This window comes from Chitinophagaceae bacterium (genome assembly GCA_016710165.1).
GTDB lineage: Bacteria > Bacteroidota > Bacteroidia > Chitinophagales > Chitinophagaceae > Ferruginibacter.
In genome coordinates this window covers 115,344-230,686 of sequence record JADJLJ010000005.1, presented here as the reverse complement: position 1 = coordinate 230,686, position 115,343 = coordinate 115,344, and the positions used below count along the sequence as shown (strand labels likewise).

Below are 115,343 nucleotides of genomic sequence, written 5' to 3'. Positions count from 1 at the left end.
GTCGAGGATGCTTTCTGTCATTTTTATAAACGGGAGGGATGCATCCGGCATGGAACCTGAAACAGTAAACGTTTCTTTGCCCGCCGGTATGGTTCCCCTTACATACCCTATTAACCCATCTTCAGGCAGGTAAATAATGGATTGATCCCCGCTTCCGGTCTTGCCAGTCTTCAATTCATTTACCAGTACCGAAACCTCCAAAGGCGGCGCCGTAGCAATGATCCCGACAGAATCGCCCGGTTTTTTACCCGGTCTTAAAATAAGGTCGTACTGATTTTCATGCCAGTTCAACGCCCGGGCTCCGGCGCCGTAGTAATTCCCAACATCTTCCCATATCCATCCTCCTGGTGTAGCCTGGCTTTCCCACTTCGATTCATCAATGACCAGGTTACCATTGACCGAGGAAATATTTTTCTTTTTCAACGCGGTTGCGATCTGTTGTTTTACCATTTCTTCTTTTGTTTTTTCCCATCGCCAGCTTCCCAGGGTCGGGTCTCCATACCCGGTAAAGAGAATATTTCCATTTAAAGAAGTCCCGTCAAAATTTCCACTATATCCCATAGTTGTTTTGTACGTGAAGTCTTTCCCCAGTAGTTCAAATGCACTCACGCTTGTAACCACTTTCTGGCAGCTTGCAGGCGCCAGCCCCACCTGTGAATTTTTATCAAATACAACGTTGCCTGTTTTACTATCCACCACATACAAACTGATGATGGCGTGTTTGAACTGTCCATCCTTTTCCAATCCTTTTAAAGCCATAGATAAACGGGCCTGCACATTCTGCCCGAAAGAAATTGAGCTGACTATTAAACCAATAAACAAATAAACTGTTTTCATACCTTAACTTATCTTGCACTAAAATTAGTCCTTTTTAAAACGAACCATGACACAGGCATCCATCATCACCATCGGCGACGAATTACTGATCGGACAGGTCATTGATACCAACAGCGCCTGGATGGCACAGGAACTCAACAAATGGGGCATACGGGTTGTGCGCCGGGTAGCGGTGGGTGATGTATGGGACGAGATATGGACCGCCCTGGATGAAGAACAGAAATACGCCGATATCATTTTGATCACCGGCGGACTGGGGCCTACAGCCGATGATATCACCAAACCACTCCTCTGCAAATATTTCGACGGAAAGATGCTGGTGAATGAGGCAGCCAGGCAAAATGTGCTGGATATTTTCACCCGGCTTAACCGCCCTGTCATAGAACGCAATTTAAAACAGGCCGAAGTACCGGATGTGTGCACCGTTTTGCAGAATAAAAGGGGCACGGCACCCGGAATGTGGTTTGAGAAGGACGGGAAGGTCTTCGTCAGCATGCCCGGAGTGCCTCATGAGATGAAGGGTATGATGGAAGACGATGTGATACCGATGCTGCTGAAACAATTCAGGTTTCCCGCCATCATCCATAAAACACTACTCACTGCGGGAGTAGGCGAAAGTTTTCTGGCAGAACTAATACAGGATTTTGAGGCAACGCTTCCGGCCCATATCAAACTGGCATACCTTCCCAATTACGGTATGGTGCGGCTGCGGCTTACCTCAACCGGGTTTGACAAAGAAAAAACGGGGAAAGAAGTGCAGGAGTTCTTCGAGACCCTGCAATCACTGGTAAAAGAATACATGGTGACCAACGAAGATGAGCCGGTAGAAAAAGTGGTAGGAAAACTGCTGGTGGCCAAAGGCAAAACCCTGTGTACCGCCGAAAGCTGTTCGGGAGGATATATTGCCCACCTGCTTACTTCCATTCCCGGCTCTTCCGGGTTTTATGAAGGCAGCGTGGTGAGTTACTCCTACAAAGCCAAAGAGGACCTTTTGCAGGTTGACAAAGAAATACTGGAATCGAAAGGCGCCGTAAGCGAGGAAGTGGTATTGCAGATGGCGACGGGTGCGTTAAAGAATATCAGGTCTGATTACGTGATCGCTGTATCAGGGATCATGGGCCCGGGTGGCGGCCTGCCCGGTAAGCCGGTGGGTACGGTCTGGGTGGCATTCGGGAACAAAGAAAAGATCGAGACACAGAAATTATATTTCCGCTTCGACCGGATGCGGAACATACAACTTACAGCAGTAAATGCATTGAATCTGCTCCGCAAATTCATACTGTCAGGATCATAAAGGGAGTTTTACAGATTAAGCCGGAATAATTACCTTTGGCCCGTCTGATGCTTGCTTGGTTTACCTGCCGCTTCCTGTACTGCTGTACAAGTGAGTGATCCTTCGGCTTCGCTCAGGATAAACTCCAGGTGATGCCCTTAAAAACAATTGCTTGTAAAAAATATTAATGCTCAATCTAAAATATTAAATACTCATGAGTTTAGTTGATTTAGTAATGCCGAAACTGGGTGAAAGCATCATGGAAGCCACCATTTTGAAATGGCATAAGAATCCAGGCGATCCCATCCGGCAGGATGAAACCGTGCTGGACATTGCCACCGATAAAGTGGACAGTGAAGTGCCCTCCACTGCCGAAGGTGTTATTGAAGAAATTCTATTCAAGGAAAACGACGTGGTGCCCATTGGCACCGTGATCGCAAAGATCCGGGTTGGCGCCAATGCTGCCGTTTCCGGCAACCAGCCCGCCCCTGCACCCAAACAGGAAGAGTATGAAGAAGCCAGGGTGGTGGAAGAAATCCCATACCAGCCAACGAACAACGAACAACGGACAACGTCAAATACACAAACATCCAAAGTACGTTTTTACTCCCCCCTGGTTTTGAATATTGCCCAGCAGGAAGGCATCGGCATGGCCGAACTGGAAAATATCCCCGGCACCGGGCAGGAAGGAAGGGTGAGCAAGAAAGATATCCTGGCCTATGTGGCGGCAAAGGGAAGCAGCAGCAAGCCGCAAGGGACAAGTCAACAGCCCCAAAGTTCTGCTGTTGTGACAACCGACAACCGACCACAGACCAACGACCAATCATCAACAAACAATGTTCCTGCTGTTTACACCGGCAACGTAGAAGTGATTGAAATGGACCGCATGCGTAAGCTCATCGCCAAACACATGACAGACAGCAAGCGTACTTCGGCACATGTTACCAGCTTTGCAGAATGTGATGTGACCAACCTTGTTCTGTGGAGGGAGAAAGTGAAAAAGGATTTTGAAAAGCGGGAAGGTGAAAAGATCACGTTCACTCCCCTGTTCATTGAAGCGATCGTAAAATGCATCAAACGATATCCATGGCTCAGCAGCAGCGTGGAAGGCGATAAGATCATCATAAAAAAAGACCTGAACATCGGTATGGCCACTGCCCTGCCGAATGGTAACCTGATCGTTCCCGTCATTAAAAATGCCGACCAGCTGAATTTAACCGGGCTCACCAGGCAGGTGAATGGCCTGGCCAATGCAGCCCGTACCGGGAAACTGAAACCCGATGATACCAATGGCGGCACGTTCACGCTGACCAATGTGGGTACTTTCGGAAGCATCATGGGCACCCCCATCATCAACCAGCCGCAGGTGGCCATCATGGCCGTGGGTGCGATCAAGAAAAGGCCCATGGTAATTGAAACACCACAGGGCGACAGTATTGCGATCCGCCACATGATGTATATCTCTTTAAGCTATGACCACCGCATCATTGACGGTGCATTGGGCTCTACGTTCCTGAACGCCGTGTCGAAAGAACTGGAGAATTTTGATGTGAACAGGAGTATATAACCATCATCATCCTTTCTTCCTCGGATTTGAGCATTTTGTACTGGTAAAGTACAGGTAGCCTTCTATTAAGTGATTCATCCGGAAGAGGTAGTACATCCGTTTAATCTTGCCGGCCCATAGCTGTGGGTGCAAGTTTATGTGTTAAATCGCCTTGACAAGCTCAGGCTGACCTTTTCAAACGATGCCTACCCAAAGACTTTAGTACCGGTGTTCACTAAACTCCAGGACATGAAAAAACATCCTTTTCATTTTGATCGCGGTCGGTTGCCAAACCCCTGCAAAAAAAGCCGGAAAACAGCGAAAGCAAACCTGCACAGAAAGTTCCTTATTGAACTGGGTAGAAAGCATATGTTGAGATCACGGGGCCCGGACCAGAACCCGTACTTTTTTACATGGTGGCCCCGGCGCCGCAAACACCGCACTTGCGTTATTTCAATTCCGATCTTACAAAATCGGTCACCCTTGTTTCCTGGGACCAGGCTGGTTGCGGCCAGTCGTACATGAACAACCCCGAACCCAAAAACCTCAGTGCTGACCGGTTCGTGAACGATGCCCATGAACTTACCCAACTGCTCAAAAAGAAATTCAACAAAGACAGGATCTTCCTTGCAGGCTTTTCCTGGGGCAGTATCATCGGGCTTAAACTGGTTGAGAAATATCCCGAAGACTATGCAGCCTATTTCGGCATCTCGCAGGTGATCGACATTCAGCAGAGCATCAAACTTTCGCGTGACTGGATCGCTGAGCAAGCAAGGCTAAAAGGCGATACGAATATGCTGAAGCGGGTATCGCAGCTGGAGAACGGCGATACTTCCTTCTGCAAGAGCACCCTGGAATGCTTCCTGCAGAAATACGGGATGCTTACGGAATACGGCGGCGCCATTTATAAAAAAGGAATGGCTGCCGAAATAGAAAAAGCGGAAAAGAATTACGAAGATTACAGGAACTACGACTGGTTCAAGGCATTCATGTATTCCGCAAACGCGATCGGGGACGACCTGTTCACAACCAACCTGTCGGGGATCAGCCAATTAAAGATACCGGCCTATTTTTTCATGGGCAGGCATGATCATAGCCTGCCAACCATTGTAACGGAAGGATATGTACAAAAACTAAAAGCCCCGGCTAAAGAGATCGTGTGGTTCGAAGAATCCGGGCATGAACCCCTGGAGGAAGAAGCTGCAGCATTCAACAAAGCCATTGCGGAAAGAATACTAAAAAAATGACCGCCGGCGAAAATTTACAGGCTGTATAAAATTTGCTGGTGATCGTCCGGGCATTAAAGAAAGATCATCAGCAAAACCGTGAACAACACAATAAGGATCGAAAAAAGATTAAAAGAACGGGCCTTATAATGCTCGTCTCTCCAGAATATAAAAGACAATATGGGCAAAATGACGAGCAAAGCAAGTGCCGGCAGCCAGAGGATCTCAAAGACAGCCCCAACAAATGCAAACCGGTAAACATCAACCAGGCGGGCCAGCACCCAGAACATGAGCAGGCAGGCACTGAAGATAAAAAACAACTTACCTGTTCTTATAAACATGCAGGCAGTATTTCATTCGTTGTTCCCGTGAACCCTCCCGGTGTCAGCATGTCTTCAAAATAATAGAAACTTTTTGGCGGATTCACCGGGAAACAGGTGAGGCTGAATACCTCTCCGCATTTCCCGATCTTCTTACCCGCCAGGGTTGTGGCCTGTATCCGGTAATAATATTTCTTTGCCGAATTAGCGGTGCTGTAAGGTTGCCATCCCTGCCCCAGTAAAGCTGTAGTGAACAGCACGGTATTGCTCTCATCATAAATGGTAAAAATTATGGAATCTATGTTCTGGGTCACGGGCCTGCAGATGTCATTGAGCCCGTCGTTGTTGGGGCTGAAGGCATTGGGCATGTAAACCCGTCCGTTGTCGCCGCTGCCTGCGGTATCCGTAACCAGGCTGTCGCAGTTAACATGCACCAGGGGGTCGCTGGATTTTGAACAATTGGAAAACAACGCAACCACTGCGATCAAAAGGAGGGTAAGGACCTGTTTCATTATTTTAATTTTAATGCGGCAAGATTTTTTTATAAAGAATAAGAATTTTATTCAGCCTGAAAGGGATCATCCAAGAACAAAAAACTAAGTCGTCAACACCGGAAGTTTTTTCAGGTACGTATTATCTGTCAACTGCCTAAGCATGAAATCTGCAACATCAGCCCGGCAAATTGTTGGCTGACCTTTCATGGAGAACTGTTCGCCCGCTTTGTATTTACCCGTGCGGGGACCATTGATAAGGCGGACAGGATAAACCAGGGTCCAGTCAAGACTGCTTTTACGAAGTACCGCCTCTCCTCTTGCCTTATCTGCGTAGAGGTTTCTTAAAAAAGTACCGAAAATCATTTTCTGTATAAAACTGGCCTGCCTGTTGGTTTCTCCCACGCCAAAACCGGATTCAAAGATAAGCCGTTTTACACCTGTTGCATTCATGGCAGGAACCAGGATATTCATGGCATTGGTGATCAGGTTGTTTGATTTCAGCGACATGCCCCGCCCCAGGGCGCTTACAACTGCATCCTTTCCTTCAAGTGCTTTCATTAAAACATCCTTGTCAAGCACATCTCCTTTCACCACCGTCAACTTTTCATGCTGCAGCTCCAGTTTTGAGGGGTCCCGTACAAAGGCAGTAACCTCGTGATGCTGTTCAAGCGCCTGGGCAACCAATTGTTGCCCGGTACGACCCGTTGCTCCTAATATCAACAGTTTCATTTTCTGAAATTTTAAATGAACACAGAAAATACAACTATTTTACGGGTTGTTCCTAACAAATACCCGGCTATTTTCCGGTAAATACTAATCCAGCCCCCAGTCTTTTCCCTTCTCTGTTGCAGGCAAACCTGCCCGTATCCATTTGGCCGGTTTGGCATCTTTTAAATAATAATCGAAGAACTGGCTCAGCCGTATGGAAAGGTCCTTACGGTTCTTACGCTCCACCAGGTTATGGTCTTCGCCATTGTACTGCAGCATCCATACTTTTTTCCCAAGCCGGCGCAAAGCAGTAAAATATTCAATGCCCTGGTACCAGGGTACAGCGCCATCCGCATCGTTGTGCATGATCACCAATGGTGTATTCACTTTATCAGCCGAAAATAAAGGAGAATTTTTCAGGTAAAGTTCCTGTCGCTGCCAGAGGTTTGCCCCGATACGGCTTTGTGTATGTTCGTACTGGAATTGCCGGTTCAGTCCGCTGCCCCAGCGTATGCCACCATAAGCGCTGGTCATATTGGCAACCGGCGCACCCGCCCATGCAGCCCTGAACATATTTGTTTTGGTGATGAGGTAGGCAACCTGGTATCCCCCCCAGCTCTGTCCCTGGATGGCCATGCGGGCACTGTCAACCCAGGGCATCTTTGAAAGGTATTTTGCAGCACTCACCACACTGTTGTAAGCACTTGGACCGGGCTCTCCATCTTTGTAATAAATATTCGGATCGAAGACCAGGTATCCATTGCTCACAAAATAGGCAATGTTGACCGTGGAAGCACTCGGGGCAGGTGCCCGGTAAGCATACAGGCCATCGGCATTTCGTTCGTAGAAATAAAATATGACAGGATATTTTTTCTTCGGATCAAAATTCTCCGGCTTGAATAATAGACCTTCGCTCATCTTGCCGTCGAACATTTTCCATTTAACCAGTTCCACACCCAACCAGTTGTATTCTTTTTGCTGGCTGGCCACATCACTCAGCTGGGCAAGCATTTTCAGGTCAGCCGTTGCAAAGAGTTCACTCTGACTGATATTGCTTCGCTGAACAATATACTGCTCTGCATCTTTTGCTTTAACCGGGTTGGCGAATAAATACGGTCCCTCGGTAAGCAGCGCCGGGTCTGAGACCTCATCCAGTTTTTTTGTATAAAAGCCGCCGTACTTATTTGATTTGTTCTGGGAACGGAGCAGGATGGTCTCGCCGGCCTTGAAAAAACGTTTCTCCGGATCGAGTCGTACGTAATTAAGATCCGTTTTATGCTTCTTACCCCAGCCATTGCTGATGTTCCTGGGCAACTCAGCAGCAACCGGGTCCACCTGCCAGATATCATATACATCGTTGATGAGGAAATAGCGGTCATTTTCTGTCCAGCCGGTTATGCCCTGCTGCCGGGGATGATCCGGTACATCATTTTCCACATCATAGATCGGTTCTTTTATTTTGTCGGTGATATTTTTTGTGTTCCCCGTTGCCGCATCCCAGGCAAAATAATTTTTTTGTGCCGGGTCATACCAGTAAACAAATTTGCCGGCGGGAGAAGGTTCAAAATTTACGATTGAATTTGCCTTTATCATTCTTCGTTTACCATCTGCCGTGCTGATGGCATAAGCCGTGGTCTTTACCCTTCCCGTCCATTGCGCTTCAACCCGGTTGCCCTTTGTGCTTTCGCCCAGTACCCAGCCGGCATTGCCTTCATCAACCAGTGTTATATTTTCAGCGTCATCTGCACCAAGCTGAACGATCCTGTCATCACCGGGTCTCATTACGGCCATATAACTGCGCCTCAATTCCTGGTCAAGCTGCTTTACCTGTTGCGGTTGAAGGTAATCATCGTTGTAATGCCACACATCCAGTCTTGCCAGTTCAAAATCCACCAGCGTGGTATCCTTTGGCGCTTTGATGGGCGCTGTACCGAAGAATAATTTCTTCCCGTCCTTACTGAAGCGGGGTGCTGCATTTTCGCTGATGGTAAAACCGATCTGCATGCCCACCGTGTTTTTTTCTGCCAGCAGCCTGGCGCTGTCCTGCCCGGTTGTATGATACCATAACTTATAGAACTTCTGGAGGGACTTGGCACTGCTGTCCCGTTCTGCAACAAAGGCCAGCTGCGTCCCTTCTTCATCAAAGCTGAAGTTCTTTGCATCGTTGAAGGCCTTCATCACGGTATCCGTTCTTTCAGAACCAAGATCATATAAAAGAACCAATGCCCTGCTGTTGCTGTCTTTGCTGTTCTTTGTGGTTTCTATCAAGATCCGGGTCCCTTTCTTATCGAAATAATATTCGCTTACCAGTTTGAATGTTTTCTCTTTGTTGTCGCCCATGCGTCTTACAACCAGGTCTGTTCCCTCCGATGCTGCGCCACCGGGTGCATCATCCCCTTCCGCATCCGTTAAACCATATTCATCAAACAGCAGTTCATCCTTTCCTTTCCGCAGTATCTCCCTGGCCGCCTTTTGTGCAGCAGATATCACTTCTTCCCTGGTAACATTTCCCCTGACCGAATCAATGGACTTACGTATCACTGAATCGGCCAGCTTCACCAGTTTATCCATATTCATTTTGGCTGAATCAACCACCACCGGGGGTTTGGTCTTCTTTGTGGTATCGGGCAAAGGCTTTTCCATCTGGTAAGCAACCCAGCCAGAACCCTTCTCCGCAGTTTTAAACCCTTTTACCCGGGCGATCTTCACCACATCTTCTTTACCCAGTTCTAAAATACCAATGGAGTCTTTAGGCATATCATCGGCTTTCTTCTTCTTGATCTTTGCCTGCCGGGTATCCTGGAAGAATGGTCTTATTTTAAATACTAGGTACCGGCTGTCCTGTGTTATCACCGCACCATAAGCACGGGGGATCACTTTCTTATACCTGGTCTCCGGGTTCTGTATCACCAGCTCACCATCGCCTTCCTGGGGATTTACGGCATACACAATATATTTACCGTCATTGCTGATCATCCGTTCGCCGATGCTTTTCCAGCCATCATAAACGGAATGGTCCAATGGTTTTTTATTTTGGGCAAAAAGGTTAATACCGATGAACAGTAAAACCGGGAGAAACAGCTTCTTCATATAGATCGTTTTGGTGCGCTAAAGTTATTGGAAAAGGGTCAGAATAAAACAGCCATTTATCAATTTTGCCGGTAAGACGGTAAGACGGGAAAACCTTTTATAAAGGAGATCAAATAATTAACACCTTTCCGTCTTCCCGGCTATTCAACCAATCGATCCTTTGAGACTTTGTACCTATGCTGGGTCGTCTTCAAGAAATCCCCATTCATCCCGAAGGGATCTTAGTTTTTCCCCTTCCAGCTTCACGCTGTTATAATGCCCGGCATTGTTCTTTTGCCGGTAGGCTTCATACAGGCACACCGCACAGGCAACCGAGATATTTAGTGATTTAATGATCCCTACCTGCGGTATGATGAAATTCCCATCTGCCAGGGTGATGATCTCCTCACTTACCCCGCTGTGTTCATTCCCGAAGACCAATGCAACCGGTCCGATAAGATCAAGTTCATGCAGTCCTACGGCATCACTGCTTAAATGTGTTGTGTAAATTTTTTTAAAATGCTTTCTCAATTCAGCAAAACACGCCGCCGCATCGGTGAACTGGTGAATGCTGAGCCATTTGGCGGCGCTGGAAGAGCTTTTTGCTCCCCACTTTTTATGGGGAGGTATCCGGGTATTAAGTATGTAAATATCCTGGATGCCCACCGCATCGCAGGTACGCATCACCGCAGAAATGTTATGCGGGTCAAAGACGTTTTCCAGTACCACCGTCAGGTCGGGCTGGCGTTTGTTCAGTACGGAGGTGAGCCGTTCGTTTCTTTCCGGGGTCATAAGTCCAAATATAACAAATAAACCCCCGCACTGTGGCTTGACAGGACCGGGGAGCGTGCCGGTTCAAAATTTTGCCAGCCTGGGATTGCTGTCTCAATAACCGGTAAAATGTAACCACTACCCGTCCGGTAACGCATGGATCCACCGGTGAAATGATGAAATTACCGTTGACCTAATCCTGCCTTATACCCTCCTTTGTTTTTTTCTTTTCCTGTTTCCTGAAATATCCCCGCAACAGGAAATTATGTTTTAATGCTTCCATGTTCTGGTTAAAAGCATCTGTACCTTTCTGGATATTATCAAGGCTTGTATTCAGTTTCAGCACCATCCCGGTATCTTTGAGCAGGGCATTCACAGCACCCTGCCCGTTATTGATATCATTCCGCAGACCAGCCCCCACTTTATTGATCTCCCCGGCCAAAGAATCGGCCTCCTCGCCCACGTACCGGATCTTGAGAACGGCTTCATTCAGGTTGCGGGCAAAAGAGGTATCTGTTAAAAGGGCTCCAACGGATCCCTTCCCGTTCTTTACATCTGTAACGATGGCATCCAGCTGACCGACCATGTTGTCTGCCTTTTGGGTCGCTGAACGCAAACTGGCAACTGAGGCACGCAAACCCTGCGGCAAAGTCTCATCATTCAGCAGGGTCCACAGTGCATTACTGCTGTTGATGCGCTGGACAGCTGTTTTCAGGTCCGCCGCTATGATCGCTACATCCAGGTTGGTCTTGTAGAGGGTTTGCAGCATTTCATCCGTGGCAACGGCTTTCCGGGTAGTGAGCAGATCCCCTTCCTCCGCTAACGGGCCCGGGATATGCCCCGGAACGATATTCACCACTTTGTTTCCCACCAGCCCGTCCGTAGATATGGAAACAACTGCATTCCGGCGGATAATACCCTGCAACTTTTTATCCACCAGCAGGGTCACTTCAATGACGGTATCACTCAGTATTTTCACATTTTCAACAGTGCCGGCCTGGATACCGGAGAACCGGACATTATTCCCGGCAACCAGTCCATGTACATTTTCAAATCTTGCTTTCAGTTCAAAGCTCTTTCCGAACAGGTTCCTGTTCTTCCCGATCATATATAACAATAAAACCAGAAAGACCAGGCCACCCAGGACAAAAGCACCCAATTTCGTATTATTGAAGAGTTGTTTGGCCATAAAATATTCATTCAAAAAATTGTTTTACCCCCTGATCTGTATCCTGTTTCAGTTGTTCAAACGTACCGCCTGCATAACAATGGCCGTTCAGCAGGACCACCACCCGGTTACTGGCCTTCTGCACACAGTTCATGTCATGTGAAATGATCAGTGAGGTGGTGTTGTATTTCAGCTGGATCTCATTCATCAGTTCAATGATCTCCTTTGCCGTTACCGGATCAAGTCCGGTGGTAGGTTCATCATATAAAATGATCTCCGGTTTCAGGATCAACGTACGGGCCAATGCGATCCTTTTCCGCATGCCGCCGGACAGTTCCGCCGGCATCATATCAATGGTATGCAGCAGGCCCACATCCTCCAGTGCTTCCTGTACCATCAGGTTCACCTCTTCCTGCGAAACCTCGATCCAGTGCCTGCGCAGGGGAAATTCAAGATTCTCCCGAACGGTCATTGAATCATACAGGGCATTGCTCTGGAATAAGAATCCCACTTTGGCCCTTATCTTATCCAGTTCTTCTTCCTCCATACCGGGTATGTTTTCCCCGAACATCGCAATGCTGCCTTTGTCCGGTTTCAGCAAACCAATGATGCATTTTATCAGTACCGATTTACCGGAACCGGACTTCCCAAGCACAACCACACTTTCCCCTTTTCTTATTTCCAGGCTGAAATCAACCAGCACATGATTGTCGCCAAATGATTTATACAAGTTACGTATTATCAAAACGGGTTCTCCCGGCAAAGAGGGATTTTTTAATGCTTCCTGTTTAACTTCTGTGATCATGTTTTTCTAATTAAAACCCAATACATCTGTTACCTGCACGGCCAGCAGATCAATAACAAAGATCACCACCGATGAGACCACAACGGCTGAATTGGCAGAACGGCCCACCCCTTCCGTACCCTTATTGCTGTTGTATCCCTTATAACAACCTATTATGCCCACGGCAAAACCAAAAAAATAACTCTTAATAAATGCGGGCAGTACATCTTTGAATGAAAGATTATCGTATACCTGTGTCCAGAACAGGTCAAAACTGGTGGCGCTGCGGATATTCACGCCAAGCCAGGAGCCGTACAGGGAAATAGCGTCCCCCAGCATGATAAGAACGGGCAGCATTAAGGTGGCCGCAAGCACCCTGGTCACCACCAGGTATTTAAAGGGGTTTGTACCGCTCACTTCCATGGCGTCTATCTGTTCCGTCACTTTCATGGAACCGAGTTCGGCACCGATACTGCTGCCGATCTTCCCGGCGAATATCAGTGCAGTGATCACCGGGCCTATCTCCCGGATAACGGCAATACCAACAATGGCGGGTATTTCTGATTCCACCCCATAGTCAACCATGGAGGGGCGTAACTGCATGGTCAGCACCAGTCCCATGATAAAAGCCGTTAACCCTACCAATGGAAGCGATTTATACCCAATGATATAACATTGCCGCAACAGTTCTGCAAACTCATAACGGGGTTTGTACCACTGTTTAAAAAACTTACCGGTAAAGCGGGACAACTCCCCTGCTTCCGTTAAGAATATCCTCAGGTTTAATGGCACTTGCATGGTCAAACGTTGGTCTAATTTATTCACTATTAACTGACTGTTCAATAAATATGGTCAGTTATATGGATGATAACAATCATACAATGCCTGTCGATACAGGTAAAACAAGTGCATACATGGCATCGCTCCTGCCTTCGTATTTTATAACAAAGCAATTTTTTAATGGGCCCTGCTCCCTGCAGATTTTTGATCACCAGAAATATGAAACGGCACCTTGCCCCACATCATGGGGTTCTCCAGCACAGCATTTCTGTCTTCCTGGTTTTATTGTGAGTAACATATTGAGGCATAAAAAAATCCCTGCAAAGGCAGAGATTTTGAGGTCGGGATGACTGGATTCGAACCAGCGGCCCCTACGTCCCGAACGTAGTGCGCTACCGGGCTGCGCTACATCCCGAATTCTCATTTAGTACTTTATGTAGTGATCCCCAATGGCGGGGCTACATCCTTTTATGGAGTGCAAAGTTAAAAAATAATCGTTTCCGCCGCCTGTAAAATAATAACCGGCGCTGTTGAATCATTCTTTATTTTTAGCGATAAATCAACCTGCATGAAAAAAATATTTTTTGTCCTGGCAACCATTGCCGTGTTCATCTCCTGCAAAAGCAATAAAAAGGAAACAACAGCAAAGCCCGATGTACTTGCCGCCAATATCGACAGCACGGTAAAGCCCGGTGAGGATTTTTTTGACTATGCCAATGGCGGATGGATAAAAAAGAACCCCATACCCGGTGAACAGTCGAGCTGGGGCATCGGCAACCTGGTAATTGAAGAGAACCTGAAACGCCTGAGGGAAATTTCTGAAAAAGCAGCAGCCGGCAAAGCCGGCAAAGGAAGCAACGACCAAAAGATAGGCGACTTCTGGACCATGGCCATGGACAGTGTCAAGATCGAAGCAGATGGATTAAAACCCATTCAGCCATTACTGGACAAAATAAATGCCATCACCGATGTTAAGTCATTGGTAAGCACCGTGGCCGAATTAAAAAAGATCGGCTCGGGTACTTTGTTTGGCGAATACGTGGGACAGGATGCAAAACAAAGTGATGTGATGGCCTACCAGCTGTGGCAGGGTGGATTGGGCCTTCCGGAAAGGGAATATTATTTCAAGAATGATTCTGCAACGGTCAATATCCGCAGCATGTATACCCGGTATATGACCAAAATGCTCACCCTGTCGGGAGAGGATGAAGCCAATGCTGCAACAGCCGCCAATAACATCCTGCTGATGGAAACCAGGCTGGCCAAAGCATCGCGTAAGATAGAGGACCTGCGTGACCCGTATAAGAACTACAACAAAATGGCCATCACCGACCTGAACAGGATAGCAGCAAATATTGACTGGATCGCTTATTTAAAAAGCATGGATGTGCAGCGGGTGGATTCGGTGATCGTTGGGCAACCTGAATTTTTCACAGCCCTCGGTGATGTACTTGCCAAAACGCCCATCAACGACCTGAAGCAATATGTGAAATTCAACCTGCTCAGCGACCTGTCGGGCGTGTTACCTGATGCCTATGGTACCGAAGCATTCAACTTCAATAAACTGTTCAGCGGGGCAAAGGAAAGAAGGCCCAGGTGGAAACGTGCCATCCAGATGGAAGAGAATGCCATGGGCGAAATGCTGGGGCAACTTTATGTAAAAGAGTTCTTCAACGAAACTGCCAAGAAACGCTATACCAATATGGTGGAAGACATCCGTGCCGCATTGAAGGACCGGATCGCCAAACTCTCCTGGATGAGCGACAGCACCAAGCAGAAAGCCTATGCCAAATTAGCATCTATAAAAAGCAAAGTAGGTTATCCCGATAAATGGAAGGATTTTTCAGCCATGGATATCGGCAGGGAGAGCCTGGCAAAAAATTACATGAATGCAAACCGGTGGTGGCATAACTATAACTACAGTAAATTAGGCAAACCTGTTGACCGGGATGAATGGGACATGACCCCGCAAACCTACAATGCCTATTACAACCCGAGCAATAATGAGATCGTTTTGCCAGCCGGCATATTTACCGTACCTGGTTACCGGGATGAAGAACTGGACGATGCGGTGGTATATGGATATGGCGGCGCCAGTACCATCGGCCATGAGATCACCCACGGCTTTGATGATGAAGGAAGGCAGTTTGATGATAAAGGGAACCTGGTGAGCTGGTGGACAAAAACAGATGAAGCGTCATTTAAAAACAGGGCCGGGGTAATGGTAAAGCAATTCAACGAATTTGAACCGGTGAAGGGCTATCACATCAACGGCAAGGCTACACTTGGTGAGAACATTGCGGACCTGGGTGGTATCTTATTGGGGATTGAAGCCTTCAAAAAAACAAACCAGTACAAAGAGAATAAGAGCATAGCGGGCCTTACACCCATGCAACGCTATTTCATGGGCTATGCATTGGGCTGGCTGGGCCATACAAGAGAAGAACAGTTGAGAAGCCGTTTATTGACGGATGTACACTCACCTGCCAAATACCGTGTCAACGGGCCTTTTGTGGACGTGGATGAATTCTATTCAACCTTCAGCATCAAGCCGGGCGACAAGATGTACCGGGCAGACAGTTTACGGGTGAGGATCTGGTAGAGCCGTTGAAGGGTTGAAAAGTTTAAGGGTTTAAGGGTTGAAAGGTTATTTAGTTTGAAGTTTTTACTAATTTACACATCGGCTTAACCCTTTAAACGATTTAAACGATTTAAACGATTTAAACGATTTAAACGATTTAAACGATTTAAACGATTTAAACGATTTAAACCCTTCAAACCCTTCAACCTTTCATGCGAACAGTACTCAAAAAAGACGAAAAGATATTACTCATAACAAGGCAACACTGGTTAAGACTGGCGTTGCCTTTTTTTGCATGGATCCTGCTGGCAGTCATATTGATATGGTGGTTGCAGAACCGTACCGCTTTTATCATTGTGTTAATAACGGCCATCTATACCATGCTGGAGTATGTGAACTGGAAATACAATCTCTGGTGCGTAACCAATTTACGGGTGGTGGATGAAACGGGTTTCTTTACCCGCTATTCCAAAGAAAGCCCGCTGGATAAGATCAATAATGTGGAATACGATCAATCCATCTGGGGGCGCATCTTCGGTTATGGCAACGTGGATATTCAAACCGCTGCCGAACTGGGCGAAACCACTTACACCCTCATCCACCATCCCAAACTTTTAAAAGACACCATCACCCATGCCCAGGAAGAATACAAGAAGATGCAGATAAGCAACCAGGCCACCCAGCTTGCACAGGCCATTGCAAGAACAAATGCTGCACAACCATCGCAACAAATGATAGCCGACGAATTGCAGAAACTGTTTGACCTGCTGCAAAAGGGCGCCATTACGCAGGAAGAGTATACCGCACAGAAGAATAAACTGATGGGGAACTGAACCCGGTATTGTATTGCTCCCGTTTTGCAAAATACCTGCACCACAACCAAATCGCTTACAAATAAGATCAAATGACCAACGGAACGGACAACAAACAGATCAATGCCGGGATACGGCTGGCTGCCATGCTGCTTGACCATTTTTTTATGACAATGGTTGCCATGGTCTTCTTCATTCCGGCGATCATTTCGGATCTGTCCGATGCATTTAAAGTGTCACACGGGCAGGTAAGCCCCGGGTTCATGGGCGGGTCATGGGGATATATCGGAATGATCGGATTTGCCTTGTACTTCTGTAAAGATATTTTTAACGGGCGCAGCATAGCCAAACGGATATTAAAACTCCAGTTGGTTGACAATGAAACCGGCCAGGTGGCAAGCCCCTTAAAAATGTTTTGTACGGAATATTTTCTGTGTGCTATGGCCCATTGAAGTGATCGTTGCATTAACAGATACCAGCAGGCGCCTGGGTGACCGGGTAGCCGGGACAAAACTGGTGAAGTTCGATCCTTCCCTTGAACAACCAGGACTGAATATGAGTAAGTTGATAATCCCGGTAGGGATTGCCTATGGAATGATGGTGCTCCTGATGCAGCTGCTGCCGAAAATAGAACCGGCCAAAATAAATTACATCGAATCTTCCTACAACCCGGCGGCAAGTAAAGAACTGGAGAAATTGCTGGCGGATAGCCTGGGGACCTATTTCACACCCGATATCCGGGTGTACAACCAGATCAAAAACGAAGAGATCAAATATGTTTCAGCCATTTTCAGACTGAATAAAAATTATATCGAGGATGATGCAAGTTACGGGCAACTGCATGCGATCACCACAAGGCTGATCTATTCGAGAATGCCGAAGGAAAGCTTCATCGGGCAACTGCAATATATTTATAAGGCATCCGGTCAATTCCAGGGAAGAACCGTACTGATCGGGACCCATTTGAAATACAAGAAACCAGGATAATTCTCTTCCCGGCCGGCATCCCGGCACCCGGAATGCAAATTTTAACATTAACACTATTCACCTTAACCAATCCCTGGCATAATTTTTTCCATCTTTGCAGCAAACGGATCAAGTGAATAAAATTATACTTCCCCTTTTTATCTTATGCTCTTTTGCTGCCAAAGCCCAAAAAGTGGAGAGCATTCATATAAATCTTTACACCGACAGCCTTAAAAAAGGCACGTTCAATTACATCAACATAGATGGCCGCCTCTCCAATGGCCGGTACATACCTTTAGACAGCACCCATCTTATCTTCTGGGCTTCGGCCGGCTCGTTCAGTGGCAACAGCCTTTGGGTAGACAGGAATACATCACTGGAAAAAGTGGATATTAAGGTCACCCTGCGGAACAACCCTGCCCTCTTCAAAGAATTCAGCATCTATATAAAAAAGCAGCCGGACCCGGAGTTGAAAAGCATGGATGAGGTAATGAAGGGATCTAAAGCGAAAAGCAGGAAACGGGAATAAAATAATATCACAAAGTAAAATGCCCGGCGGATCTGGTTGATGCACCGGGCATTTTGTCTGGTCTGACGTCCTCGTCTGACGATTGCTTACGCAAACTTCTTGGCGTCTTCCAGGAACTTGGCAAGGCCAATATCAGTAAGCGGATGCTTCAATAATCCTAAAATAGAATCCAGCGGGCAGGTACACACATCGGCTCCTGCCTCCGCACAACTGATGATGTGGTTCGGGTTTCGGATGGACGCAGCCAGGATCTCAGTCTTGAAGCCCTGGATATCGAATATCTGGCGTATCTGGTGAATGAGGATCATACCGTCCCAGCCACTGTCGTCAATGCGGCCAATGAACGGGGAAACATAGGTAGCCCCTGCCTTGGCAGCAAGTATGGCCTGGCCGGCGCTGAAAACAAGCGTACAGTTTGTCTTGATGCCGTTCTCCGTAAACCACTTCAATGCCTTGATGCCTTCTTTTATCATCGGCACTTTCACCACAATGTTCGGGTGGATGGCAGCCAGTTTTTTCCCTTCAGCCACCATGCCGTCAAAGTCGGTTGAAATAACTTCTGCGCTGATGTCGCCGTTCACCATTTCACAAATGGTCTTGTAGTGCGCCATCACGGCATCGCTGCCCTTGATACCTTCCTTTGCCATCAGCGAAGGATTGGTGGTAACCCCGTCTAAAATGCCGAGGTCGTTTGCTTCTTTTATCTGTGCCAGGTTGGCGGTGTCTATAAAAAATTTCATGTGCCCCTATCCCCTAAAGGGGGATCAGCTTTTAATCGGTGAGATAATTTATTTCCGGCAAAAGTAAAATAATTAAAAGAGTAAACTTAAAATATTTATCTACGAAAAATGCATGGTGGTTAAAAAGAAACCCTGCAAAGCCCCTTCAGGGGATGGGGGGCAAAAAAAATGGCAAGTTACTTACATCGCACCGCTCAACCACCTACCCTTGCTACCTTCCGGTCCTGGGGGAGTTCAGCAGGAGCTGGTCGTATAAGACTTGCCGGCGCAAAGATAAGGAACGAAGGGCAAAGGTGAAGAAAGAATTTTAAAAAGAAAGAAATACCGATACAGGATACAGGATGCGGGATATAGGATGCGGGATACAAGATGCGGGATGCGGGATGCGGGATGCGGGATAAAAAAGTATCAGAATCCATCAAGTATTTTGAATCTCGGATCTTGGATCCGGTATCTTGGATCCTTCCTCTAAAAACTGATCCCCGGCTTATCCGTCCGTGAATTTATCTTTCCAACACCGATCAGCTGGTCGGTACGGTCGGTGAACGACTTGTAGTACATGAGTATGGTATAACTGTTTTCGGTTTCCCAGTAATCACCTTCCAGGTCACGCTTTTGTGCCGGATCATTTTTATCAACCGCTATGTAGGTATAGTTGTAGTACCCCTGTTTTAAAAATGCCGTGCATTCATACGCTCCCCTTGCTGCATTGAATACCATTTTTGTCCTGTCATTCAACTCGTAGCTTGTAAGTTGTCCCGCCAGGTAAATATCCTTATCGGCATACGGCGTGGCGTTTGGCGGGGCAAAACTGAAATGAACGGTGGCAAAATCGCCTTGCCAGTAAGGATTGATGGTCTCATAGGTTTCCAGCAGGTACATGCCATTCAGGTCGCGGAAATAAACATACCGCTGGGCGCTGCGGTCTGCATCGGGAAACAGGAACATATCTGTGGCATTCTTCTTATAGTCGGCCCGCTCTACCCGGTCGCTCTGCAGGCGAAAACTCCGCAGGTCGAGCCAGCGCCATTCTTTACCGCCGGGAAAGATGCAATTGTTCTCGGTATTATACTCCAGCGAATTGCCCCGTACAAAAGTGGGTGCAATGTCCTTTAATGAATTATCCCACCGGTTGTTCTGCAATATCACCACTTTCACCTGCTGTGCCGCACTGAAGGTGTTCAACCCTTTTATGTTTGCAGAGAACTGTACTTTCTGATGCGTACGGTACAATTGCGGTGTGAATGGCTGAATGATCTTTGCACTAATGGCGGCTTTTTGTTCCAGCACCAGCATGCGCCGGGTGAAAACAAGTTTGGATGTATCGCCGTCGAGGTAGACTTTCAGGATATAGTTGCCCGAAAGGGTAAGGCTGGTGCTCCGGTCGGGCAACAGGGCCTGGTAATGGGTATATTTTGTAAGTGCGATCGAAGAATACCGGTACGTGGTGATGCGTTGCTGGGTAAACCCTTTAATGTACAGAAAGGGACTGATGTCAACCGGCCTCCAGTTGTAATCGCAAAGCTGGAAACTGTAATAATAGCTTTTAACATTGGCATCCAGGTCATCAAAATTCAGTTCCAGCTGGTCGCCGCTGTTGATATTGTAAACAGGTAATGTTTGCTGGTCGCCATACATGTGAAACCGCACAGCCTTGATATTATCCCTGAAAACTGCTTCAGGCATTTGCGAAAAAGCGGCAGGAATGAAAGCAATAGAGAGAAACAGGAGAATCTGAACGGATCTTCCGGCGGCAGGGTATGGTTTAATTTTTGTCATGCTGACCTTAATCATTGCGTTTTTAAATACATTTGTAAGATACCAAATATATGCCGTTTGAATGTATCTGTATTCATAGCTAAACGAATAGCCTTTAACCGGCAGAAGACCTTTTCCAAATTCATCATCCGGCTGGCCATCGTTGCCACTGCCATCAGCGTGGCTATCATGATCGTGGCCATGAGTTTTGTAAATGGGTTCCAGGGAGTCATCAGCAATAAAGTATTCAGTTTCTGGGGACATATACGGGTATTGCAGAATGTGGAGAACCGGGTGAGCATTGCCGAAGAGTATCCCATTACACAAAATGACTCGGTGGAAAGATACCTGCGTTCGTTACCGCAGGTGAAGTCGGTAGAACGCTATGCCACCAAATCGGCCATCATAAAATTTGGCGGAGAGATCGAAAGTGTATTGTTAAAAGGCGTTGATCCATCCTTTGATTTCATACGATTGCAGCCTTTTTTGAAACAGGGGCGTTGGCTGAATTTTAAAGACAGTGGTTACAGCAATGAGATCAATTTATCGGCTTACACTGCCAACCAGCTGAAAGTAAAACTCAACGACAGTGTATTTGTTTTCTTTTTCCGGGAAGACGGGAGTAAAACGGCCCGCTGGCTGAAGATCGCCGGCATTTATAAAACAGCCATTGAAGAATACGACCGCAATTTTGCCATTGCCGATATCAATCTTATCCGCCGGCTGAACAACTGGGAACCTGGCCAGATCGGGGGTTACGAGATCTTTTTACACGATTATACGCAGACGGAGAAGGTAAATTACCTCATCTACGCAGAAATGCCGCAAACCTGGTACAGCAAGACCATTAAAGAGATCTATCCGAACATATTCGACTGGCTGAACCTGCAGGGGCAGATAAAGAACATCCTGCTGATGATCATGATGGTGGTGGCCGTCGTGAACCTCATCACCTGCCTCATCATCCTGGTACTGGAAAGAACAAGGATGACGGGAGTATTAAAAGCACTGGGCGCCACTGACTGGCAGGTGCAGCAGGTATTCCTGTACAATACTTCGGTGATCGCTTTTACCGGAATCGCTGCCGGGGCGATCCTTGGCCTTGGCATTTGCTGGCTGCAGGAAAGGACAGGCTTTATAAAACTGAATGAAGAAGCATACTATATGGCTACAGCCCATGCCGATGTGGTCTGGTGGCAGGTATTGCTGATATGCCTGGCTACGCTGCTCATTTCATTTGCTACACTGATCATTCCAACACTATTGATCAAAAAGGTAAGGCCGGTCAAGGCAATTCAATTTCGTTGACCGGTTAACAGGTTAATCCGTTAATTGGTTAATCCGTAGGTCCGTTAATCCGTAGATCCCGTGCTGGTTGTTAAATCCAAAACGAATTAACTGATTAACTGATTAACCAATTAACCAATTAACTGCTTAACCAATTAACTGCTTAACGTTTAAATGAATTAACCATTCATACAACATGTGAAAGTATGATCCCCGTTGCCACCGCTGCATTGAGTGATTCCGCTTCGCCGATCCGGGGAATGGTTATCTTTTCCTTTACCAACTGCATCACTTCATCACGTATGCCGTGCGCTTCATTACCTATAATGATGATACCCTCGGTAAGTTTACCAAGCGATTGCAGGGGTCTGCCTTTCAGGGAAGCAGCATACAGGGGTACTTTCTTCTTCCCGGTAAGCCATGCAGCCAGATCCGTATAAACAACATTCACCCTGCCCAGGCTGCCCATGGTTGCCTGCACTACTTTGGGATTGTATATATCGGCGCAGCCAGCGGAACAGATGATGTTCTGGATCCCAAACCAATCAGCAATGCGGATGATGGTGCCCATATTACCGGGATCCTGGATGGTATCAAGAACGATTGTGATCTTTTTGCTTATGTCGACATCAGTTTCTGGTTCCCTTTTTTCAAATACCGCCAGCACAGCATGTGGTGTTAACAACGCAGAGATCTTTTCCAGTTCAAAATCCTGTACTTCCGTGAAGGGGATCCATGCATTTGCCGATACCAGTCCTGCATTCGCATCCAGCCATTCTTTTAATGCAATGATCTCTTTACAAACAAAGTTGCCCCCCGATAAAAGATCCGGCACCACTTTCGGCCCTTCGGCAATAAAGAGGTTCAGTTGATCTCTTAATTTTTTGTGCTGTAAACTTTGAATATATTTGGTATGTGATTTGCTAATCATCGTCGCCTAAATGTTTTTATGTTTTTAAAAATACCGGATAAAACTTCCCTTCACAAACTTAGCGCCTGTTTTTTATTATGCGGTATATTCCTTTCAGCCTGTAACTGGTTCACGATACCCCGCAAATATCCAAAAGACAAACCATTTGTTTTTAAGAACAGTATCGAGGCCAAAGGCGGCAACTTTACCAAAGATGAGCGGTCACAGCTTAAACAAAGGCTGAATGCCCAGCTGGATGACAGTTCAAGGATCAATACAAAAGATTCCTGGATCTTTTTACATTATATTGAAAGGCCCCCTGCATACGACAGTGCCTCCGCCGGCCGGTCGGCCCGCAACATGGAAGCCTCCATGCTTCACCTGGGTTATTATAAGGCCAGGGCCGGATACCGGGCAGATACCATTGTGAAAGAGAACCAGCGCCGTGTGCATGTTTTCTACAGTGTTGAAACCGGCAAGCCTACGCTCATAGATACGGTGCGTTATATTTTACGCCGGCCCGACCTGCAGGAAATTGCCCTGCAGAATGTTGACAAAAGCCTGTTAAAAAAAGGCGACCCCGTAACCAAAGCCACCGTTCTTGGCGAAATAAGCAGGCTGGTGAACCTGTACCGCAACAATGGTTATTATAAATTCACTTCCGAAGAACTGATCATGCGGGGAGATACCACCGTTGCTGCATTGACCACCATAACCGACGACATCTTTGAACAACTGCGTTTGCTGGAAGAGGCAAAGCTGGCCAGAGACTCCCCCACCATCAAACTGGCAGTGGTACTTAACCCGCCAGCCGACAGCAGCAAACTGCAACGCTTTTATATAGATGACATCTACATCCTGCCGGATTACCAGAGCGGGGATAAATTAACGGATAACAACCTGTTTACCACCCTGGGAAGAAAAAGGGATTGCGATACCTGCCGGGTCAACTTCATTGTGAAGTACCATAAAAAACTCTTCCGTACCGGTTTCCTCCGCAGGAACCTCTATATCCGTAAGGGTGACCTGTACAGCCAGGATAATTTTTATAAGACCCTCAACAGTTATTCCAGGGCGGGAGTATGGCAGAGCACAAATATCCTGGTGCTGGAAAAAAAAGACAGTATTCCACGTAAAGACAGCCTGAATAAGATCGACCTGGTCGTTCAGCTGGTGCCGGGAAAGCGGTATGGATTTGAATCAGGCATTGAAGCCAGTTATTCTGCATCCAGCAACACCAACAATGTTACCGCAGCCAATGCCGGTAACCTGCTGGGGCTTTCGGGCAATATCTCATTTCTTGACCGAAACTTCCGCAGGGAAGGGATCCGGATGACCAACTCACTGCATGCCGGTATTGAACTGAATTTTAAGCCCGACAGCAATAACCGGAAGAACATCGTGAACTCCAATGAGGTAAGTTATTCAAACAACATTGTCTTTCCCCGGTTCATTTTCCCGTTCTTACGGTTGAATAACGACAAACGGTTCGTCAACCCGGAATCCTTCATCAACACCAAAGTATCCTACATAAACCGCATCAACCTGTTCAACCTGCAGTCATTTAATTTTGCGCTCGGATATGACTGGAATACGCAGAAAAACCGGCAATGGATTTTCAAGCCCCTGAACATAGAGTTTGCCCGGCTGTATAATGAGACAGACAGTTTCATAAAAACGCTAAATGAAAACCCTTTCCTGCGTTATTCATTCAATACTTCGTTGGTGGCAGGAGCAAGTGTGGGATACCGGTCTTCCAAAATAAACAGCAGGCATCCCAACCGGCAGCACAGTTTAAAGATAAATGCGGAAGTATCGGGAATACCCTGGTACAGCCTGGGCTTATTAAAGAAATACATGCGCCAGTTCGGCAAGGCCGACGTGGAATATACCTATTCTTCCAGCCGTCCCAAATCCGCTTTTGTATTCCGGGTATTTGGGGGCGTTGGTATCTCGGCAAAACGTGATACAACCCTGCCATTCTTTAAACAATATTTCGGCGGGGGAAGCAACAGCATGAGGGGATGGCCCGTGCGTGGTATCGGGCGTGGGGCGCAACCGCTTACGCCCTATGGTGAAAATAAATTCAACGACCGGACGGGCGACATACAATTAGAAAGCAATATTGAATACCGGTACACCATTGCACAGATCATTCCCAATTCATTGGTACTCCGAGGCGCTTTGTTCCTGGATATTGGTAATGTATGGAATGCAAGAAACTCCAAACCAGGCGGGGGAACGGACAGCACGCAGTTTAAATTCAAAAACCTGTACAAAGAACTGGGCGTGGAAGCCGGTACCGGTTTCCGGCTGGATTTCAATTACGTGGTACTGCGTTTTGACCTCGGCTTCCGGATCAAGCGGCCTGATATTAGTGCAAATGACGGATGGCAGATACCGGGGGTTTCATTCAATAATTTATTTAAAAGAGGCGAACAGGTCCCGGATCCCAATAACCCCGGGGGCACATACAATGACAACCGTCATAAGAAATGGCGCTACGAGAATTTCAATATGACGATCGGGATAAATTATCCTTTCTGAGAGGGTTATAGAAGTTTAAAGGTTGAAGGGTTTAAAGGTTGAAGGGTTTGCTCAAAGGCATCCATATCAATTGCATCTTCGGTCCTGAATTCTCCAATACGCGTGCGGCATAAACTGCTGAGGTAAGCACCACATCCCAGTTCAGCGCCAAAATCATTGGCCAGGCTGCGTATATAAGTGCCGGTAGAACAAACCACCTTAAAATGTACAACGGGCAGTTCGATCAAGGTGATCTCGAAAGAGCGGATGAATATTCTCCGGGATTTTAACTCTACCGCTTCTCCCCTGCGTGCCAGTTCATACAGGGCCACGCCGTCTTTTTTTATAGCAGAGTAAATCGGGGGATATTGATCGGTCTCCCCGGTGAATTTCTCCGTTGCAGACCGCAGTATCTCCCCGGTAACAAAAGAAAAATCTTTTTGCTGTCCGGGTTCACTCTCCAGGTCATAGGTGGGAGTAACAGCACCCAGGGTGAAAGTACCGGTATATTCTTTTTCCTGCGCCATGTATTCATTTATCTTCTTGGTAAATTTCCCGGTGCACACGATCAGTAATCCTGTTGCAAGGGGATCAAGCGTACCGGCATGCCCGATCTTTTTTATCTGCAGCAGGCTGCGGAGTTTACGTACCACGTCAAACGATGTCCAGTGAAGCGGTTTATTTATCAGAAGGACTTTACCCTCCAGGTATGGCTGCTGAATTACCGGGTCAAGGGGAACCCGTTCTTTGCGTTCGGGCCTTACAGGCGCCTCTCCAGCCTCTGCCAGTTTATTGGTATACCGTACCCGGTAGGTCTGCTTACGTGCCAATGATTTTTTTGTAAAGGTAAAGATTGAAAATCCAATTGAAATTATTCCAGGCAGAAGGGGCCCTGGCATTTGAAAATACAGATTGAGAAACGCCGGAAATGAAATCCCGGTAATACCGATCTAGTGACAGGGTTCGGATCCCGTGGAAGACATTTTTTCAATTGTAAAATTCAAAAAGATAGTTATCATCATAATCTACTTCAAAATCAGCAAGCATTCTCAAATACTCATTTTTAAATGACCTTGTCCTGTGATGTTCTTCCTGGTTCATGATATATCTGATCACAACATCCCGTTGACTTTTTGCATAGGAGAAGGCACCATATCCCTCCTGCCATTGAAATCTCCCTTTAATAAAATGCTGTTCATTTATCCATCTGCTGCTGTTGGCTTTTACAGCACTTATGAAACCGGAGATACTGGCGGTAACCGGCATTCCGAAAAATATATGAACGTGATCATTCCATCCTCCTACTGCAAGTGATCTGGCACCCTTACCGTTGATTATTCCTGAAATATACCGGTGCAGATCATTCCGCCATTCCTTTACAATAAAATTATCCCGGTACTTTACTGCGAACACAGCATGAATCGTTATTTGTGAATAGGTATTTGGCATTCAATATTCTTATTTTTAAATAATGATTTTTATCAACAAAATATCGCCCTGATGGGGCTACCAAAATGACGCCCTGACGGGGCTACCAAAATGACGCCCTGATGGGGCTACCAAAATGGCGCCCTCATGGGTTACCAAAATGGCGCCCTCATGGGGATACCAAAATGACGCCCTGATGGGGCTACCAAAATGGCGCCCTCACGGGGCTACTACCAAAATGGTGCCCCGAAGGGGTTGGCTGGGTTTGTATGAAACTGCAATTTAAAAGCCCATCGGGCTGAAATTCTGGTAAAACCCTCAGCAAACGGTGTGTTTTAGCCCCGGAGGGGCGGCATTTTTTCTTTGAACTGGGTTGGAAAAAGATAATTTGATGCGGGGTTGATGAACCCGGTTCCTCTTTGTTATATCGCCTGTCTTGCCTTCAACTCCAGGTATTTATTCACTGCATTGATGGTAAGATGTTCCGGCGAAGTCAGCACAGAGAGGATGCCATGCTTCCTTAATTCCTTTACGATAAGCCTTTTTTCAAACTCGAATTTTTCGGCAATGGTCTTTATATACACTTCTTCCACATTGCGGGCCTGCAGGTTGGAGAGCTGGTGCAGTTCGGTATTCTCAAAAAACACCACCATCAGCAGGTGGTGCTTGGCAATGGAACGTAAATAATTCAACTGGCGGTAAAGGCCGTTCAGGGATTCAAAGTTGGTATATAACACAACCAGGCTGCGGTGCTTTATCCGGCCCCGGATCTGCATATAAAGCATCTCGTAATCACTTTCCAGGAAAGCGGTCTCCTGGTTGTAGAGCAACTGCAGGATATTTTCCCGCTGAATAGGTTTGCGGTCGGCAGCAAGCACCGATCCCATCTTGTTTGCAAAAGTGATCACGCCTACCCTGTCCTGCTTCTGCAGGCAAACATTCGCTAACACCAGCGTACTGTTGATGGCATAGTCTAAAAGGGTAAGTCCGCCGAAAGGCATTTTCATCAGGCGTCCCTTATCGATCACGCAGTACACCTGCTGTGACCGTTCATCGGTATAGCTGTTCACCATCAGCGAAGCTTTCCGGGCGGTTGCCTTCCAGTTCACACTGCGGATATCATCACCCCGTACATATTCCTTTATCTGCTCAAACTCCATGCTGTGACCGATCTTCCGCATACGCCTGTTGCCCTGTTCACTCTGTATGGTGGTTTGGGAAAGCAAAGCATACTTACGCATCTGCAGGTAAGAAGGATAAACAGCCACGGTCTGTTCCGTTTCCATATTATGCCTGCGCTTTAACAAACCAAGCAACGATGAAATATAAAGGATGATGCGCCCGAAATGATACGCCCCCCTTTCCACAGGACGTAAGCTGTAACTGATATGCTTCTGCTCTCCTGCCTTAAAACGATAGAACAATAACCAGTCCCTTTTCTGAAACTGTACAGGCAGTTCATCGATGATCTCCATGCGTACCGTGAATGGCATGTTGTTCTTTACCTGTATCCCGATCTTATTTTCGTCGCCATTACTAAGCCGGTCAGCCATCAGCCGCGTTGCGGCCGGCGCTTTACCCAATGCAAATAAAAAAAAATAGTCAACTACAATCAGCGATAAAAGCACCCACAGAAGGATCTTCGCTATTAAAAAAATACCCGGCACCAGGAAGGAGGTGATAAACAGGACAATGCAAAAACCCATTACCAGGTAAAAACGCCTGGTGAGGTATACTGAACTGATATATTTATTAAAAAGATCCGGCATGGTTTATCGCGGTACTTCAATGGATTTCAGGATATTTTCGATCAGGTCATCTTCTGTGACCCCTTCCATTTCTTTCTCCGGGGTAAGAATGATGCGGTGCCTTAATACATGCGGTGTCATTTCCACAATATCTTCGGGGGTTACAAAATCCCTTCCTTTTATGGCCGCACTTGCTTTGGCAGACCGGAGTATGGCCAGCGATGCCCTTGGCGAAGCACCCAGGTAGAGAGCAGGGTTATTCCTTGTTTCATGAACGATCTTTGCAATGAATTCCACCAGCTTTGGTTCTATGATCACCGACTGAACCTGGGTACGGTAGTGCTGTATGTCCACCGGCGATAAGATCTTCTTCACTTCATCCAGCATCTGTGCCTGCGATTTTCCCTGTTGCCCGTTGAGGATGGCGATCTCTTCTTCCAGCGAAGGATACTTCACTTCTATCTTAAACAGAAAACGATCCAGTTGTGCTTCGGGCAAACGATAGGTTCCCTCCTGCTCGATGGGGTTTTGCGTTGCCAGTACGATAAAAGGTATCTCCATCATATGGGTATGACCATCCACCGTTACCTGGCGCTCTTCCATCACTTCAAACAGGGCTGCCTGCGTTTTTGCCGGGGCCCGGTTTATCTCGTCTATCAAAACAATATTACTGAATACCGGCCCCGATTTGAACCGGAAATCTCCTTCCCGGGGATTGAACACCGAAGTGCCCACTACATCACTCGGCATCAGGTCGGGGGTGAACTGGAGCCTCGAAAAATCCACATCAATGATCTTAGCCAGCAGTTTTGCGGTCAATGTTTTAGCCACGCCGGGTACGCCTTCGATCAATATGTGCCCGTCGCACAATAAGCCGATGAGCAGCAGGTCAACCATTTTATATTGCCCGACAATTACCCGGGCAATTTCATTGCGGATCTCGTGAACCGACCTGTTCAGGCCGCTGAGGTCGATCCGTTGTTGAAAAAGATTTTCTTCCATCAGTTTTTGTTTTGCCCCAACCCCGGAAGGAGCTATCCGATCCGTTGGCTTGGGAAGGTTTATTTAATGTAAAGATCTGAATGCTCAAACAGTTTTTTTATTGAAGTTCTGGATCTGCTCATTTAAAGAAAGTAACTGGTAATCGTCTAAATGATCACTGCTTTGCGCACTGGTGATGGTACGGTAAAGGGAATCCACGCTTTCCCGCTGCACACCGCTTTTACGGCTCAGGGCAGTGATGAAATCTTCATTGATGCTATTGGTATTTAAAAAGTATTTATTGCGGATGAATTCATTGAAATAGGTGATCATTTTGTCCGAGATATTCTTGTTGTCCTTTTTCTGCAGGTACAAACGCCCGATCGTTTCGGTAAAAGTGACGGTGGTGTTCTCATTGGGTTTGCGTTGCTCAATGATCCGCTGAACCCGTTTGCCGCCAAAGAGCACATACAACAGAAGCAGCAGTAAGGTAAGCCAAAAAGCATATACCAGCGGCGGGTGTTTCATTATTTCGCTCAGGGTTGAGAAATTATCATCCTCTCCTTTCCGGCGGCGCAGTTTGTTGTAATGATCATCCCAATACACATGCCCGGGAACAACAGGAGTAAAAGCCAGGCTTTGCTGCATGTATTTAAAATTGCTGTCCTTCAGCAGGAAATAATTGCTGAAGGCCCGTGGGTCGCAATGAAGGTACAACTTGCCCCTCCCGTGAAAGTAAACAATGGAGTTGGGCATCAGGTCATCATTAACGCCAACGACCCGGGTACGCCCGCTGTCTATCTTCACAAAATAATTATTGAACGGGTAATAGAAATAAGAATATGCTGAATCCGGCTCTACCAATGACCGGGTGGATGTTTGCGTAAAAGCCATGGCACCAAAAACCTGGTTGAAATTCACTTTCGTCGTGCAATTGATCTTTTGCTGCAATACGTCATCAATATACGCGGCAGAAATGAACAGGTCATTGCCTGCATCCACATATTGCAGCATGGCATCCGCTTCCTCTTCATTAACAAACAACGAGCCGGTAATGCATATATACAGGGACCCGCTGTCACTTATTTCCTTCCATGTTTTTGAAAAGGGCTGCCGCACATCCCGGATGGAATTGGATGCATATAGTGACTTCACCTGCCGGTAAGCAATGCTGGCGCCAAAAGGGTTCTTGTCCTTTTTGGAAAACGATTCTTTCAATGCCGGCAGTTTAGGCCCCTTATCGCTGCGACAGGCAGCCAACAACAGTACCGCTGCGGCCAGGAAAAGATATGTGTAGCTGTTTTTCAACAATGCATTATACTTTTTGGTTAAAGTTCCTGAAGCCCTTCTCTATTTTATCGTAGATATCCTTTTCCACTTCAAACTCTCCATACCATACATACTCATAGTTCAGTGTGAGTGACGCAAAGTCATTCTGCAGGGCCGGACCTTTAATTTCCCGTACATATTGGTAATTGGTTTTGTCGGGCGCCAGCTCAACAAAATTCCTGCCTGCCAGTTTGTGCAGCGTACGCAGGTATTGGTAACGTACTGCCTGTCGGAAATTATTATTCGTTAGCGCACCGTTTATCAATGCATCAAAATCAGTTTCACCGGTAATGTGCTCTTCCACTATTTCCTGTGCCTTATCCTTTACCAGCCTGGACTCCCGCCTGAATACGCCATCGGCCAGGAAAAGCCGGTAAACAATAAAGAGAACAAAACCCCCGGCAAGGGTCCACAGCAAAATTTTTAAGATAGCGGAGGATAAAATGCTTTCAAGCAAACCCGGTCCGGTTGATACCGGGGTACGTTGGTTTTGGTTTTTTTCTTTCTGCTGCAGGTCCTTCAGCAGACTGTCCATGTTTTTCATGTAGGCGTATTCCTGCGCTTTCTTCCATTGCCTGACAGAATCCGGGGAAGTGATGAGTCCGTTCAGGTAAAGGGTGGTGTCCAGTACCTCTTCATTGACCGCTTCGTTGATTTCCGTATGGTCATCCGGCACCGGTTCCGCCACTGCTTCATCTGCAGGCTCCTCTGCAGGGTATGGTTCACCGTTCTTTATGAGCGTAGAATCAATATAGATATACCTTTTTTGCTGCCCCTGTGCAGGAGCAAAAAACAATAAGGCCAGCAGTGATATGCAGATGCGTTTATTCATTCTCCTTTTTCAGCCGGTGAATGATGCCATCCGGCCGGATATAATAACCTTTCTTATGTAAACGTATGGGGTGGATCACAAAATACCAGATGATGAATGCCAGTGAAACCGCCAGTATGAGTATGCTGACCCAGACAGGTAATCCCGGGTTATCGGCCTTATCAAAGGTCTGGCTCATGAGGTGCGTGATATAACTTTCAAAAAACGCAGCCACAATAAAAATGGGTACCAGGCTTATCAGCACTTTGGCAGCATCCCGGGCGCTTCTTTTAAACGAGACCCATCGTGAATAGGTTTTCGGGAACAGGATCCCGCTTGCCAGTATGAAGCCGGCGGTGGAAGCGATCACAATGGCAGATATCTCCAGTGTACCGTGTATCCATATTACCAGCACCGATTTTGTGCCCAGTCCTTTTGCAAAGAACATGTATTGAAAGCTGCCCAGCAGTAAACCATTCTTCCACATGACCCACATGGTGAGTATGCCCAGCGTAAAGCCGAAAATGAACGAGAGAAAGGCCACCCGGATATTATTGAACCCGATCCGTACAAACATTGAAAAAGGGTTATCATCTTTATACACACCGAAAGGGTCCCCTTTGGCTATGTTCTCCTCCGTCATGTCAACATATCCATCGCCGAGCACACCCCGTACAAAGTTCTCGTTGTAAATGGAGGAAAAAACACCGATGGCGACAAAGAGGATGAAAACAACCGTTGTGAATAAAAAGATGCGGTGATACCTTTTGAACAGGAGCGGCAGTTCGTATTTCCAGAAAGTGAATATGCGGCTGTACTTTTCTTTCTTATTGCGGTAGATGCTCTGGTAAATACCCGCGGCTATCCCGTTTATCCAGCGGGTCACCTTGCTCTTCGGGTAGAATGTCTTTGCATAGCTGAGATCATCGATCAGGTCAACAAACCGCTCCGCCGTCACATCGGGGTTGTCGGTTGGAGAATGCTGGTATTCATTCCACTTCTCTGCATTCTTTTTGATGAACATCGCTTCCCGCATAGGGACAAATTAAGGTTTTGAATTAATGCTACAAATTCGTCTTTTTTCAGCAATAAAAAAACTGCTGTTCGGGCATAACTGTACCGGGCAATGTGTAATTTGCAGGCATCATGTCCATCATCCGGATAGCAACTGCATTTAATATCGACCTGGAATTTGAGATCGCCGAATTTCATAAGCGGCTGCTTGCCTATATCCTCGATTTCATCCTGCTCATCATCTTCCTTTTCAGCATGAAATACCTGCTGTATGCCGGGTTCCTGCTTGAACTTGAAGAGAATATGGGCCTCGATATCCTTATCATTTCGCTGCCCATGCTGCTGTATTCACTGCTTACCGAACTGTGGATGAACGGGCAGACGGTTGGCAAAAAAATAATGGGAATTCGGGTAATAAGCCTGGAAGGAGGCGAGCCTACCCTCGGGCAGTTCATCCTGCGCTGGATCACCAAATTCTTTGAATGGCCCTTCCTGTTCGGGTACATCGCTTTTTCAAATGCAAATCTTTTTGCCTACACGTTCATCACCGGCCTGTTTGGCATTGCCGTGGTGATCATCATTTCTGTATCGCCCAAAAGCCAGCGCCTGGGCGATATGATCGCCGGCACCGTGGTGGTGAATGCACGATCGGCACTGACCGTTGCCGACACGGTGTTCATGAACATAAACAAGACCGATTATAAAGTGATGTTTCCCGAAGTGATGCGCCTCAGCGACCGGGACATCAACACCATCAAGTCGGTGCTGCAGCAGGCCGGCAAGCGCAACAACTACGATATGTGCCACCGGGTAGCCCTGAAGATCAAAGAAGTACTCAACATACAAAGCGACCTGTATGTTGACCAGTTCCTGGAAAAATTGCTGGAAGATTACAATTACCTGGCCACAAAAGAATGAGGCCGGGCTGTTTAAAAACCGGTTCCCCTGCCCGCCAATATTCCTGCCAGCATTACGAATGCGACAAATACAATGGCAATGATGGTGATGATGCCTACTATTTTAAAATAAGTGGCCAGTTTTGTGATGCCGGTCTCAAAATGGGCCTGGCTTGAACCTTCAATACCCTTTTTAATACTGGAAGATGCATTCAGCAGGGTAATATTCAAAACAAGTGAAACAACCAGGCTGATGAAGGGCCATACAACAATAAGCCCGGAAAAAAGATTACCGCCATAATTGCTCAGCCTGATCAGGGTTACTATAAAAAAAGTAATGGTAATGGCTGCACTGGCAAGCCCTGCAATGGCATTGATATTTGTCCATTGGGCGATGGCCGCCAGGTGAGACCGGCTTTCTTCATCCAGGTTAAAATCGAATATGCTGCTGTTGGGGTTATTTTCCATGATGCAGGTATATTTATTTAAAACAATTTTACAATGGTATTAAGGAGGGAAAGAATGGCGAAAACCGTGGTGATGATGAAAAAGATCTTCAGCGACCGTAACCCGGCATTCAACTCAGTGATGCTCTCACTTATCAAAGCGCTTTTTATCTTAGCAGAAAAATTGAAAAGGAAATAATATACCAGTGCCACCACGGCTACCATAAAAAAGATCACCACAATAAGCATGGAGCCACCGAACCCGGTAAAGATATCGCCTGCATTGCCCAGTCTCCTGAATGAATTGAAAATGGCCGCCCCGCCGATGGTGCCGGATACCAGCACCAGGCCGCAGGCAAAGAATACAACAACAGAAATGAATCTTGACCATTTGGCAGCATCGTTCAGCTGGTGCCTGACCTCTCCTTCAAGCTGCAGGTCCATTTCGGCTAAGTGATCCTGTTCCGGATTTTCCATGACCGTTTTTTTGATGAATGATGAACGAATATGTAAAACTTTCAGCAGAATGCAAAAGAAAAGCTGTTGAAAGATCGCAAGGGCTTACAGAAAATGAACCAGGCATTTTTATGATATTAATACCGTTCAGGCAATCACTATTTTGTAAAAATAACCAAGGAGTATGACAGCAGTGCAAAAGATAAAAGAATATTTGAGGATAGCGGCCCCCCACCTGAACTTAAAGATCCCATGAAGTATCAAAAGCCCGAAAAGCAACAGAACAGGTATCAAAGCAGGATACATCCGGATACTTCCGGCAAAATCGCCACCCAGTAACAACAAAAACTACGCTGCATACCGCATCCGGGACAATCGATATGTGTAAGCTGCCTGAACAAACAGGGCAATTGGTGCTGCTGGAGCCAGTCAATAATATTTAAAAACCAGAAAGACATTCTTTTCTGTTAACACGTTAATTGGTTAATACGTTAATACGTTAATACTTTAACTGGTTAATACGTTAATCCGTTTGAACGTATTTATGAATCAGCAGAACACGGATACACGGATATACGGATTAACGGATATACGGATATACGGATATACGGATTAACGGATATACAGATTAACGGATAACGATTAACGGATAACGATTAACGATTTAATACGCCCTCGCAAAAAGCACCCGCTGTGTACTTGGTTTGCCGGTGAGGATACAGGCGCCACTCTCCTGCTTGTTATTAAGCGGAATGCAACGGATGGTTGCCTTGGTCTGTTCTTTTATCTTCTCTTCCGTTTCGGCAGTGCCATCCCAATGCGCCGAGATAAAGCCTCCCTTTTCATCCAGCAGTTTTACAAACTCATCCCAGGTATTGGCAGGCCTGATATTTTCGTTGCGGAAAACAAGCGCCCTGTTGTAAATATTCAGCTGAATTTCTTCCAGCAGGTTTGCAATATTATCAGTCAGTCCGTCCAGCGGCATACTGTTTTTTTCTTTGGTATCCCGGCGGGCAACTTCCACCACATTGTTTTCCATATCCCGTAAGCCCATGGCGATCCTTACCGGAACACCCTGCAATTCGTACTGTGCAAATTTCCAGCCAGGGCGGCTGTTATCGCTGCTATCGTATTTAACCCGGATGCCTTTTGCTTTTAAAGACCGCATGATCTCATTCACTTTTCCATCGATGGCGGCTTTGCTCTCCTCCCCTTTGTAAATAGGAACGATGACCACCTGCAGGGGGGCGATCCTTGGCGGCATCACCAATCCCTGGTCATCGCTATGCGCCATGATCAATGCGCCGATCAATCTTGTTGATACTCCCCAGGACGTGGCCCACACATATTCCTGCTTGTTTTCCTTGTTCAGGAACTGCACTTCAAAAGCCTTCGCAAAGTTCTGTCCCAGGAAATGGGAAGTACCTGCCTGCAACGCCTTGCCGTCCTGCATCAATGCCTCGATGCAATAGGTGTCTTCGGCGCCGGCAAACCGCTCGCTGGCTGTTTTCACCCCTTTGATCACGGGTACAGCCATATAGGTTTCCACAAATTCGGCATACACATCCAGCATTTTCTCCGTTTCTTCAATGGCTTCTTCTTTTGTTGCATGGGCCGTGTGCCCTTCCTGCCATAAAAATTCGGCCGTACGCAGGAACAAACGGGTACGCATTTCCCAACGGACAACATTGGCCCATTGGTTGATCAGCAAGGGAAGGTCACGGTATGACTGGATCCAGTCCTTATACGTATTCCATATGATCGTTTCAGAAGTTGGCCTGACGATCAGCTCTTCTTCCAGTTTTGCATCCGGGTCAACCACAATGCCTTTACCATTGGGATCATTCATCAGGCGGTAATGGGTTACCACGGCGCATTCTTTTGCAAAACCCTCCACGTGGGCGGCTTCCTTGCTTAAAAAACTTTTGGGAATGAATAAGGGAAAATAGGCATTCACATGCCCTGTTTCCTTGAACATTTTGTCCAGCTGGTCACGCATGTTTTCCCAAAGGGCAAAACCATAGGGTTTGATGACCATGCATCCCCGCACGGCTGAATAATCGGCCAGCCCCCCTTTAATAACAAGATCATTGTACCATTGCGAATAATCTTCTGCCCTTGATGTTAGTTCTTTACTCATTATCTTAACTTATTTTAATAGATACGGCCTTTCTTTTAGCACCACATTAACAACGGACGTTTTAACTTTAATGTCTGTTGGCAGAGGGTTTGTGAAATTTTACATGTATTTGATAACTGCACAAAAGTAGTAACTTCAATTTTAAATGCTTTAAACAAATCACCATGAAAACAAAAATTCTACTTCTTTCTCTTACAGCAGCGACTTTCAGCAGTTGCACCACCGCCTACAAAAGCAGCCAGACCCCCGATGACGTATATTATTCCCCGGCACGGGTGTATGATGGTGAATCAGAAAAAAGGCGTGAAGACAACCGGTATGAAACCAGTTCCGATTACCAGATATCCATGGGCATCCGTGACCGCCGCTGGAGGGATTTCAGGGATGAATATAATTACGACTACAGCCCGTACAATTACACCTGCAAAAGATATAATTACGGGTACTATTACAATCCTTATTATTATCCCTGGGCCATTTATACCGGTAAGGCCACGTATTCAAAACCGGTCAGCACAACACCACGCATGGTCAACCTGAAAGCATACAACGGGTACAACAGTAATGTTGCCTACGACAAAACAAACGGGACCGGAAGATGGTCGAACCCTGCCAGCAACTACAACAACAGCAACGCAGGAAGCCGCAGCAGGCAGATACTTCTTCCCAGCAGAAGTTCCTCTTCATCATCTTCACCATCCAACAATACAAGGACCTATTCTCCTTCTTCTTCAGGAAGCAGCAGCAGCGGAGGCTCCTCATCAGGGGGCAGCAGTTCCGGTTCTTCTGTATCAAGACCGGGCAGGGGTTAAACAGCCCCTGGTCTCCCCAGCGGGGAACCAAAACACCTGCATAAGTACACTTGTATCAAAAAAATTATGCTATGACCAAATATATACCCGTACTTTTTTTACTGATAACCAATTCCGTTTTAGCCCAGGCACCTGAAGATGCCATCCGGTATTCTTTTTTTCCGCAGAACGGAACAGCCCGTAACCTGGCCATCGGCGGGGTGATGGGGTCATTGGGCGGCGACATAAATGCCACGTATACAAACCCTGCAGGGCTTGGCTTCTACAAGACCGGTGAATTTGTTCTTACACCGGGTTTCTTTTTGAACAGCAACAAAGCAACGTTCAGGGATAACCTTTCCCAGGACAAGAAGAACAGTTTTGGTTTTGGTGCCAGCGGTTTGATACTGGGTTATTCAAATGCGAATGATCCCAAAAGAAGCAGTGCCATCAGCCTTGCCTTTACTCAAACAGCCAGTTTCAATAACAGGGTCCGGTACAGCGGGCTGAACAATTACAGTTCATTCAGTGAGCAGTTTGCCGAAGAGTTTGCAAAAAGCGGGTTAAGCATCGGCGAAGTGTTAAGTACCAACTCTGCCCTGCCCTATACATCAGCCCCCGCATTATACACCTACCTGATCGATACCGTTACCGTGAATGGCGTGGTACAGGTAAAAGGAGCGCCTGAATACATCCTGGATGCCGGGCAGGCATTGCGGCAGGAGATGATCCACACTACCAAAGGGGGCATCTATGAATTTGCCCTTGGCTATGCACAAAACAAAAATGATAAATGGTACTGGGGCATAAGTCTGGGTGTGCCGCTGGTGAGTTATACCAGCAATATGGTATTTAAGGAGTCTGACACTTCTTCAAACACTTCCAATCATTTTAACCGGTTTGAATACACCGATAATTTTAAAACAAAAGGAACCGGTTTCAATGCAAAACTTGGCATCATCTACCGCCCGCTTGACTATATACGCCTGGGGCTGGCCATACACACACCTACCTACATGATACTGACCGATACCCGTACCACCTACCTTACCACCGAAGTGGAGAACCCGGTAAACAGTTACAGCATAAATTCTGAAACGTTCACCAACAACGGGCCCGGTGAGGCAAAATATGTGCAGACCACACCGTTCAAAGCAATGATCAGCGCTTCGTATGTTTTCCGGGAGACCGAGAACGTGAAAAAACAACGGGCATTCATCAGCGCCGATATTGAATATGTGCAGCACCGCGGCAGCCGTTTCCACAGCAACAACGAAGAACCCACCGAAGGCGAAAAAAGATATTACAAGGAACTGAACAACGTGGTGAAGGCCGATTATAAAGGCAACTTCAATTTCCGGTTGGGCGGTGAATTGAAGTTCAACGTGATCATGGCGAGACTTGGATTTGCTTACTACAGCAATCCCTATAAAGACGCTGCCTACAAAGCCAGCCGCATGCTGCTGAGCGGGGGACTGGGTTACCGCAACAAAGGCATGTTCATCGACCTTACGTATGTACACGCAATAAGCAAAGACGTCCATTTCCCATACCGGCTCGAAGACCGGGCAAATACTTATGCCATGCTTAAACAACAGAGAGGAAATATTGCAGCCACTCTTGGATTCAAATTCTAACCACTCCTAATTGCTTAAGCCGCCCCGGGATCTTTTTTCCGGGGCTTTTTATTATTTATCTTATTTTCATCCTGGTAAATCCACTACGTGAACGCAAAAGAAATATTTTATTCGCTCCTGCCAAACGGGCTGAAGAATTCCATCATGAAGCGGCAGATGCTGAAACAAAACCACCTGTTTACTTCATTCGCCCAGGAGGGAGAAGACAAAATACTGGAAAAGTATTTTGGCGAACAGACCAACAGCGGATTCTTCATTGACGTTGGAGCCAATCATCCCCATAAATTCTCAAATACCTATAAACTTTACCTGAAAGGCTGGCATGGCATCAATATAGATGCCAACCCCGGCACCAAAAAAATATTCGACAAACTCAGGCCCCGCGATATAAATATTGAAACCGGGATAAGCAAAACCCCTTCGCGGCTGGATTATTATACGTTTGAACACAACATCTTCAATACGTTTGACCGGGAAACCGCTTTGGCACATTGTAAAGAATTCTCCATTGAAATCAAAGAGGTCATAAAACTGGAAACGAAAACCCTTGCGGCAGTTCTTGACAGCCTGGACCTGGGTTCAACCCGGATCGATTTCCTTTCGGTGGATGTGGAAGGATTTGACCTCGACGTCCTGGAATCCTGTGATTGGGCCAGATACAGGCCGGAAGTAATTTTAATCGAGTCATTGCATACCGATCTTGAACACATACAAAGCAACCCGGTCGTTAAATTCCTGCATCCACTGAACTACAGGCTGTTTGCCAAAACATACAATACCCTCTTTTTTACTAATAAGCCGCCTGGAAATGACTGAACCGGTCAGCCTTTCCGATAGAAAGGCGGTATTTATATTTTATCAGCCAGGCAGCAACATGATTAAACACATACTTCCTTAACCAATTCCATTACCGCATCAAGATCCGGCTCACACCATTTCACTTCTTTATCCTTCCGGAACCAGGTCATCTGCCGCTTGGCATATTGGCGGGTATTCAGCTTGATCATTTCGGCCGCCTCCGTTAACGATACAGTACCATCGAGGTAAGCAAATATTTCCCGGTAGCCAACGGTTTGCAATGCATTCAGTTTTTTATACGGAAGCAGTTGTTCCACTTCCTCCGGCAAACCGGCCTGCACCATGGCATCCACCCGGTTATTGATGTTAGCGATCAGTTGTTCCCGGGGTAACTGCAGTCCGATCTTAATGATGTTGAAATCCCGTTTCTTTTTCTGCTGTGTCTGGAACAGCAGGATGGACCTGCCGGTGGAAAGCTTTACTTCCAGGGCCCGCATCAACCGCTGCGGGTTCTTTATCTCCCCGCTCAGGTAATAGACCGGATCATTTTTTTCCACCTGTCTTTGCAGCCATTCAAGTCCTCCTGCCTCATACCCGGCCAGGATGCTTTGCCGGATTGCATGATCGATAACCGGCAATTCGTCGATACCCTGGCAGAATGCTTTTACATACAACCCCGTGCCACCCACCATCACCGCCACATTATTGTGCCGGAATATCTCATTTACTTTTTCCAGGGCATATTGTTCAAACACGGCCGCATTCACTTCTTCCTGGATGGAGTGGGAGTTGATGAAATAATGTTCAACGGACCTTAATTCCCCAGCAGAAGGTTTTGCCACGCCTGTATTCAGTTCTTTAAAACACTGGCGGCTGTCGGCCGAAATGATCTTTGTATGAAAATGCTGCGCTACCTTAATAGCAAGGGAGGTCTTACCTACGGCCGTTGGGCCAACGATAACAATGCAGGTCGGGGTCATGAACACGTACTTGAGTTTGTGAAGAACCCGCAGTAACCAGGGGTAATATCAATCGTGAGCCGTGAATGATGAATCGGAAGTTTTACTCACAACTGACGATTCACGGCTCACGATTTAAAATCCATCATTGCCTTCTTCCGTGGAAGATTCCTCTTCGCCATCGGCCTCCACTTCATCGCCTTCATCTCCCTCTTCACCAAACCCATCCGCCATGGCATCGGGTTTGAGGTCGTACTTCTCTTCCATTTCAGCCAGGCGGCTGTCGATCAGGCCCTTGGTGCCGTACTGGGAAGGTGCGATCCCCTCGCTGCGCAAACAACAGGGGTATTCAAGCTTTGTATTCTCTTCCTTATCCACGGTTATCAGTTCCACCATAAAATGCCAGTACTTGTTGAAATCGTATTCGTAAATGAATTTCTGGTTGGGGTTGCTGATCTCGGAACCAATAATGGTGTCGGCCATAATGAGCGGCTCGGCCTTATAGTCCTTATCATATTTCTCCAGCGATATCTCCCGGCCACGCAGCCAGTTGTCGTTACTGCGGTAAAAAGTTGCCTTGTGCTTTGAATCGAACTCAAAACTTTTTAAGATACAACTGTGCAGGTCGAAAAAACTTTGTGAATGCCGGATAGCGATATCCCGGTACACACTGTCATCATCTTCCCAATATATCCTGAATCGTAAGATAGCCATGAAGTAAAATTAGGAATTAATAATTAAAAATTAAGAATTGAAGACATTCTAAAAGCAGGTATCTTGTTAAATGAGTATTCCAAATGACCAATGACCAATGACCAATGACCAATGACCAATGACCAATGACCAATGACCAATCCCCAACTCCTTTGCCTTAGCTATCATAAAATCATAAGCCGCCTGGTACTCATTCGGAATAACGCCATCCAGAATGGCTTCTCTTATAGCGTTCTTTATATCACCCACCGCACGGCCCGGCTGCAGGCTGAATGTTTGCATGATGTGTTCCCCGGTGATGGGCGGCTGCCAGTTTCGTACGTGATCCTTCTCTTCCACTTCCGCACAGCGCTTACGTACCATTTCAAAATTTTCAAGGTAGCGTTTTACCTTGGTCTTATTCTTTGAAGTGATGTCTGCCTCGCATAAGGTCATCAATGCATCAAAGTCTTCACCGGCATCAAACAGCAGCCGGCGTATGGCGCTGTCGGTGATATTTTCCCGGGTAAGACTGATGGGGCGCAGGTGCATCTCCACCATCTTGCGCACGAATTTCATCTTTTCATTCTGCGGCAGTTTCAGCCGGGCAAACAGTTTCGGTACCATTCTTCCGCCAACCACTTCATGACCATGAAAGGTCCAGCCATGCCCTTCCTCAAATTTCTTGGTGACCGGTTTGGCAATATCATGCAATACGGCCGCCCAGCGAAGCCAGATGTCTTCTGTCTTTTCTGAAATGTTGTCGACCACCTGCAGGGTATGATAAAAATTATCCTTGTGCCCCTTGCCATCTATATACTCGGCCCCCTCCAGTTCAACCATCTGCGGAAAAATTATTTTCAGCAACCCGCTTTTGTACAGCAGGTCGAAACCAATGGAAGGTTTGCTGCTTGATAAGATCTTATTCAATTCATCAGCGATCCGTTCGCCGCTGACGATCTTTATACGATCAGCATTTTCGCCAATGGCCGCAAAGGTCTCGGGGTGGATGGTAAAATTCAGCTGTGTGGCAAAACGGATGGCCCGCATCATGCGAAGGGGGTCATCGCTGAATGTTTGATCAGGAGCGAGGGGTGTCTGTATATTCTTCCGTTCCAGGTCCTTTATCCCGTTGAACGGATCAAGCAGTTCACCAAAATCGTTTTTATTCAGGCTGATGGCCAGTGCATTGATGGTGAAGTCACGGCGGTTCTGGTCATCTGCCAGTGTCCCGGTTTCCACGGCAGGCTTGCGGCTGTCGAAATGGTAGCTTTCTTTCCGTGCGCCTACAAACTCGATCTCCATATCTTCAAACTTTATCTGCGCCGTTCCAAAATTCTTAAAGAAATGAACTTCGGGTTTGGGATTGAATTTCCGGGAAACCCGGTCTGCCAGTTCAATGCCATCACCTACGCAGACAATGTCGATGTCTTTTGTATCTCTTCCCAGTATCTTATCCCGCACAAATCCCCCAATGAGGTAACAGGGCACGCCGATCTCCTCCGCGGCATGGGCTATCTTTTTTAACACAAAGAGTTCCTTATCGTCGCAATTAATATACATGGGATGCAAAAGTACTTGGTAATTGGGAATTAGGTATTTGTAATTAATAATTAGGCCCGAAACTAATTGCAGTCTTATCTTTTAAATAAAGTGCCCGAATTAAAGGCCTGACCCCTGATTCCCAATTACAAATTCCGGTTTCTGTCCAAAACGGCATCAATATTGACCCTATATATCCTCACACAAAAAACACTTGATTAACTGTGTGTTTTGACATTTTGACTATATATTGAGATTATTATGGATAATACGTTTTATTTACAGAATCACGAAGATGAAATGGAATTCATGCCCATCATTCCACTTAATGAAGAGGATGACGGAAGTGCCGACGGGCAGGTGATTCCGGACGAAATACCCATTCTGGCGTTACGGAATACCGTACTCTTTCCCGGGGTAGTGATCCCGATCACGGTAGGCAGGGATAAGAGTATTAAGGCAGTGAATGACGCATACAAAGCTGACAAATTGATAGGCGTGGTAGCGCAAAAAGACAGTAATGTGGAAGAACCTACTGTGAGCGACCTGGAAGATATCGGAACCGTTGCAAAAATTGCCAAGCTCATAAAAATGCCCGATGGCGGTACCACCATCATCATACAGGGGCGCAAACGCTGCAAGATCGAAGAAGTTACAACCGATGATCCCTATTTCAGGGCAAAGATCAAAGTACTCACAGATGAAGTATTAAAAGACGACGCGGATTTCAATGCCATGGTGGGCAGCATCAAGGACCTGGCCGGGCAGATCGTTAACCTCTCACCCAACCTGCCCAGCGAAGCAGCCATCATTCTGAAGAATATTGAGAACCCCTCCTTCCTCATTCATTTTGTAAGCAGCAACCTGAACTGTGATATAAAAGACAAACAGCGTTTGCTGGAGATCAGCAATATAAAAGCCAGGGCCGAACTGCTGATGAACCTGATGCAGACCGAACTGCAATACACCGAACTGAAAAATAAAGTAACCAATAAGACAAGGGCCGAACTGGATAAACAGCAGCGGGAATATTTCTTGCAGCAGCAGATGAAAGCCATCAAGGATGAACTGGGCGGTGATAACGTGGCGGAAGTGAAAGACATGCTGAAGAAAGCAGAGAATAAAAAATGGTCGGCGGCTGCAAAAGAGATGTTCACCAAGGGTGTTGAGAAACTGGAACGCATGCATCCCTCCACGCCTGATTATTCTGTAGTGTACAATCACCTGGACCTGATGCTTGACCTTCCCTGGAATGATTATACAGAAGATTCGTATGACCTGAAGAAAGCGAAAAAGATACTTGATCAGGATCATTACGGTATGCAAAAGATAAAGGAAAGGATCCTGGAATACTTAGCCGTATTGAAATTAAAAGGGGATATGAAATCGCCCATCCTCTGTTTCCTGGGCCCCCCGGGTATCGGTAAAACAAGTTTGGGAAAAAGCATTGCTGCCGCCATCAACCGAAAATATGTACGGGTAAGCCTGGGTGGTTTACATGACGAAAGCGAGATACGGGGCCACCGCAAGACTTATATCGGTGCCATGCCCGGCCGCATCCTGCAATCCATCCGCAAAATAAAATCGGGTAACCCGGTAATGATACTGGACGAGATCGATAAAGTGGGAAGCGATAACCGTGGTGACCCTTCTTCTGCCTTGCTGGAGGTGCTGGACCCCGAGCAGAACAATACTTTTTATGACAATTACCTGGAGCTTGAATATGACCTGAGCAGGGTTTTATTCATTGCCACGGCAAATAACATAAGCAGCATACCGGCACCACTAAGAGACAGGCTGGAGATCATTGACCTCAGTGGTTATGCCGTAGAAGAGAAGATCGAAATTGCCAAACGCCATCTTATCCCGAAGCAAAAGGAAATGCATGGCCTCAAGGAGGCCGCTTTTAAGTTAAGTGATGCGGTGCTGGAAAAGATCATACAGGATTACACAAGGGAGAGCGGGGTGCGGGAATTAGACAGGCAGCTGGCAAGCATCATGCGCTACCAGGCCAAGGAACTGGTGATCCGGGGTAAACTGAAAGCCACCATCACCAACAATGATGTGGAGAAGATACTGGGTAAGCCACGGTACAGCAACGATATGTACAAGATCGCCAATATGCCGGGCGTGGCGGTGGGCCTGGCTTGGACCTATGTGGGAGGCGACATCCTTTTCATCGAAACACAACTGAGTGATGGAAAAGGTGAACTGAAACTCACGGGCAACCTCGGCAATGTGATGAAGGAAAGCGCCAGCACGGCCCTCACCTACCTGGAGGCAAACTGCAGAAAATTGAACATAGCGCCGGAAGAATTCAACAAAAAAGACATTCACATACACGTGCCGGAAGGTGCTGTGCCCAAGGACGGACCGAGTGCAGGCATCACCATGCTTTCGGCGCTGGCAAGCGCATTTACCGGCCGCAAAATAAAACCGTACCTGGCCATGACCGGGGAGATCACTTTACGCGGACAGGTATTGCCTGTTGGCGGGATAAAGGAAAAAGTACTGGCCGCACGGAGAGCCGGACTCAAAGAGATCATCATGTGCTGGCAGAATGAAAAAGATGTGCTGGAAATAAACAGCCAGTATATCAAAGGCATGAAATTTCATTATGTAAAGACCATGCAGCAGGTGTTAGACCTGGCTTTAACATAATATTTTATGCAGGTAGACAACCTTACGCATCATTTACCCGTATATATTCTGGTTAAGTTAATCAACAGTTCATGTTGGTTGTTTAAGGGTTAAAGAAATTCCCGTCCCGTTTCCACGGGATGGGAATTATTATTTTGTGCCTGCGGTGACCCGGTCACCGGTGCCGGTCCATCCAATCCACTTCTTTTTGCGTGGTGAACGCCTGCAGCAGGGCAATGATAAAGAGCCCGGCAATATTTCCAGTGAGGTAGGTAAGGCTGTAGCAGTTGTACGCATCAATATCGGTATAATAATACCCAAAGAATGAAACCAGGTCGGTAATTAAAACAAGGATACAACTGATGATACCGGCGGTAAAAAATACATAGGAAATATAACGGACCCACCCGGCAGGGTGTTTTTTGGTCCTCCTGGCAAATATCAGGTGCACGGTTGAAAAAAGTGCCGGGGGTATGGTTATAATGCCCAGGCCGAAGATGATATCAACGATGGTGGAGGAGACCAGTTTTGAAAAACCCCAGAATAAAAAGATAAAAAGCCCGATCATCACCGGGATCAACAGGAATAACAGGAATATCAGCACATACAGCTTAGAGTATTTTAAAAACCTGTCTTCCATTTTGTTCTCCTGCCCGGGTTAAAAATAACTCAGCTTTGTTTTAGGGGTGATGGTCAATAATGTTTCATACATCAACCTGATCGTATTCTCTATATCCGATTTATGCAGCATTTCCACGGTGGTATGCATGTAGCGCAGCGGAATGGAGATCAATGCCGAAGGGCAGCCATCGTTGGCATAGGCAAACGAATCGGTATCGGTACCCGTACTTCTGCTTACGGCATGATACTGCACGGGTATCCTGTTCTTAACTGCCGCAGCCTGTATCAGGTCCAGCAGCTTATTATGTACGGCCGGGCCGTATGTAAGGGAAGGGCCTTTACCACAACTGCATTCTCCCTCCACCTGTTTGCTGATCATCGGCGTGGTGGTATCGTGTGTAACGTCGGTAATGATGGCCACATCGGGCTTGATCCTGCGGGCGATCATCTCTGCACCCCGTAAACCGATTTCTTCCTGTACGGCATTCACCACGTATAGGGCAAAGGGAAGTTTTTTCTTATTTTCCTTCAGGAGGCGGGCTACTTCAGCGATCATGAAACCACCGATCCGGTTGTCGAATGCACGGCCGATCAGGTAATCATAAGCCAGCTCTTCATAACCCTGTTCGTAGGTTACCACAGCACCGATATGAATTCCCAATGATTCCACCTCTTTTTTGGTCCTTGCGCCGCAATCGAGGAAAAGGTTATCAACCTTCGGTTGTGTTTCTTTATCAGCGCCCCCGATCCTGGTATGGATGGCCGGCCAGCCAAAAACCGCTTTCACCATCCCTTTCTTTCCATGAATAAACACCCGCATGGACGGTGCGATCTGGTGATCCACGCCCCCGTTACGCTTCAGGTATATCAATCCCTCCGGAGAAACATAGTTCACAAACCAGCTTATTTCATCGGCATGGGCTTCTATCACTACTTTAAAAGAAGCATTTGGATTGACAACACCTACCGCTGTTCCGTACGGGTCGGTAAAAAACGAATCCACATGCGGGCGGATGTGGTCGAGCCATAATTTCTGCCCGCCGCTTTCAAAGCCGGTTGGCGAGGGATTGTTTATATAATTCTTTAAAAAAGTGTACGACTGTTCCGTGAGGATCGATTTTGCTTTTCGTGCTTTTGCCATGATCATTTATTTAATCCTGCAAAATTAATCAAATACCAGCTACGAATGTTGCCAGGGCAGAAAACAACATTAAACCATCCACCACAAAATAATAGAACAGGTACCCCTGCTTACGGGTACTGAAGAAATAAACAACCAGCAGGGCAATGGTGGATGTCTGAAGGGCAATGGACTGTTTAAGACTTACACCATATTGCACCGACAAAAAGTTGGTGCCGAATAAAATGATAAATATCACAGTGATGAGCAACAGTAGCTGGTTTGGTTTAAGAACCGTTGCCAGGCTATGCAGGCCCCTTATTTTGTCAACGGCCTTATCCCTGTTGTCAAAAATGATACACAGCATCAGCATGAACAAAAAACGACGGGTGAGGATAAAAATATCCGCACCGGATAAAAGCCCCCACCCGGTCTGCATGGGCAGAAATGCCGTAACATAGGTCCAGGTGAAGGCCAGCAATACCGTTTTAAGCACCCCCGCCTTCCGGGTAAAATGCAGGAATTTAAATGGCAGCAGGGGAACAGAATAAGCAACCGTAAGTAAAACAGCCATTGCCACCTGGTTCAACTGTACCGGGGATATAAGCAGGAAATAGACCATACCTGCCAAAGAAATAAGGAAGAGTGAAATACCGGTCGCTTCTTTTTCCAGGAAAACGGCTATGGGGACAGTTCCTGAAAAGGAGAACCGGCTCAGTATCCAGTAAAAATTATAACTGCACAGGGTGGCAAAGAAGATAAAACCGTATAAATAAGCAGGGATATCAACATGCAGCAACCGGCCCGTTTGAAATGCAAGGGCCACCGCACAAAAAGAAACAAAAAAAGAGTGTGACAGGATGAAATGAAGCCATTTCATTTAGCGGCAGATAAAATAAACAGGCTCGGGTGTTGTTATTACGTTACTCTTGTTTTTTGCAAAATCTTTTACATAGAATTCGAAATACAGGGTATCTGTATGCAGCAAATTCCCTGGCACCGGGCGACAATCCAGCACCTTGTCAATGGTTACGTCAATATCCGCTTCAAAATTCGTCTTTGCGGCAGTCTGCAGGTCGGGGAATGGCACCGAATCAAATTTATTGGTAAGCAGGTTCTTCATATACACCCATGCTACATCATTACCACTGATACCCAGATCTCCCTCCGCATCGGTAATATGCAGGGTAAAAACCGGTACCGCACTGGTGGGCGAAAGGTCGACCAGGTTGTGCGAAAGGGATTTATACTTTATTTGTGGAGCCGTCGTAAATTTGTCTTTCTTGCAGGCTGCTAAAAAAACCAGGGCTGTAACAATCAGGATTGTGTAACGCATCGTTGTGTTTTGTGTGTCAAATTTAATCATTGCAGGTGAAAGAAACCGTTAAAAATACAGAGCTTGAAAAAAAGGTTTTTGCTGCTTCCCCAGATAATTTTTCTTCGCTGGCCATAGAGCTATTCCGGTTCCAGTATGAGCACAACCCCGTTTACCGGCAGTATTGCGATGCCATCCACACCGATGTTGATGCCGTTCTTCTGCCGGAAAAGATACCCTTCCTGCCCATTTCCTTTTTTAAAACGCACCCGGTAACAACAACCCCATTTGAACCCGAAGCCGTTTTTGAAAGCAGCGGTACCGGCGCTTCCGCCAGCAGCCGGCACCTGGTAAAAGACCTTGCCATTTACCGCAGGAGTTTTATGACCTGTTTTGAAAAATTTTACGGGAAGCCCGCCAGCAAATGCATACTGGGTCTATTGCCCTCCTACCTGGAAAGGCAGCATTCATCGCTGGTGATGATGACGGATGAACTGATCCAGGCAAGCGCCAACCCCCTGAGCGGGTTTTACCTGTACGATCTTGAAAAGCTGCACCGCACTTTAATGCACAATGAAATTCTGAAGACACCCACCCTGCTCCTTGGTGTCACCTATGCCCTGCTGGATTTTGCAGAAAGATATCCCATACAGTTGCGAAACACTATTGTAATGGAAACCGGGGGTATGAAAAGAAGGCGGGAAGAAATGACCAGGCAGCAGGTACATGAACTTCTGCAAAAGCAATTTTCCATCAACCTCATCCATTCTGAATACGGGATGACCGAATTATTATCGCAGGCCTATTCAAAAGGCGATGGTATCTTTCACTGCCCCGCATGGATGAAAGTGCTGCTCCGGGATGAAGACGATCCCTTTCATGTAATGCCTGCAGCCAATGCAGTTGAAAAACCACTGACCGGCGCCATCAACATCATTGATCTTGCCAATATGTACAGTTGCAGCTTTATTGCCACGGATGATATGGGCCGTTTGCACAGCAATGAAAGCTTTGAAGTACTGGGAAGAATGGATGCCAGCGACATAAGGGGATGCAGTTTACTGACGATATGAACAGAGATGTCCACATTTTTTATAACGGTAGTAAAAAATCAGTTTTTGGTTGAATTTTTTAAATCAATACCCCTATCTTTGCACTCCAAAAATTGAAAGGCTGATTTGGTAGCTCAGTTGGTAGAGCAATACACTTTTAATGTATGGGTCCTGGGTTCGAGTCCCAGCCAGATCACAAACCCCCTTATCCAGGGGGTTTTTTATTGGTTAAAATGTCATCGGCGAGGTAAATCCCTCTATTTTTGTAGTACGATGCATTCTGATTTTTTCAAAAACAAGGTGGTTGCCATTACCGGCGGAAGTGATGGCATTGGCAAGGCGCTTACAGATGCCCTCCTGCTGCAGGGAGCCAGGGTAGCAACCTGTGCCCGTAACCAGGATAAATTGTATGACCTGCAGCTTTTACATTCCGGCAAGCCGCTGCATACCATGGTGGCTGATGTGAGCAATTACAACGACTGTAAGAACTTCATTGATTCAACCATCCGGGTGTTTGGTGGAATAGATATACTCATTAACAATGCCGGAATATCCATGCGGGCATTGTTCAAGGACCTGGAAGTGGATGTAATAGAAAAAGTAATGGGCATAAATTTTTTTGGTACCCTTTACTGCACCCGGCTGGCATTGGATTCCGTGATAGAGCGAAAAGGGTCCATCGTAGGTGTTTCCTCCATTGCCGGGTTCCGTGGCCTGCCCGGCCGCAGTGGTTACAGCGCCAGCAAATTCGCCGTGAACGGTTTCCTGGAAGCCCTCCGGACCGAACTGCTGGACAGCGGGGTGAACGTAATGTGGGTTTGCCCGGGATTCACTTCATCCAATATCCGCAACCGGGCACTGAATAAAAAAGGGAAGTCGCAGGGAGAAAGCCCCATGGATGAAGGCAAGATGATGACCTCCGAAGCGTGTGCGGCACATATCTTAAAAGCCATTGAAAAAAGAAAAAGGACCCTCGTGCTTACCTTCACCGGTAAGCGGACCGTTTTCATGAATAAACTCTTCCCCGGCCTGGCCGATAAACTGGTAAAGAAATTCTTTTTTAAAAACGGGGAACTGGTAAGATGATCCGAAATTACCCTTAAATGCAGCAATCTTTCAACCAAAAATGCCTTTACTAACACTAACATCCGATATAGGCCGGCAGGACTTCCTGGTGGGTGCTGTTAAAGGGCAGTTGTTGCAGGAAAACAGCGATTACAACATTGTTGATGTATCGCATGACCTGTCTCCTTTCAATTATCCACAGGCGGCCTATGTGTGCAGGAATGCAATAAAGAATTTTCCGGCCGGAACATTTCACCTGGTATTGGTGAACCTTTTTGATGAAAGACCGGAACATATGCTGTTGGCTGAACACAATGGACATTATATTGGTTGCGCCGACAACGGATTGCTTACCATGATATTAGAAGAGATACCTCAAAAAGTGGTTGCACTGGCCCTGGACAAGAACAAACAGAAGAATACCCTGTATTGCACTTCCGTTTTTGCCGCTGCATTCTCAGAACTTATCCAGGGCAGGAAGATCGAAGAGATCGGCAGCCCGGATATTTCCATCCATGTAAAGAACCCCTTGAGGCCCTTGCTGGGAAACGACTGGATCGAAGGGCAGATCATCTTTACGGATAATTTTGAGAATGTGATCGTTAACATACACCGGGACGAATTTGAGGAGCAGCGGAAGGGCCGGAGTTTTAAGATCGTTTTTAAACGGGATGAAGTGATCGACAGGATCAGCGACACCTATGCCGATGTGAATGAAGGAGAAAAACTGGCCATGTTCAACTCAGCCGGATACCTGGAGATCGCTATCAACAAAGGCAATGCAGCCGGCCTGCTGGGCCTGCAGGGTTTTTCGGAGAGGCAGTTGCAACAAAGCCAGTACCTCAACAGCCGCCTGTTCTACCAGACAGTAAAAGTGTTTTTTGAATAGCAGGACCAGAAAACGGACAGAAACAAAACTGAATATTGACATTTCTAAAGAACATATCTCCACAGGATCCGGCTGATAAGGAATTGCTGGTTGCCTACCGGGAAACAGGCGATATGAACCTGCTGAGTACACTCTACCAGCGTTATATGGACCTTGTATTTGGTGTCTGCCTCAAATATTTCAAAGACCCGGAGCGGTGCAAGGATGCCGTCATGGACATCTTCAACGAGCTCCACAGCAAGCTACGGGTGCATGAAGTGGATAATTTCAAGGGCTGGCTGCATGTGTTAACCCGCAATTACTGCCTGATGCAGCTCCGAAGCCCCCGCAACATGAAAACCACAGAATTCAGCGCCACATTTATGTATTCTGAACAAAATACGCATCTGAATGGCGAGGCGTTGGAAAAAGAAGAAAATTTTAAGAAATTAGAGCAATGCATAGATACCCTGGTGGAAGAACAGAAAAGGTCGGTTGTACTGTTCTATTTAGAGAACAAATGTTACAACGAAATAGCAGAAATAACCGGGTTTGAATGGAACAAAGTGAGAAGTTATATCCAGAACGGCAAACGGAACCTGAAAATATGCATGGACGAAAAACAAGTGAATATCTGATGCTTTACCGGACAAATGAGCAGCAACAATAAAAATATGACCCATACCGTACAGGATATTGAAAAATATTTTTCGGGCAAACTGTCGGCACAGCAGATGCATGCGATGGAAAAAGCAGCGCTGGATGATCCTTTTCTTGCAGAAGCCATGGAAGGTTACGGGGCCATGCAGGACAAGGAATGGAAGGAACAACTGGCCCTCGCTCATAAGCAGATCGCCGAAGCAGCCACCGGGGCCAAAGTAATTCCCATGCACCGGTCAAGGGCAAGGTGGTGGAAGGCTGTGGCTGCTGTATTGGTCATCGGTGGTGCTTCGGCCCTGGCCCTGGTCCTTACAAATAAAAATGAAGAAGAGAAAGCAGTTCCCCAGATCGCACAAACAGAAACCATTGCGGTGCCTCCCCGGCTGCCAAAGACAATACCGGTCCTTCGCCTGCAAAGGAATTGGTAAATCCTCCTGCCGGGGTGGCAGAAGAAAAGCTAACAGGGGCCGATGTAACGGTTGTACAACAGGGCCAGCAGGTGCTGCCCGATGATGATTTTGTTTATAAACCGGGTAAAGTACAGGCAAATGATTCTGTCAGCCTGGTCATGAATGACAAGGCTGGTTATAACAATGCCCGGAATGATGCCGTCATTATTTCCCCGGCCAATTCGGCCCCTTCAGCAAATAATAATATCACACCGGGCCGGGAGAAACCGATGGAGCTTGCAAAAGAAACGGAAAAAAAGAATGAAGCGGATGGGGAGCCATCGAAAAGCAAAACTGCCAATGCTGTATCTAAAAAAGATAAAGCTGTAAATAATTTTTTCAATGCCCAGGTGGTGGGTGCCGATAATTCACCCCTGCCCTTTTCAAACATTACGGTAAAGAGCGGCAATTTTGAGACCTATGCCGATGTAAAAGGAAATTTCCGTTTGTTCTCCAGCGATTCGCTGCTTAATATTGAAATAAGGTCCGCTGGTTACCTGCCCCGTACGTATTCACTCCGCAGCAACCAGCCCATGAACAGGATCATCCTGCTGGAAGATGAAGCCGCCATCAAAGACAGGATGGTGATACAGAAAGGAAATGCTACCGTAAGCAGCAGGACAAGACGGGCATCTGTTTTAAGCGACTCTTCCATAAACGTGGAGCCGAAAGATGGGTGGGATAATTACAACACCTATGTGGCCAATAACCTTAACATCCCCGAAGGCATGCCAAAAAATGAACCGCATGGAGAGGTGGAACTCAGTTTTGATGTAAAAGCAAACGGCACCATCAGCAATATCCGGGTAAACAAATCGCTCGGGACCATGTATGATGAAGCCGCCAAACGCCTGATCATGCAGGGCCCGCAATGGAAGGTAAAGAAAGGAAGAAAGACCTCGGCCAGTGTGAAGGTGAAGTTCTGATCTGCCATTTACCATTTACCATTTACCATTTTTCACGATCTTACAAAGCCTGGCAGCCCAGGTCGTGTGGCATGAGCCTGCCTGTTGAAAATTGAACATTGTTCATTGAACATTCCGCACGGAACATTCCGTATTGAACATGTAAACATATACACACATTCAATTTTCAACATTTCCCATTTTCGGTTTTACTGTAAGTCCAATTTCATTACCTTAGCTCCCTAAATCATTTTTATGAAGAAATTACTATTACCAATCATTGCCATTTCCTGTTTCGCTTTGGCAGGTACGGCCCAGGTGCGCATGCCGGCGCCTTCGCCCACGCAAACCATCAAACAGGAATTTGCCATCGGTTCTATTGAACTCACCTATTCAAGGCCATCGGCTAAAGGCCGCAAAATATTCGGCGACCTGGTTCCTTACAACAAGTTGTGGCGTACCGGTGCAAATGCTGCCACCAAACTGGTGTTGACAGAGCCCGTTGAAATGGGCGGTAAAAGGATCGATACCGGCACCTATGTACTTTACACCATCCCCGGCATCGATTCCTGGGACATCGTTCTGAACAAAGGATTAAAGAACTGGGGCATTGACGGGTACAAGGAAAGCGAAGACGTTGCCCGGATCCGGGTGGAGCCTGTGAAGATGAAAGATAGAGTTGAATCTTTCACCATGCAGTTTGCCGATGTGAAAGCAGAAAGTTGTGAACTGCACATCCTATGGGATAAAACGGCCGTGGCCATTCCCATAAAAGCCGATTTCAAAGACAAGGTAAGGGCACAGATCGAAGCGGCCATGAAAACCGATAAGAAACCTTACTGGCAGGCGGCACAGTTTTACAATGAATACGATAAGAACCTGACCAAGGCCCTGGAAAATGTGACCAAGGCCGTTGAAGCCAATGACAAAGCCTTCTGGATCTGGATATACAAAGCAAAGATCCAGAAAGAACTGGGCGATAATGCCGGTGCACTGGAAAGCTCAAAAAGATCCATGGAGCTTGCGAAGGAAGCAAAGAATGATGACTATATTAAAATAAACGAAGACTTCCAGAAGAGCCTGAAATAAATTATTTCAACAGATACAAAGCGTTGCAGCAATGCAGCGCTTTTTTATTTTGTGATCCCGGGGCAGGAATGACAGCTGTTTTTACTGCAGCGTTCTTTGTTTTATAAAAAGCTGCAGTATCGCCGACAGCCCGATCACCAGTATAGCGCCTATCGCATTCAGCCAGAGAAAAGAGATCACATCCATCTTGTAAATAAGGATGATCAGCAGTTCGGATAGAATGGCGGCATAGAAAACGGCATGTCCTTTTATGAACCGCATTCCAAAGGCAACGAGGAATATGCCCAGGATCACCCCATAAAACAAAGAGCCCAGGATGTTCACTGCTTCGATGAGGCTGTTGCCGATATTGTAGGCAAACATGGAGATGATGATACAGAACACCCCCCAGCCCAATGTGTACCACTGAGATACTTTATAATCTTCCAGTTCGGTTTCCTTTTTTACGAAGAACTTTTTATGGAAGTCAACCACTGAGCAGGCAGCCAGTGAATTGAGCGCCGCTGCAATGCTGCCCCAGGCCGCCAAAAAGATAATGGCGAAGATCAGCCCGATCAGGCCGACCGGTAAATTCTCCTTTACGAACCAGAGGAAGATATAATTGGTATCGTTGGGCTTTTCACCCGGCAAGGCCCGCTCCATTACTCCCTTAAATGTTTTCCGAACTGCATTGGCCTCTTTCATATTGCCCGCCGCAAAGGCAGTGGAATATTGTACCTCCAGCATATTCAACGAATCCTTCTTGATGGTTTGTTTTGCCTGTGCAACACCCACTTCATCAAAATAAACCGGTCCCTTGCTGTACTGGTAAAATGAAAAGATGAGGATGCCGATGAGCAGGATAAAGAACTGCATGGGTACTTTCACCAGGCCATTCATGAGCAGGCCTTTCCTGCTTTCCTTTATGTTCTTCGCAGTAAGATAGCGGCCCACCTGGCTGTGATCGGTGCCAAAATAACTGAGCGCTAAAAAGAATCCGCCGATGATACCACTCCAGATATTGTATTTGTCTTTCCAGTCAAAACCCTTGTCGGTGAACCCGGTGGTGATGATATTCATCTTCCCCATCTCCCCGCTTTTATGCAGGGCATCGGTAAACCCAATAGCATCCGGCAGTAATTTAACGGCCAGGTAACCTACGATGAACAAAGCCACAAATACAATGATCATCTGCAGCTTCTGTGTATGTGCCACCGCCTTGGCGCCGCCGCTCATGGTATAAATGATGAGCAGTCCGCCCATTACCAGGTTGGTATAATAGATATTCCAGCCCATCAATGAACTCAGCACGATCGACGGGGCAAAGATGCTGATGCCGGTACTGAGACCGCGGGATACTAAAAATAAAAAGGATGTAAGTGTTCTTGTCTTTACATCAAACCGGTTCTCCAGGAATTCGTAGGCCGTATATACTTTTAACCTGCTGAACACCGGTACAAAAAAAATGCAGATGACGATCATCGCCAGCGGCAGGCCGAAATAATACTGCACAAAACGCATCCCGTCGCTGTACGCCTGGCCCGGGCCGGTCAAAAAAGTGATGGCGCTGGCCTGTGTACCCATGATGCTTAACAACACGAGATACCAGGGCAGCGAACGGTTGCTTAAAAAATAGCCTTCCAGGTTTTTTGTTGTACGGCTTTTATAAATGCCATACAGGATGATACCCGTCAGCGTAACAACCAATATGATCCAGTCGATGCCACTCATGAGAAAAACCTGGTTATCCAGTAAAAGATGATGATCTCAATAACAAGAACCGCAAGTACCGTGAAGTACCATTTATTCCAGTATGTTTTTTCGTTCTGCATATATTTATCAGGACTGTCATGCTGAGGAACGAAGCATCTCTTCACTATAATGAGATCCTTCGCTATCGCTCAGGATGACAGGTTACTTTATTTACTTTTATTACTTACTACTTATTACTTACAACTTACTACTTATTACTTATTACTTATCACTTAACATACTTCCCCCTGTTATTAGCTATCAAATTAGCAAACAACCTGTATGCCCCCGGCACACCGGCAGGTAATTCCCTGAAGAAGACCAGCCCCGTATAAACAAACCTTCCCTTACCATAACCGGCAATGATGAGGCTGCCATCCTGTTCCTTTTCGCCGGGATCTTTCATGCTGAGCACTTTTTTGTACGCCGTATCCGTATTCTCGGCATGATAAATACTCCGCTCCTGTATCCATCCTTCAAAATCCTTTTGGGTTATCTTATTCGGGTAATTCAATGCCGGATGATCCGGTAAAAGGAAATTCACTTTTGCTTCTTCATCGGTTACCCGGTTCCGGCTGATGGTAAACGGATAGGGTGAGATCTTTGCCTTGACTGGGCCGATCTGGTTGCTGGTATTATACTGAACCAGCAACACGCCTCCCTCCTTCACATACTGCATCAGTTCATCGTATACATTGTTCATCCACTCATTGGTATTGTATGCCCGTATACCGGTAACAATGGCATCCAGTTGCCGTAAATTGCCCGCCGTAATATCCGCTTCTTTAAGCGTTATCACTTTATATCCCATCTGGAGCAATGCCCCGGGTATCTTATCCCCCGCCCCGGGAATGTATCCAACCAGGTTGCCTTCTGTCTTCAGGTCTACCCGGGAGAGCCTTGCTGTTGCCTCGTGAAAATAAACGATCGATGGGATATGGTCATAGCCGATCGTTTCTTTGTGCTGGCTGAAAATATTTTCACCTTCAGTGGCCTGCAATCTTATTTCTTCTACATAATCAGATTCCACTCCTTTAAAAGTAAAAACAGAAGATTCAGTTGCCTCCTTTTTTAAAGGGCTGTTTTTAAAAATGTACGGATCATTGCTGTTGACGATCTTTGAAGAGGTCTTTTTAAAAACGGTGTAAGTGGCCGTGTCCGGCAGGTTCGACTTTACACGCGTGCGCACATCGACCGGCCTGTTATTCACCGCAAGAAAAACATCGCCGATGTAATCAAGTTCCAGCCGGGGTATGACAGAAACCGGCTGGTACAATTCCCCTTTCACCGGATCGGTATATTTATAGCGGACAGGTTTCCTGAATTTGAACTCCGATCCTTCGATCATCATGCTGAACACAACACTCAACGGATCGCTTTCCCCCTTACCGATCTGCTGCTGGTCGGTAACATTGAAACTTCCTTTGTCCATCGGTTTCTCCAGCCAGTAGGGTTGTGTGGGCCGGGTACCCGGTTTGATGAACATGCTGTAGGTCTTCAGCGAATTCACATTTTTCTTAAGCTGGTCAAATATCACATAGTCATCATTCAGGTGTGCATCGGCGCTTAAAATATTGGATCCCGCCCGGTTGTTAACAACCAGGTTGATCTTTAAACTGTCTCCCTGCACAGCGAACTGGGTATTGGTGGTGGCATCCATGAACAGGCCGCTGCAGCTCTCAATGATCTTTTCAATTTCACCCAGCTTTTGATCACGCCAGTAAATATCCCGGGTTGCTGCCACTTCCTTATGCAATTTTACCAGGGCTGCCAGTGACCGTTCGGGATGTTCTACCGAAAACCCGGAAATGATCTTTTCAATGCTGCTTTTTATGGTGCCGGCGATCATATCCGAAACCTGGTCCGTGGCCGTTCTTTTCCAGTCTGCAGTGATCCCATCCATCAGGTCATTGACCGGCACCGTTCCGTTTATCGTTTTAAAATATTCAATGATGCTCCCTCTTTGCGCCGGTACGCCAAAGCCCTGGCTCTTGTGCTGGCTGCGGCTGGCAGCAGCGATCTCTCCATAACTTTTTCCAAGAACAGGGTTGTAATCCCCGCAATCCATCTTGAACTGGTCGTCTCTTTGTGTATTGTTACCGCCAAAGTTGAATGTATTCCATAGCAGCCTTTTTGCCTGCCAGGGGGTAACACCCTGCTTCAGCTGTTCCGGGAATTTTAACGGGTCGGCTGCGGCGTCAAATGCTTCTGCTGCAAGGATGGCAGAAGCCGTATGATGCCCATGTCCCCCTTCCCCGGTAGTGGGAAAACGGGTGATGATCACGTCGGGTTTGAACCTACGTATAACCCATACCACGTCACTCAGTATCTTATCATGCCCCCAAAACCGCATGGCTTCTTCGGGGCTTTTACTGAAACCAAAATCAAATGCACGCGAAAAGAATTGTTCGGCACCATCAATGCGGCGGGCTGCCAGTAACTCCTGTGTGCGTATCAAACCCAGGTCAACACCCTGTTCATCACCGATCAGGTTCTGCCCGCCGTCGCCCCTTGTTAAACTCAGGTAACCGGTGCGGTATAATTTTTCGTTGGCCAGGTAGGCCAGCAACCTCGTGTTCTCATCATCGGGATGTGCGGCGATGTACAATACCGAACCGAGTACATTCAGTTTTTTTAATTGAAGCAGCAATTCAGCAGACGTGTATGATCTCGGGGCCTGCGCTGAAATAATTAAAAATGAAAAATTAAAAATTAAAAATGCGAGCGCTGATTTCCTGAACATACTGAATGGTTTAATTATAAATTCGTAATTCTTAATTTTTAATTCTTAATTGATCTATTGTCCTACGAGGAAAACCGCATTCACCAGCAGCATTTTCCCGTTCTCCCAGAAATTGCGGAAGACGGGATCATCGGCAAAGAACACAACGGAACCATTACCCAGGGGTTGTACACCGATCACGGTGCCGTCCTTTATTTTTTCCTGCAGTTTATTGCCTACGAACCCCGCAGCCTGGTTCTCTTTTTTAATGATCCCTACATTCCAACCAGACTTCATGAATTCATAGATATCATCGCTGAGTTTCAGCGTATAATAGGTATTGCCATAGCCAAATGCCAGCGGATGTGAGTTATCCAGCTCCACTTTATAAATAGCGCCGGGGATATTATTCACGATCCAGTCACGTTCCCGGTTCTCATAACGCTTCACTTCTGCATAGACATCCTTGTCGTCCTTCTTATCATCTTTCTTCTTATCGTCATCCTCCTTTTTTGATTTGATGCCCCAAGTCGGCCCTGGCTATTTGTGCGGCAGCATTGTCAAACGCAATGATCTTTCCGCCCTGCTGTACCCAGGTCTTTATCTCGGCCGCTGCTTCTTTACTCTGCAGGAACCTGTAGTTTCCATCCGGCAGTATCAGCACATCCGTATTCTTCAGGTCGCTGCCGACAAGGTCTTCAGCGTTCATTAATGTGACCGGGTAATCCAGCTGCTGTTCAAACAAATGCCATACTTCACCGGCGGCATTTGCATTTACTCCCTTACCGGTAAGCAACACTACGTTTGGTTTTTTAATGAGGTGTACCTTATCGCTGCCAAAATCAAAGCCGCTGTCCATAAAGCCTCCACTTACTTCCGTTACCGGGGCGTTATACGCAGCAGCCATGTCTGAAAACTGCTGCAGCTTATCCTCATTCCCCTTTTTCAGGACGATCAGGGTTCCCCGGGCAAATGTTCTTCCATTGAAACCAAATTCCCTTTCTGCAAAACGAACCTTTATCCTTGCATCCAGCAGGGCAGCCAGGAATTTTGCATCGGCAAAAGAATTGTAATTCACCAGGTAGCCGTAGGCAGATGCAGCTACATTGGTTTTAATTCCCTGACCGTTGTAAGAAGTCAGTACAAGTCTTTCATTTACCGCATAAGCCTGCACGCCATATACATAGGGCAAGCCCCAGGCAGTAATATCATACGTAGCAGAATCACTCAGTTTTGATTTGGGCTCAAACAATACTTTTACCAGCGACGACTTGGGTTGATACGAACTTACAGCCAGGCTGCCAATAGCAGCAAAGCTTTCTTCTTTACCGGTAAAATAATTATACCCCCTCACGGAAGACGCGTTTACCGAACCATACTGAATGCCGTTCCGTTCAAAAAAAACCTGCAGCGCTTTCCGCCTGCCTTCATTATTCTCGGTAATGACATAGGTCTTATATTCCCCTACCCCGTTCGTATTGGCATCATCAAAATATTTTTTGAACTCACCCAGTAATTTGCCGGCATTCACTGAAGCGATCTCAATCGTGCTCATACTGGTGGTAAAGTGATGGGCGATCCTGTCCTTCAATGTAAGCGTATCACCGTCGTTCGTTATCACTGCCAAACCGCCCTGGCTATGACCTGCCTGTTCATAGGTCATGCCGATGGCCCCGTTATAGGTAGGATAGGTATCTCCATACGATGGGTAGAACAGGTCGAATATCTCCTTGGTGAAATACAGCCAGCCATTGGCATCAAAATACCGGGCATGGTTTTTACCAATGCTTGTCTGGAACTGCCGCTGCCAGGGAGTGATCACTTCATGAAAGGGTTCGGCAGCCGGTGCAAAATAATACGGGTTGTTGATACCCTGCTCGTGGTAATCGCAATGTATCTGCGGCATCCATTCGTTGTATTTTTTTACCCGGCCCTGTGTTTCCACCTGTGTTTGCCAGGCCCAGTCACGGTTCAGGTCAAAGTTGTAATGATTCGTCCTTCCCCCGGGCCAGGGTTCGCTGTGTTCCCTGCTGCCGGAATTGGCATCGGCATTTTTTCCTGCCGTTTGATTAAACCAGTTCACATACCGGTCCCTGCCGTCCGGGTTGAGACAGGGATCAATGATCACCACCGTATTCTTCAGCCACTCTTTGGTTTGTGTATTGCCCGGGTTCAATAATTCATATAAGGTCTTCATCGAAACTTCAGAAGAACTTGCTTCGTTGCCATGTACATTATAACTCAGCCATACGATCACGGGGGTAGAAAGATCAGCCGGCTTATCCCTTAACATACCGGTGAGCCGGAGATTGTTTTTCCGTATCTCGTCCAGCCTCGCCATATTCTCCGCCGAAGAAACGAAGGCCAGCAACAAATCCCTGCCTTCATGGGTCTCGCCATATTTTTCCAGCTTCATCATCTGGGGCATGGCGGCTGCCGTTTGGTTGAAATAGTTTACGATCTTGTGGTGAGGCGTGAATTTGCTTCCCAGGGGATAATTCAAAAATTCATCCGGCGATCTTAATTGCGCCGCTGCAGACATACTAATCAAAAGCAGTCCGGCAAAAATCGGTTTAATTCTCATCTTTTTCGTTTGGTGGTAAAGAGCAGGTTGATGGCCATACTCTTAAATATTACGTGAAAATAAAGAAAGCGGGTGACTTATGGCATCCACTTATCCCTTAATGAATTCATAAAACAATTAAATATTGTAATTGCAGGAACCGCCACCCAATGCAACAGGTGGTCGGTGAGGACACCGACCACGGCGTGGGAGACTTATGGCATCCACTTATCCCTTAATGAATTCATAAAACAAATAAGTATGTAATTGAGGGAGCCAGCAGCCAAGCACTAAGTGGCCGGTGGGGACAGCAGCCACGGCCTGGGCACTTAGGGCATCCCGCTGTTAGATATGACGCCAATAAAGTAATTTCGGTGAAAAATCCCGTTCATGCATTTTAAGAAACTCTTTTCCCCCCTTGTACTTGCTCTTGCTTTGGCATCCGCTTCATTTGCCCAGCCGCAAAAGATCAAGGGCCTTACCTATTCCGTTCAAAAGACCATCACCTGCAAAAAAGGGGCTGTGGTATCGGCCCATCCGCTGGCAAACATGGTGGGACTTGATATTTTAAAACAGGGAGGTAATGCCGTTGATGCGGCCATTGCTGCCCAACTTACCCTGGCCGTGGTTTACCCGGCTGCAGGTAATATCGGGGGTGGAGGCTTTATGGTGGCACATTTAAAAGATGGCAATAATATCTGCCTCGACTACCGGGAAAAAGCTCCTTCAAAAGCAAGCCGGGATATGTACCTTGATAAGGACGGCAATGCACAGATGAATTTATCGCAGTATGGCCATATGGCATCGGGCGTACCGGGTACAGTAGCCGGTTTATTTGCCAGCATGAAATATGCAAAGCTTCCCTTCGAAAAACTTATCCAGCCCGCCATTGACCTGGCAGAAAATGGTTTTGCCATCACGGCTTCACAGGCCTCTTCATTCAACTACAACAAAAAAGAATTTCAGGAACAGAATAGTTTGCCGGTTGCATTTGTGAAAGATGAAAAATGGAAGGCAGGCGATATATTGGTACAAAAGGAACTTGCCAATACCTTAAAACGGATAAGGGACCAGGGACGGAAAGGTTTTTACGAAGGTGAAACGGCCGGGCTCATCGTTGCAGAAATGCAGAAAGGCAACGGCATCATCAGCCTGGATGACCTGAAAAACTATGAAGCAAAAGAAAGGCCTGCGGTTGATTTTAATTACAAGGGATACCAGGTGATCTCGATGCCGTTGCCAAGCAGTGGCGGAATAATCATACAACAGATGCTGAAGATGATCGAAAACAGGAATATTGCTGGCCTGGGATTTCAAACAGCAGAGTCCGTTCAACTGATGACCGAAGTAGAACGCAGGGCATTTGCCGACCGGGGCGAATTTTTAGGTGACCCGGATTTTGTAAAGGTCCCGGTAAGAACACTGGTCAGTGAAACATACTTAAAAGAAAGAATGAAAGACTATGAGCCCGGCAAGGCAGGCAACAGCAAATTAACGGGGGCAGGCATTATCAAAGAAAGCGAGGAGACCACTCATTTGAGTGTGATCGATGCGGAAGGGAATGCGGTTGCCGTAACCACTACCTTAAATGACAGCTATGGAAGCCATACGGTTGTTGGCGGCGCCGGTTTTATCCTGAACAATGAAATGGATGACTTCAGTGTAAAGCCGGGTGTACCCAATATGTATGGCGCCCTGGGAAATGATAAGAATGCCATTGCACCTGCCAAGCGGATGCTGAGCAGCATGACGCCGACGATCGTTCTGAAAAACAATAAGCCCTACCTGGTGGTGGGCACGCCCGGTGGTACTACCATACCCACAAGTGTTTTTCAAACCCTGGTGAACATACTTGAATTCAACATGCGTGCGGAAGATGCGGTAAACAAACCAAAATTTCATCACCAGTGGTCGCCGGACAGGATCGATATTGAAAAAGATTTCCCGGAAGAAGTACGAAAACAACTGGAAGCGATGGGATATGAACTAAACGTAAGGGAAGCGATCGGGAGAACAGAACTGATCCAGGTGAAAAGCAACCATTCGTCTAAGCGCAGGATCATCATTGCCATTGGAGATAAACGGGGCGATGATGATGCAAGGGGATATTGAGAAGTTATAAGTCGTAAGTTGTAAGTCGTAAGTTGTAAGTAAAAAAGATTTGAAATGAATATAGGTAGTGAATTTTTGCAAAGTGCAGTTAAGCGTTTGAACTATTACAAAGAGCTTGGCGATAAAACATTCGCCCAATTAACCGAGAACGACTTTCATTACCAACCCAATGAAGCAAGCAACAGCATTGCCATCATCATCCAGCACATGGCGGGCAATATGCTGAGCCGCTGGACGGATCTTTTAACCACGGATGGAGAAAAGGAATGGCGAAACCGGGACATTGAATTTGAAGAACAGCATATGAATAAAGAGCAGTTGATCGGGTCCTGGGAAAAAGGATGGGCCTGCTGCCTGGGCGCCTTTGCATCCTTGACCGAAGCGGATCTTGGCAAGACCATCTATATCCGCAGTGAAGGGCTGACCGTTGTGGATGCCATCAACCGGCAACTGGCACATTATCCCTATCATGTGGGCCAGATCATTTATATAGGCCGCATGATTAAAAATGAAAACTGGCAGAACCTTTCCATTCCAAAAGGACGGTCGGATCAGTTCAACCGGCAGACGAATACAAAGAAATGATAACACTTCTAAAAACATCCCGATCCCTGATCACGGAACCCATTCGCTAAACCCCTGTTAAGCCTTTCCGGATATAAAAGAAAGGTAAATTTTGGTACCGAATTTGCCCTTAGAGGGCGAATAATTACTTTTACATATAATAATATACCCTGACTAGGTTCCTGAACATATCAAAATGGTTTTTATTCTCCCTGTTAGCCTGGGTCTTGCTCGCGGTCATCTTCATTTTTACGTTCCCCGTTTCCAGATGGTTATTTGCCGCTTTATTGCTGGCATGGGTGATTGGCTGGGCATTCCTGTTCAGGAAAATAAAACACAAGACCTGGTTTTTCCTCCTCCTGGTCATACTGCTTTTGTCGGGTTGGGGCATCCTTCACCTGAACCCGGTTCAAAACTGGCTGGTTGCCCGGGTTTCGGCAACCCTGTCAAAAAACCTCAAAACAAAGGTGTCGGTCCGGCATGTGGATTTCAGCCTGTTCAACAAAATGCTGGTGGAAGGGTTGCTGGTGGAAGACAGGAAGAAAGATACTTTATTGTATGCCGGTTCGCTTAAATTGAATATCACCGATTGGTTCTTCTTCAAAGAAAAGCCGGTACTTAAATATGTTGGACTGTCGGATGCAGTGATCAATATGAACCGTACCGATTCTGTCTGGAACTACCAGTTCCTCATTGATTATTTCTCTGCCCCCAAAAGCAGCAGTACAAAAAAAGGATCCATCCAGGTAGACCTGAAAGAACTGGAACTGAATAATATCTTATTCAACCGGATCGATAAATGGTTTGGGCAGGATATGAAAGCTTCGGTAAAGAAACTCACCCTCACGGCGGATGAAGTTGACCTCAGCAATAAGATCATTCAACTGAACCAGGTTGATTTTATCGAGCCGGTCTTCTCCCTGTACGATTACCAGGGCAACAAACCGGCAGCAGCAATTTCAACCATGGCCCCTGCTCCCCTGCCTGATTCCGGCCAGTTAAAATGGAACCCGGAAGGATGGGTATTCCGTGTAAAGAACGTGCACATTACCAATGGAAGTTTCAGCAACGATAAAGAAACAGCACGGACACCCCTTACGGACCAGTTTGACGGGCTGCACCTGCAGTTTGCAAAAATAAACGGCGACCTGGACAATGTACTTTTTGCAAAAGATACCATCTCGTCAAACATAAAACTGGCCACCCGGGAAAAAAGCGGGTTTGAAGTACAGCAACTGCTGGCAAAGATGAAGATGACCCCTTCGATGATGGAGTTCAGCGACCTCGATATCAAAACAGAGAAAAGCAGGATCGGGAATTATTATGTCATGCGGTACAACAACTTCAATGCCGACATGAGCAATTTCCTGCATGATGTGCGGCTGGAGGGCCGGTTTGATAAGAGCTATATCCACAGCGACGATATTGCTTTTTTTGCCCCCGCGTTAAAAACATGGAAACGAACCCTTTCTTTTGAAGGAAATGCAAAAGGCAGCATCAGCAACCTGGCAGCAACCCGGATGAAGATCAAAAGCGGCAATACTTCTGTTGACGGCGATATTTCGCTGAAAGGCCTGCCGGACATTTACAATACGTTCATCGACCTTAAATCAAATGACCTGCAGACAAATTACAATGACCTGGTGCAGCTGGTTCCTTCGCTGAAGGACATCAGGCAACCGGACCTGCGCCAGGTGGGAAACATCCGCTTTAAGGGAAATTTCACCGGGTTCATCAAAGACTTTGTGGCCTATGGAAACATCAGCACAAGCCTGGGCAACCTGAATGCGGATATAAACATGAAGATCCCTGATCACAAAACACCCACGTATTCAGGTAAGATATCTTCCGGGGGATTTAACATTGGCCGGCTTTTCAACAACAGCCAGTTAGGCAATTTAGCGCTCAATGGAAAAATAAAGGGTAGCGGATTCACGCTAAAGGACCTGAATGCCGATTTTGAGGGTACCATTCAGCAACTTGAATATTCCGGTTATCCTTACCGGAATATTACCCTGAACGGGACCTTTGTACAGGGCCTGTTCAAAGGGCGCCTGGATATGGATGACCCCAACCTGAAGATCGAAGACCTGAACGGAAGCATCAACCTGGCCGGTGATAAAACAGAATTTAATTTTGTTGCCAACCTGCAAAAGGCAAATCTTCAGCAATTAAACTTCAGCAAAGACAATTTCACACTATCGGGCCTGCTGAAACTGAATTTTGTAGGCAACAACATTGATAATTTTTTAGGCACCGCAAAAATATACGATGCCAGCCTGCTGCACGACAGCACAAGGTTATCATTTGATTCCCTGTCGCTGAATTCATTTACAGACGGGGAGAATAAAGTACTCAGTTTCCATTCCAATGAAATTGAAGGGAACCTGACCGGCCAGTTCAAGATACTGGAACTGCCGGAAGCGTTCAAGGTCTTCCTGAACCGGTATTACCCGGCCTATATTGCAAAGCCTGCCTACGATGTTACCGGGCAGGACTTTTCGTTTTACATTAAAACACGGAAGGTGGATGAATATGTAAGGCTGATCGACAAACGGCTGAGCGGGTTTGATCATTCTGTTTTTTCCGGCAACCTGAAACTGGCAAAGAACGAATTCAATATAAATGCCGAAGTGCCTGAATTCGCCTACGACGGGAAGATCTTTCATAATATCCTGCTCACCGGGAAAGGGAACCGCGACAGCCTGAATACAAATATATCGGTGAGTGATTTTGCCTTGTCAGACAGCCTGCATTTTCCAAACACCCGCCTGGTCCTTAGTTCCCGGAATGACATTTCGAACATACAGCTTTCAACTGAATGCCCGGGTACAAAGTTATAAGGACGGGTTCAAGATCCACTTCTTCCCTTCGTCCTTCATCCTGAATGAAAAAAAATGGAGCCTGGCAAATGACGGCGAAATAACACTGCGGAGATCCTATATAGAAGCAAATAATGTAAAGTTCACCCAGGGCGAGCAGGAAATTGTAATATCCACCGAGTTGGATGAACTCACCGATCATACCAACCTGGTGGCAAAACTGCAAAAGGTGAACATCAATGATTTTACCCAGCCTTTTTTAAAGCAGCCCCGGTTTGAGGGTGCGGTAACCGGAACGGTGAAATTAAAAGACCCTTTTGGCAAACAGGTCATTGAATACGATGTGAAGGCAGAACAGTTCCGGCTGGATAATGAAATGATCGGTACGGTAAATGCCAAAGGAGAAGTGAATACCAGCACCGGGCAGATAAAAGTAACCGCTGATGCCGATAATGAATTGTACAAATTCAATTTCAGCGGCGGGATCAATTACAAGGATACGGGCGACAATCAAATGGACATCGCTTTCCTGTCGGAACGTTTTGACCTGAGCATGCTCGATAATTACATGGGCAGCATCTTCAGCGATATGCAGGGCAATGCCGTAAGCGACCTGCGGCTGAAAGGCGGCGGCAATCATAAATATGTTACCGGCAGTGCAACGGTGACCGGGGGGTCGTTCAAAGTGAATTACACCCAATGCAGGTACAAATTCGAGAACGAGACCATCATTTTCAATCCCGACGAAATTGACCTGGGCAGCATACAGTTAAAAGACACACTCAACAACAGCGGCATTGCCAGCGGCAGGATCCGGCATAATTTCTTTGATGATTTTGGTTTTGACAATCTGCGGTTCCAGGGCAATAAAATGCTTTTACTGAATACCACAAAAAAAGACAACAGCGGGTTTTACGGCAAAGTGATCGGCAAGGCATTAATGACACTGGACGGGCCTGTTACCGATATGCGGATGGATATAACCGGTGAGCCTTCGGCAACAGACAGCAGCCATATCTATATCCCCACCGGCAGCAGCCAGGAGATCGGGGGTGTGGAATACATACAATTCATCGAGTATGGCAGCAGGATGGAAGATGAACTAAAAAGAAGAAAAGAAAGCAACCTGCTGATCAACATGAACATTACAGCAAACCCGGCCTGCAAAGTGGATGTGATACTGGATGAGGCGCTGGGCGATGTGATCAAAGGAAAAGGCAACGGGCAGCTGAATATCCGGGTGGGTACCAAAGAACCGCTTACCATACGGGGCAATTACGAAATAACAGAAGGAGAATACACATTCAATTTTCAAACGGTGCTGAAGCGGTATTTTACGATCGTAAAGGGTTCATCCATCAACTGGAACGGCGATCCTTATCTTGCCCAGATCAATATAGATGCTAAATACATTGCAGAGGATGTTAACCTCAAAAGTATCTCCCCCTCCCTCCGGCAAAAAGGGAACCTTACCATCATCGCCCACCTGAAAGGCGTATTGAACAAACCCGACATCAGTTTCGACTTTGCCCTGCCACCGAATATTGAGAAGGACTTCATTGCCGAGAAAAAACTGGAGGACCTGAAGAACGACAAGAACGAACAGCTTAAACAGGTGGCTTCCCTGCTGCTGCTGAATACCTTTGTTACAGGCAATGAAAGTTTTTTGACCGGCGACAACACGTTGGGCGTTGCAGCCAATACTATTGGCCAGGTACTTTCCAACGCACTGAACTCCACCTTCAGCAAGTTCCTGCAAAAGGCATTGAATGACAACACCATTTCCACCTACTTTGACGTGAACTCCAGCCTGGACCTGAAGAACTCTGCATCGCAGTTGCAGGGCGCTGCAAAATTCGGGATAACAAAAAGTTATTTCAATAACAAGCTGGTGATCTCCTTAGGTGGTAACCTGGATTACAACAATCCGTATGTCGCCAATACAAACCTGCTGCTTACCCCAGACTTTACCGCAGAATGGCTGTTGAGTAAAGATGGTAAATTAAGGATCGTGGGGTTCAGGCGCACCAATATAGATTATACATTCGGCCAGCGCAACCGCCAGGGAATAAGCCTTACTTACAAAAGTGATTTTGACCGGTTCTCAGACCTGTTTGGCCCCAATGAAGAAAAAAGAAGGAAACGGCTGGCCGCCAAACTGCAGGAAGATAATACGCCGGCGGCTCAATAAACCTATTTCCCGCTCAGTATTTCGTGGCCCAGTTTATCCCGTTTGGTAGCCAGGTATTTTTCGTTGTGTGGGTTTGATTTTATTTCAATGGGTACTTTTTCCACCACTTCCAGCCCGTAACCAAGCAAGCCTGCCCTTTTGCGGGGGTTGTTGCTCAGCAGTTTCATTTTACGGATGCCCATGTGCCTTAATATTTGTGCGCCCACGCCGTAATCCCTTTCGTCCATGTCGAAACCAAGTTCCAGGTTTGCTTCCACCGTATCCCTGCCCTGTTCCTGCAGTTTGTATGCTTTCAGTTTATTCAGCAGGCCGATACCCCGTCCTTCCTGGTTCATGTAAAGCAGCAACCCCTTTCCCTCCGCCTCGATCATTTTCATGGCCTGGTGCAACTGGTCGCCGCAATCGCAGCGCAGGGAGCCCAGTATGTCTCCTGTCATGCAACTGCTGTGCACCCTTACCAGTACCGGTTCGTCTTTCTTCCAGTCACCTTTTTTCAGGGCCATGTGTATCTCACCGGTATTCAGTTGTTCAAAAGCAACCAGTTCAAAACTTCCGTATTTTGTAGGCAGCTGAACCCGCACTTCTTCTTTAATGAGTGTTTCCTCCCGGAGCCGGTATTCGATCAGGTCTTTGATCGAAATGAGTTTGAGGTTGAATTTCTTTGCGATCTCAATAAGTTGCGGCAGCCTTGCCATGCTTCCATCTTCATTCATGATCTCCACCAGTACACCCGCCGGTGCAAAGCCTGCCAGGCGGGCCATGTCGATGGTGGCTTCTGTATGCCCCGAACGGCGTAAAACGCCTCCCTTTTTTGCTTTCAACGGGAAAATATGCCCGGGTCTGCCCAGGTGCTCCGGTTTAGTATCCGGGTTCACCAGGGCCTGGATGGTTTTGGCCCGGTCCTGTGCCGAAATACCGGTAGTACACCCGTTGCCAAGCAGGTCGATGCTGACCGTAAAGGCGGTTTCGTGCAGGGAGGTATTGTTAACCACCATGGGCTCCAGCTGGAGTTCATGGCAGCGTTCTTCAACCAACGGAGCACAGATCAGCCCCCGGCCATGCATACTCATGAAATTGATTATTTCCGGGGTAACGTTATTTGCTGCCGTAATGAAATCCCCTTCATTTTCCCTGTCTTCATCATCTACTACGATCACCAGTTTTCCCTGCCTGATATCTTCGATGGCGCTCTCTATACTGTCTAACATACATTTGAATTAGGGGGCAAAGTTAATCAGAATACAAACCTCCCGGTTTCCGGTTTCGGTAAAACTTTGCCCGGATGGTTTTAATCCTCCAATCGGCCTGGTTTATTAAAGCGTTGCCTGTTGATTTTATCGCATGGAATTTATCCTGAAAAGCAGCAGATATTATGTTTATGTTGCCTCCGATTTTGTTAATAAAAGTTAACAGAATTCGGCAATTATTCGCTTTCTTTGCCTTCGTAAAACCAAACTAATATGAATTTCAAGAAAATTTTACCGTTACTGATCATCTTGTTTGCCATCCCGGCTTTGCTGAAGGCACAGGTAACTACCAGTAGCATTTCGGGTATCGTAAAACAGTCGAATGGAGAAGCCCTTGCCGGTGCAACCATCACTGCCCTGCATATCCCCTCCGGTACCAAATACGAAACGGTAAGTAACAAAAGCGGTTCATTCTCCTTGCCGGGTTTGCGTCCGGGCGGACCCTACACCGTAAGTTGCCAGTTTACCGGAATGAAAAAACAGGATGTGGAGGAAATCACCCTGACCCTGGGCGATAACTATACGATCAGCTTAACAATGGTTCCTTCGGCCACCACCCTTACCGAGGTAGTGGTTTCAGGTGGTAAGGCGGCATCCAATCAAAAAACAGGCGCTTCTACCAATGTGGGCCAGCGCCAGATAAATACATTACCAACCATCACCCGTAACATCACCGATTTCACCCGCCTTACTCCGCAGGCAAACGGAAACTCCATAGCCGGCAGGGATGGCAGGTATAACAACTTTACCGTGGATGGTGCAAACCTGAACAATAACTTTGGTTTAAGTACCGATCCGTTGCCCGGTGGTAACAGCCAGCCCATTTCACTGGATGCGATCGAAGAAGTAAGTGTGAACATCGCACCTTCTGATGTACGGCAGTCGAATTTTACCGGTGCCAATATCGCTTCTGTTACAAAAAGCGGTACAAACTTCTTCAAAGGAACCGTTTATGGTTATTACAGGGACCAGACCTTTATCGGAAGAAATGTGGGTGGCCTTAAATTAGCAAAACAACCGGATTCAAAAAGTACCGTTTATGGTGCAAGTGTGGGCGGCCCGATCATCAAAAATAAATTGTTCTTTTTTGTTAATGGAGAAATTGAGAAAAGAGTTGCTCCGCCATTAACTTCTTTTAAACCAACCGGAGGATCCGGTGGCAGCAATATCTCCCAGGTAAAGATCGATTCACTGACCAAATTCTCTAACTACCTGAAAAGTGCTTACGGATATGAGACCGGCAGCGCCGATGGTTTGCCAAATGCAGAGATCAAAAACTACAAGTTTCTTGCCCGTATCGACTGGAACATAAACACCACGCACAAACTGACACTTAAGTACAGCGAAATGGTCGGTGATGATGACAGGCTGATGTCGAACAGTGCACCGAACGGCGCCAACAGCGGCGGACCGAACACCTGGACAACTAATTCGCGTTTTGGAACCAATGCCATGTCATTTGCCAATTCACAATATAGCTTCCACGACCAGGTAAGGTCAGCAGCATTTGAGTTAAACAGCAACTGGAAAGGGAAGTTCTCCAACCAGCTCATCGCAACAGGTACCAAGATCCGCACCACCCGTTCAACACCAGGCGGGGTATTTCCTTTCATCGACATCATGGGAGACCCAACGAAGAGCGGTGTTGCTGCAACCTATGCAGGAGGCGCCAAACAAAATTACATGAGCGCAGGAATGGAGAACTTCTCCAACAACAATGACGTTAAAAATGACATTTACAACATCACCGATAACTTCAGTATTTATTTAGGAAAGCATACCGCTACCATCGGAGGCAGTTACGAGTACCAGTATGTAGGTAATATGTTCATGCCTGCTTCGCAAAGTTATTATGCCTATGGTTCACTGGAAGAGTTCATGAACCCACTGGCACACCCCATTGCTTATACCTATACCTTCTCAAGAATAGCGGGAAAAGAAGCCGTTTATTCTGCCGAAATGAAGATCGGTCAATTGGGTATCTATGCACAGGATGAGATCAATATCACCCCCCGCCTGAAACTTACTTTGGGCGTTCGTGCAGACAGACCAATTTATCCTACTCAACCATTGGAAAATCCGGCAATCACGGCGTTGACATTCCCCGACAGGTATGGCAAACCTACTAATTACTCAACAGGAAGGTGGCCTAAATCGATCTGGTACTGGGCCCCGAGGTTTGACATTCGCTGGGACATGAACGGTGATAAAAGTATGATCATCCGGGGTGGTTCTGGTGTGTTCACCGGAAGGATACCATTCGTGTATTTAACCAATATGCCTACCAATAGTGGCATGTACCAGGTGAGTGTTATTGCCAATGCAACACAGTTAAATCAAATTACCTTCAACCCGAATCCAACAGCCTGGGCTTCCTTGTTCTCAGCCCCTGCCCCGGTACCTAACTCAGCAGGTTTTGTACTGATCGATCCGAAATACAAATTCCCGCAGGTTTGGAGAACGAACCTTGGCTTTGACAGGAAGTTCGGAAAGAACTGGACCCTGTCGATGGATGCCTTGTATACCAAAGACCTGAATGCTACTGTAATGCGCAATGCCAACCAGGTTGCTCCTACCGGAACAGTGAACCTGGGCGGTTCCATCAGGCCCAGTTTCATAAACACATCCACTGCTACCCGCAGGCTGTATAGTGGTTATGCAAATGCGATCGTGCTGGAAAATAATAATGCAGGCGGTTCATTCTCACTGACAGCACAGGTTTCCAAATCATTCACCAAAGGATTTTATGCCTCATTGGCCTATACCTACAGTATGGCCAGGGACATCACTGCAAACCCGGGTTCTACCGCGTCTTCTGTATGGCAGTTTAACCCTACCGCAGGTACCCAGAATGACCGGGAATTATCTTATTCCTCTTTTGCGGTCCCTCACCGTATCCTCGGCACTTTCTCGTACAGGAAAGAGTTCCTGAAGCATCTCGGTACTACCATATCATTATTTTATGAAGGCTCACAGCAACAGGGCGGCCGCTTCAGCTATATCTACGGTACGGCCGGAGGTACAGCTCCGTCAGGATTCAGCAATACTGCCGATATCAACTACGACGGTAACAGCTCTGACCTGATGTTCATTCCAAACAGCCCGTCACAGATCACATTCATCCCGCTGACAGTTGGTTCCGGCGCTACGGCTGTTACCTACACTGCCCAGCAGCAAAGTGATGCATTCTTTGCCTTTATTGAGCAGGACAAATACCTGCGCAAACGTAAAGGAATGGTTGCTGAAAGGAATGCAGTTCTGTATCCGTTCTACCACCGGGTTGACCTGAAATTCCTGCAGGACATCTTCACCAATATCGGTTCAAGAAGAGCTACCCTGCAGTTCAGTGCAGATTTCCAGAACTTCCTGAACCTGGTGAACAAAGACTGGGGACTGCGTGACTTCTTTGTGGTGAACAACCCATTGAGGGCAACTAAAAATGCAACTACCGGTGAGGTAAGATATCAACTGGCTACCTATACGCCCAATGATGCCCCGGCCGGTTCAAACCCCATCCTGGTTGACAAGACATTTATCCGGAGTACTTCAACGGCAAGTACCTGGTCATTGCAACTTGGCCTGCGTTTGATATTCTGATAACAGGTACAACAACAATACATGAAGAAGGCTGTCTCCGGGAGACAGCCTTCTTCATGTATTTAATATCTTCACTTCAGGCATTTTTACCCCAACCCCATATTAAGAAATCAGGAAAAGCCTTTGCCCAGGTTGGTACATCGTGTTTGCCGTCTTTGAGTTCAAGAAACCGGATATCATCATCCCGGTCATAGCCTTTATTCACCAATTCGTCGATCAGGCTTTGTGTATCGTCGATCGAATCAATGATGCCGTTGTTATTCCTGTCGGCCACTTCATCCAGGGTGCCCACTTCAAAAAAGAATTTGAGCCAGGGAGCCGGATGTTGTTTTTCCCTTACCTGCCGGTGCATGATGCGGTCGGTATCCTCATCAAAATCATCATCGTCCTGGTCCTTATCACGCCACCACAATGAACCGCTGAAAACGCCGGCTTTCGTGAATTCACGGGAATGATTCCAAACTATGTCGAGGGCGCTTAACCCTCCAAGCGAAAAGCCGGCAAAGCATTTTTCCTTAAAAGAACGGACGGGCGAAATGATCCGGATATACGGAAGTAATTCTTCCAGGATAAAACGGGTATAAAGACCGGCCCGGGCGCCACGTCCTTTGTAGTCGAGTACCCGGGCGGTGCCGTATTCATTCTTCCTGTCTGAACCACAATGGATGCCCACATAAAATACATCTTCGATCACATCCGCCTCATGCAGACTCTCCAGTATCTCCTCAAATTTCATGGTGCGAAGGTCTTGCCCGTCATTGATGAGCAAAAGTGCCGGCTCAACAGCCCCGGTAAAGGCCGAAGGAAGGTAGAAATCCACGATGACATCACGGTTGAGATAAATGGAAGGGATGACGTGCTCTTGTACCAGGATACTGGTCACCTTTTCTGCTGACATATCCCCAAAAATAAGAAAATACAGCATACCAGAAAGCAGAAACAGGGAACTAATATGCTCGGCTGGCAGGCTCCACGGGCACCTAAACATAATTTGTTTTATTGGCGCCGAAAAAATATATTTGAACAGGTTAAAATATCAGACAAATAAATACAAAAACTAAAAACTGTTTTTATGAAGAAAATAGGAGTATTGTTCGGAAAAGAAAGAAGTTTTCCGGAGGCTTTCATTGCCCGGGTTAACAGTAAGAATGTGGAAGGCGTCCTGGCGGAACCCGTTCGCATTGATAAAGTGATGCAGGGAGAAGGTTCGGGTTATGCAGTGATCTTTGACAGGATATCGCAGGATGTTCCTTTTTACAGGGCTTTTTTAAAGAATGCTGCCTTGTGCGGTACCGCCGTCATAAATAATCCGTTCTGGTGGAGCGCTGATGAAAAATTCTTTAATAACTGCCTCGCTACAAAAATAGACGTGCCGGTCCCCAAAACGGTCATCCTCCCTTCCAGGGACCTGCCCACCGATACCAGCGAAGAATCTTTTTCCAACCTGGCTTACCCGCTCGACTGGGAAGGCATCTTCAATTATATCGGGTTCCCTGCCTACATGAAACCCTTTGCCGGGGGTGGCTGGAAAAGTGTGTACCAGCTCAACAGCATGGAAGAGTTTTTTGAAAAACATGCAGAGACCGAACAACTGGTCATGATGCTGCAGGAAGAAATAAAGTTTGAAGAATACTACCGGTGCTATTGCATTGGCGGAAAATATGTCCGCATCATGCCCTACGAGCCACGCAACCCGCATCACCTGCGTTATGTAGCCGATTTCAAGCCCTCCCCGGAACGATACAAGCAGATGGAAGACATCGTTCTCCGGATCTGTCATTACCTCGGCTACGATTTCAATACCGTTGAGCTGGCTGTACGCAACGGGGTGCCTTATGCCATTGATTTCTGTAACCCCGCACCCGATGCCGACGTAAAAAGTGTGGGCCAGGAAAATTTTGACTGGGTTGTTGAAACAGCAGCAACCTATGCCATAGAAAAAGCGCTTGAACACAAAGATGGAAAGGATAACCTGACCTGGGGAGAATACATCAAGCGCAGCAGCAACAAAAAGAAACTCTATTAATGAAGAATTAAGAATGAAAAATTAAAAATGTGGGAGACCACCACAGCCCGCCTTTAATTTTTAATTCTTAATTTTTAATTCTTAATTTATTAATACCGCAGCATGTCAAACCTATCTTACAAACATTTTACACTTGGCGTGGAAGAAGAGTACATGGTAATTGACCCGGAGTCGAGGGAACTGAAGAGCCATGAACAGAAGATCGTGCAGGAAGGGCAAAAGGTGATCAAAGACAAGGTAAAGGCAGAGATGCACCAGGCCGTGGTAGAAGTGGGCACCGATATCTGCCAGGACATTGATGAAGCTTTTATGGATGTAGGTACCCTGCGGAAGACCATCAGTGGCATCGCCGATGAACTCGGGTTATGGGTGGGTGCATCCGGCACTCACCCTTTCAGCCATTGGGAGAGTCAACTGATCACGGACCATATCCGGTACAGCGAAATAGTGAATGAGCTGCAGGAAGCAGCCAGGAGTAACCTTATTTTCGGCCTGCATGTTCACGTTGGTATGGACAACCGGGAAATGGCCATTCACATCGCCAACTCAGCCCGTTATTTTCTGCCCCATATTTATGCGTTAAGCACCAACTCCCCTTTCTGGGAAGGAAGGACCACGGGGTATAAATCATTCCGCACAAAAGTGTTTGATAAATTTCCCCGTACCGGCATCCCGGACTATTTCGACAGCATAGAGGCCTACGATAATTATGTAAAGCTGCTGGTGAAAACAAACTGCATTGACAATGCAAAAAAAATATGGTGGGACCTCCGGGTTCACCCGTTCTTCAACACCGTTGAATTCAGGATCTGCGATGTGCCAATGACCGTTCAGGAAACGATCACGATCGCGGCTTTGTTCCAGGCTGTTTGCGCCAAACTGTATAAACTGCGGAGCCAGAACCTGAATTTCATGATGTATTCCAGGGCCCTGCTGAATGAAAACAAATGGCGGGCAAGCCGCTATGGAATTGACGGCAGCCTGATCGATTTTGGAAAAGAAATGGAAGTGAATACCCGGGTACTTATTTACGAATTACTGGATTTTGTGGATGATGTTCTGAATGACCTCGGAAGCCGACATGCCATCAGCCAGGTGCATAAAATGCTGGAACAGGGCACCGGGGCCGACAGGCAGTTAAAAGTATTTGAAGAGACCAAGAGCCTGGTGAAGGTTGTTGACCTTATCCATACCGAATTTTTACGGGGATTGTAGTTTGAAGGAATGGTTAAAATGCCTATCTTTGCCGTCCTAAAAAAGGCTGCGTAGCTCAACTGAATAGAGCATCCCGACTTGGGTCGGGAAGGTTTCAGGTTTGAATCCTGACGCAATTAAAAAATAGTAAACCGGCTGCGTAGCTCAACTGAATAGAGCATCTGACTACGGATCAGAAGGTTTCAGGTTTGAATCCTGACGAGGTCACTAAAAACCTCTCCAAAAAGGAGAGGTTTTTTAATTATACCGGCTTCTCAGGCAACGGGCCTTGGCTTTCGCCTCAGTACCAGGGCACTAACAAGCGTTACGAGCAGCCCCGCGGGCAGGATCTCCGTATACGTGATGAGGGCATTAAAAAAGGGATTCTTATACAGGACATTGAAACTGGCCATTTCTTTCGCCTGCTCATCAATTTCCAGCTGGCTGGCCCCGCCGGCCTTCAGTTTATCCAGCATATAGGCTGAATACTTATCCGCAAAATCGGGGATTAAGAAATAATAATTCACCAGCCACACCAGCACATACATGGTGGAGGCCAGCAGGATGATAAAAAACCCCGTTTTAAATGCCTTGCCAAAACTGATGGAACCCTGGTTGTACTTATCCCGGTAGTTACGGATACCCACAAAAACAAGGGAAAAAGCCAGTACCATGGACGCATACCCCAGCAGCATACTGCCTTCAAAATTTCCACTGGCATAGCACATGCCGGTAGACAGCATCATCGTGGCGGAAACGATAAGCCCGGCTATCCCTCCGCATACAATTACAATTTTTTTCATTTCAGGTTGATTTGGTTTAGCTGTGCAAATTGGGATATTGCTGTAAATTTTACCTCATACTTAAGGATGATTTTTGCAGCAGAAGCATCGTTTCACACCAAAGTATGAGCCCTTCAGGGAACGAGGGACAGCCTTTTTGCCTTTTCGATGGCCTGTGTCCTTCTTTTCACATCCAGTTTCTCAAAAAGATTTGAACTGTGTGTTTTAACCGTGCTGAGCGATACAAAAAGCCGGGCTGCGATTTCCTGGTTACTGCAGCCTTCCGCCATCAGGTTAAGTACTTCCAGTTCCCGTTTGCTCAAGCCCAGTTTAGCTGCTTCCGTTTCATTAAAAACAAATTCAGCCCGGCTTACATATACCTCTTTTTCTACGATAACCGTGTTCAGTTTTGGTTTGGTGAGTTTGAGGGCGAGCCAGATGCCCAGGGCAGTAAAGATGACTGCAACGGCGCCGATATATACTTCGAGGGCATGATCGAAAATGATGAAGCGTAGTTCAAGCCATTTCAGCAGTATCAGGAGCAAGGCCAGGCTTATCCCATAAGCGATGATCGCCTTATTCCTTGAGAAAAAATTCCGGGCGGAGGTCATGATATATGCCAGTAGTTATTTTTAGTAAGCTAAGTTAATTCTATTCAGCGTATTTTATACTGCGGCAAGTGAAGAAGCTTTCTTACTTTTAAGCATGAAATTTCAGTTCTGGACAGTTGGAAAAAATCACGAGCCCTATGTGAAGGACGGGGTGGAGCAGTTCACCAAACGCATTGGCAAGTACTACCCGGTGGAATGGAACATCATTCCTTCTCCCAAAAATGCCGCCATGCTGAGTGAAATGGACCTGAAGAAAAAAGAAGGGGAAACGATCACCGGTTTTTTACAAAAAGACGATTACCTGGTCTTGCTGGATGAACGGGGCAAGCAGTTCAGCAGCGAAGAACTGGCTGCATTCATCCAGCAACGGGCAAATGAAAGTGTAAAGAACATCGTTTTTTTGATTGGCGGGGCTTTTGGCGTAAGCGATGCCGTGAAGAAAAGGGCCGATCATACCTGGAGCCTTTCAAAACTTGTTTTCCCGCACCAGCTGGCAAGGCTGATATTGGCCGAACAGGTTTACCGGGCCTGTTCCATAAACCGGAATGAGAAGTACCACCACCGTTAACAGAAAGACCTGGATTTGAAACGTAAACTACTGATATGAATTTACAGGACCACCCCATAACCATCGGCCTGATCACTGCGAATGTTATTTTTTCCTTTGTTGGCTTTTCGAATGCGGCATTGGTCGACAAAACGATCATGTGGCCTTACCGGGTGGCCAGGGAAAACCAATACATCCGGTTTATCACTTCCGGTTTCCTGCATGCCGATTACCTGCACCTGTTCTTCAACATGTTCACACTTTTTTTCTTTGGAACAGCCCTGGAGGTCTACATGGATTATTATGGATTAGGGGGAAACATCGCATACTTGCTGCTCTATTTTGCCGGCCTCATTGCATCTGACATACCGAGCTATATCAAACATAAGAATGATTACAACTACCGTTCACTGGGGGCCTCCGGCGCCGTATCGGCAGTTGTTTTTGCCACCATCGTATTCAACCCCTGGAGCAGCATCTACATTTACGGCGCCATTAAGATATCTGCTGCCCTGTATGCAGTGCTGTACATTGTTTATTGCGTGTACATGGGCAAAAAAGGCGGCGATAACATCAATCATGATGCCCACCTCTGGGGCTCCCTGTTCGGACTTGCCTTTATCCTTGCTTTAATTGCTTTTATGCAACCCGATCTGTTCACCGGCATCATGGATGAATTGAAGAACCCGAGCCTATTCGGCAGGTGAATATTTTAACTGCAGCAGGTTATTTGTTTTGGCCGTTAACTTAAAGCGGTCGTCAATACGCAGGCCAATGATCCAGATGATCTTTTTATTCATTTCGATCACCCAGGTGTTTTCTTTTTGCGGCATGGAAAGTTTTTGATCGATCAGGAAGCGGCTCAGCTTTTTCTTCTTATTCATTCCCAGCGGGTAAAAATAATCGCCCTGCTTCCATTTGCGGAGCAAGAGGGGAAATTTGATCTCACCGGCATCCAGTTGGGCTGTGTTGCCGGAGGTTTGTAGTTTGAGGTTTGTGGTTGGGATTTTTTTGAGTTCCAGGTTGCCCGCTGCAAAAGGCCAGCTCCCCTCTCCTTCAAGCAGGATGGTAGCAGCCTCCACGGTTTCATTGGGAGAAATGATAAGCCAGTTGCGGTTCTTAATAATGCGGTGTGAAGAAGACCGGATGTATTTACCGGTCTCACTTTTTAACAGGCTTATGACCTCATCCGTTTGGTGGGCCGTAAAGCCAAAATCCCTGATGATCTCGTAAACGATCGTGTGCAGGGGTTCTGTTTTCTGCAACTTCAATACGGGAATATGAATTTCATTTCCTTTCTGCTCCAGTAATTTCTTTTTATGGAGATCTACTGATTGCTGGTAGAGTATCTCGATCTCCCGGAACCGGTGCAGGTTATCCATTAAATTCTCTTCCACCCGGGGAAAAACTTCTTCTATGGCCGGGATCAACTTATTGCGGAAGTAATTGCGGGTGTATTTGTCGGAGACATTGGAAGAATCTTCCACGAAACCCAGTTTATGTTGTTGAGCAAACGCAATAAGTTCTTCTTTCCTTGCAAACAAAAGCGGCCGTACAATATTTCCCTGTTTTGGTAAAATGGCCTTTAACCCGTTGATGCCCGTGCCTTTGAAGAAATTCATCAGCATCGTTTCCACATTGTCGTTGGCATGGTGGGCCGTAACGATCCAGTGACCAATGTCCAATGACCGGTTGGCTACCAGTTCCCGGAACCAGCTATACCGTAACTCCCGGGCAGCCACCTGGATGCTTACTTTATTATCTGCTGCATATTTTTCGGTGTCAAACTTTTTAACCAGCACTTCCACCGCATATTTTTTGCCTAACGCATTTACGAAATCCTCATCCCTTTGACTCTCCTCCCCTCTTAACTGAAAATTGCAGTGAGCGATCACAAAATCATACCCTGCCTGTTTACACAATTCGCATAATACCACCGAATCAACTCCGCCACTTACGGCTAGTAGCAATTTATCTTTCGGTTGAAAAAGATTTTCTTTTTGATGAAATGTTGAAATTCAAAAAGTAAATTCATAGCCCTGTCTCCGGCAATAGGCGGAGAACTTGATTTGTTGGTTTAAAATTATTTTCTGACGTACTCAATTCATTCGTTTAAACAAATGTTCATACGTCAACTTCGTTTATATTGATTTGCAGTACAAGTGAGTGACACAACGATGATGCCATGAAAAACAAATGCGGGTAACCTCAAACTACAAACCTCAAACTCAAAACTATTCTTCAATTTCCTCCAGTGCCCCCTGCAATTCATTATACGTATGATTATCGTCGGCCTTCCTGGCCTCTTCCATCCCCCTTTTATACACCCGGATGGCCCTTTCAAAATCGCCTGCCCGCTCCAGTAATTTGGCCAGGTGGTAATAGGAACCGACATAGGTGGGCTCCCGTAATAAGATCTCATTGAACAGTTCCCGCGCCTCCTCGTCTTTGCCGATCTTGATGTATTCCAGTGCCAGCGCATGCTGCAGAAAACTATCCTTGCCGGATGCCTTCATATATTCCAGCAATTTTTCTATCCTGCTCATACGGCAATAATTTTTTATGTTTTTCAATCAATTTATCTTCGCAACACTTATCTTTGCATTAGTTGCATAAACAACTTATTTGAGGATCCTTAAAAATAAAGACTGCATGAAGATCTTGGTTTGTATCAGCAAAACACCCGATACCACGGCAAAAATAGCCTTCGCCGATAACAATACGAAATTCGCTGCCGATGGCGTTCAGTGGATCATCAATCCGTACGACGAATGGTATGCATTAGTGAGGGCCATTGAACTGAAAGAAGCCGACCCATCCACCGTGATACACCTGGTTACCGTTGGCGGCGCCGATTGCGACCCGATCATCCGGAAAGCCCTCGCCCTGGGCGGAGATGAAGCCATCCGGGTAAATGCCGACAGCCAGGACAGTTATTACATCGCATCGCAGATAGCAGAAGTTGCCAAACAAGGTAACTACGATCTTGTTTTCACGGGTAAAGAGACCATCGACTACAATGGTTCTTCCATTGGTGGCATGCTGGCGGAATTGCTTGACCTGCCTTTTGTTTCTTATGCCGCAAAATTCGACCTGGAAGGAACCACGGCAGTCATTGTCCGTGAAATTGAGGGCGGCGAAGAAACAAATAAAGTTGCCCTGCCGCTTGTGGTAAGTTGCCAGAAAGGGATGGCCGAACAACGCATCCCCAATATGAAAGGGATCATGGGAGCAAGAAGCAAGCCATTGAAGGCGGTTGAGCCGGTAGCGACAGATTCACTTACATCCGTTGCTTCCTTCGACCTGCCGCCGGCAAAAGCAAGTGTTAAACTTGTTTCGCCCGATACGCCCGAAGAATTAGTCAGATTATTACACGAAGAAGCAAAAGCAATTTAAAAATTCACAAACGCACAATATGTCAGTATTAATATTCCTGGATCAGTCGGAGAACCACATAAAGAAATCTTCTTTTGAAGCAGCCTGCTATGGCGCAAAACTAGCCGAACTAACGGACACTACGGCCGAAGCCATTGTACTGGGTACCGTAAATGATGACCTGGCTGGATTGGGTAAATACGGTATTAAAAAAGTACACACCGTAAAAAATGATTCACTCAACCAGGTGGATGCGCAGGTATACACCAGAATACTGGCCGAAGCGGCAAAATCCACCGGTGCCAACGTGATCATCTTCTCCAACAATTTCAATGGTAAAGCCATTGCCCCAAGGCTGAGCGTACGGTTGAAAGCCGGGCTGGTTTCCGGTGCCGTGGCATTGCCCGATCTCGGCAACGGGTTTGTAGTAAAGAAAAACGTTTTCAGTGGCAAGGCCTTTGCCAATGTAGCTGTGAGTACCGATATAAAGATCATTTCCCTCAACCCGAATTCTTACAGCATAACCACCACCGATGGGGTGGCGGAGCTGGCCGAATTTACTGCTACGCCGGATGCTGCCCGGGTGCAGGTTACTGCCACCAATAAAGTGGTTGGTGAAATTCCGCTGAGCGAAGCCGAGATCGTGGTAAGCGGGGGCCGTGGTTTAAAAGGCCCGGAAAACTGGGGATTGGTTACCGACCTGGCCAAATTATTGGGTGCTGCTACTGCCTGCAGTCGGCCCGTAGCAGATATTCACTGGAGGCCGCATCATGAACACGTGGGTCAAACCGGCCTGGCTATTGCGCCCAACCTGTATTTCGCCATCGGTATTTCAGGTGCCATACAGCACCTGGCAGGCGTAAACCGGAGTAAGGTCATCGTGGTCATCAACAAAGACCCCGAGGCCCCGTTCTTTAAAGCCGCCGATTACGGCATTGTGGGGGATGCTTTTGAAGTGATGCCAAAGATCATTGAAGCGGTTAAAAAAATGAAACAGGCTTCCTGATAAATAAAAACGAAACTTAATAATTAAAGCCTTTCACTTAAATTTGAAGGGCTTTTATTTTTATCTTTGCTTTTGGACCTAAGGATATGAAAAAAATAGAACTGGAAATAGTTGCCTTGTCGCACAGCATTACTCAAACACATTCCTATGCGGTGGTATTGGGGGAGATAAACGGTTTGCGCAGGTTACCGATCGTTATCGGCGGTTTTGAAGCACAGGCCATTGCCGTGGCGCTGGAACGCATGAGCCCAAGCAGGCCCCTCACCCACGACCTGATGAAAAATTTCATGATGGCCTTTAATGTTGAATTGCATGAGATCGTGATCAATGATCTGCAGGAAGGCATCTTTTACAGCAAGCTGGTCTGCAGTTCTGCAAATGACACCGTTGAAATTGACTCCCGTACATCCGATGCACTGGCATTGGCCGTACGTTTCGGTTGCCCCATTTATACCTACGACAGCATACTGGACCAGGCAGGCATTTTGATGGAGGGCGAAGAGAAAAAACAAAAAAGCACCCCGGTGACCACAGAAACAGGAGGCAGCGACGACCTGAAATCATTATCGATGGAAGAACTGGATGCTTTACTTGCTGAAGTGCTGGACCACGAGGATTATATCAGGGCCATTGCCATCCGGGATGAGATAAAGAGCAGGAAAAAGAAATAGTAAATACCGCTTCTCTTTCGCAAACACAGCAATCATTCTTAATTTTTAATTCCTAATTTTTAATTCTTAAATGATTGTTTTCCCTAACTGTAAAATAAATCTTGGCCTTAATATCCTCCGGAAAAGAGAAGATGGCTTCCACGACCTGGAGACGGTTTTCTACCCCCTCCCTTTTACAGATGCACTGGAAGCAATAGCAGATCCGGCCGGAAATATGGAAACAAGCTTTACCGCAAGCGGTTTACATGTGGAAGGGACTGCAGGGGACAACCTCTGTGTAAAAAGCCTACCAGTTACTGAAAAAAGATCTTCCCCGGTTACTTCCTGTAAAAGTTCACCTGCATAAAGCCATTCCCATGGGTGCAGGCCTTGGCGGCGGCTCAGCCGATGCTGCGTTCATGCTGAAACTACTGAATGAGAAATTCAAACTAAACCTCTCCACTTCTGAACTTTTGCACTACGCCCTCCGGCTCGGCAGCGATTGCCCTTTCTTCATCATCAATAAACCCTGTTTTGCAACGGCACGTGGAGAAAGGCTGGAAGAGATCGCCCTTGACCTGTCTGCTTATAAAATAGTCCTGGTCAATCCCAATATCCATATCAATACCGGTTGGGCATTTTCACAGATCACGCCTGCCCTTCCGCAAAGATCAATAAGAGAAATGATCAGCCAACCGGTTGCAACCTGGGAAAATGACCTGAAAAATGATTTTGAAGAAGCGGTCTTTGCCGCTCATCCGGCAGTAAGATCGGTCAAAGAAGACCTGTACAGGCAGGGGGCATTATACGCATCCATGAGCGGAAGCGGCAGTACCGTATTCGGTATCTTCAATAAAACACCCCCGTTACGTTATATACGGGCAATGATTATTTCCAGAAGATCATAAATTAAATTATCTTGCATAAAATTTAATTCCATCAGCCTGTTGCTCAACATACAGCCTTTCTTACACAGCAACCTCGACCTGCTCAATCATCGAGGATAATCTTCTTATCGTCCCCATTGGGGGCAGTTTTTCGTTCCCCTATCTCTTCCTTTTAAAAAAATGTGTATGAATTCAATTGTAAACATATCCGCCAATACCCAACATTATTTATCGCTGGAAGAAAAATACGGCGCCCATAATTATCATCCCCTGCCCGTGGTGTTAGACCGGGGCGAAGGGGTTTATTTATACGACGTGGATGGAAAACGCTACTACGATTTCCTGAGCGGGTACTCAGCCGTTAACCAGGGACATTGCCACCCGAAAATAATTGCTGCATTAACTGAACAGGCGCAAAAACTCACGCTTACCTCCCGTGCCTTCCACAGCAACCTGCTGGGTGAATACGAAAAGTTCATCACCGGTTATTTCGGTTACGATAAAGTATTGCCCATGAATACCGGCGTGGAAGCTGTGGAAACAGCCATCAAGCTGGCCAGGCATTGGGGATATAAAGTAAAAGGCATTGAGCAGAACATGGCGAAGATCATTGTATGCAGTGATAATTTCCACGGAAGGACCACGGGCATCATTTCCTTCAGCAGCGACCCGGTTGCCACCAATGATTTCGGGCCATTTATTTCCGGCTATGAAAAAATTCCTTTTAATGACCTGCCTGCCCTGGAGAAAGCCCTGCAGGATAAAACGGTCTGCGGATTCTTATTTGAACCGATACAGGGTGAAGCCGGCGTGGTGGTACCCGATGAAGGGTATTACCAGGGAATACGGATCCTCTGCGACGAATACAATGTACTGATGATGGCCGATGAGATACAGACCGGGCTGGCAAGAACGGGAAAGATGCTGGCATGCGATCATGAAAATGTAAGGCCCGACATCTTGATACTGGGCAAAGCATTAAGCGGCGGCGTGTTGCCCGTAAGCGCAGTATTGAGTGATGATGAGATAATGATGACCATTAAACCCGGTGAACACGGAAGCACTTATGGAGGCAATCCATTGGCCTGTGCGGTAGCCATCACTGCCTTACAGGTATTGAAAGAAGAGGACCTGGCGGCCAATGCAGAAGCGATGGGCAGGCTATTGCGCAGCGAACTGGAAAAACTGAATTCTCCTTTGCTTGCCAAAGTAAGGGGCAAAGGCTTATTGAATGCGATCATAATCAAACATACGGACCCGGATGCGGCCTGGGATCTCTGCCTGGCATTGATGGAAAACGGGCTGCTGGCAAAACCAACACAGGGAGATAAGATACGGTTTGCGCCGCCCCTGGTGATCACAAAGGAACAGGTGATGGAATGCGTGGGGATCATTGAAAAAAGTCTGAAACAGTTCATGTAAAAGATAATAAACTTCAGCCGCTGAAATAATCTTCTGCGGTTTTATAACCCCGCAAATTTGTATCTTGATTTCTTTTTGAGAGAACCATGGACACCCACCTTCACCACGAACACATCGAATCGCATTTGGAAAGTTCCGACCTGTTGCGGGACGTGGTGATCGGCATGAGCGATGGACTGACCGTTCCCTTTGCACTGGCAGCCGGGCTAAGCGGCGCTGTTGACAGCAGCAGCATTGTTGTGATCGCCGGCATCGCCGAAATTGCAGCAGGCAGTATCGCCATGGGGCTAGGTGGTTACCTGGCAGGAAAAACAGAACAGGATCATTATTCAAGTGAATTGAAAAGAGAATATGATGAAGTGGAGAACCTGCGGCACCGGGAAATAGAAGAGACCAAAGAATTTTTTGCCAATATCGGTTTAAGCCCGGAATTACAGGAACAGGCCACCGAAGAAATCGCCAAAGACAAAGACCGCTGGGTTGATTTTATGATGAAATATGAACTGGGTCTGGACAAACCTGACCCGAAAAGGGCAACCAAGAGCGCCATGAACATTGGTATTTCTTATATACTCGGCGGCATCATACCGCTAAGCCCCTATTTTTTCATCTCCGATTCTGTTGAAGCCTTAAAGATCTCTGTTATCGCAACCCTCATCTGCCTCTTTGTTTTTGGGTATTTTAAAAGCAGGGTCACCGGTGTCAATCCCTTCTGGGGTGCCGCAAAAGTTACCCTGATCGGCGCCCTGGCAGCCGCTGCGGCATTCGGGGTGGCAAAACTGATCGAACAATAACCAGCACACACTTTATATCAGCAGGCAATCATATTAAATTAACCTGGCCTGCTTCGTAATTTCCCTACGTATTTATTTTTCTGCAAGATCCTGAACAGGTATTTCCACATTTTGTAAAATACGCTGTGGAGAAAAAGTATTTTAATAGCAGAATATTTAAAACCCGGGAACCGTTCGGTTTTAATGATACCCGAAACGTTCATTATAAACAGATCTCATACTTTATGAATGTTAAAAACTAATATTCATTTTTAAAAGTATGGTACGGTTTTTGGCAATGATGAGTAATCCGTGTTCAAAGCAAAAAATGAGATCCTATGAAAACTAAAATTTACATGTTTAGCAGAACCAGGCTACCTGGTGCTGAAAGCCGATCCCAAACAATTCCAAAGACCTTATTCCCATTTACCTAAGCTGCACAAGAGAACTGCAGCCCGGTAGATCATTTAAGCCCCTGTTACCCCAGGCGATCCTGCCAGCAAAATAAAAGCAAATTTGAAAATTTGAGGATGATCTTCAGATAGGGTAACCGTATGCATAACCGGCATACCGTTACTACACTACGCTGGATTTTTCTCTACAAAAAAGCGGTTCATCATCCGATACTTTTTTCTTTTCTCATTTGCAAATTTTGTAAATCAATATTGCTTGTATCAATCCGTACAGTCAATATAAATTCCTTTAGAAACCAAAAATATCCCAATGAAAACTCATCTGCTTTCTTTAAGAAGATCTGTACCTGCGATTTTCTTAACTGCCGGCCTGGTTTTTTTCTTTACCATTGCCGGTTTCGCTGCCACCTATTACATCAGCCCAACGGGTAATGATGCCACCGGCAACGGAACCCTTGTCAATCCCTGGAGAACATTGTTCAAAGCAACGTCCACCGTTACAGCAGCCGGCAACACCATTCACGTGCTGCCGGGTACTTATACCGAAACACAAACCAGTTCGCTCAGGGTAGGTGTAAATCTTGAAGGGGAAGGGATGGCCACTTCGATCATCCTGAGTGCAATAACCGGTGACTGGTCAGCTTTGCTTACCCTTAGTTCGGGCTGGGATACCAACGGCAACCAGACCATTTCCGGCATCACGTTCAACGGGCAGTATGTTTCGGAAACCAACTATAAAACCTGGTGGGGTATCGATGTAAGCGGGCGCAGCAATGTTGTTATCCGCGACTGCAAGATCATGAACTTTTACGACAGGGGCGTTAATTTTGACGGCAACACGGTTTTTAATCCACTTACAGACCCCGGGCATTATGCCACCGGGAATAAATTTTACAACAACACCCTGTTAAATACCGCCCGCTGTACTTTAGGATATGGAGCCGGACAATTAAATATCGGCGGACAACAGGGCATGGAGATCTACAACAACACCATGATCCAGGACCAGCGGGAGGATTTTAAGAACGGATGGCCCATTAAATACTGGGAGAATGGTTGGCTGAAAGGAGTAAAGATATACAACAACACCCTCAAGAAAGCCTATTACAAAGGAAGTTATCCCGGCGAGAACGGGGACTGGGATTTTGCCATTGAACTCTTTAATATTTCGGGTCTGGAAATTTATAACAACCAGATCCAGGGAAGTATTGACCTCAATTACAATTACAAAGGCACGTATAATTTCTGTGCATGGATCCATCATAACACACTTGATCACCCGACGGTAAATACCAATTTTGAGAGCGGCATCATCCTGGAATTTGCAACCGAATCCATCATCATTGAAGACAACATCATCAACAACAGTTGCACCGGTGTGCAGTTCAATACCCGGGGACCCGGTAACAGCGGCGGGTACAACTACCCTGCTCCTGCCGGCGGATACAGCGCCCTTACCAATAATATCATACGCCGCAACCTGTTCAGCAACATATACAGGGGCAATGGAAGCGGCATTGGGCTCTTCAGTGAAGGCACCAACGACCCATATGTAAATGGCCTTTATATTTACAACAACACCATCGTAGCCAAAACAGGAGATGCGCCCTGGTGGGGGATCGATTTCTCCTCGCAGGATAACGGGAACTGCAGCAATATCCAGGTACGGAACAACATCGTTAAAGGATTTGCAGGTGCCTGGATGGTGGGTACCAGCAGTGCTACCAATATTAATACAATGACCGTAACGCATAACGATGCGTGGGCGAATGGGAACAGTAACACCCCTTCCTGGCCTGCTGGTAACCCAACTAATTATACCTATGCCAATAACAGGGCGGTGAACCCATTATTTGTGTCTGCCACCGATTTCCGTTTGCAGCCTTCATCACCGCTGATCGATGCAGGCGTTTATGTGGGTTCTCCTTACGCCGGTACGGCACCGGATGGTGGATACATGGAATTCGGCTCATCCACATTGCCCATTGTGATCATTGATTTTACGGGCAGGGAGCATGCAGGAAAGAACATGTTGAACTGGAACACCGCCTCCGAAGTGAACAGCGACTATTTCAGCATTGAGAGAAGCAACGACGGCAGGACCTATTTTGAAATAGGCAGGGTAAATGCAAGCGGTTTCTCCTCCACAGAAGTAATATACAATTTTACCGATGCAACGCCCCTGGACGGCAATAACTATTACCGGCTTAAGATGGTTGACAGGGATGGCTCACTGGAATACAGCAAAGTGGTTGTGATCGCCAATACGAAAAGCAATATGCTCCGTATAAATTATGCAGCGATATCGGGCAATGCAGGCACAGCCTCTGTGATCATTAACAGTACTACGGCACAGCCGGCAAATCTTTCCATCATAGATATCAGCGGCAGGCTGGTACTTAACAGCGCCATACAACTGCAAAAGGGTAATACAACGATCAATAAGAATATACCCGCTGTGGCAAGTGGTATTTACTTAATACGGGTATCTACATCAACCGAGAACGTGGTGCGTAAAACGATCAGCAGTAATTAACATACCCGGAATTTATACTAAAAGCCGTTTCCAGCTGGGAACGGCTTTTACTTTTTAAATGGTTTATTCTCTTCCCGGGCAAGCCGGTGCTTATTATTACTTAAGATATTCTCCATGGTCCATTCCACTTTCTTCTCAAACGGGAATTTGCGCACATGACAATCAGCTTTTGTACAGATGCTGCAGGAAAAATCAAGGCAGCCATCCGAATGAACAAACAGCTCCACCGATTCCCCGAATTCTTTTTTTACCAACCCGGACAATGCATCGATCTCCCGATGTGCTTCATGTACATTCAGGTACCAGGGCACCGTAAGATGGCAATCAAGATGCAGCCGGCTGCCGTACTTTATGATCCGCAGGTTATGCAGGTCAACCCAGTTCTCCCTTCTGTTTGCATTCAGCATATGCACCAGCTTATCCAGCAACGCCGTATCCGCTTCATCCATGATGCCAGCCACAGAACTTCTTGTGATCTTGTACCCGGTGTAAATGATGAACACAGAGAACAGGATGGCTATCACACTGTCGATCCAGTCCAGGCCGGTAAGCAAAAGGAGGAGTAGGCCTGCCACAATACCCATCGTTGTCCAGGTATCGGATTGCAGGTGCTTACCGCTTGAGATCAATGCCAGGGAATTATTCTTTCTCCCGGTCTTGATACAGAAGTACCCGGCAATATAATTCACCAGCCCGGTAGCTGCCGTGAGGATGATCCCATAATCCAGTTTATTTATCTCGTGCGGGTGAATGAGGTTATTCAGCGCTTCATAAATGATGATGAGCCCGGCAATGGTTATCATTGTTCCTTCAATGGCTGCCGAAATGAATTCAGCTTTTCCATGACCGTATGGATGATCCTTGTCGATGGGCTTGGCAGATACATAAAGGCTGTATACACCTATAAAACCGGCAACTACGTTCACAATACTTTCGAATGCGTCTGTTAAAATAGCAACAGACCCCGTCAGGTACCAGGCAATTGTTTTGATGATCAATAAGACAACCGATAAAGCAGCGATCCGTTTTTGTATCTTCAGGTTGTAAAGCGCTGTCTGCAACGTACAAGGTATTAGGTTTTCAAAATCAGCCAGGTCAATTATCCAGCATTATCCGCTTACCGGGATTTGCTTCTGCAAAAGAAAAAATATTATTGCGTATGATATCGTTGTCTGCAAAAGGGTTTAAAATATTCTTCAGATCTGCCGATGATGCTATTGGATAAGACGCAGGCAGGTGGCCCATGCCCCAGAAACAGCCCCGTTCCACCAGCAGGCATAGCTTTTCGCCCGGGTTGATCCCCTCATCAACCAATGCAAACGTGGGCAACTGTTCATTCAATGCCCCGATCGCCTTCCGGATCTTTTCATTGTACAGCACAGGAGGTTCCAGTTTTTTTTCCTCCGCTTTGGTAAAAGCTGTCTTATCCAAAAAACAGAGTTTTGCATTCAGTTCAAACTCCTCCACCATTTTCTTTACCAGTACAAGCCCTTCATTCAGCAGGTTGAAATTATAGAGCGGGGGCAGGTTCTTTTTCTTCTTATCAATGGCCAGCCGCATATACCCCCGGCTGTCTTCAAAGGAATACAGGGCATATTTCTGAAGCGGCTGCTTCTGGCTTTTATTATACCGGGGCCACAGCCGCTTTATCTCCGTACTTTCCAGAACGATCGCTTCCAGTTCGGTGGCACATTGCTTATACGATACCTTGTGCACATTCCGTATAAAATTCTGGCGCTTGGGGTCGGGATCATTTTGGGTAAAATGACTGCTTACCCTTTTCTTCAGGTTGATGGCCTTGCCTACATAAATGATCTTGTCCTTGTTGTTATGGAAATAATAAACACCCGGCCTGGGTGGCAGTTTGTCAATAAGGGCTTTATCAAGGTTCAGCGGAAGCCATTGCTCGGCAGAACTCTTCTTCAGCATCTGGTCAATATGATTTTGGGCGCCGTTGGCCAGCATGAATTCGAACAACCTGACCGTGGCTTTTGCATCCCCTCCCGCCCGGTGCCTGTTCTCGATATGGATCTTTAAAGAACGGCAGAGATTACCCAGGCTATAGGAAGGCAGCCCGGGAAATACCCGCTTGCCCAAACGAACGGTACATAATTTTTTTGAGGTGAGGTCATAACCCGATCCCTTAAGATGGTGCCTGATGAAGGAATAATCAAAGTTCACGTTATGGGCCACAAATATGTTCTCATGAAGGATCTCAAACAGCACATCGGCAATTTCATCAAATACCGGTGCATCGGCCACCATCTCATTATCGATGCCTGTAAGTGCGGTAATGTAACGGGGAATATCCTGCTGCGGGTTGATGAGTGTCTCAAAATGCTTTACTACTTTTTGTCCATCATGCACATACACCGAGATCTCGGTGATACCGTGGGCAGAAGCATAGCCACCCGTTGTTTCGATATCTACAATGGCGTACATGAGGAACCCCGAAAATACTAATTTAAACAGTGGAAGAATATTTTTTCTGCTGACTAAGTTTGTCATTCCGAGGCACGAGGAATCTGCCAGGCTGCTATACTAAGGCTGACAACTGAACAAGAGCCCGTCAAATGTTTCTCCGCCAACTGGCGGATAACATGACAAACCGAGACAGCTTATGAAATTTTGTTAATTTAGAAACCAAATAAAAGTATGATGGAAATTAAAGCCTTCCCCTTCCAAACGCTTGACTGGTCGGGTATTGAAAAGGAAGAACATACGGGCACCACGGGCATGGCACACCGGAGGGTCTTCAGGATGGGCGATATCCGGGTACGGATGGTGGAATATTCTGCGGGGTATTTTGCCGACCACTGGTGCAAAAAAGGGCATATCATTTACTGCATCTCCGGGGAAATGATAACGGAGCTGGAAGACGGCAGGGAATTCACTCTTTCCCAAGGCATGACCTATCATGTAGGCGATAACTGTGAGGCTCACCGCAGCAGGACGGAAAACGGATGCCGTTTGTTTATTGTGGACTGATTCGTACAGCATGTTTTTTTTCAGCCCCTGTTATCCTCCTCCGCGTGGGTGAATTTATGTACGGCATCCTTATGCCGGATCATTTTTATGGCCTGTATGATGGCCGTGATGGCAAATATGCCGCCGATGACCCAGTTCAGGTATTCCTGGCTGTTGGCGATACGCTGAACCAGCCACCTGCCTCCGAAAATAAAAACGGCATTACCGGCCAGGGTACCCAACCCAATACCGATGATGTAAATATTGTAATGGCTTTGCCGGGGTTCCAGTACTTTTTTACTGAATAATATGGTACTCCACCCAAACCAGAAAGGGATCTGAACGGGGTTGATGGCACACATGAACATCCCGAGCACAAAACGGTGCATGTTGTTCTGCAGCATCACATTTTTTTCAGTGGCCCCGTCCCGGAGTGCTGCAATGAAACTGCCTGCTGCCAGTGCAATGATGATGAACAGGGTGATCCATTCCATGGCCTTCATCAGTTTTTCCTGTTTACGTACCCAGTCGATACCCACCAGGGAGATGCGCACATAGATCATTTCAACCAGCAAAGAACCAAAGGAAAAATACAGGGCATTCATGATGCTTTCCTGGATGCCGATCTGCATGGCAGCCACGTTCAGTGTACCGAGGGGCAATGAACCCAGGAAACTGATGAGAAGACCCCATCCAAAGATCTGGAACAATTTTGGCATCGGGCAAAGATAACAAGCAGGAACAATATCCTGCCATTCATGCGAATGGAAATGGGGAATGAAAATTATTTTTTTGCTAATACAGAAAGCGAAACGGTCAGCTTATCCGACAGGGAAATGCTGCTCCCACCCACACCAAAATCTCTCCGGTTGATACCGAATTCACCCTCAAAAACATATCCCCGTCTTTGGGGCTGACACCAAAGCCAAATTCAACCGGCCTGGTAACGCCTTTGATGGTAAGGTCACCGTACATGTAATACCTGCCGGCAACCGATGACAGCACAACTTTCGTGCTTTTAAAATGGATGGTCTTATGGGTGGCTACATTAAAATACTCAGCCTGGCGGAGGTGATTATCCCTGCTTTCATTATCCGTATCAATGCTGTTGGCATCTACGGATACATCAAAACTGCTGGCAGCTAAATTTTCCGGGGCAAACCGGATCGTTCCTTTCAACCCCTTCAGATCCCCCCGGGTCTTAATGCCGAAGTTCTTTATCACGAAATGCACGTTGCTTCCTGCATCAACCGGGGTTAATACCAATTGCGCTTGTGCAAGGCCCGGGATTCCTGTTAAAAAGATAAGGAATGTAAGGAGTTTTTTCATCTACTAAAATTAATTAAAAACAGCCGGTTCGCTTTTAAAATTTATAGGTCACTCCCAACCCGGCCCCCAGCATCTTTTTCCGGAACCGGTCATTTACATCACCGCCTGGTGTGGTCTGAACCTTTGTATCCGTTGTGAACTCGGCAAAATAAAACTGGATACCCAGTTTCACCCCCCAAGAATCATTCCACGTATAACGACCGAACAATTCACTGTTCAGCGAGCCCTTGTCATTATCACTAATTAACAAAAGATTAAAACCGGTAGGCTTTGCAGTTACCGGTACGCCGGTTGCAAAATTGTTCCCGTAATAGATCCCATCCTGTTTTTTACCAACGGTGAAACCGGCCAGGTCAATATTCAAACCTGCCGAGAATCTTTTGGTGAAATTATAACCAATGTTGAGAGAGATATTGAAAGAGTTCACCTGTGACTTTGGAAATAATACCGAATCAATGTTCTCTTCAATATCTTCGGTAAACAGCACCGTTGGATCCGTTTTGCCGCTGGTTAGCTTTGCGGGGGCAGTCCGGTAGTACAGGTCCGTTCCAAAATAACCCGAGTACCGGGCACCCAGGCCAAGTTCCCATTTTTTTCGTTTTCCAAATTTCCAGTTATGCACATAGGAAAGGGATCCGGTTACCTGGGAAGCCCCAATGCCCACCGTAAGATCAGCAAACCGGTCAACCGGCCTTTTGTTTTTTTTCTGGGCAGTTGCCGATGCCGATAAAAAGATAACAGAAATGATAAGTACCAGGTTCTTTTTCATACATTAAATTGAAAGGTTAACGGGTTGATTGTTATTTTAATTCTGTGTACCCAAACTGGATCCTGTACCGGGCACACCAGATAAGCACATATTTATAATTGGCAATATCCGGTTCCGTCAGCAGTTCGTAATTGAACGTGCCGCTGGTATACTTCGGAAAACCAAGGTCTTTGTACTCCGTAGGGGGCGATGCATGGCTTCCGATTGTTTTGGAAAAATATACATGAACGTCCGGCCCGTTGTTGGAGTTGAAATTCCTGAACACCAGGTATTTTTTAGTGCCCACCTTTTCAATGGTCACATCTCCCCTTGCCTGGTCGCCGGCCTCGCCCCCGGTTAAGCTGCCGCTGTATAAGATCACCGGCTGGGTGCTGTCGCCCGGGTTAACGATAACCTCATTACCATTGGAAGGAATCGTATTTTTTTTACAGGATGCCAGGAATGTCATTCCGGCCACAAAGCAAATGACGGGTAAGTGGAAAAATCTTTTCATGCGTATTTTATTTTGATGTCAAAAATAAAGGGCAGTAGATATACGGATTGTCGCATGAATGACAGTGATGTGTTTTTACAGTTTTTTAACTTTCCCGTCGATACCCAAACCTGCCGGTAAAAAAATAGCCCAGTTGTTTGAAAGACATACGCAGATTTGAATGTACTTTTAAACAAATTTTTAAACCGGTACCCGGAACCAGCTTTAACGGTCTTTTGAACAGCAATGCAACAGATATTATCATCATTGGCGGAGGACTTGCCGGCCTGGTGAGTGCCATCCATTTATCCAAAGCCGGTTTATCGGTTATACTTATCGAGAAAAATGAATACCCGAAACATAAGGTCTGCGGCGAGTATGTCTCCAATGAAGTATTACCCTACCTGCAACAACTTGGAGCAGACCCGATGACAACCGGTGCAAAAAAGATCAACCGGTTCTTACTGAGTACTACCCGTGGAAAAACGACAGAAATAAAACTTCCCCTGGGCGGCTTTGGGGTAAGCCGGTATACACTGGATCATTTTCTTTTTCAGCATGCGGTACAAAACGGTTGTTCAGTAATGCAGGATACTGTTTCCGATGTTCATTTTGAAAATGACATGTTCCGGGTGCAGACCAAAGATGGAAATGAATTTACCGCAAGAAGTGTAATAGGTGCTTTCGGTAAAAGAAGCAACCTGGATGTAAAGCTGGAAAGGACATTTATAAAAGACAGGTCGCCCTTTGTAGCCGTAAAGACACACCTGGCAGGCGATTTCCCGGAAGACCTGGTGGCCCTGCACAATTTTAAAGGCGGTTACTGCGGGATCTCAAAGGTGGAAAATGGGAATATAAATGCCTGTTATATCACCAACTACAGTAGTTTTCAGCAATACAGGAATACGGAGGCCTTCAGGCAGGAAGTGCTTTGCAGGAATCCCCATTTAAAAAGGATTTTCGAAAATGCTGTTCCTGTATTTGAGCATCCCCTGACGATCAGCCAGGTTTCTTTTTCCAATAAGACCACCGTGGAAGGTCATATGCTGATGTGTGGTGATGCGGCGGGAATGATACATCCCCTGTGTGGCAACGGTATGGCCATGGCGATACACAGCGCCAAAATAGCTTCGGAACTGATCCTTGAATATTTCAGTAAGAAGACCATTTCCCGCACTGAACTGGAACATGCATACAACCGGATGTGGAATGCAGCATTCAAGACCCGGGTAACAACCGGCAGGATCGTGCAACCATTTTTTGGCAAAGATGGTCTTACCAGGCTGATCATGTATGGCCTGACACATATTCCGGGAGTATTGCCCGCCATTATAAAACATACACATGGTAAACCGTTGCAGTTAACAACGGATTGAATGGATAGACATGCCACATACTTAAACCGATCCTGAAATGTTCGTGCGTACAACATACCGGAGCCCCGAAGCAGAGATCATGGACGATCTTTCTATGGAAGGCGAAATGCTGCGGAAGACCCTGGACCAGATCGCCGCAATAAATAAATGGCTGGGTGGGAACAAAGCAACCATCCAGGGCCTGCATGCGTTATTGAGGTCCACACCGGCCGGTTCAACTATTTCTATCATTGACCTGGGCTGCGGCAGTGGTGATATGCTGAGGGCCGTAGCGGAATACGGAAAGAAAAATAATTACATTTTTAAGTTGACCGGCATCGATGCCAATGAATTTACCGTAAATTATGCCCGGAAGTTGTCGGCCAATTACCCGGAGATCCGTTATTTAAAAATGGATGTGCTGGCGGATGCGTTTCCAGAACCGGCATATGATATTGCACTGGCTACTTTATTCCTTCACCATTTTAAAAATGAAGAGATAGAAAGGATGCTGGGATCCCTGGCAGAAAAAGCCAGCACAGGCATTGTTATAAACGACCTGCACCGGAGCAGCACAGCCTGGTACCTGTTCAGGTTCATAAGCATTTTCATTTCGAATCCCATGGTAAGAAAAGATGGTGCCATCTCTGTGCTGAGGGGGTTTAAAAAAAAGGAACTGGTGAATATGAGTAAAAAAATAAAGGATACAACCAGTTCAATTCACTGGAAATGGGCCTTCCGGTATCAATGGATAATCAAAAAAACATGAGCGTAAAAATAAAAACCGTAGCAAAGCAATTGCCCCCTCACACCCGGCCTACCTCAGAAATATTACCGCTTATAGAACATTGGCTGACAGGACAAGACGAACGATTCATCCGGAAGGTCATTAAGATCTTTGGCAATGCCGGTGTGGACAGAAGGTATTCCATAATGGGCCCGGAAGAGGTTTTCGCCAATTCCTCCTTTGAAGAAAAGAACGACATCTATGTGCGGGAATGCACAAAGCTGGCCGAAATGTCACTCCGGAACGCATTGGACAAAGCCGGATGGATCGCACAGGACATAGATTACCTGATCACGGTAAGCTGCACCGGGATAATGATCCCCTCGGTTGACGCATACCTGGTGAACCGCTTAAAGATGAAACAGGACATTGTACGCCTGCCGGTCACCGAAATGGGCTGTGCAGCCGGTGTTTCCGGGATCATTTATGCCAAAAATTTTTTAAAGGCCAATCCCGGCAAACGGGCGGCCGTGGTTGCGGTGGAATCTCCTACAGCAACTTTCCAACTCGATGATTTCTCCATGGCCAATATCGTAAGTGCCGCCATATTCGGCGACGGCGCCGCTGCCATATTATTATCCTCCTGCCCCGGAGATGAGGGCCCGGAGATCATTGCGGAAGAAATGTATCATTTTTATGATGCGGAATACATGATGGGTTTCAAACTCACCAATACAGGCCTTCGCATGATACTGGATGAGACCGTACCGGAAACCATTGCAGCACATTTTCCGAAGATCGTTCATCCTTTCCTGGAAAGGAACAATTCAAACATCGGCGAAATCAATAATTTTGTTTTTCATCCCGGCGGAAGAAAAATACTGCAAACGGTGGAAGAATTGTTTGGTTCGCTTGGAAAAAATATTGATGATACAAGGGAAGTATTGAAACAGTATGGCAACATGTCGAGCGTGACCGTACTGTATGTACTGGAACGTTTCCTGGACAGGGGGGTACCCAGGGGCGAGATGGGACTGATGCTGAGTTTTGGCCCGGGTTTTTCTGCACAAAGCATTTTATTGAAATGGTAAAGGAATTTGAAAATAAAAATTACTGGGCACTCATTCTCGGGGGTTCTTCGGGATTGGGCCTGGCCACAGCCAAAAAACTGGCCATGCATGGCTGCCATATCATGGTTGTACACCGCAACAGCAAAACAGACATGCCGGCCATTGAACAGGCGTTTGCACAGATAAAAGCAACCGGTGTTGATCTTTTAGCGTTCAATAAAGACGCCATGCAGGCGGAAAAAAGAGATGCGATCCTTAACACGATCCGGGAAAAACTGGGTGAACAGGGAAAAATAAGGGCGCTTGTGCACAGCATTGCAAAGGGCAATTTAAAACCGATGACCGGTAATGAACAACCTTCCTTGCAGAATGATGATTTTCATCTGACGCTGGAGTCAATGGCCATCAGTTTGTATGACTGGACAAAACTGCTTTATGAGAACAAACTATTTGCAGCCGATGCCAGGGTCATCAGTTTCAGCAGCGAAGGAAATACAAAAGCGTTCAGGAGCTATGCTGCCGTATCGGCTGCCAAAGCTGCACTGGAAGCCATCACCCGGAATATTGCACTGGAATTTGCCCCCTACGGTATAAAAGCAAATTGCGTACAGGCCGGCGTTACCGATACCGCTTCGTTCCGGATGATCCCCGGGCATGAGCAGCTAAAGGCACATGCAATGGACCGGAACCCCTTTAAACGGTTAACAACCCCTGAAGATGTGGCAGATGTTGTTTATCTTTTATGTAAGGATGAAGCTGCCTGGATAAACGGAAGTACTATCATAGCAGATGGAGGCGAACATATAAATTGAGCAATGACTACAAAAGAAATATTGAACCTGCTACCCTACTCTCCACCCTTTTTGTTTGCCGATGAATTGCATGAAATAACAGAGAGCGGAGCAAAAGGAAGTTACACATACAAACCCGAAGAATGTTTTTACCAGGGACATTTTAAAGATTTCCCGGTAACGCCTGGAGTCATTCTTACAGAAACGATGGCACAGATCGGCGTTGTTTGCCTGGGCATCTATTTATTAAAGGATGATATTGCAGCCGGAACACCGATGCCAATGATCGCCCTTAGTTCTGTTGAAGTGGACTTTCTTGCCCCTGTCTTTCCGGGTGAAAAAGTAACGGTTACATCTCAAAAAAAATATTTTCGTTTCAATAAACTGAAATGCGAAGTGGAAATGAGGAACGCTTCGGGTGAAATTGTCTGCAGCGGTACCATTTCCGGGATCATAATATACAACAAGTGAGCAACCGGGTAGTTATAACAGGTATTGGCGTGGCTGCACCAAACGGTGTCGGTATCCCGGCATTTACCTATGCCATAAAAAAAGGTGTTTCCGGTATCTGTTTTTATAAAGAGCTGGAAGATCTGAAATTTTCCTGTTGCGTTGGCGGCATCCCACCTGTGCCGGAAGAATTGAAACAACAGTACCTGTCCCCGCTCCAATTAAGGAATTTTAACAGCTCCGGTATCCTATACGGCTGTATGGCCGGTATGGATGCATGGAATGACGCCGGTTTGGTCATGAGTGGAACGGAAGATCCTGACTGGGACAGCGGAACCGTGTTCGGCACCGGTACTTCCGGTGTAGAAAAATACAGGGAGGCCATTTATAAAGTAGATGCCGGTAATGTTAAGACACTGGGAAGCACCACTGTTCTGCAGATCATGGCAAGCGGGATATCTGCTTATTTAAGCGGAATGATCGGGCTCGGAAACCTGGTCACCACCAACTCATCTGCCTGTTGTACCGGCACCGATGCTGTTTTAATGGGGTTTGAGCGCATACAATCCGGGAAAGCAAAGCGGATGCTTGCAGGAGGATGCAGTGATCATGGTCCGTATATCTGGGGCGGCTTTGATGCCCTGAAGGTAACTACTTATAAACATAATAACACCCCGGAAAAAGCATCCCGGCCCATGAGTGCAACGGCAAGCGGCTTTGTACCGGGAAGCGGCGCCGGTGCCCTGGTATTGGAATCATTGGAAAGCGCTTTGGAAAGGGGTGCAGGAATTTATGGAGAAGTACTTGGGGGTGCAGTTAATTCAGGCGGACAAAGAAGTGATGGTACAATGACCGCACCGAATTCAACGGCCGTACAACGCTGCATTAAAACGGCAATTGAGAATGCAGGGATCACTGCGGATGAGATAGACCTGATCAACGGGCACCTGACAGCAACCTCAAAAGATGCCACCGAAATAAAGAACTGGTCGGAAGCATTGAACAGGAAGGGAAAGGATTTTCCTTATATCCATTCCTTAAAATCCATGACCGGCCATTGCCTCGGCGCTTCAGGGGCTATTGAATGCGTGGCCGCTGTATTGGGACTGAAAAATGATTTCATCTTCCCTTCCATCAACTGCGAGGACATACATCCTGAGATCGCAGCGTTGATCGGCCCGGAAAAAATACCGCAAAAACTTATAGAAACAGATAAATTGCAGGTGATCGCCAAAGCCAGTTTCGGATTTGGCGATATAAACAGCTGCATCATCTTTAAAAAATACAATGGATGACCAATGAAGAATTAATAGGATCGCTGAAAGAGATCGTTAAGCCCTATGTAAAGGACCAGGAAGGATTTAAGAACCTACATGAAAACTCCGACTTCCTGAAGGACCTCAAGATCAATTCTGCCAACCTGGTGGATGTGATCCTGGATATTGAAACGGCTTTTGACATCATCATCGACAATGAGTCGATGGAAAAAATGCTCACCGTAAAAGCAGCCATGGAGATCATAACCGCCAAACTCAGTGAGAAATGACCGGCAATGATATCGTAGATATGGCCACAGCGGCTGCCGAAAGCAACTGGAAGCGGAAAGGTTTTTTAGAAAAAGTATTTACGCCTCAGGAACAACGGTATATCCGGGAAACTGCATCCCCCGATGAAATGGTCTGGAAGCTCTGGAGCATGAAAGAAAGCGCTTACAAAATTTACACCCGGCAATACGGCGGACGGTTTTTTGCCCCGCTAAGATTCAACTGCACGGTTTTGAACGGATCAGCAGGAATGGTGGAGACCGGTAATATCACTTACCATACAGTTACCCACTCTTCCAAAAAATATATTTACAGCATAGCCAGGCCTGCCGGGGCAGTCAAAGTTCCTTTCACAGGTTGTTGCTTCCGGGCCCCCCAGCATGATCACAGGAGCCAGCAAGAATTCATTTATAAAAAACTGGTCTCCCATTATGCGGTGATCTCCGGGAAACAAAAAAACAAGATAGCAGTCATTAAAGACAGGAACGGCATCCCTTATTTACATTACATCGGAGAAGAACCGGGTATCCCCGTTTCCATCACGCAGCATGGCCGGTATGCAGCGTACACTATTTACTAAGCGTTCATTGAGGGTTGATACCGGTATTACTGCATCTCAGCATCAACGGCCCTTATCACTTTAAAATGGGCATTGATCTCCGCCAGGAATTTTCTTCCTTTTTGAAAAGGCCAGGGCTTTATTCCCTGCCGGCTGTTGTGTTTACATATTTCGTAAAGCGCTTTCCAGTGCTTCAGGATTTCTTTGTAGGCCCCGGGCAAGGTATAGCCGGTATCATAAAAATGGTTGGGTTCTGCGCCGCAGCCGTTGTATTCCAGTATGGTGAAGTTCTTTCCGTTCTTCAGGTCTTCCACATTGGTGCACATGATGTCGTACCGGCCATAAAAAAAATCATTGATGCGGTGGCTGATATCATCAAAAATACTCACCAGCCTCTCATCAATATGCTCTTTCAGGTCAACAAAGTGGGCGCCGCGGTTATGATTGGCAGCATAACTAAGCATATACTTTTCTCCTGCAGGAATAACATCATTCCAGCGGTTCTTATGTTTGCTGTGCATCTCCCCCATCCTTTTATGCCCCTTGGGATGTTTTTTGACCAGTTGTTCCAGCGTATCCTTTCCATTGCCGGTGACCTGCAGGGGGATCTTATGCAGGAACCCGGTTACCCTTCCATTTTTTTGCAGCGGATGGCGGACATAGAACACACTTACTTCCATTGGATAACTTACCAGCGCCTGTATAATGTATTCGACCGGCATTCTGGAATGATAATGCAACAACTCTTCTTCCGTATCGATCTTCCGGAACAGGATGCCCTGGCAGCCCACTTCGGGTTTTACAACAAAGGGATATTGAATGCCGCTTTGCTGCAACAATGCTTTCACTTCATCAAAATGCAGCCGGGGCATGACATTGAAAGTTCCCGGGTACATTTCTTTGGGCAGCAGGTCATACATTTCCTTCTTGGGTTCCCCATCCATACCACCGAAAGTGATCTTTGGATTGCTGGGTGTAAAGAACCATACAGAACCGGAACGGATCATATACCAGACCCACATGGGGGCGATGGGCGCATAAAGCAACCTGAAGGGCCAGGCTTCCCAATTTGTTATTCGCTGAACGATATTCTTCACTGGCACAAAGATATTTAAAATGAAGCAGGCAGGGTTATATAAATACATTGAACCATACAGGACACATATGAATACAACCATGTGCCAACCTGAACTTCTATGTTCCTATGTGGTTCAAAAAAGAATATTTTACTTTTGCAGAAGCAGTATATTGCAGCATTCATCAAATCCTGATAAAAATTATTGTATGCATGTTCCAACAATGGCCGAAATGATGGCAAAGGGCGAAAGCCCCGAAGTATTATTCTGGGTTGGCTGTGCCGGAAGTTTTGACCAGCGGGCACAAAAAATAACCAGGGCATTTGTGAGCATCCTGGATAAAGTAGGCATCCGATACGCCATCCTGGGAAAAGAAGAAATGTGTACCGGTGACCCGGCCAGGCGTGCAGGCAACGAATTCATGTTCCAGATGATGGCATACCAGAACATACAGGTCCTGAACGGGTATGGAGTAAAGAAAATTGTAACGGCCTGCCCGCATTGTTTTAATACCCTGAAAAATGAATACCCCGAACTGGGAGGCAATTATGAAGTGATCCATCACGCCAGCTTCCTGCAGCAACTGATCGATGAAGGCAAGATAAAAATGGCGGAAGGCGGAACGTACAAAGGGAAAAAGATCACTTACCACGACAGTTGTTACCTGGGCCGGGCCAATGATATTTATGAAGCGCCCCGTAAGGTACTGGAAGCCCTGGATGCTTCCCTGGTGGAAATGAAACGATGCAGGAGTAATGGCCTTTGTTGCGGTGCCGGTGGTGCACAAATGTTCAAGGAAGAAGAAAAAGGGACCACCCGTATCAATTTTGAACGTACCAACGAAGCCCTGGAAACCGGTGCTTCTGTGATCGCCGCTGCCTGCCCCTTCTGCAATACCATGATGACCGATGGTGTGAAGAACAATAACAAAGAGGAAGAAGTGCAGGTACTGGACATTGCGGAACTCGTAGCCTTATCAATGAAGAATTAAAAATGAATAATGAATTTAGACTTTCAATCACACATACCCACTGATCTTAACGACAACTCGCGGGTGTGGATCTATCAAAGCAGTCGTTTATTCTTTATCAGCGAAGCCCTCCAGATGGAACACATGCTGAATGAATTTGTGGCCGGCTGGAAAAGTCATGGCGCCCCGGTGAAAGGATATGCCAATCTATTCTTCGGGCAGTTCATCGTGATCATGGCCGATGAATCAGACACTGCGGTCGGCGGCTGCAGCACCGACAGTTCTGTTCATGTCATCAAAGCCATTGAAGAAAAATTCCAGGTACAGATGTTCGACCGGCAGAGCCTGGCCTTTGTTATTAAAGACAAGGTACAGCTGCTCCCCCTTAACCAACTGGATTATGCGGTTCGGAATGGCTTCGTTACGCCCGGAACCCTGTATTTCAACAATACGGTTCTTACCAAAAAAGAATTGCTGGACAAATGGCTGATACCGGTAAAAGACAGCTGGCTTGCCAAACGACTGGATCTTGCAGCAAAGACCGGTTAAACAATTCCCGTTATTTCTTCTGCAATTTCTTCAGCAGTTCCTCCCTGCCCGATTTTTTAGGATTCTTCCTGAAGATATAGCTCAGGGCGATGCGGTAGTTCCTTGTGTTGGTAGTACTGAAACTCTCCAGGCTGAAATTACTTCCGTACGTAAAATTCCTGTTCTGCTGCTGGCGGAAGGGATCAATGATGTTGACCGTTATGATGAACCGTTTGGCGAAGAACTTGCGTTGAACCCCAACATTCATGCTCAGTGTATTTCGTATCGTTCCCTGCGGGTTGGCAAACCGGTTGAATGTAAAACTTGCATTGGCATTCATAACATCGGTGAACTGGTAAGTGCCGTTCAGCGTTGAGTAAAAGGAACCCCCATTGCGGAAATACCGTACCGACCGGTCGTACAGGCTGTACACATTGTACGTATATCCAAAACTCAGGTTGGCCTTGGCTTTCTTGCTGAGAGTATAACCTCCCCAGATGCTGGCTTCGTACTCCTTTCTTCCGCTTATGTTTTGCCAGGTGGTAAAGGTCTTCCCGTCGGGCAGCAGGGTTCTTATTGAACTGTAAATATCCTGCAGGGCATTGTATCCAACCGAGGCATTGATGTTGTACTGTTTATTCCACTTGCCAAAGATCAGGTCAAAATTATCGGCATAATAAGGCTGCAGGTAAGGGTTGCCGGAACGGGTGTTGTACGGATCCGCATAGTCCGTGCTTGGGTTCAGTTCATTCAGGCGGGGCCGTTGAATGGTCCGCTTATAGCTGAATGTAATGCTCACGTCATTCGTCCATTTTTTCATCAGTGTACCAAAGGGCAAAGCCGACCAGTAATTATTCGGGTAACGTTCACTGCTGTTCCTGATATCGAAACTGGTAACGGTATGTTCTGCCTGCAACCCGGCATTGATATAAAAGTCGGGCATAAAATCATACCGCACAGATGCCCGCAACCCGAAAATGGTCTGGTGAAAAAGAAAGTCGTTGCTCAGCAGTTCATTCTTCACAAAAATATTCTCCGGTTTCTTGTAAAACGCGGTGTTCAGCACATTAGTTCAGGTACTGCTGGTAAAAATCCCGTTCATTATTGTATGCATTGTAGTTCAACCCGCCGATCAGTCTTAAAACCTCTTTCGGGTTCTTTCCCTTATAGGTATAGGTAATATTGAAGTTCGGATTCCAGCTCTCATTGGATGTACCGGTGGTACGGTTGCTCAGTTTATACACTTCGTAGAACCGGTTCAGGTTGCTGTACCCGGTCTCATTCTCACTGGCAGAATTGTTGCTGTTGTACTGCGATGTGAAATTCAGGCTGTTCCGCTTGTTCAGGTCATAATCCACACTCAGCCGTATGTTTGGCCGCCGGTTATTATTACCGCTGTTGCCAACCGTATTGAAATAGGTAGATGAATCGGTATAAAAATTCCGGCGGTTACTGTAACTGTTGCCCTTGTATTCATTGTATCCAAATCCCGCTGAAAAATTAAGCGTGAATTTATTCTTCCGGTAGGTCATGTTGCCACTGATGGCTGCTTCGCCCCGGGTGCCATAACTCACATTTATCCGTGCATTAAACCCAACCTTCCCCTTCCTGGTAACAATGTTTATCACCCCGCCCCGTTCATTGGCGTACTGCGGTGGCGGCGTGGTCATCACTTCTATCTTTTCGATCATACTGCCCGGCATGCTCTCCAAAAGATCCTGCAGTTGTTTTGAATCCAGTTCCACCGGTTTATCATCGATCAGCACTTTCACTTCCTTCCCCCGCAACAAGATCTTGCCGTCGTTATCAACATTCACCAGCGGTGTCTGCTTCAGCAGTTCGGTGGTGGATGCCCCCGAACTGAGTGCCGATTCGCCTGTATTGAATGTGAGTTTGCCGTCCTTGTTCTCGATCAGTGGCTTCTCTGCATATACCACCACTTCATCCAGGGTAGATGTTTTTTTATTCAGCCGGATATCATTCAGGTCAAAATCGAACCGCTCCTGCCGGATGTTGATGCTGTCAAGGGAAAGATTTGCATACCCGGTTGCACTCACCTGCAGGCGGTAGTATCCAAACGGCAGTTTGTCGAAAAGGAAATCCCCATCCTTTCCGCTCGGCTGGCTGCGCTGGACCGATGAATCGGACAAAAGAATGATACGTATACTGGCTCCTGCAATGGCCTTGCTGTTATCCGCATCCAGGATATTGCCGATCACAATTCCGGGATCGGGTTTGGTGTTTTGTGCAGTCAAGGCAGCGGGAGAACACAGTAAAAGAAAAAAAAGGGCTCGTTGTAACAATGGCTGTTGAATAAGAGACAAAATTAACGAATCATAGCTTTTGGTAATCGGATTTATACATAAAAGGGCCGATACGACTTTAACCGGGCGCTGCCCGTCCTCCCCTTTTACCGCTAACATATTTTGTATGGCTGTTTATACAAGGTTGCCTAATTTTATCCACTCAAAAAATCGAAAATCTATGAAACGAATTGTATTTGTACTCGTGCTGGCCGGTTTTTTCGTGGCACCTCCGGTATCCATAGCACAACAGGCCCGTAAGTTCATTGATCCCGCCAATATGGACCTATCAGTAAAACCCGGCGACAACTTTTATTTATACGCCAACGGAAACTGGATTAAGAACACACCGATCCCGCCTTCAAAAATAAGATGGGGAAGTTTTGACAAGCTTGCTGAAGAAAGCTCCCAGGCACTTAAAGGCCTGCTGGAAGAAGCAGCAGCCAACCCCGGCAGGAACGACCTGATGAAACGGGTGGGTGATTTTTATGCCAGCGCCATGGACAGCGCTGCCATTGAAATGCTGGGGGCCCAACCCATTAAACCATACCTGGATGAGATCGAGAAACTCCCCTCAAAATCACAGGTGCTTGACCATATCAATTACCTGCGCTCCAGGTCCATCTCCGCCCCTTTATATACCATTGGCGTACGACAGGATTCAAGAGACATAACCAAATATATTATCGGCATCGGCCAGGGCGGTACCACATTACCCGACCGGGATTTTTACCTGAAGAATGATGCCCGCAGCCAGAAGATAAGAACGGAATACACAAAATATATTGCCACGTTGTTTACGCTTTGCGGCCTGGAGAATTATAAGGCACTTGCCAATGCCGCCACCATCATGCAACTGGAAACCGCTATTGCAAATGCACAAATGAGCCGGGTAGAAATGCGTGACCCTGTTAAGCTGTACAACAAATTCTCTGTAGACGGTCTCAGCGCCAAGACACCCAACCTCAACTGGCAAACCATTTTAACCCAGCTTGGCTATAAGACAAAACAAGACAGCCTGATCGTGAGCAACCCGAAATTCATGGTCTTCATTGATTCATTGCTGGCCGCCACTTCCCTGGCCGACTGGAAGGTTTACCTGCAATGGGGTGTAATGAAGGGCGCTGCTCCCTACCTGAGCAAAGCATTTGTGGATGCAAACTTTGCCTTTAACCAGGTAATGAGCGGACAAAAAACGCAAACACCCCGCTGGCAGCGCATGAGCGGACTGATCGACGGTCAACTGGGCGAACTGCTCGGACAGCTTTATGTTGACAAATATTTCAACCAGGCGGCCAAGACAAGAATGCTGGAACTGGTGAACAACCTGCAGGAAACATTTGACAGCCGCATTAAACAACTTGACTGGATGAGTGCCGAGACCAGGCAGCGTGCCCTTGCGAAACTGCATGCCTTCACGAAAAAAATTGGTTTCCCCGACAAGTGGAAGACCTACGACGGGCTGGTCATTAAAAGAGATGATTTTATCGGCAACATCTGGCGTTGCAACCAATGGAACTACCAGGATAATATAAACAGGCTGGGTAAGCCCATAGACAAGACAGAATGGGGGATGACGCCACCAACAGTAAATGCGTATTACAGCCCGGTAAAGAATGAGATCGTTTTCCCGGCAGGTATACTGCGTTTCCCCTTCTTCGACTTTGAGGCAGATGACGCCATCAACTACGGAGGCATTGGCGCCGTGATCGGTCACGAAATGACCCACGGTTTTGATGACCAGGGCCGCCAGTATGATGCCGATGGCAGCCTGCACGACTGGTGGACAAAGGCCGATGCCGACGAATTTAAAAAGCGGGCCGACGAAGTGGTGGCCCAGTATAATGGGTATGTTGTACTGGATACCCTGCATGTGAACGGCAGACTGACCCTGGGTGAGAACCTCGCCGACCTGGGCGGACTCAGCATTGCCTATGAAGCATTTAAGCATACCAAACAGGGCAAGAGCAATAAGAAGATCGATGGCTTTACACCTGACCAGCGTTTCTTCCTGAACTGGGCGCAGGTATGGCGGAATAATATTCTGCCCGAAGCAGCCGCACAGCGCATACTTACCGATACCCACTCACCGGGCGAACACCGTGCCAACGGACCGCTTACCAATATGGAAGCATTTTACAAGGCCTTTGACCTGAAGGAAGGAGATAAAATGTATAAAGCACCGGAGAAGAGAACGAAGATCTGGTAAGACCGGTTGAGCAGCTATTTTAAACGGGGATGCTTAAAAAAGCATTCCCGGTTTTTATTACATTATTTGTAAATTGAACCGCAAAGCAGTTCTTGTATTGATTCCTGCTGAATATGAATGAAGATGTAAACCCGGTTACGTCAATACAACAACTCCGGATCAGGCCGGTATTATCGTTCTGACCTTGCATATGCCTATACCCAGTAAACCTTTATTCTGAACGGGGAAGCCGAAAACCATCCAGAGTAGGCAATAAAACAAGCAAAATGAAAAAAGTATTCAACCTTTCAAACCAATTGATCCGTTTGACAGCAGTGGTTGTTTTGATCTTCGTGGTACAAAGCTGCAACGAAACCCCCAAGGAAGTGAAAACCGAAGCAGCAGTGCCGGCTGAGACACATGAATATTTTAATCTCCGGCCCAAACTGGAAAAAGAGTATGGCTATTCACATGCCGTAAGGATCGGGGATGACCTTAAGATCTCCGGGGCGGTAAGCATGAACGATTCGGGGGTCATTGTTGCCCCCGGCAATATGGAACAACAGATGAAAAACTGCTACAGCGACCTGGAAAAGATCTTACAGCATTATGGGTATACGTTTGACGACGTGGTAGTGGAAAATGTTTTCACAACCAATATGGCCGAATTTATCAAGGTTTCAGGCTTCCGGAATACCGTGTATAAAAAACAGTTCCCGACCGGCACCTGGCTTGAAGTAAAAGGATTGGCGGTCCCCGGGCAGCTTATCGAAATTGACATGGAAGCGCATAAGGCAAAATAATGATCGGGCGGATCAATAAAATATCCTGCCCGGCAATACCCGGATGTTGAGATCTAAAAGACCTGCGAATTGAAAAGACTGCTGAATATCTGCCTGCTGCTGACATTCCTTATGGGCTACCTGGAATGGGGAAAGGACAAGAGTATGTTCATTTTCCAGGGTGAAGCGGATATATTCTCAAGGTCTATTAGTGACCCCGGTGCTTTTTTACACCCCTTCATCCTGGTTCCTTTGTGCGGGCAGATCATGCTGCTGGTTACCTTTTTTCAGAAAAGACCGGGCAGGATATTAACCCTGGCGGGGTTGGCCTGCTTAAGTTCGATCATGCTTTTCCTTTTTTTTATCGGACTGATCACCCCCAGTATTAAAATTGCAGGATCCGTAATCCCATTTCTGGTTACGGGTATATTTGTTTTACGGTATAACCGGAAAAGACAATCCTGAAACAAATTTTGTAAATTGGTAAACCTTCGTAAGCCCATTCTGTTATCAAATGAACAAATCAACGATCATGAAACGTATACTTTTTTCCTGCATCCCCCTTATGTGTGCCATCCTGCTGATCTCCTGCAACAATAATGCTGATAAAAAAGAAGAAGCCATGGCACCGGAATTAAAAGAAGAGAACATCCGTTACAAACTCGACAGCCTTACCATGGACGGCTACATTGTGTACGACGGAAACCAGCAAGGCAAACGCCCTGCGGTACTTGTGGTACATGAGTGGTGGGGAATGAATGACTATGCGAGATCAAGGGCCAGGCAGCTCGCCGAAATGGGTTACATTGCCATGGCGGTTGACCTGTATGGCAATGGCCGCCGGGCCGATAACCCTACCGATGCCGGGAACCTGGCCGGGCCGTTTTATGCAAACCCTGCCATGGCCAAAGCACGTTTTGATGCAGCGCTTACTAAACTAAAAGAATACAAAGAGGTGGATACCGAGAATATGGCCGGCATTGGTTATTGCTTTGGCGGAGGCATGCTGCTGAATTTAGCGAGGATGGGTGAGCCACTTAAAGGCATTGTCAGTTTCCATGGCAGTTTACTGGGCACACCGGCCGATAAGAACCTGCTGAGGTCGAAAATACTGGTATGCCACGGGAATGATGATAAATTTGTTCTGCCTGGAGAAGTAGCTGCGTTTAAAAAACAGATGGACTCCATCGGTGCAGATTATATTTTTAAAGGCTACGCCGGTGCCACCCACGCATTCAGCAACCCGAATGCCACGGCCGTGGGACAGAAGTACAATATTCCCATTGCCTATAACGCCGCCGCCGACAGCGCTTCCTGGAATGAGATGAAAGGATTTTTCAGAAACCTGTTCAAATAAGATACAACCCCTGCAGGCAGTAATGGCCCGGTTCTTTACTGTTTGCAACTGACCCCATATTCAAAAAGCAGCAGATCTTCCTGCTGTTTTTTATTGATCCTGATCCGGCTCCCGCCTTCCAGGGCCACCTGGTCCATTACCTGCTGCTTGATCTTTTTATCGGGCAGAATAAAATGATGGCTCACGTCTCCCCTGCCCTCCTGGTTCATGTTGAACATCTTTGCCGGCTGGCTGCATGCAAAATCAAAAACAGAGAATTCAATGGTCTTTATATTCTTATTGGTTTCTGTTTTAAAATGGATCTGCTTATTGCTGATATCATACACGATGCTCCATTTGGTAAAACTGCCCTGTGCTACCTTATCAAGGATAGAGAAGGCAAAACCGGTAACGGGTATATTGCTACCGGAATCCTGGTATCGCTTCAGCATCCTGCATGCTTTCACAAAACGGTCAAGCGAGTTGTTGCCTGGCAAGATACCGGGTTTATCAACCAGTGAGTTTGCTGTCTGAACGGAGGATGCATAGGTATTATTGGTGAGTACCGGGAAAGGCAGGTCATCCTCTTTATGAACAGTCATCCTGCCATCCAGGAATTCTATGGTGGCCACATTGCCCCCCGAATCCGCTACCAGGAAATGAATGGGTGTGGCCCTGGTGCTGATCCGTATCTGTGCATCACTGCGGATCAGTTCTGCAGTGGTTGCAGAATTGTCGAGTTGGTATTGTATCCACTGCAACCCGATCACCGCTGGCCTGTTGTCGGCAGCAGGATACGTGGTGCCGTCCAGTTGCATCAGTTCAACCACCAACCCCTTTTCATTCATTCCGCCGGTTGGAAATTCCTTCCCAAACTGGTTGAATGTGATACTGCCGTATTTTGATATCCAGGTGGCGGCAGGCCCGTCACTGGTGTACAGGGAGGTTTTAAACAGTCCACGCTGGTTGGTATTTACAATGCCGGCACCGGTCACCCAGTCATAATTCCTTCCAAAAACGATCTGGCCGTTCTTATTGATGCAGAAGGTAGTGCAGGCTGAAATAACCTGGCTGCAAAAGCTAAACAGGGAGAATACCATTATTCTTTTCATGGCGTACTTTCTTCAAGCTACCCATTATTTTAAAGTGGCCCGCCGGGAAAAAGGATGAGCGGAAAAGAAGCCTCTTTTAAAATCAAATAAAATTTTGTTTCTTGTATATACCGTTACACTGTCAAATGAATATCGTGATCACATCCCGCCCCGAACCAGGATACCTGCTGGTAGAATCCAGGGGTGAACTGTTTACCAGGGATGACCTGTTGAGACAAAGCAGGCTGATCCATGACGAGATCATAAAACACCAGGCCAAAAGGATACTGGTTGATGAGGTGGCCACTAAATTTCCGCTGGAACTTTTTCCGTATTACGAACTGGTTAAATTCTACCTCGACAATTTCCCGCCCGGTATCCGCCAGTTCAAAATTGCCATTGTGATCGCAGAAGACTATGAAAAGATGGCCCGTTTCTGGCAAACCGTATGTACAAACAGGGGACTGCAGTATTTTGCATTCACTTCTTTCCAAAAAGCTCAGCACTGGCTGACAAATGAAACTTACCAATCGTTAAAATGAAAGATCCGAAGCAACCTGCTTTGGGAAAAACAGAACATTATTTAACCAGCTAAACTTTTCTTCAGCAGCGCCATTTGCCCCATGTGGTAGGCATCATGCTGCAGGCATCCTATAATGAGTTCGTAGTAGGTCTGCCCCTTTTTGGGAGAATCTTTATAGAGATTATCTTCATTAAAATGGTGTATGGCATTGCGGAGCAAATGATATGCTGCTTCAAAATCATGCAGGGCCTGTTTCCAGTTGGCCTCATCCAGTTCCGGGGGCAGTGAAAAATCCTTGAACGGCGGCGGGTTATCACTTCCAGTGAGGCGGTTAACCACGGTGGTCCGCCAGTAAACAAGGTGCGATACCAGCATCCAGATACTGTTGCCGTCTGCGCTGAGGGTTCTGGCAGCCTTCCCCGCATCCATGCCATGCAGCACTTCCTTAAAGTTGAGCCCGATCCAGCAATCGCCATGCTGCAGGTCGGCAAATAGTTTTAGTATGCGGTTAATTTCATTAGCCATATTTTTGTCAGTAGGTTCGTGGTGAATTGTTAATGGTTCATAGCCCCGGGTTGTATCAAATGTACAATTTCATTGACAATTCCGGCTACCGGCCATAAACTATGAACCCCGAACCATGAACCATGAACCATTAACTGACAACGATTTCGCATGAACATTGAATTCAACAAGAACGAGGATGCAATGAAACTGGCCTGGAGCCAGGTAAGGCAACGACTGGAAAAGATCTATGAAGGCGGCGGAAAGAAATCGGCAGCCCGGCAAAAAGAGCGGAACAAACTCACCGCCCGGGAACGGATAGCATATTTGTGCGATAAGGATGCCGCTTTTACAGAGATAGGCGCTTTTGCCGGCTATGATATGTACCCCGATGAAGGGGGCTGCCCGGCAGGCGGCACCGTCAGCGGTATTGGTTATGTAAGCGGCAGGCAGTGTGTGATCGTTGCAAACGACCAGACCGTGAAAGCAGGTGCCTGGTTCCCCATCACCGGTAAGAAGAATCTACGGATGCAGGAAATAGCGATGGAGAACAACCTGCCCATCATATACCTGGTTGACAGTGCCGGTGTCTTCCTCCCCATGCAGGACGAGATCTTTCCCGATAAAGAACATTTCGGCCGCATCTTCCGCAACAATGCAAAGATGAGTGCCATGGGTATTACACAGATAGCCGCCGTAATGGGCGCCTGTGTGGCTGGTGGCGCCTACCTGCCCATCATGAGCGATGAGACACTGATGGTGGAAGGCAATGGTTCGATCTTTTTAGCCGGCCCTTACCTGGTGAAGGCTGCCATTGGCGAGGACATAGACATTGAAACACTGGGCGGTGCAGAAACACACAATGCCATCAGCGGTATTGCCGATTATAAATTCAAGACAGAAGAGGAATGCCTGGACAAGGTGAAGAAGATAATGGGAAAAATCGGCCACCACAAAAAGGCCGGCTTTGACCGGATCAGATCAAAAGCACCGGAAAAAAATAATGGTGATATCTATGGCATCATGAGTGAGGGAAATACCAAACCCTACGATGTAACCGGTATCATCAACTGCATTGTGGATGCAGGAAGTTTTGATGCTTTCAAAGAAGAGTACGGCAAGACCATCGTGTGTGGTTATGCCCGCGTGGACGGATGGGCGGTGGGTATTGTTGCCAACCAGCGCCTGATCGTAAAAAGCAAGAAAGGCGAGATGCAGTTGGGCGGTGTTATTTACAACGACAGCGCCGATAAAGCAGCCCGCTTCATCATGAACTGCAATCAAAAAAGGATACCGCTTGTTTTTTTACAGGACGTGACCGGCTTCATGGTAGGCAGCCGCAGCGAACACAGTGGTATTATTAAGGACGGTGCCAAACTGGTGAATGCTGTTGCCAATTCGGTAGTGCCCAAGATCACCATCATCACCGGTAATTCCTATGGTGCAGGCAACTATGCCATGTGCGGCAAAGCCTACGATCCCCGTTTTATTTATGCCTGGCCCACGGCAAAGATCGCGGTGATGGGTGGCGAGCAGGCGGCCAAAACCATGCTCCAGATACAGGTGGCTACCTTAAAAGCCAAAGGCAAAGAGATCACTCCCGAAGAGGAAAAAAAACTGTTGCAACAACTGATACAACGCTACGATTCTCAAACCACCCCCTATTATGCTGCTGCCCGGCTTTGGGTGGATGGCATCAT

At 46.7% G+C, this 115,343-nt stretch carries 103 protein-coding genes, 4 tRNA genes, 1 other RNA gene and 2 pseudogenes (2 of these 110 cut by a window edge); 58 read left to right on the top strand and 52 right to left on the bottom strand.

The window, feature by feature from the left end; all coding sequences use genetic code 11:
* Nucleotides 1-837 carry the 5' portion of a D-alanyl-D-alanine carboxypeptidase/D-alanyl-D-alanine-endopeptidase gene (dacB, locus tag IPJ02_17115; GenBank protein ID MBK7377196.1) on the bottom strand. The gene continues 573 nt to the left of window position 1, outside the view, so only the first 837 of its 1,410 coding nucleotides appear in the window; the start codon lies at nucleotides 835-837; its stop codon lies off the left edge, out of view.
* A 46-nt stretch (nucleotides 838-883) separates the two neighbouring features.
* Here dacB and IPJ02_17110 point away from each other — a divergent pair, with 46 nt between their 5' ends.
* The 3 genes from IPJ02_17110 (at nucleotide 884) to IPJ02_17100 (ending at nucleotide 4,903) form a co-directional block, all read left to right on the top strand.
* Entirely contained in the window at nucleotides 884-2,131 is a 1,248-nt protein-coding gene (locus IPJ02_17110) for a CinA family nicotinamide mononucleotide deamidase-related protein (protein MBK7377195.1), read from the top strand.
* A gap of 193 nt (nucleotides 2,132-2,324) precedes the next feature.
* The gene (locus IPJ02_17105; protein MBK7377194.1) at nucleotides 2,325-3,677 is read left to right on the top strand and encodes a 2-oxo acid dehydrogenase subunit E2; all 1,353 of its coding nucleotides are present in this window, start codon (nucleotides 2,325-2,327) and stop codon (nucleotides 3,675-3,677) included.
* A 422-nt stretch (nucleotides 3,678-4,099) separates the two neighbouring features.
* Entirely contained in the window at nucleotides 4,100-4,903 is an 804-nt protein-coding gene (locus tag IPJ02_17100; protein ID MBK7377193.1) for an alpha/beta hydrolase, read from the top strand.
* A gap of 53 nt (nucleotides 4,904-4,956) precedes the next feature.
* On the opposite strand, the gene IPJ02_17095 is transcribed toward IPJ02_17100, so the two are convergent.
* The 9 genes from IPJ02_17095 to IPJ02_17055 all read right to left on the bottom strand — a co-directional run bounded on the left by IPJ02_17095 (nucleotide 4,957) and on the right by IPJ02_17055 (nucleotide 13,391).
* Nucleotides 4,957-5,223, bottom strand: a complete 267-nt coding sequence (locus tag IPJ02_17095; protein MBK7377192.1) for a hypothetical protein — start codon at nucleotides 5,221-5,223, stop codon at nucleotides 4,957-4,959.
* Nucleotides 5,214-5,714 carry a gliding motility-associated C-terminal domain-containing protein gene (locus IPJ02_17090; protein MBK7377191.1) on the bottom strand — a complete coding sequence of 167 codons (501 nt, stop codon included), beginning with the start codon at nucleotides 5,712-5,714 and terminating at the stop codon, nucleotides 5,214-5,216. Before IPJ02_17090 ends, IPJ02_17095 begins: the two co-directional genes overlap by 10 nt.
* Before the next feature lie 84 nt (nucleotides 5,715-5,798).
* Nucleotides 5,799-6,425 carry an SDR family oxidoreductase gene (locus IPJ02_17085; protein ID MBK7377190.1) on the bottom strand — a complete coding sequence of 209 codons (627 nt, stop codon included), beginning with the start codon at nucleotides 6,423-6,425 and terminating at the stop codon, nucleotides 5,799-5,801.
* An 84-nt stretch (nucleotides 6,426-6,509) separates the two neighbouring features.
* A complete protein-coding gene (locus IPJ02_17080; GenBank protein ID MBK7377189.1) occupies nucleotides 6,510-9,494 on the bottom strand; it encodes a prolyl oligopeptidase family serine peptidase in 2,985 nt (994 codons plus the stop codon).
* Nucleotides 9,495-9,668: 174 nt separating this feature from the next.
* Complete coding sequence (locus IPJ02_17075; GenBank protein MBK7377188.1) at nucleotides 9,669-10,265, bottom strand: RNA methyltransferase; 597 nt, start codon at nucleotides 10,263-10,265, stop codon at nucleotides 9,669-9,671.
* A 172-nt stretch (nucleotides 10,266-10,437) separates the two neighbouring features.
* Nucleotides 10,438-11,433: an MCE family protein gene (locus IPJ02_17070; protein MBK7377187.1), complete on the bottom strand. Its 996-nt coding sequence runs from the start codon at nucleotides 11,431-11,433 to the stop codon at nucleotides 10,438-10,440.
* Nucleotides 11,434-11,440: 7 nt separating this feature from the next.
* Entirely contained in the window at nucleotides 11,441-12,217 is a 777-nt protein-coding gene (locus tag IPJ02_17065; GenBank protein ID MBK7377186.1) for an ATP-binding cassette domain-containing protein, read from the bottom strand.
* 6 nt (nucleotides 12,218-12,223) lie between these two features.
* Nucleotides 12,224-12,994: an ABC transporter permease gene (locus IPJ02_17060; GenBank protein MBK7377185.1), complete on the bottom strand. Its 771-nt coding sequence runs from the start codon at nucleotides 12,992-12,994 to the stop codon at nucleotides 12,224-12,226.
* 323 nt (nucleotides 12,995-13,317) lie between these two features.
* Nucleotides 13,318-13,391, bottom strand: a tRNA-Pro gene (locus IPJ02_17055).
* A 153-nt stretch (nucleotides 13,392-13,544) separates the two neighbouring features.
* Between IPJ02_17055 and IPJ02_17050 the strand changes: the two genes are divergently transcribed.
* The 5 genes from IPJ02_17050 to IPJ02_17030 all read left to right on the top strand — a co-directional run bounded on the left by IPJ02_17050 (nucleotide 13,545) and on the right by IPJ02_17030 (nucleotide 17,864).
* The gene (locus IPJ02_17050) at nucleotides 13,545-15,578 is read left to right on the top strand and encodes a M13 family metallopeptidase (GenBank protein MBK7377184.1); all 2,034 of its coding nucleotides are present in this window, start codon (nucleotides 13,545-13,547) and stop codon (nucleotides 15,576-15,578) included.
* Nucleotides 15,579-15,769: 191 nt separating this feature from the next.
* Nucleotides 15,770-16,390 carry a PH domain-containing protein gene (locus IPJ02_17045; protein ID MBK7377183.1) on the top strand — a complete coding sequence of 207 codons (621 nt, stop codon included), beginning with the start codon at nucleotides 15,770-15,772 and terminating at the stop codon, nucleotides 16,388-16,390.
* A 71-nt stretch (nucleotides 16,391-16,461) separates the two neighbouring features.
* The gene (locus tag IPJ02_17040; protein MBK7377182.1) at nucleotides 16,462-16,821 is read left to right on the top strand and encodes an RDD family protein; all 360 of its coding nucleotides are present in this window, start codon (nucleotides 16,462-16,464) and stop codon (nucleotides 16,819-16,821) included.
* On the top strand, nucleotides 16,805-17,356 hold the full coding sequence (locus IPJ02_17035) for a hypothetical protein (protein MBK7377181.1): 552 nt from the start codon (nucleotides 16,805-16,807) through the stop codon (nucleotides 17,354-17,356). Before IPJ02_17040 ends, IPJ02_17035 begins: the two co-directional genes overlap by 17 nt.
* A gap of 112 nt (nucleotides 17,357-17,468) precedes the next feature.
* Nucleotides 17,469-17,864 (top strand): hypothetical protein, encoded by a 396-nt coding sequence (locus IPJ02_17030; protein ID MBK7377180.1) that lies wholly within the window; start codon nucleotides 17,469-17,471, stop codon nucleotides 17,862-17,864.
* 86 nt (nucleotides 17,865-17,950) lie between these two features.
* Here IPJ02_17030 and fsa read toward each other — a convergent pair whose 3' ends face one another.
* The 3 genes from fsa to IPJ02_17015 form a co-directional block, all read right to left on the bottom strand.
* On the bottom strand, nucleotides 17,951-18,604 hold the full coding sequence (gene fsa, locus IPJ02_17025; GenBank protein ID MBK7377179.1) for a fructose-6-phosphate aldolase: 654 nt from the start codon (nucleotides 18,602-18,604) through the stop codon (nucleotides 17,951-17,953).
* A 166-nt stretch (nucleotides 18,605-18,770) separates the two neighbouring features.
* An RNA gene (gene ffs / locus IPJ02_17020) (signal recognition particle sRNA small type) lies at nucleotides 18,771-18,869 on the bottom strand.
* A gap of 203 nt (nucleotides 18,870-19,072) precedes the next feature.
* Nucleotides 19,073-20,383 carry a DUF5103 domain-containing protein gene (locus IPJ02_17015; GenBank protein ID MBK7377178.1) on the bottom strand — a complete coding sequence of 437 codons (1,311 nt, stop codon included), beginning with the start codon at nucleotides 20,381-20,383 and terminating at the stop codon, nucleotides 19,073-19,075.
* A 57-nt stretch (nucleotides 20,384-20,440) separates the two neighbouring features.
* Between IPJ02_17015 and IPJ02_17010 the strand changes: the two genes are divergently transcribed.
* A complete protein-coding gene (locus IPJ02_17010) occupies nucleotides 20,441-21,670 on the top strand; it encodes an ABC transporter permease (GenBank protein MBK7377177.1) in 1,230 nt (409 codons plus the stop codon).
* A 166-nt stretch (nucleotides 21,671-21,836) separates the two neighbouring features.
* Here IPJ02_17010 and IPJ02_17005 read toward each other — a convergent pair whose 3' ends face one another.
* Nucleotides 21,837-22,580: an RNA methyltransferase gene (locus IPJ02_17005; protein ID MBK7377176.1), complete on the bottom strand. Its 744-nt coding sequence runs from the start codon at nucleotides 22,578-22,580 to the stop codon at nucleotides 21,837-21,839.
* Between the two features lie 18 nt (nucleotides 22,581-22,598).
* Between IPJ02_17005 and IPJ02_17000 the strand changes: the two genes are divergently transcribed.
* Nucleotides 22,599-25,106 carry a BamA/TamA family outer membrane protein gene (locus tag IPJ02_17000; protein ID MBK7377175.1) on the top strand — a complete coding sequence of 836 codons (2,508 nt, stop codon included), beginning with the start codon at nucleotides 22,599-22,601 and terminating at the stop codon, nucleotides 25,104-25,106.
* A gap of 5 nt (nucleotides 25,107-25,111) precedes the next feature.
* On the opposite strand, the gene truB is transcribed toward IPJ02_17000, so the two are convergent.
* The 7 genes from truB to IPJ02_16965 all read right to left on the bottom strand — a co-directional run bounded on the left by truB (nucleotide 25,112) and on the right by IPJ02_16965 (nucleotide 32,418).
* On the bottom strand, nucleotides 25,112-25,984 hold the full coding sequence (gene truB / locus IPJ02_16995) for a tRNA pseudouridine(55) synthase TruB (protein ID MBK7377174.1): 873 nt from the start codon (nucleotides 25,982-25,984) through the stop codon (nucleotides 25,112-25,114).
* A gap of 88 nt (nucleotides 25,985-26,072) precedes the next feature.
* Nucleotides 26,073-26,534, bottom strand: coding sequence for an IS200/IS605 family transposase (gene tnpA, locus IPJ02_16990; protein MBK7377173.1), 462 nt, complete (start codon nucleotides 26,532-26,534; stop codon nucleotides 26,073-26,075).
* 401 nt (nucleotides 26,535-26,935) lie between these two features.
* On the bottom strand, nucleotides 26,936-28,282 hold the full coding sequence (locus IPJ02_16985; protein MBK7377172.1) for a DUF58 domain-containing protein: 1,347 nt from the start codon (nucleotides 28,280-28,282) through the stop codon (nucleotides 26,936-26,938).
* Nucleotides 28,283-28,285: 3 nt separating this feature from the next.
* Nucleotides 28,286-29,263 carry a MoxR family ATPase gene (locus IPJ02_16980; protein ID MBK7377171.1) on the bottom strand — a complete coding sequence of 326 codons (978 nt, stop codon included), beginning with the start codon at nucleotides 29,261-29,263 and terminating at the stop codon, nucleotides 28,286-28,288.
* Nucleotides 29,264-29,347: 84 nt separating this feature from the next.
* Complete coding sequence (locus IPJ02_16975; protein ID MBK7377170.1) at nucleotides 29,348-30,550, bottom strand: DUF4350 domain-containing protein; 1,203 nt, start codon at nucleotides 30,548-30,550, stop codon at nucleotides 29,348-29,350.
* A 7-nt stretch (nucleotides 30,551-30,557) separates the two neighbouring features.
* Entirely contained in the window at nucleotides 30,558-31,403 is an 846-nt protein-coding gene (locus IPJ02_16970; GenBank protein ID MBK7377169.1) for a DUF4129 domain-containing protein, read from the bottom strand.
* Complete coding sequence (locus tag IPJ02_16965) at nucleotides 31,396-32,418, bottom strand: stage II sporulation protein M (GenBank protein MBK7377168.1); 1,023 nt, start codon at nucleotides 32,416-32,418, stop codon at nucleotides 31,396-31,398. The genes IPJ02_16970 and IPJ02_16965 overlap by 8 nt, the downstream gene beginning before the upstream one ends.
* Nucleotides 32,419-32,528: 110 nt before the next feature.
* Here IPJ02_16965 and IPJ02_16960 point away from each other — a divergent pair, with 110 nt between their 5' ends.
* Nucleotides 32,529-33,314 (top strand): RDD family protein, encoded by a 786-nt coding sequence (locus tag IPJ02_16960; protein ID MBK7377167.1) that lies wholly within the window; start codon nucleotides 32,529-32,531, stop codon nucleotides 33,312-33,314.
* An 11-nt stretch (nucleotides 33,315-33,325) separates the two neighbouring features.
* Here IPJ02_16960 and IPJ02_16955 read toward each other — a convergent pair whose 3' ends face one another.
* From IPJ02_16955 to IPJ02_16940, 4 genes are all read right to left on the bottom strand, one after another.
* On the bottom strand, nucleotides 33,326-33,760 hold the full coding sequence (locus IPJ02_16955) for a hypothetical protein (protein ID MBK7377166.1): 435 nt from the start codon (nucleotides 33,758-33,760) through the stop codon (nucleotides 33,326-33,328).
* Between the two features lie 17 nt (nucleotides 33,761-33,777).
* Nucleotides 33,778-34,215, bottom strand: a complete 438-nt coding sequence (locus IPJ02_16950; protein ID MBK7377165.1) for a hypothetical protein — start codon at nucleotides 34,213-34,215, stop codon at nucleotides 33,778-33,780.
* 269 nt (nucleotides 34,216-34,484) lie between these two features.
* Complete coding sequence (locus IPJ02_16945; GenBank protein MBK7377164.1) at nucleotides 34,485-34,652, bottom strand: DUF2752 domain-containing protein; 168 nt, start codon at nucleotides 34,650-34,652, stop codon at nucleotides 34,485-34,487.
* 206 nt (nucleotides 34,653-34,858) lie between these two features.
* Nucleotides 34,859-36,334 (bottom strand): proline--tRNA ligase, encoded by a 1,476-nt coding sequence (locus IPJ02_16940; protein ID MBK7377163.1) that lies wholly within the window; start codon nucleotides 36,332-36,334, stop codon nucleotides 34,859-34,861.
* A gap of 164 nt (nucleotides 36,335-36,498) precedes the next feature.
* On the opposite strand from IPJ02_16940, the gene IPJ02_16935 reads away from it, so the two are divergent.
* From IPJ02_16935 to IPJ02_16925, 3 genes are all read left to right on the top strand, one after another.
* Nucleotides 36,499-37,146 (top strand): hypothetical protein, encoded by a 648-nt coding sequence (locus IPJ02_16935; GenBank protein MBK7377162.1) that lies wholly within the window; start codon nucleotides 36,499-36,501, stop codon nucleotides 37,144-37,146.
* Nucleotides 37,147-37,217: 71 nt separating this feature from the next.
* Complete coding sequence (locus IPJ02_16930) at nucleotides 37,218-38,762, top strand: hypothetical protein (GenBank protein MBK7377161.1); 1,545 nt, start codon at nucleotides 37,218-37,220, stop codon at nucleotides 38,760-38,762.
* Nucleotides 38,763-38,849: 87 nt separating this feature from the next.
* Nucleotides 38,850-39,578: an FkbM family methyltransferase gene (locus IPJ02_16925; GenBank protein MBK7377160.1), complete on the top strand. Its 729-nt coding sequence runs from the start codon at nucleotides 38,850-38,852 to the stop codon at nucleotides 39,576-39,578.
* Between the two features lie 62 nt (nucleotides 39,579-39,640).
* On the opposite strand, the gene miaA is transcribed toward IPJ02_16925, so the two are convergent.
* From miaA to IPJ02_16910, 3 genes are all read right to left on the bottom strand, one after another.
* The gene (miaA, locus tag IPJ02_16920; protein MBK7377159.1) at nucleotides 39,641-40,540 is read right to left on the bottom strand and encodes a tRNA (adenosine(37)-N6)-dimethylallyltransferase MiaA; all 900 of its coding nucleotides are present in this window, start codon (nucleotides 40,538-40,540) and stop codon (nucleotides 39,641-39,643) included.
* Between the two features lie 114 nt (nucleotides 40,541-40,654).
* Nucleotides 40,655-41,233, bottom strand: a complete 579-nt coding sequence (locus tag IPJ02_16915) for a hypothetical protein (protein MBK7377158.1) — start codon at nucleotides 41,231-41,233, stop codon at nucleotides 40,655-40,657.
* Nucleotides 41,234-41,299: 66 nt separating this feature from the next.
* Complete coding sequence (locus IPJ02_16910) at nucleotides 41,300-42,775, bottom strand: HD domain-containing protein (protein MBK7377157.1); 1,476 nt, start codon at nucleotides 42,773-42,775, stop codon at nucleotides 41,300-41,302.
* Nucleotides 42,776-43,015: 240 nt separating this feature from the next.
* Between IPJ02_16910 and lon the strand changes: the two genes are divergently transcribed.
* Nucleotides 43,016-45,415: an endopeptidase La gene (gene lon, locus IPJ02_16905; protein ID MBK7377156.1), complete on the top strand. Its 2,400-nt coding sequence runs from the start codon at nucleotides 43,016-43,018 to the stop codon at nucleotides 45,413-45,415.
* Nucleotides 45,416-45,569: 154 nt separating this feature from the next.
* Here lon and IPJ02_16900 read toward each other — a convergent pair whose 3' ends face one another.
* Genes IPJ02_16900 through IPJ02_16885 form a run of 4 tightly spaced genes read right to left on the bottom strand, consistent with a single transcriptional unit; the run spans nucleotide 45,570 to nucleotide 48,471 of the window.
* Nucleotides 45,570-45,998, bottom strand: a complete 429-nt coding sequence (locus IPJ02_16900; GenBank protein ID MBK7377155.1) for a hypothetical protein — start codon at nucleotides 45,996-45,998, stop codon at nucleotides 45,570-45,572.
* 54 nt (nucleotides 45,999-46,052) lie between these two features.
* Nucleotides 46,053-47,156 carry a M42 family metallopeptidase gene (locus IPJ02_16895; GenBank protein MBK7377154.1) on the bottom strand — a complete coding sequence of 368 codons (1,104 nt, stop codon included), beginning with the start codon at nucleotides 47,154-47,156 and terminating at the stop codon, nucleotides 46,053-46,055.
* A 28-nt stretch (nucleotides 47,157-47,184) separates the two neighbouring features.
* Nucleotides 47,185-48,015 carry a hypothetical protein gene (locus IPJ02_16890; GenBank protein ID MBK7377153.1) on the bottom strand — a complete coding sequence of 277 codons (831 nt, stop codon included), beginning with the start codon at nucleotides 48,013-48,015 and terminating at the stop codon, nucleotides 47,185-47,187.
* Nucleotides 48,016-48,471 (bottom strand): hypothetical protein, encoded by a 456-nt coding sequence (locus IPJ02_16885; GenBank protein MBK7377152.1) that lies wholly within the window; start codon nucleotides 48,469-48,471, stop codon nucleotides 48,016-48,018.
* A 113-nt stretch (nucleotides 48,472-48,584) separates the two neighbouring features.
* Between IPJ02_16885 and IPJ02_16880 the strand changes: the two genes are divergently transcribed.
* From IPJ02_16880 to IPJ02_16845, 8 genes are all read left to right on the top strand, one after another.
* A complete protein-coding gene (locus tag IPJ02_16880) occupies nucleotides 48,585-49,523 on the top strand; it encodes an acyl transferase (protein MBK7377151.1) in 939 nt (312 codons plus the stop codon).
* Nucleotides 49,524-49,625: 102 nt separating this feature from the next.
* Nucleotides 49,626-49,698, top strand: a tRNA-Lys gene (locus IPJ02_16875).
* A 77-nt stretch (nucleotides 49,699-49,775) separates the two neighbouring features.
* Nucleotides 49,776-50,588 (top strand): SDR family oxidoreductase, encoded by an 813-nt coding sequence (locus IPJ02_16870; protein ID MBK7377150.1) that lies wholly within the window; start codon nucleotides 49,776-49,778, stop codon nucleotides 50,586-50,588.
* Nucleotides 50,589-50,628: 40 nt separating this feature from the next.
* Nucleotides 50,629-51,456 carry an SAM-dependent chlorinase/fluorinase gene (locus tag IPJ02_16865; protein MBK7377149.1) on the top strand — a complete coding sequence of 276 codons (828 nt, stop codon included), beginning with the start codon at nucleotides 50,629-50,631 and terminating at the stop codon, nucleotides 51,454-51,456.
* 113 nt (nucleotides 51,457-51,569) lie between these two features.
* On the top strand, nucleotides 51,570-52,073 hold the full coding sequence (locus tag IPJ02_16860; protein ID MBK7377148.1) for a sigma-70 family RNA polymerase sigma factor: 504 nt from the start codon (nucleotides 51,570-51,572) through the stop codon (nucleotides 52,071-52,073).
* Nucleotides 52,074-52,109: 36 nt separating this feature from the next.
* On the top strand, nucleotides 52,110-52,523 hold the full coding sequence (locus tag IPJ02_16855; GenBank protein ID MBK7377147.1) for a hypothetical protein: 414 nt from the start codon (nucleotides 52,110-52,112) through the stop codon (nucleotides 52,521-52,523).
* Nucleotides 52,524-52,537: 14 nt separating this feature from the next.
* Nucleotides 52,538-53,470 carry an energy transducer TonB gene (locus tag IPJ02_16850; GenBank protein ID MBK7377146.1) on the top strand — a complete coding sequence of 311 codons (933 nt, stop codon included), beginning with the start codon at nucleotides 52,538-52,540 and terminating at the stop codon, nucleotides 53,468-53,470.
* 234 nt (nucleotides 53,471-53,704) lie between these two features.
* On the top strand, nucleotides 53,705-54,538 hold the full coding sequence (locus IPJ02_16845) for a DUF2911 domain-containing protein (GenBank protein ID MBK7377145.1): 834 nt from the start codon (nucleotides 53,705-53,707) through the stop codon (nucleotides 54,536-54,538).
* Between the two features lie 81 nt (nucleotides 54,539-54,619).
* Here IPJ02_16845 and IPJ02_16840 read toward each other — a convergent pair whose 3' ends face one another.
* The 3 genes and pseudogenes from IPJ02_16840 to IPJ02_16830 form a co-directional block, all read right to left on the bottom strand.
* A complete protein-coding gene (locus IPJ02_16840) occupies nucleotides 54,620-56,248 on the bottom strand; it encodes a sodium:solute symporter (GenBank protein ID MBK7377144.1) in 1,629 nt (542 codons plus the stop codon).
* 250 nt (nucleotides 56,249-56,498) lie between these two features.
* Complete coding sequence (locus IPJ02_16835; GenBank protein MBK7377143.1) at nucleotides 56,499-59,012, bottom strand: PIG-L family deacetylase; 2,514 nt, start codon at nucleotides 59,010-59,012, stop codon at nucleotides 56,499-56,501.
* Nucleotides 59,013-59,066: 54 nt separating this feature from the next.
* Nucleotides 59,067-61,575: pseudogene (locus tag IPJ02_16830) on the bottom strand (zinc carboxypeptidase).
* Nucleotides 61,576-61,944: 369 nt separating this feature from the next.
* Between IPJ02_16830 and ggt the strand changes: the two are divergent.
* The 4 genes from ggt to IPJ02_16810 all read left to right on the top strand — a co-directional run bounded on the left by ggt (nucleotide 61,945) and on the right by IPJ02_16810 (nucleotide 69,243).
* Nucleotides 61,945-63,666 carry a gamma-glutamyltransferase gene (ggt, locus tag IPJ02_16825; protein MBK7377142.1) on the top strand — a complete coding sequence of 574 codons (1,722 nt, stop codon included), beginning with the start codon at nucleotides 61,945-61,947 and terminating at the stop codon, nucleotides 63,664-63,666.
* Between the two features lie 54 nt (nucleotides 63,667-63,720).
* Complete coding sequence (locus IPJ02_16820) at nucleotides 63,721-64,251, top strand: DUF1572 family protein (GenBank protein ID MBK7377141.1); 531 nt, start codon at nucleotides 63,721-63,723, stop codon at nucleotides 64,249-64,251.
* Between the two features lie 206 nt (nucleotides 64,252-64,457).
* Nucleotides 64,458-67,073: a hypothetical protein gene (locus IPJ02_16815; protein ID MBK7377140.1), complete on the top strand. Its 2,616-nt coding sequence runs from the start codon at nucleotides 64,458-64,460 to the stop codon at nucleotides 67,071-67,073.
* A complete protein-coding gene (locus IPJ02_16810) occupies nucleotides 67,021-69,243 on the top strand; it encodes a translocation/assembly module TamB domain-containing protein (GenBank protein ID MBK7377139.1) in 2,223 nt (740 codons plus the stop codon). The genes IPJ02_16815 and IPJ02_16810 overlap by 53 nt, the downstream gene beginning before the upstream one ends.
* 2 nt (nucleotides 69,244-69,245) lie before the next feature.
* Here IPJ02_16810 and IPJ02_16805 read toward each other — a convergent pair whose 3' ends face one another.
* Nucleotides 69,246-70,451: a bifunctional 3,4-dihydroxy-2-butanone-4-phosphate synthase/GTP cyclohydrolase II gene (locus IPJ02_16805; protein ID MBK7377138.1), complete on the bottom strand. Its 1,206-nt coding sequence runs from the start codon at nucleotides 70,449-70,451 to the stop codon at nucleotides 69,246-69,248.
* Between the two features lie 252 nt (nucleotides 70,452-70,703).
* Here IPJ02_16805 and IPJ02_16800 point away from each other — a divergent pair, with 252 nt between their 5' ends.
* A complete protein-coding gene (locus IPJ02_16800) occupies nucleotides 70,704-74,087 on the top strand; it encodes a TonB-dependent receptor (protein ID MBK7377137.1) in 3,384 nt (1,127 codons plus the stop codon).
* Between the two features lie 76 nt (nucleotides 74,088-74,163).
* Here the strand turns inward: IPJ02_16800 and IPJ02_16795 are convergent, their stop codons facing one another.
* Nucleotides 74,164-74,985, bottom strand: coding sequence for an esterase family protein (locus IPJ02_16795; protein ID MBK7377136.1), 822 nt, complete (start codon nucleotides 74,983-74,985; stop codon nucleotides 74,164-74,166).
* A gap of 174 nt (nucleotides 74,986-75,159) precedes the next feature.
* Here IPJ02_16795 and IPJ02_16790 point away from each other — a divergent pair, with 174 nt between their 5' ends.
* From IPJ02_16790 to IPJ02_16775, 4 genes are all read left to right on the top strand, one after another.
* Nucleotides 75,160-76,113: a hypothetical protein gene (locus tag IPJ02_16790; protein ID MBK7377135.1), complete on the top strand. Its 954-nt coding sequence runs from the start codon at nucleotides 75,160-75,162 to the stop codon at nucleotides 76,111-76,113.
* A gap of 102 nt (nucleotides 76,114-76,215) precedes the next feature.
* The gene (locus tag IPJ02_16785) at nucleotides 76,216-77,328 is read left to right on the top strand and encodes a carboxylate-amine ligase (protein ID MBK7377134.1); all 1,113 of its coding nucleotides are present in this window, start codon (nucleotides 76,216-76,218) and stop codon (nucleotides 77,326-77,328) included.
* Between the two features lie 44 nt (nucleotides 77,329-77,372).
* Nucleotides 77,373-77,447 (top strand) — tRNA-OTHER (locus IPJ02_16780).
* Between the two features lie 14 nt (nucleotides 77,448-77,461).
* Nucleotides 77,462-77,535 (top strand) — tRNA-Arg (locus tag IPJ02_16775).
* A 47-nt stretch (nucleotides 77,536-77,582) separates the two neighbouring features.
* Here the strand turns inward: IPJ02_16775 and IPJ02_16770 are convergent.
* The gene (locus IPJ02_16770) at nucleotides 77,583-78,110 is read right to left on the bottom strand and encodes a DUF4199 domain-containing protein (protein ID MBK7377133.1); all 528 of its coding nucleotides are present in this window, start codon (nucleotides 78,108-78,110) and stop codon (nucleotides 77,583-77,585) included.
* 113 nt (nucleotides 78,111-78,223) lie between these two features.
* Nucleotides 78,224-78,700, bottom strand: a complete 477-nt coding sequence (locus IPJ02_16765) for a DNA-binding response regulator (GenBank protein MBK7377132.1) — start codon at nucleotides 78,698-78,700, stop codon at nucleotides 78,224-78,226.
* Nucleotides 78,701-78,794: 94 nt separating this feature from the next.
* Between IPJ02_16765 and IPJ02_16760 the strand changes: the two genes are divergently transcribed.
* Together IPJ02_16760 and IPJ02_16755 are read left to right on the top strand one after the other, a co-directional pair.
* Nucleotides 78,795-79,268: a 23S rRNA (pseudouridine(1915)-N(3))-methyltransferase RlmH gene (locus IPJ02_16760; GenBank protein MBK7377131.1), complete on the top strand. Its 474-nt coding sequence runs from the start codon at nucleotides 78,795-78,797 to the stop codon at nucleotides 79,266-79,268.
* 35 nt (nucleotides 79,269-79,303) lie between these two features.
* The gene (locus IPJ02_16755) at nucleotides 79,304-79,954 is read left to right on the top strand and encodes a rhomboid family intramembrane serine protease (GenBank protein MBK7377130.1); all 651 of its coding nucleotides are present in this window, start codon (nucleotides 79,304-79,306) and stop codon (nucleotides 79,952-79,954) included.
* Here the strand turns inward: IPJ02_16755 and tilS are convergent.
* Together tilS and IPJ02_16745 are read right to left on the bottom strand one after the other, a co-directional pair.
* Nucleotides 79,940-81,265, bottom strand: coding sequence for a tRNA lysidine(34) synthetase TilS (tilS, locus tag IPJ02_16750; protein MBK7377129.1), 1,326 nt, complete (start codon nucleotides 81,263-81,265; stop codon nucleotides 79,940-79,942). The genes IPJ02_16755 and tilS overlap by 15 nt on opposite strands.
* Before the next feature lie 216 nt (nucleotides 81,266-81,481).
* Nucleotides 81,482-81,793, bottom strand: coding sequence for a tetratricopeptide repeat protein (locus IPJ02_16745; protein MBK7377128.1), 312 nt, complete (start codon nucleotides 81,791-81,793; stop codon nucleotides 81,482-81,484).
* Between the two features lie 106 nt (nucleotides 81,794-81,899).
* Here IPJ02_16745 and IPJ02_16740 point away from each other — a divergent pair, with 106 nt between their 5' ends.
* The 7 genes and pseudogenes from IPJ02_16740 to IPJ02_16710 all read left to right on the top strand — a co-directional run bounded on the left by IPJ02_16740 (nucleotide 81,900) and on the right by IPJ02_16710 (nucleotide 90,309).
* The gene (locus IPJ02_16740) at nucleotides 81,900-82,643 is read left to right on the top strand and encodes an electron transfer flavoprotein subunit beta/FixA family protein (protein ID MBK7377127.1); all 744 of its coding nucleotides are present in this window, start codon (nucleotides 81,900-81,902) and stop codon (nucleotides 82,641-82,643) included.
* Between the two features lie 19 nt (nucleotides 82,644-82,662).
* Entirely contained in the window at nucleotides 82,663-83,628 is a 966-nt protein-coding gene (locus IPJ02_16735; protein ID MBK7377126.1) for an electron transfer flavoprotein subunit alpha/FixB family protein, read from the top strand.
* A gap of 86 nt (nucleotides 83,629-83,714) precedes the next feature.
* Nucleotides 83,715-84,299: a bifunctional nuclease family protein gene (locus IPJ02_16730; protein ID MBK7377125.1), complete on the top strand. Its 585-nt coding sequence runs from the start codon at nucleotides 83,715-83,717 to the stop codon at nucleotides 84,297-84,299.
* Nucleotides 84,300-84,369: 70 nt separating this feature from the next.
* Nucleotides 84,370-85,186, top strand: a pseudogene (locus tag IPJ02_16725) (4-(cytidine 5'-diphospho)-2-C-methyl-D-erythritol kinase).
* A gap of 165 nt (nucleotides 85,187-85,351) precedes the next feature.
* Nucleotides 85,352-86,587, top strand: a complete 1,236-nt coding sequence (rocD, locus tag IPJ02_16720; protein ID MBK7377124.1) for an ornithine--oxo-acid transaminase — start codon at nucleotides 85,352-85,354, stop codon at nucleotides 86,585-86,587.
* 86 nt (nucleotides 86,588-86,673) lie between these two features.
* Entirely contained in the window at nucleotides 86,674-87,381 is a 708-nt protein-coding gene (locus tag IPJ02_16715) for a VIT1/CCC1 transporter family protein (protein ID MBK7377123.1), read from the top strand.
* Between the two features lie 702 nt (nucleotides 87,382-88,083).
* Complete coding sequence (locus tag IPJ02_16710; protein ID MBK7377122.1) at nucleotides 88,084-90,309, top strand: T9SS type A sorting domain-containing protein; 2,226 nt, start codon at nucleotides 88,084-88,086, stop codon at nucleotides 90,307-90,309.
* Nucleotides 90,310-90,356: 47 nt separating this feature from the next.
* On the opposite strand, the gene IPJ02_16705 is transcribed toward IPJ02_16710, so the two are convergent.
* Entirely contained in the window at nucleotides 90,357-91,370 is a 1,014-nt protein-coding gene (locus IPJ02_16705; GenBank protein MBK7377121.1) for a cation transporter, read from the bottom strand.
* 34 nt (nucleotides 91,371-91,404) lie between these two features.
* Complete coding sequence (locus tag IPJ02_16700; GenBank protein ID MBK7377120.1) at nucleotides 91,405-92,751, bottom strand: GIY-YIG nuclease family protein; 1,347 nt, start codon at nucleotides 92,749-92,751, stop codon at nucleotides 91,405-91,407.
* A gap of 216 nt (nucleotides 92,752-92,967) precedes the next feature.
* On the opposite strand from IPJ02_16700, the gene IPJ02_16695 reads away from it, so the two are divergent.
* Nucleotides 92,968-93,297 carry a DHCW motif cupin fold protein gene (locus IPJ02_16695; GenBank protein ID MBK7377119.1) on the top strand — a complete coding sequence of 110 codons (330 nt, stop codon included), beginning with the start codon at nucleotides 92,968-92,970 and terminating at the stop codon, nucleotides 93,295-93,297.
* Nucleotides 93,298-93,317: 20 nt separating this feature from the next.
* On the opposite strand, the gene IPJ02_16690 is transcribed toward IPJ02_16695, so the two are convergent.
* From IPJ02_16690 to IPJ02_16675, 4 genes are all read right to left on the bottom strand, one after another.
* A complete protein-coding gene (locus IPJ02_16690; GenBank protein MBK7377118.1) occupies nucleotides 93,318-93,995 on the bottom strand; it encodes a LysE family transporter in 678 nt (225 codons plus the stop codon).
* 97 nt (nucleotides 93,996-94,092) lie between these two features.
* Complete coding sequence (locus IPJ02_16685; protein MBK7377117.1) at nucleotides 94,093-94,605, bottom strand: YceI family protein; 513 nt, start codon at nucleotides 94,603-94,605, stop codon at nucleotides 94,093-94,095.
* 34 nt (nucleotides 94,606-94,639) lie between these two features.
* Nucleotides 94,640-95,374: a hypothetical protein gene (locus tag IPJ02_16680; GenBank protein ID MBK7377116.1), complete on the bottom strand. Its 735-nt coding sequence runs from the start codon at nucleotides 95,372-95,374 to the stop codon at nucleotides 94,640-94,642.
* A 31-nt stretch (nucleotides 95,375-95,405) separates the two neighbouring features.
* On the bottom strand, nucleotides 95,406-95,867 hold the full coding sequence (locus IPJ02_16675) for a DM13 domain-containing protein (GenBank protein ID MBK7377115.1): 462 nt from the start codon (nucleotides 95,865-95,867) through the stop codon (nucleotides 95,406-95,408).
* A gap of 215 nt (nucleotides 95,868-96,082) precedes the next feature.
* Between IPJ02_16675 and IPJ02_16670 the strand changes: the two genes are divergently transcribed.
* From IPJ02_16670 to IPJ02_16635, 8 genes are read left to right on the top strand one after another with little or no spacing between them, the layout of a single operon-like run.
* The gene (locus IPJ02_16670) at nucleotides 96,083-97,222 is read left to right on the top strand and encodes an FAD-dependent oxidoreductase (protein MBK7377114.1); all 1,140 of its coding nucleotides are present in this window, start codon (nucleotides 96,083-96,085) and stop codon (nucleotides 97,220-97,222) included.
* A gap of 37 nt (nucleotides 97,223-97,259) precedes the next feature.
* Nucleotides 97,260-97,970 (top strand): methyltransferase domain-containing protein, encoded by a 711-nt coding sequence (locus tag IPJ02_16665; protein MBK7377113.1) that lies wholly within the window; start codon nucleotides 97,260-97,262, stop codon nucleotides 97,968-97,970.
* On the top strand, nucleotides 97,967-99,019 hold the full coding sequence (locus IPJ02_16660; protein ID MBK7377112.1) for a type III polyketide synthase: 1,053 nt from the start codon (nucleotides 97,967-97,969) through the stop codon (nucleotides 99,017-99,019). Before IPJ02_16665 ends, IPJ02_16660 begins: the two co-directional genes overlap by 4 nt.
* Entirely contained in the window at nucleotides 99,013-99,810 is a 798-nt protein-coding gene (locus IPJ02_16655; protein ID MBK7377111.1) for an SDR family oxidoreductase, read from the top strand. Before IPJ02_16660 ends, IPJ02_16655 begins: the two co-directional genes overlap by 7 nt.
* A gap of 3 nt (nucleotides 99,811-99,813) precedes the next feature.
* Nucleotides 99,814-100,260, top strand: a complete 447-nt coding sequence (locus IPJ02_16650) for a beta-hydroxyacyl-ACP dehydratase (protein MBK7377110.1) — start codon at nucleotides 99,814-99,816, stop codon at nucleotides 100,258-100,260.
* Nucleotides 100,257-101,534, top strand: a complete 1,278-nt coding sequence (locus IPJ02_16645; GenBank protein ID MBK7377109.1) for a beta-ketoacyl-[acyl-carrier-protein] synthase family protein — start codon at nucleotides 100,257-100,259, stop codon at nucleotides 101,532-101,534. The genes IPJ02_16650 and IPJ02_16645 overlap by 4 nt, the downstream gene beginning before the upstream one ends.
* On the top strand, nucleotides 101,531-101,785 hold the full coding sequence (locus tag IPJ02_16640; protein ID MBK7377108.1) for an acyl carrier protein: 255 nt from the start codon (nucleotides 101,531-101,533) through the stop codon (nucleotides 101,783-101,785). Before IPJ02_16645 ends, IPJ02_16640 begins: the two co-directional genes overlap by 4 nt.
* Nucleotides 101,782-102,363 (top strand): 4-phosphopantetheinyl transferase family protein, encoded by a 582-nt coding sequence (locus IPJ02_16635; protein ID MBK7377107.1) that lies wholly within the window; start codon nucleotides 101,782-101,784, stop codon nucleotides 102,361-102,363. Before IPJ02_16640 ends, IPJ02_16635 begins: the two co-directional genes overlap by 4 nt.
* A gap of 26 nt (nucleotides 102,364-102,389) precedes the next feature.
* Here IPJ02_16635 and IPJ02_16630 read toward each other — a convergent pair whose 3' ends face one another.
* Nucleotides 102,390-103,445, bottom strand: a complete 1,056-nt coding sequence (locus IPJ02_16630; GenBank protein MBK7377106.1) for a hypothetical protein — start codon at nucleotides 103,443-103,445, stop codon at nucleotides 102,390-102,392.
* 181 nt (nucleotides 103,446-103,626) lie between these two features.
* Between IPJ02_16630 and IPJ02_16625 the strand changes: the two genes are divergently transcribed.
* Together IPJ02_16625 and IPJ02_16620 are read left to right on the top strand one after the other, a co-directional pair.
* Nucleotides 103,627-104,409 (top strand): (Fe-S)-binding protein, encoded by a 783-nt coding sequence (locus IPJ02_16625; GenBank protein MBK7377105.1) that lies wholly within the window; start codon nucleotides 103,627-103,629, stop codon nucleotides 104,407-104,409.
* A 9-nt stretch (nucleotides 104,410-104,418) separates the two neighbouring features.
* Nucleotides 104,419-104,937 carry a hypothetical protein gene (locus tag IPJ02_16620; GenBank protein ID MBK7377104.1) on the top strand — a complete coding sequence of 173 codons (519 nt, stop codon included), beginning with the start codon at nucleotides 104,419-104,421 and terminating at the stop codon, nucleotides 104,935-104,937.
* A gap of 10 nt (nucleotides 104,938-104,947) precedes the next feature.
* On the opposite strand, the gene IPJ02_16615 is transcribed toward IPJ02_16620, so the two are convergent.
* Together IPJ02_16615 and IPJ02_16610 are read right to left on the bottom strand one after the other, a co-directional pair.
* A complete protein-coding gene (locus IPJ02_16615) occupies nucleotides 104,948-105,982 on the bottom strand; it encodes a TonB-dependent receptor family protein (GenBank protein MBK7377103.1) in 1,035 nt (344 codons plus the stop codon).
* A 1-nt stretch (nucleotide 105,983) separates the two neighbouring features.
* Entirely contained in the window at nucleotides 105,984-107,171 is a 1,188-nt protein-coding gene (locus IPJ02_16610) for a TonB-dependent receptor (GenBank protein ID MBK7377102.1), read from the bottom strand.
* Between the two features lie 328 nt (nucleotides 107,172-107,499).
* Here IPJ02_16610 and IPJ02_16605 point away from each other — a divergent pair, with 328 nt between their 5' ends.
* From IPJ02_16605 to IPJ02_16590, 4 genes are all read left to right on the top strand, one after another.
* Nucleotides 107,500-109,428, top strand: a complete 1,929-nt coding sequence (locus IPJ02_16605) for a M13 family metallopeptidase (protein MBK7377101.1) — start codon at nucleotides 107,500-107,502, stop codon at nucleotides 109,426-109,428.
* A 266-nt stretch (nucleotides 109,429-109,694) separates the two neighbouring features.
* Nucleotides 109,695-110,210 (top strand): RidA family protein, encoded by a 516-nt coding sequence (locus tag IPJ02_16600; protein MBK7377100.1) that lies wholly within the window; start codon nucleotides 109,695-109,697, stop codon nucleotides 110,208-110,210.
* Nucleotides 110,211-110,279: 69 nt separating this feature from the next.
* Nucleotides 110,280-110,654 carry a hypothetical protein gene (locus IPJ02_16595; GenBank protein MBK7377099.1) on the top strand — a complete coding sequence of 125 codons (375 nt, stop codon included), beginning with the start codon at nucleotides 110,280-110,282 and terminating at the stop codon, nucleotides 110,652-110,654.
* A gap of 100 nt (nucleotides 110,655-110,754) precedes the next feature.
* The gene (locus IPJ02_16590; GenBank protein MBK7377098.1) at nucleotides 110,755-111,546 is read left to right on the top strand and encodes a dienelactone hydrolase family protein; all 792 of its coding nucleotides are present in this window, start codon (nucleotides 110,755-110,757) and stop codon (nucleotides 111,544-111,546) included.
* A 35-nt stretch (nucleotides 111,547-111,581) separates the two neighbouring features.
* Here the strand turns inward: IPJ02_16590 and IPJ02_16585 are convergent, their stop codons facing one another.
* Nucleotides 111,582-112,637 carry a linear amide C-N hydrolase gene (locus IPJ02_16585; protein ID MBK7377097.1) on the bottom strand — a complete coding sequence of 352 codons (1,056 nt, stop codon included), beginning with the start codon at nucleotides 112,635-112,637 and terminating at the stop codon, nucleotides 111,582-111,584.
* Nucleotides 112,638-112,771: 134 nt separating this feature from the next.
* On the opposite strand from IPJ02_16585, the gene IPJ02_16580 reads away from it, so the two are divergent.
* Nucleotides 112,772-113,158 carry an STAS/SEC14 domain-containing protein gene (locus tag IPJ02_16580; protein ID MBK7377096.1) on the top strand — a complete coding sequence of 129 codons (387 nt, stop codon included), beginning with the start codon at nucleotides 112,772-112,774 and terminating at the stop codon, nucleotides 113,156-113,158.
* Between the two features lie 41 nt (nucleotides 113,159-113,199).
* Here the strand turns inward: IPJ02_16580 and IPJ02_16575 are convergent, their stop codons facing one another.
* Nucleotides 113,200-113,664 carry a DinB family protein gene (locus IPJ02_16575; GenBank protein MBK7377095.1) on the bottom strand — a complete coding sequence of 155 codons (465 nt, stop codon included), beginning with the start codon at nucleotides 113,662-113,664 and terminating at the stop codon, nucleotides 113,200-113,202.
* A 150-nt stretch (nucleotides 113,665-113,814) separates the two neighbouring features.
* Here IPJ02_16575 and IPJ02_16570 point away from each other — a divergent pair, with 150 nt between their 5' ends.
* A protein-coding gene (locus tag IPJ02_16570) for an acyl-CoA carboxylase subunit beta (GenBank protein MBK7377094.1) crosses the window boundary here: on the top strand, nucleotides 113,815-115,343 show its 5' portion. It continues 100 nt past the right edge of the window; only the first 1,529 of its 1,629 coding nucleotides appear in the window; it begins with the start codon at nucleotides 113,815-113,817; its stop codon lies off the right edge, out of view.

Coding starts and splice junctions, on each gene's coding strand:
- IPJ02_17110 (MBK7377195.1), top strand. CDS start 884: ATGACACAGGCATCCATCATCACCATCGGCGACGAATTACTGATCGGA.
- IPJ02_17105 (MBK7377194.1), top strand. CDS start 2,325: ATGAGTTTAGTTGATTTAGTAATGCCGAAACTGGGTGAAAGCATCATG.
- IPJ02_17095 (MBK7377192.1), bottom strand. CDS start 5,223: ATGTTTATAAGAACAGGTAAGTTGTTTTTTATCTTCAGTGCCTGCCTG.
- IPJ02_17090 (MBK7377191.1), bottom strand. CDS start 5,714: ATGAAACAGGTCCTTACCCTCCTTTTGATCGCAGTGGTTGCGTTGTTT.
- IPJ02_17085 (MBK7377190.1), bottom strand. CDS start 6,425: ATGAAACTGTTGATATTAGGAGCAACGGGTCGTACCGGGCAACAATTG.
- IPJ02_17080 (MBK7377189.1), bottom strand. CDS start 9,494: ATGAAGAAGCTGTTTCTCCCGGTTTTACTGTTCATCGGTATTAACCTT.
- IPJ02_17075 (MBK7377188.1), bottom strand. CDS start 10,265: ATGACCCCGGAAAGAAACGAACGGCTCACCTCCGTACTGAACAAACGC.
- IPJ02_17070 (MBK7377187.1), bottom strand. CDS start 11,433: ATGGCCAAACAACTCTTCAATAATACGAAATTGGGTGCTTTTGTCCTG.
- IPJ02_17065 (MBK7377186.1), bottom strand. CDS start 12,217: ATGATCACAGAAGTTAAACAGGAAGCATTAAAAAATCCCTCTTTGCCG.
- IPJ02_17060 (MBK7377185.1), bottom strand. CDS start 12,994: ATGCAAGTGCCATTAAACCTGAGGATATTCTTAACGGAAGCAGGGGAG.
- IPJ02_17050 (MBK7377184.1), top strand. CDS start 13,545: ATGAAAAAAATATTTTTTGTCCTGGCAACCATTGCCGTGTTCATCTCC.
- IPJ02_17045 (MBK7377183.1), top strand. CDS start 15,770: ATGCGAACAGTACTCAAAAAAGACGAAAAGATATTACTCATAACAAGG.
- IPJ02_17040 (MBK7377182.1), top strand. CDS start 16,462: ATGACCAACGGAACGGACAACAAACAGATCAATGCCGGGATACGGCTG.
- fsa (MBK7377179.1), bottom strand. CDS start 18,604: ATGAAATTTTTTATAGACACCGCCAACCTGGCACAGATAAAAGAAGCA.
- IPJ02_17015 (MBK7377178.1), bottom strand. CDS start 20,383: ATGACAAAAATTAAACCATACCCTGCCGCCGGAAGATCCGTTCAGATT.
- IPJ02_17005 (MBK7377176.1), bottom strand. CDS start 22,580: ATGATTAGCAAATCACATACCAAATATATTCAAAGTTTACAGCACAAA.
- IPJ02_17000 (MBK7377175.1), top strand. CDS start 22,599: ATGTTTTTAAAAATACCGGATAAAACTTCCCTTCACAAACTTAGCGCC.
- truB (MBK7377174.1), bottom strand. CDS start 25,984: ATGCCAGGGCCCCTTCTGCCTGGAATAATTTCAATTGGATTTTCAATC.
- tnpA (MBK7377173.1), bottom strand. CDS start 26,534: ATGCCAAATACCTATTCACAAATAACGATTCATGCTGTGTTCGCAGTA.
- IPJ02_16985 (MBK7377172.1), bottom strand. CDS start 28,282: ATGCCGGATCTTTTTAATAAATATATCAGTTCAGTATACCTCACCAGG.
- IPJ02_16980 (MBK7377171.1), bottom strand. CDS start 29,263: ATGGAAGAAAATCTTTTTCAACAACGGATCGACCTCAGCGGCCTGAAC.
- IPJ02_16970 (MBK7377169.1), bottom strand. CDS start 31,403: ATGAATAAACGCATCTGCATATCACTGCTGGCCTTATTGTTTTTTGCT.
- IPJ02_16965 (MBK7377168.1), bottom strand. CDS start 32,418: ATGCGGGAAGCGATGTTCATCAAAAAGAATGCAGAGAAGTGGAATGAA.
- IPJ02_16960 (MBK7377167.1), top strand. CDS start 32,529: ATGTCCATCATCCGGATAGCAACTGCATTTAATATCGACCTGGAATTT.
- IPJ02_16955 (MBK7377166.1), bottom strand. CDS start 33,760: ATGGAAAATAACCCCAACAGCAGCATATTCGATTTTAACCTGGATGAA.
- IPJ02_16950 (MBK7377165.1), bottom strand. CDS start 34,215: ATGGAAAATCCGGAACAGGATCACTTAGCCGAAATGGACCTGCAGCTT.
- IPJ02_16945 (MBK7377164.1), bottom strand. CDS start 34,652: ATGTCTTTCTGGTTTTTAAATATTATTGACTGGCTCCAGCAGCACCAA.
- IPJ02_16940 (MBK7377163.1), bottom strand. CDS start 36,334: ATGAGTAAAGAACTAACATCAAGGGCAGAAGATTATTCGCAATGGTAC.
- IPJ02_16935 (MBK7377162.1), top strand. CDS start 36,499: ATGAAAACAAAAATTCTACTTCTTTCTCTTACAGCAGCGACTTTCAGC.
- IPJ02_16930 (MBK7377161.1), top strand. CDS start 37,218: ATGACCAAATATATACCCGTACTTTTTTTACTGATAACCAATTCCGTT.
- miaA (MBK7377159.1), bottom strand. CDS start 40,540: ATGACCCCGACCTGCATTGTTATCGTTGGCCCAACGGCCGTAGGTAAG.
- IPJ02_16915 (MBK7377158.1), bottom strand. CDS start 41,233: ATGGCTATCTTACGATTCAGGATATATTGGGAAGATGATGACAGTGTG.
- IPJ02_16910 (MBK7377157.1), bottom strand. CDS start 42,775: ATGTATATTAATTGCGACGATAAGGAACTCTTTGTGTTAAAAAAGATA.
- lon (MBK7377156.1), top strand. CDS start 43,016: ATGGATAATACGTTTTATTTACAGAATCACGAAGATGAAATGGAATTC.
- IPJ02_16895 (MBK7377154.1), bottom strand. CDS start 47,156: ATGGCAAAAGCACGAAAAGCAAAATCGATCCTCACGGAACAGTCGTAC.
- IPJ02_16890 (MBK7377153.1), bottom strand. CDS start 48,015: ATGAAATGGCTTCATTTCATCCTGTCACACTCTTTTTTTGTTTCTTTT.
- IPJ02_16885 (MBK7377152.1), bottom strand. CDS start 48,471: ATGCGTTACACAATCCTGATTGTTACAGCCCTGGTTTTTTTAGCAGCC.
- IPJ02_16870 (MBK7377150.1), top strand. CDS start 49,776: ATGCATTCTGATTTTTTCAAAAACAAGGTGGTTGCCATTACCGGCGGA.
- IPJ02_16865 (MBK7377149.1), top strand. CDS start 50,629: ATGCCTTTACTAACACTAACATCCGATATAGGCCGGCAGGACTTCCTG.
- IPJ02_16860 (MBK7377148.1), top strand. CDS start 51,570: ATGAACCTGCTGAGTACACTCTACCAGCGTTATATGGACCTTGTATTT.
- IPJ02_16855 (MBK7377147.1), top strand. CDS start 52,110: ATGACCCATACCGTACAGGATATTGAAAAATATTTTTCGGGCAAACTG.
- IPJ02_16845 (MBK7377145.1), top strand. CDS start 53,705: ATGAAGAAATTACTATTACCAATCATTGCCATTTCCTGTTTCGCTTTG.
- IPJ02_16840 (MBK7377144.1), bottom strand. CDS start 56,248: ATGAGTGGCATCGACTGGATCATATTGGTTGTTACGCTGACGGGTATC.
- IPJ02_16835 (MBK7377143.1), bottom strand. CDS start 59,012: ATGTTCAGGAAATCAGCGCTCGCATTTTTAATTTTTAATTTTTCATTT.
- ggt (MBK7377142.1), top strand. CDS start 61,945: ATGCATTTTAAGAAACTCTTTTCCCCCCTTGTACTTGCTCTTGCTTTG.
- IPJ02_16820 (MBK7377141.1), top strand. CDS start 63,721: ATGAATATAGGTAGTGAATTTTTGCAAAGTGCAGTTAAGCGTTTGAAC.
- IPJ02_16810 (MBK7377139.1), top strand. CDS start 67,021: ATGACATTTCGAACATACAGCTTTCAACTGAATGCCCGGGTACAAAGT.
- IPJ02_16805 (MBK7377138.1), bottom strand. CDS start 70,451: ATGTTAGACAGTATAGAGAGCGCCATCGAAGATATCAGGCAGGGAAAA.
- IPJ02_16800 (MBK7377137.1), top strand. CDS start 70,704: ATGAATTTCAAGAAAATTTTACCGTTACTGATCATCTTGTTTGCCATC.
- IPJ02_16795 (MBK7377136.1), bottom strand. CDS start 74,985: ATGTCAGCAGAAAAGGTGACCAGTATCCTGGTACAAGAGCACGTCATC.
- IPJ02_16790 (MBK7377135.1), top strand. CDS start 75,160: ATGAAGAAAATAGGAGTATTGTTCGGAAAAGAAAGAAGTTTTCCGGAG.
- IPJ02_16785 (MBK7377134.1), top strand. CDS start 76,216: ATGTCAAACCTATCTTACAAACATTTTACACTTGGCGTGGAAGAAGAG.
- IPJ02_16770 (MBK7377133.1), bottom strand. CDS start 78,110: ATGAAAAAAATTGTAATTGTATGCGGAGGGATAGCCGGGCTTATCGTT.
- IPJ02_16765 (MBK7377132.1), bottom strand. CDS start 78,700: ATGACCTCCGCCCGGAATTTTTTCTCAAGGAATAAGGCGATCATCGCT.
- IPJ02_16760 (MBK7377131.1), top strand. CDS start 78,795: ATGAAATTTCAGTTCTGGACAGTTGGAAAAAATCACGAGCCCTATGTG.
- IPJ02_16755 (MBK7377130.1), top strand. CDS start 79,304: ATGAATTTACAGGACCACCCCATAACCATCGGCCTGATCACTGCGAAT.
- IPJ02_16745 (MBK7377128.1), bottom strand. CDS start 81,793: ATGAGCAGGATAGAAAAATTGCTGGAATATATGAAGGCATCCGGCAAG.
- IPJ02_16740 (MBK7377127.1), top strand. CDS start 81,900: ATGAAGATCTTGGTTTGTATCAGCAAAACACCCGATACCACGGCAAAA.
- IPJ02_16735 (MBK7377126.1), top strand. CDS start 82,663: ATGTCAGTATTAATATTCCTGGATCAGTCGGAGAACCACATAAAGAAA.
- IPJ02_16730 (MBK7377125.1), top strand. CDS start 83,715: ATGAAAAAAATAGAACTGGAAATAGTTGCCTTGTCGCACAGCATTACT.
- rocD (MBK7377124.1), top strand. CDS start 85,352: ATGAATTCAATTGTAAACATATCCGCCAATACCCAACATTATTTATCG.
- IPJ02_16715 (MBK7377123.1), top strand. CDS start 86,674: ATGGACACCCACCTTCACCACGAACACATCGAATCGCATTTGGAAAGT.
- IPJ02_16710 (MBK7377122.1), top strand. CDS start 88,084: ATGAAAACTCATCTGCTTTCTTTAAGAAGATCTGTACCTGCGATTTTC.
- IPJ02_16700 (MBK7377120.1), bottom strand. CDS start 92,751: ATGTACGCCATTGTAGATATCGAAACAACGGGTGGCTATGCTTCTGCC.
- IPJ02_16695 (MBK7377119.1), top strand. CDS start 92,968: ATGGAAATTAAAGCCTTCCCCTTCCAAACGCTTGACTGGTCGGGTATT.
- IPJ02_16690 (MBK7377118.1), bottom strand. CDS start 93,995: ATGCCAAAATTGTTCCAGATCTTTGGATGGGGTCTTCTCATCAGTTTC.
- IPJ02_16685 (MBK7377117.1), bottom strand. CDS start 94,605: ATGAAAAAACTCCTTACATTCCTTATCTTTTTAACAGGAATCCCGGGC.
- IPJ02_16680 (MBK7377116.1), bottom strand. CDS start 95,374: ATGAAAAAGAACCTGGTACTTATCATTTCTGTTATCTTTTTATCGGCA.
- IPJ02_16675 (MBK7377115.1), bottom strand. CDS start 95,867: ATGAAAAGATTTTTCCACTTACCCGTCATTTGCTTTGTGGCCGGAATG.
- IPJ02_16665 (MBK7377113.1), top strand. CDS start 97,260: ATGTTCGTGCGTACAACATACCGGAGCCCCGAAGCAGAGATCATGGAC.
- IPJ02_16660 (MBK7377112.1), top strand. CDS start 97,967: ATGAGCGTAAAAATAAAAACCGTAGCAAAGCAATTGCCCCCTCACACC.
- IPJ02_16655 (MBK7377111.1), top strand. CDS start 99,013: ATGGTAAAGGAATTTGAAAATAAAAATTACTGGGCACTCATTCTCGGG.
- IPJ02_16650 (MBK7377110.1), top strand. CDS start 99,814: ATGACTACAAAAGAAATATTGAACCTGCTACCCTACTCTCCACCCTTT.
- IPJ02_16640 (MBK7377108.1), top strand. CDS start 101,531: ATGACCAATGAAGAATTAATAGGATCGCTGAAAGAGATCGTTAAGCCC.
- IPJ02_16635 (MBK7377107.1), top strand. CDS start 101,782: ATGACCGGCAATGATATCGTAGATATGGCCACAGCGGCTGCCGAAAGC.
- IPJ02_16625 (MBK7377105.1), top strand. CDS start 103,627: ATGCATGTTCCAACAATGGCCGAAATGATGGCAAAGGGCGAAAGCCCC.
- IPJ02_16620 (MBK7377104.1), top strand. CDS start 104,419: ATGAATTTAGACTTTCAATCACACATACCCACTGATCTTAACGACAAC.
- IPJ02_16605 (MBK7377101.1), top strand. CDS start 107,500: ATGGACCTATCAGTAAAACCCGGCGACAACTTTTATTTATACGCCAAC.
- IPJ02_16600 (MBK7377100.1), top strand. CDS start 109,695: ATGAAAAAAGTATTCAACCTTTCAAACCAATTGATCCGTTTGACAGCA.
- IPJ02_16590 (MBK7377098.1), top strand. CDS start 110,755: ATGTGTGCCATCCTGCTGATCTCCTGCAACAATAATGCTGATAAAAAA.
- IPJ02_16585 (MBK7377097.1), bottom strand. CDS start 112,637: ATGAAAAGAATAATGGTATTCTCCCTGTTTAGCTTTTGCAGCCAGGTT.
- IPJ02_16575 (MBK7377095.1), bottom strand. CDS start 113,664: ATGGCTAATGAAATTAACCGCATACTAAAACTATTTGCCGACCTGCAG.